The sequence below is a fragment of the Eubacterium segne genome (assembly GCF_014287775.1).
Classification (GTDB): domain Bacteria; phylum Bacillota; class Clostridia; order Lachnospirales; family Lachnospiraceae; genus Eubacterium_G; species Eubacterium_G segne.
Map to the genome: position 1 here is coordinate 1 of NZ_JACOOZ010000005.1, position 115343 is coordinate 115343.

Consider the following 115343-nt stretch of genomic DNA (forward strand, 5'->3'; position numbering starts at 1 on the left):
TAACGATAACACCATCTACGTCTGCTTCTTCATATAGTAATAAATTGCCTAAGATAACATGGAATGTTACTGAAAAGAATCTTTTGTCAATTCAGGTAAAGGTTAATAATGGAAACTATACGGCATTAGCAGGTACAAATACTGGCAATGCCACAATTAGTGATTTAGAATCAGAAAAGATTAATACAATATCTGTAAGAGCGATAGACAGAGCAGGCAATATAAGTGCAGAAAAGAAGTTTACATATTATTATGACAGAACAAAACCTGTAATAAATAATTTCAAAATTTCACCTGATACATCCGAAGAAATCCACAGTGACAATGAGGAACCGAAAATCACATTTGATGTCAGCGAAAACACTCTTAAAAATGTGAAAATTACAATAAAAAATGATGAAGGAGAGCAGAAGACAGTATACGACGGAAGTAGTGCAAAGGGGACTGTAACTGTTAATAAAGGTGTATTAAATAGTGGATTAAATGCAATATTTTTGTCAGCCACGGATAAGGCAGAAAATTATGCAACAATAAATGCAATATATTACTATTTGGATACGGATATTCCTAAAACAGGAACAATTACCGTAACACCTAAAACAAGCATGTTTAGTTATAGAAATGTGCTTCCTGTTATACATTGGGAAAGGTTTGAAGATGACTGCTTAAAAGAAGTGCAGGTAAGAATTAATGATGGAGAATATAGGACGCTTGGTATTTGGAGTGAAGGAGAGGCACAGTTAGAAGCATCTGATTTCACAGAAAAAGGTACTTATGAGTTACAGGTAAGAGCAATTGATAGGGCGGGGCATGTATCAGAGGAGATTTCAAAGACGTATTATTATAAAGATACTGTGTCAGAGGTAGATAAATATAAGCCGATTAATGTATCAGCAAAAGAAAAAATCGGTGGTAATACGATAATCAGATTTGACAATGAGTCAGGAGAATATCCTGAGGACATTGCATTTGAAATATATAGGGGAACAACACCATTGTTCGTACCGGATAGTACCGCATTGGTGAAATCAGGGGTATCCCATAAGGGAACCGTAGTATCCGGCGAAAAAGGGGTTACATATTATTATAAAGTAAGGGCAGTGACCGTGGATGGTGAAAAGAAGTACAGTGATTTCTCAGATGAGATATCATCAACAACACTGACAAATAATGAGATAAGCAACAGATGCGGTATCAAAGGTATATATGAATATGAAGGATTCTCTACACCGAATGGAAATGGAAGTATAGAACTATCCAGAGGAAATTTGGTATATGAGCAGAGCGATATAATGCTTCCAGCACCACAGCTTCCGATAGAAATCAGCAGAACGTACAATTCAGGTTCACTAGAAGTGACGGATTTTGGAAGGGGATGGAGTTGTATTTATGATGCATGCATTAGCGAGGTGTCAGATAAAATGTATTACAGAAGTGGTACTGGTGCAGTATACGAATTTACAGATGATAATAATGACGGAGAATATGAGTGTGAAGATAATTCGGAGTTGAAAATCATTAAAAAGAAAGAAACAGCTGAAAGGATTATTAAGGGAGAAGCGGAAGAAAACAAAAAGGAAGAAACATTGGTTTTTGATAGTAGCTATGTACTGACAAATAAGGAAAATGATAAGTATTATTTTGACGAATACGGTTCTTTGGTTTTAATTGAGGAAGAAAACGGAACATTTTTATATATGGAACGTGCAGGCAACGACGGACAGATTCAGGCAGTGGTTACAAGCAGTAACAGTAGGGCAGAATTTTCTTATGGGGAAAAGGATTCAGATGGAAAGAGATATATTAATAGAATTTCCATCAGTGACGGAAGTTATTATGAATATATTTATGAAAATGGTATTATGACAAAAGCTATTCATGTAGGAAACAAAGGAGGCAAGATAGAGTATAAATACGGATATGACGGCAATGGAAGGCTTAATACCATAACTGATGCTATGAGAAATGAGTATCATATGGATTACAGCGAAAGCAAGGCTGTAAAAGTAACTTATCCAGATAATGAATATATTTCATTACATATCACAGATGATAACACGACTGTAAGCAAATATACCGCAGATGGCAATAAACTGTATGATGAAAGTTATGCATTTGATGTCCATGGAAAGAAGATTAAATATGTTGATGCTATAGGAAATGAGAGCAAATATGATTACAGGGGAGAATTGTTGAAAACTACGAAAAATGTGATCTCTTATTATAAAATAATTGATGGAATTGTAACGCCAGTGTCAGTGATAACGTCAGATGTTACAGAGTATGATGATAATGGAAATGTCACAATGCAGACGGATGGTGAAGGAAATATAACAAGGTATAGGTACGAGAATGATAGGGAGAATCTGCAGAAATTGCCTACGGAGATAAAAGTAGAGAGTTCAGATGGAAAAGAAATATCAAAGAAAGCATACGTGTATGATGTTAAAGGAAATATAGTAAAGGTCGTTGATTATACGACGAATACAGTATGTACATATAAGTATGATGAGTATGGAAATATTACGGAAAGTCAGGAAGTGCTGGTTGAAAAAGTGAACATTAATGGCATTTCTTTGGATGTTGCACAGGATAGTGGTGAACTGGAAAATAGTATGTTAGTAGCATCAAGAACAGAAACATATGATGAGGATGGAAATGAGCTGACAGAGGTATCATTAACAGATACAGAGTACGAAAGTATAAAAACTGACTACAATGACCTGGGAAGTGAGGATGGTTCTATTGATGAAAAAGAAATAAGTTTGGAATATATACATGATGAGTTTAGAAGGACAATAAAGACAATTGAGACATCAGGTAATAAAAGAAAAACAACAGAAAGTGTCTTTGATAAGAACGGAAAGATAAAGTCATCAAAAGACGAAGTTGGAAGGGTAACAACGTATGAATATGATGGAATGGGAAGAGTCGTTAAAACTACACTTACAGTTGGGGAGGAGTTTAAAACTACAAAAATAGAATACTCTTACGAGGATGTGATAATTCATAGTGGTGGAGAAAGTCAGACTGTGAAAAATGCTAGAGTAAGTACCGTTAGAAACACAAGTGGAGAAGTTATAGGAAAGACATATACGAATAATATAGGTCAGACAGTAAGAGAATTAAGTGGTGGAGTATATGTTGATTATACATATGATAAGCAGGGACAGGTGTTTACAACATATACAGGTGGAAGCAGTGAAGATTCTATTCAAAATATTACAGAGTGCAAGTTGTCGGTTAGCGTATATGATGAAAAGGGAAATCTTACGGATACTATAATAAATCCGGAATATGTTGATGGATATTATAGGGTTGGAGAAGATTCAATTGTGACTTCAAATGTATATAATAGTATGGGAATGCTTGTAAAGGCAGTAAATGCAAAAGGATATGCCACGACTTATGATTATGATGAACAGGGAAGACTGATTAAAGTGGATTTAAATAATGAATCTTTTAACGTATATGAATATGATGATGAAAATGTCAATGATGATGGAGAATTAAAATCTGTTTCAACGATTACAACAGATGCTCTTGGAAGAAAGTCCAGAGTAGAGACAAATGGCGAAGGAAAGACGTTGTCAATAACAGATGAAAGCAATAACGGAAATATGGTTACATCATATGAATACGACACAGGTGGTAACATATCGAAAGTAAAATATACGGATGGAGGATACAAAAAGTATACATATGATGAGTATGATATTCTTCAAACGAGTGTATCATATAATAATAAAAATCAAGCTGTTAGAAGTACATTATATATGTATGACGAGGAAGATAGGCTGATATGCAGGAAGGACAGTAGGATAATTGAAAGCGTGGAGACACCTTACAGATACACCTGCTATACATATGATCAATTCGGGAGAATGGCAGGAATATCGGAAATCAATTCTAAAAATGAGCCTTCACAGGAAGAGAAAGAAAAGTATATGACAAAATATACTTACAATGTTGATGATTATGTGACAAAAATAGAGTATCCGGATAATTCATCAGATGAATTAAAGGGAATAACATTTAAATATAATAAAGATAAGTGGATAACGGAGATAGATGGTATTTTAAAAGATAATACATCTGTAGTGATAAGAGCATATGAATATTACAATGACGGAAAGACAAAGAACATAAAAGATTTTTATGGTTTCTTAGAAGGAAGGGCTGGTTACATAAAAAGAGATTATATATATGATGCATACGACAGGGTTTTGTCTATGAAATACTATAATAGTTCAAACATTGATAGAATTTTGGAACAATATGAGTACACATATGACAAGAACTCGAATATTATAAGTAGTCATAAAAAAATGATGTATGATGAAAACAAGAAAGATGAAACAAAATCATATGAATATGATAGTATGGATCGTTTGGTAAAAACAAAAACCAAGAATAATCTTACATATGAAGAAAAGATTTTTTTATATGAATATGATAGTGTGGGAAACAGGATAAAGAAGACTGAAAAAGAGTCAAATATTGTAACTGTGGTAGCCGATACATCAAAAAATGTATCAGGCACAGATATAGAACAAGTGGCAACTGTACAGGAAAAGATTATTTCTACCGTATATATTTATAATGATTTAGACCAGATGATAAAATCAGTAGAAACAACTGATGGAAAGTCCTATACTACATTTTATGAGTATGATCAGAATGGAAATAGGATAAAGATAACAGATGAAATAAATAATACCATAACAGAAAATGTTTACAATGTGGAAGGTCAACTCACAGCCGTAGCCATAACTAAAGAAGAAAAGACTGTAACCATACAGGAGAATGAGTATAATGGTGATGGACAGAGAATATCAAAGAATGTAAACGGAATCAAGACCTGTTATTTCTATGAGGGAAATGTACTTTTATATACAACGGACGGAGAAGGAAACAAGACCAGCCAGAATATCATAGGACCAGAAGGAAATACCATTGCAAGTGTAAGGTATGATGATGGGCAAAAAGTGTATTTTTATTCCAAAGATATACAGGGAAGTACATCCGTAATCACAGATGATGAGGGGATATATGTAACATCCTATGAGTACAGTGATTTCGGTGAAACTGAAAAACAGGGAAATGCGTACTTTTATAATGAGATATGTTATACTGGTTGTGTATATGATGGAGAAACGGGACTATATTATCTAAATGCAAGGTACTATAATCCGGATGATGGTGTTTTTCTAAGTCAGGATACATACAGGGGAGAAGATACAGAGTCTGCAACATGGAATCTGTATGGATATTGTGCAGAAAATCCGATAAAGTATGCAGATCCAAGTGGACATGGAAGGGTAATCGTATCAGGAGGCGTTTATTCAAAAAAAAAGAAGGATGATAATAAATACTATTATGAATTCATTGAACCGGCATTGAAAGAAATATATGAACATCAAAGTCAAAAAATTAACTGGTATGTAGCAGATAATGGATGGACTAAAGGGGATAAGAATGAAATAAGAAGAGTGGCTAAAAAGTCAGGCAATATGGTTGATTTAAAAGTGAGATTCTTTAAATCAAAATCGGAATTAATTCTGCGTCTGAATCAAAAAACATATGAGAAACAAAAGATAACAAATTTTACAGTGTATTCGCATGGATTTGTGGGATATCTGGATTTCGGGTACAATGGTAAAAATGGTAATGATGTTAGGTTTAAGCTATATCGTTCTGACATAGGATACATAAAAAAACAATCTTTTTCAAAGCCTGTGTCAACTTTTTATTCTTGTCAAACAGCAGCAACGGATGAAAATGGTAAGAGTTTTGCAAAACAGTGGCAGAAGCGAATCGGAGGTATTACAAATGCATATGCATGTAAAACTGATTATAGTAATATTAATCATAAATACAATCTACGTATTACAAATTTTATTTATTATGCGTTTGGGAGACACTCAAAAGCATCGATTACACCATCATTAAATTATCCAACGGGAACTTTACCGGTTTCATACGGAAAGTAGTAAAAATAGGAGAAAAATAGAAAATGAACGTACAAATACTTAATGAATTATATTTTGAAACCGAATATATAAAATTACTTCATATAGTCCTTATGATTATGGGATGTATTTTGCTGCTATTATCAATATTTACAAAGTGCAAAGTGATTATATCCAATTGCATTTCAGCTTACTATGGAGCTTGGGCAGGAAGTATGTTGGGATATTTTATGGGAAAATCTTTAACAGGAATGAAAATAGGTGGCGTGATAGGAATTATAATTGTGTTGCTTATAAATAATATTCTTGGAAGAAAGCATATACTGGTTGTGGCGTATATGTTTTATATGCAGTGTGCATATATGTGTACATATATGATATTGTATCTTTTTAGAATTGATTATTATGTAGATATGCTTATGGGAAGAGATATACTCCTTTATGAAGAAAATCATTATTCAGCAATGAATATGTCTCTTATTATTTCATGTGTTTTTGCAGTGATAATGACAGTAAGAATGGAGAGAACACAGAGAGATAGAAATATTATTCATATGTATTATATTTTCGTTAGTGCGGTAATGGCTTTGTGCGGATTATTATCGGGTCCAGATTGGGTATATGGTTACATTGGTTCGTGGCAGGATTTCTTTTTGCCACTGTTGGGTGTGGAATATGGCATAGAAGTATTTACTATTGGCCTACTTCTTCTGGTTTTATTGGGCGTCGGATGTGGGTTACATACATGGATAGAGAATAAACGGAATGATATATAAAAGAAAGGTGCTCTGATTACTCTAAAGCTATGTTGGGGAGAACAACGTGAGTGGAAACGGTGAGGAGGCCAACAAAAAACTCCCATGTTTTGTGTTGCAATAATAATAGCAGTTGTACTAGCTGTTATTATCGCAAAAAAAGTCAAAAAAACAGGTGTACTGCAATTTATGATTATTTTATTTGGAGTACATTTAATTATAGGTGCATTTTTTGGTACTTCATATGTAGTTCATCCAGATCCGGAGGTTAATCATTGGATAACCGTGTATTTATCTATATTGAGTTTGGAGTACGACAAGGAAACAAGGATATTATTTTTTATTATAATAGTTACGACATTAATTATTTATGTTGTGGGGATGTTGAGAAAAAAGTATCGGGAATGGAAAAGTAAATCAAAGTAAATTAAATACATTTGGCATATATTTTTTTCTGTGCAAAACGACAAAAAAACGTTTCATAAAATTGTTTAAAACTATTCTGTATTGTCGAAATCGACAAAAATTGAATAAAATGCACAAAAATACTTTACAAAATCAAAAAAATATAGTAAATTATAACTACAAACAAGAAAACTAAATACAGAAAATCTTCTAAAAATATTGTCATATAAATTTAGAGAGTGCTTCGTAGAAGTTAAAGGTTGTATCGGAAACAGCTGATAACAAAAGGTAAGATGCTACGGATGGGAAGCCTGGAACATTAAAATAAATATTTTAAAGAAGGCATATAAGTAATTAGGATGTAGGAAGGTCTTACGGATAAAGAATACGAAGAAGTGAATAGAATGATAGTAGAAGTGGGAGAATGACAAGGAAGTCATTTGAAGAGAAACGGATTTATCCCCAGTTTGGAGGGAGAGGTAGTTTATTAAGTAGTTTTATTTGATAATATTTTAGAGGAAAAGGTATTTGAATCGGGGCATCCGGTACATTAACGAGTGTAATGTATCGGGTGTCCTTTTTTGTGCTTAATACATATTAACTTGCACAGGTGACTATGTGTTTTATTTATAGGCATGTATTTAAGAAAAAAGCTTAACCAATGGAATATATATATGATTAAATTTTCAACCGGTGCACACTTCGACAGACTTTTAAAAAACATATGGGTATAATTAACTTAAAAGGGGACAAAGATGACACAAACTATATACTTAGATGTTTATTTTGGATTTAATTTCCTAATGGATTTCTTAGTTTTGCTTATATTAGGAATAATAATTAAAACAAAGAAACATATTGCAAGAACCGTTATTTCTGCCATAATCGGAGGAATATATGCAACAATTGTATTAATGTTAAAGTTGGAAGGGGGGATAACATACTTTTTAACATATATGATTATGGCAGAAGTTCTTATTGTAATTGCATTTGGTGGGGACAATTTAAAGGCTAATTTAAGAAATATTGCAATTTTATATTCCATAACATTTCTACTTAACGGACTTCTTAACCTTCTGTATTTTAATTTGGAAAATAAAAATATAGTGCAGGGAGCTCAAAATACATATTATGGAAAAACAAATATTTTTATTATATTGCTTGTGGGAATAATGGTATGCGTTATTGTGAAGTATGGAAGGAAAAAAATTTTGAACTATATAAAAAGAGTAGGGAATATTTATACGGCTTACCTGTTTATTAATGACACTAAAATCTCGGCGATAGCATTGCGGGACACGGGAAACAGCCTTATAGAACCTGTCACAAAAAAGCCGGTATCAATTATTGAGGAGGATAAACTAGCAGAAGCCGATATGGAGAATATGAAATATATTTTTGTACCCTATAATACTGTTGGAAAATCCCACGGACTGATGAAAGCTTTTGTGGTAGATAAACTTGTAGTCAATGACATTACCACGGAAAAGGCAATAATAGGAATATATAAAGGAAAATTAAGCCAAAATAATAAGTATGAAATGATTTTGAACCCGGATATATTAAATAAATAAGGAGAATACAATGCTTTTAGAAACAATAAAAACCTTTGTAAATATTAATAAACTGCCATTTTTTAGTGGAATAATAATAAAAAAAGAGGGGAATTTGCATTACATAGGAGGGAATGAAGTGCTGCCACCGCCTCTTAGTGCCAAAGAGGAATATCAGTGTATAAAAAGCTTAATTGAAGAGGAAAACATGGAGGCACGTTCTAAGCTTATTGAACATAATTTGCGGTTAGTTGTATATATTGCAAAGAAATTTGATAATACAGGTGTGGGAGTGGAGGATTTAATATCCATAGGAACCATCGGACTGATAAAGGGAATTAACACCTTTAATCCAACTAAGAACATAAAGCTGGCTACATATGCGTCAAGATGTATTGAAAATGAAATATTAATGTATTTAAGAAAAAACAATAAAACTAAGCTGGAGGTTTCTATAGATGAACCGCTAAATGTGGATTGGGACGGAAATGAATTATTACTTTCCGATATACTAGGAACCGATGAAGATGTTATTTCAAGAGGAATTGAAAATGAGGTGGAGAAAAGGCTTTTATATAAGGCTATAGAAAAACTAAATACCAGAGAGAAGGTAATTGTGGAAATGCGTTACGGATTAAACAACGTTGATGGGGAGGAAATGACGCAAAAGGAGGTGGCAGACAGCCTTGGAATATCCCAGTCATATATTTCAAGATTAGAAAAGAAAATAATTAAAAGGTTAAAAAGGGAAATAGTAAAATTTGAATAAATATAATAATTAAGAATAGGGAGCCATAAATTGGGCAAATTATATCTATGAAAGATATTTTGCAGGGGGATTTTTATGGCTCTTTTTAAAGTTGAAATATGTGGTGTAAACACATCTAAGTTGCCGCTTTTAAGTGAAAAAAGAAAAAAAGAACTGTTTCAGGAAATAAAAAAAGGCAACATGGAGGCAAGGGAAGAATTTATTCAGGGAAATCTGCGACTGGTACTTAGTATTTTGCAGCGATTTTCCAACAGCAGTGAAAATGTGGACGATTTGTTCCAAATCGGATGTATCGGACTGATTAAGGCTGTGGATAATTTTGACGATACCTTAAATGTTAAATTTTCCACATATGCAGTGCCAATGATTTCAGGGGAGCTTAAAAGATTTTTAAGGGATAATGCATCCATAAGGGTAAGCCGTTCCATAAAGGACATTGCTTATAAGGCAATATATTGCAAGGAAAGCATAATAAAGGAAACTAATACTGAGCCTACCATTGAGGAAATTGCAAAGCACATTGGAGCAACACCGGAGGAAATTTTGTATGCCCTTGATGCCATTCAAAGTCCTGTTTCTTTGTACGACCCGGTTTATGACCAGGGGGGAGACACCCTTTATGTAATGGATCAGATTAGTGACAAAAAGAATAAAGAAGAAAAATGGGTGGAAAACATTGTACTAAATGAGGCTTTAAACGGTTTGTCAGACAGGGAGAGAAAAATAATAGATATGCGTTTTTTTAACGGAAAAACTCAGATGGAAATTGCAGATGAAATCGGCATTTCCCAGGCACAGGTAAGCAGATTGGAAAAAAACGCATTAAAAAGTATGAAAAATTACATGAAATAAGAGAATGTCCCGCTACAAATTGATAGACAAAACAGGGATACTGCATAAGATAATAAAAAAGGCTTTAAATGAGAATAGAGGATTTAAAAAGGAAAGAGGTTATAAACTGTTGCAATTGCAAAATATTAGGATGTGCAGATGATATAGCATTTGATATTTGCACAGGATGTATTGAGGCAATTATTGTGCCGGGACCAAGTAAATGGTGTGGATTAGTATGTAGTGATTACGAGTATGTAATCCCTTTTAAGTGTATTACCCAGGTGGGACCTGATATTATATTGGTAAAGGTAGATGAGGCGGAGGTTAAACATAAAATAAAGATGTTTTAGAGGTAATAAATACTCATAATCAGTGAAAAGCCTGGATTCTAAACCCTTGACCTTACAGGGAATATTATCTATAATTATGTGGTAAAAAAGAACCGGAGGAACAACTATGAAGTGTCCATATTGTGGAGAAGAAAATACAAAGGTTATTGATTCAAGACCGGCAGAAGAGAATAATGCCATTAGAAGAAGACGTCAGTGTGAAGTATGTAAGAAGAGATTTACCACGTACGAAAAGGTAGAATCCATTCCACTTATTGTTATAAAAAAAGATAATATACGTGAACCCTATGACAGAAGCAAAATTGAGGCAGGAATTTTAAGGTCATGCCATAAAAGACCGGTTTCCTATGAACAGATTGTTTCAGCAGTGGAAGATGTTGAAAATGCCGTATTTAACATGGAACAGAAGGAAGTTTCCAGTGCGGTTATCGGAGAACTGGTAATGGACAGATTAAAGAAATTAGACCAGGTGGCATATGTGCGTTTTGCATCGGTATATCGTGAATTTAAGGATGTAAACACATTTATGGAGGAACTGGCAAAATTACTTAAATAATTAAGTTTTAACATTTTAACCCTAAGGAGATTTAAATGCTAAATAAATTATACCCGGATACATACCTTGATTCCGTTGATGACATTGATTTTGAAATGTACTACAAAAAAGGTATTCGTGGAATAGTATCGGACATAGACAATACACTGGTGCCTCACGGAGCACCGGCAGATGAACATATAATTAAGGTTTTTGAAAAAATACATGGAATGGGAATAGATACATGTCTTATTTCAAATAATAAGAAACTAAGAGTTGAACCTTTTGCAAAGGCAGTTAATTCAAAATTCATATATGATGCTCATAAGCCTTCAAGGGAAAGCTATAAAAAGGCAATGGAGCTTATGAATACTGATAAAGAATCCACATTGTTTATTGGCGACCAGATTTTTACGGATATCTGGGGGGCAAACAGAACAGGTATAGAAACTGTAATGTTAAAGCAAATTGACAAAAAAGAGGAAATACAGATTATTTTAAAAAGAATACCGGAAAAATTAATTCTCTGGTTATGGAAAAGAAAAGTGCGTAAGTAATGAACCTACGCACTTTTTTTGTAGCAAAAGCCCGGCAAGCAATATCGTGCTCGCACGAAATATTATTTGCCGGGCGTAAGAACATCGAAAAGCTATGCTTTGAGATGTCCGCTAGCTAAAATCGGGTAGGAGTCAGCCTACTCGATGTTATGAAAAATATTTCTTTTTAATCTCTTCCACAGGCATATCTTTTCCCGTAAATAACTTAAAAGCTTCAGCTCCCTGATATAACAGCATATATATGCCGTTAAAGGTAGGACATCCATGTTCTTTGGCAATTTTTAAAAGCTTAGTTTCCATTGGATTATATATTACATCTGAAACAATAAGGTTTTCATTAAAAATTGAAAAATCCTTCACTATACAATTATCAGTATTTGGTGCCATGCCAACAGATGTGGCATTGGTTAAAATCTTACTGTTTGAGATAGCTTCGTTTAATATATCGTCATTGCCTAACTCAATAAGCTTTGCATCACAATCTGTGTTGGAATTAACCATATCAACCATTTTTTCTGCTTTTTCCCAGAACCTGTCCTTAATACTGAAAAGGTTGATTTTTTTAACACCATCTAATGCTGCCTGAACAAAGATGGAAGATGCTGCACCACCGGCACCAAGAAGAGTCATGGTTTCGCCCTTAATATCAAAACCTGCATCCTTTACTGACTGCATGTAACCTATGCCGTCAGTGTTATGACCTATGTATCTGCCATTTTCATTTACAACGGTGTTTACGGCACCAATCATTTTAGCAGCAGGAGATAAATCATCTAATAACTCACAGATTGCGGTTTTGTCAGGCATTGTACAGTTAAAGCCTGCGACATTTAATTTTTTTAATCCTTCAAAAGCTGTTTTTAAGTTATCTTCCTTAACATCAAAACAAAGATATACATAGTCAAGTCTTAAAAGTCTGAATGCTTCGTTATGCATTAAAGGGGATTTGCTATGTGCCACGGGACTTCCCAAAAGTCCGGTGAGTCTTGTATGTCCTGTAATTTCATTGATACATCCCATATGAAAATTCCACCTTTCAAATAAAATCCTTATTAAGTATAAAGTGTCAGGGAAAAAATGTAAACCTTTGCATTGACTAAATTTAAAGGCTAAACTATACTCTATTTATTGTCAACGTGGAGGTTACAAATGAAGGAAAAGAATTTCGGGAAAATAACTTTGTCAAATAATCAGGCAAGAGTTTGTGTTCCGGTTATGGGAAAAACTACGGAAGAAGTATTACAGCAGTTAAAAAGTGTCGTAGAAATGGAACCGGATATAATAGAGTGGCGGGGAGATTTTTTTGAAACCGATAACAATGAAGGATACCTGAATGTCCTAAAACAAATGAAAGACGTTAATGAAAATATTCCTGTTATATTTACAATAAGAACAGATTCAGAAGGTGGAAATAAAAAGATAGGTTGGAATGAATATTGTGATTTGTGCTTATTTATTGCAGAAAAAGGCAAAGAATTTAATGTAGAATTTGTGGACGTGGAAGTATTTAAGGATGATAAGGCTAATGAATTGATTAATAGCCTTCATGAAAAGGGAATGAATGTTATAGGTTCTAATCATCATTTTGACAAAACTCCGGACAAGGAAGAAATGGTGAAAATATTAAGCACCATAGAAAAATCAGGGGCAGATGTTTGTAAATTAGCAGTTATGCCAAGGGATAAAAAAGACGTCGAAGTGTTAATTGAAGCATCAAAGGAGACAGATGAAAAAATAAAGGCACCAATTATTACAATGTCTATGGGTGAATTAGGAGCCGTAACAAGGGTTATACCTAAAATCACAAAAACTTCAGTTACCTTTGCAGCAGGAGTAAGTGCTTCAGCACCGGGACAGCCTGGTATTAAGGTTGTGAGAAAGCTCTTACAGGAAAACAAACATTGCCCTTTGCAGGGAAACATAGCCATAATAGGATTTATGGGAACAGGAAAGACCACGGTTTCTTCTGCATTATCAAAAATAACGGGACTTAAGGAAATTGACGTGGATGCGTATATAGTAGAAAAGGCAAAAATGTCCATAAGTGAAATTTTTGAAAAATACGGTGAGGAATATTTCAGAAACTTAGAAACAGAAAGCCTTAGGGAAATTGCAAATAACAAAAATCAGATAATTTCCTGTGGCGGCGGTGCCGTGTTAAAAGATGAAAATGTGGACATACTAAAAAACAGCGGAACTATTGTACTTCTTACAGCTACACCGGAAACAATATTTGACAGGGTAAAGGATCATACCCACAGACCGATACTTAACAATGACATGAGTCTTAGCCATGTAAAAAGTCTTATGGAGAAGAGAGAACCAAGGTATCAGTCAGTAGCGGATATAAAGGTTAATGTGGATAGTAACGACAGAATTTTAACCTGCTACGACATGCTTTGTAAGCTGGAAGAAAAAGGTTGAAATATATTAGGATATATCATATAATAGGAATAACGTGAGCAATCACAGACGAACTTTTAGGAGGAAATATTATGGTAACAGCAGGCGATTTCAAGAACGGTATTACAATTGAATACGATGGAAAGATTTGTCAGATTATCGAATTTCAGCATGTAAAACCGGGAAAAGGCGCAGCGTTCGTTAGAACAAAGTTAAAAGATATTAAGAGTGGCGGTGTTGTAGAAACAACATTCAGACCAACTGAAAAATTTGAAAATGCTCATATCGACAGAAAGGATATGCAGTACTTATACAATGATGGTGATTTATATTACTTCATGGATGGAGAAACATATGACCAGATTGCCATCGGTTCAGAAAAAGTTGGAGATTCTTTGAAATTTGTAAAGGAAAATGAAACAGTAAAGATTTGTTCATGCAAAGGCGATGTATTTGCCATCGAACCACCTATTACAGTTGAATTACAGATTACAGAGACAGAACCTGGCTTCAAGGGAAATACAGCTACTAATGCTACAAAGCCGGCAGTAGTTGAAACAGGAGCTACAGTATATGTTCCTTTATTTGTTGAACAGGGCGAAACAATTGTTATTGATACACGAACAGGTGAATACTCAAAGAGAGTATAAAAAGATACCTTAAATAAAAAAACGAGACCAATGAGTGCTTGCATTCATGGTCTCGTTTTTTTATAATGACTTTAGATAATTTTTTGAAGGAGGACACGAAAGTGAAAAGAATTATTAGTATTTTATTAACGATGGCAATGATGGTGTCGTTAATATCTGTCAGTTCAACTAATTTGACAAAGGCAGATGAAAAAAGTGATTGGCAGAAGAATGCCATAACAGCTCCGGTACAGGGAAAACTTGTGGGAGCAGGTTACATTGATATAAAATTCGATGGAACATTAGAAAATGCGTCAGGTTATCAGGTTTATTTTGATGGGAAAAATGAATGTGATTTAGTTGACGGAACTAAGGCTGTGATGACATTTGATGCCAAAGGGCTTTCTAAGGAAGCAAAGTGTGAAGTATACACTACACAGGTATCTGCCCATACGGCATATGTTGTAGCTACAATGGACGATGGAACAGAGGTTAAAAGTGATGAAGTAACTTTTTACGTTTCCAAAAAAGGTGTTGCCCTTGGTGCTGATATGAGTTCAACAGTTAAATTAAGTGATATGAACTGCGCATGGTATTATAACTGGGCACCAACACAGTTTAATTCCGTAGTTGATAATTTTAGCGAAATTCCTGTTGCACCTATGATATGGGGTAAGGATGTAATGGAGCATATTCCTGACATTACATCAAAGGATAAATATATACTTGGATTTAATGAGCCGGATCATCCTGAACAGTCTAATCTTACGGTGGATGAAGCTGTAGAACTGTGGAAAGACATTACAGCTACAGGTCGTAGAACGGTAGCTCCGGCTGTAGCATCAAGTACAGAGTGGTTAGATGCATTTGTTAAAAAGGTAGATGAGGACGAGAATTTAAGATGCGATGCAATACCTATGCATTTTTACACAGCCTTTCCTGAAAAAGGACAGGCTCAGGTATTACTTAACAAAATTGATGAATTGTATAAAAGATATAACAGGCCAATCTGGCTGACTGAGGTTTCAGTATGGGGACAGCATCCGGTACTTACTAACAATAGTTATCAGAATCCAACGGCAAGAAAAAATGTGGAGAATTTCATGAAGGAAATTGTGGAAGGATTAGAAGAACGTCCATATGTTGAACGTTATTCATGGTTCCCTTATAATATTAACAGTGCCAATGAAATAGACGGAGCAGCATACAGTGGAGCTTCAGCATTATTTGATTATGAAACAGGTGCAATTACCCAGTTAGGAGAGTTGTACGCAAGTTTGGGAAATCCTGAGGGCTATCAGTTATCAGTTATAACTAATAAGTATGTGGAAAAAGAGGAAACTACTACGCAGGAACCTACTACAAAGAAAAATGTAACAACACAGCCTGCTACGACGTCAGCGCCGAAAAAAAAGGCAAAACCTGCAAAGGTTTCAGTAAAAAAAGCAACTAACGTTAAGAAACTTTCTGTAAAGTTAATATGGAAAAGTGCTAAGAATGCAAAGAAATATCAGGTACAGTATTCTTTAGATAAGAAGTTTAGAACAGCAAAGAAGTATAAGACTAAGACAGTTACAACTAAAAAAGTTACTTATACAGTGAAGAAACTTACTAAAAAGAAAAAATATTACTTCAGAATAAGAGGAGTTAACGGAAAAACATACGGAAGTTGGTCTAAGGCTAAGAAAGTAAGTATAAAAAAATAAAAAAGACTATTTACGGAGGCTGAATTTTGAACATAGTAATATTAGATGCAGAAACATTATCTTTAAATAATGATATAGATTTTTCAGCATTTGATCAATATGGAAATGTTAAAATATATGGAAGCACAGGGGAAAATCAGATAGTTGAACGGATAAGTGAGGCAGATGTTGTATTATGTAATAAGACACCATTATTTGAAAAGACGCTGTGTAAAGCAACTAAACTTAAGTATATTGGGTTATTTGCAACGGGATATAATAACGTGGATTTAGAGTACACCCGTAAAAAGGGAATAACGGTATGTAACGCAGGAAGCTATTCCACAGAGGCGGTGGCACAACATGTTTTTGCATTTATTCTTCATTTTTACAACAAGATTTCAAGGTATAATTATTTTGTACAAGAAGGCGGATGGATAAAAACCGACAAATTTTCCCCGTTTATGGAAATGAAGGAATTAAGTGGAAAAACTATAGGCATAATAGGATATGGCTCTATTGGAAAGAAGGTGGCTCAAATTGCAAATGCCTTTGGCATGAATGTGCTTGCCTACAGTCGAAGTGCACTAAAAAATGAGGGCACAATACTAAAAAATGAGTCATTTGCAGAATATGCACAGGTTGATACAATTCTTAAGAAGTCAGACATTGTTACAATGCACTGCCCATTAAACAGGGATTCGGAAAAAATGTGCAACAAAGAATTCTTTTGTAAAATGAAGCGTGATAGTTTGTTCATTAACACATCCCGTGGAGGTGTGGTGGATGAGGATGATTTAGTCTATGCCCTTAACCATGATGTTATATGTGGAGCGGCATTAGATGTGGTATCAAAAGAACCGATGGCGCCTAATTGTCAGTTACTTAATGCCAAAAACATTATAATCACTCCTCATGCTGCATGGGCTCCGTTGGAGACAAGAACGCGACTTATTAAAATCGTTTCAGAAAATTTGCAAAAATGGCTTGCAGGAACCCCTATAAATGTTATAGAATAAAACAAAAGGGGCGTCGGTTAGAACACAAAATCTAATACGTTTTGATATGGGAGAGCGGATATTTCCCAAATTGTATTAAAATTTTATATCTTAAAGGAGGAACAATCATGAAAAGATTGGCAAAGAAATTTGCAGCATCAGTTCTTGCACTTACACTTGTAATTGCTATGGGAACTACATGTTTTGCAGCAACTTGGGGCAGCTACTTTGTTGCTACAGAAGGATGGTACGAAGGAGCAGAAGGAAAGTTAACATCAAACAAGGCATCAGGCTTTACAGCAGCTATTGATTCTGTAGGCTGGATGGGTGTTTGGGGAGCTCAGGTTTACATTGATGGAGCTAAAAGCGGAAATGCTAAAAACATTAATGTAAAGAAGGGACAGACATACACACTTTCATTTACAATTAAGGCAACAAATATCACAAAGTTTGCATATGTTAAGGTTGCTACAGGTGATACATTAGCATACTCAACATGGGTAAAGATTCCAGCTAACAAGACAGTTAAGGTAAACAAGACATTTAAGGCAAAAGCTAATGCAAACTCAGTTTATTTTGGACTTGGTGGAGATATCGGTGACAGAGAAGGTGTATCAGAAGACGGAGATGCCACTACAAGATATCAGGTATTTAGAAAACAGTTTAAGCAGGAACCAGCAGACGGACTTGCAGTTGATGCTAATGGAGATTACTCATCATCAACGTTAATTACTGTATCTAAGTTTACATTAGTTCAGCAGCCAAAGATTAAGTCAGTTAAGTCAACAAAGAAGGGCAAAGTTACCGTTAAGTTTGCAAAGGCTGCAGGAGCTTCAAAATACAAAGTGAAAGTTGGAAGAAAGGTAACTACAACTAAAAAAACAACAGTTACAGTTAAAGCTAAGGCTGGAAAGAAAGTAAGTGTACAGGTAGCAGCAGTTGCAAAATCATCAGGTGTTGCAGGTGCATATAGTGCAAAGAAAACAGTTAAGGTTAAAAAATAATATAATACTGTTTACAGTATATGAAAAGGATCGTTGCATGACGGTCCTTTTTACGTTATAATACCAAAAAATTAGGCATTTGATATAAAGACTATTATAAGTCGGAAGAAGTCGAACGATTTTTTACATTTTTAGGAAAAAATAGTGTATAATAATATTGATAAAAAAATAATACACCAAAGTGTGGTAAGGGGGAAATACAATGATTGACAAAGTTATTGAGAACAACAGAGTGAGTATTATAGGAGAAATCGTATCAGAATTCAGATTTAGCCATGAAGTTTTTGGAGAGGGATTTTACATAGTTGATGTGTCTGTAGACCGACTAAGTGATTTAACAGATGTAATTCCGTTAATGGTATCTGAGAGACTGGTAGATATTAACGAAGACTACCAGGGCAGACTGGTAGAGGTTTCAGGTCAGTTTAGATCCTATAACAGGCACGAGGGGACAAAGAACAAGCTGGTTCTTTCCATATTCGTAAGAGAATGGGAAGAGGTAGAAGAGAATCTTGAGTCAGGAAAAACTAATCAAATCTTTTTGGATGGATATATCTGTAAGGCACCAATTTACAGAAAAACGCCATTAGGAAGGGAAATTGCTGATTTGCTTATTGCTGTAAATCGCCCATATGGAAAGTCAGATTATATACCTTGTATTGCATGGGGGAGAAATGCGAGATATGCATCTAACTTTGAAGTGGGAGGACATATTCAAATCTGGGGAAGAGTTCAGAGCAGGGAATATGTAAAGAAGATTAGTGAGGAAGAGACTGAAAAGCATGTAGCCTATGAAGTTTCGGTAAGTAAGTTAGAATATATTGATGATTAAAAATATACTGTTGTGTTTAGTTCCGGTAAGGAGCAATCCACAACAGTATATTTTTTTGAATTAAAAGAAAAAAATCTGACGGTTAAAATATAAGATATTCAGGAAAAGATGTAAAAATGATTTTATGTATATAAGGTATGAAAAACTGAATTGTGATAATTATACCAATATATGGTAGTGGTTATAAATAAAATATGTGAAAAAAATCACATTTGAAATGGATAAAAGTATTTTTATTTGTGAAAAGTGCGTAATTGAAACATTTTTATATTGATTATCTTTATAAAAAATGTTACAATACAGGTAACTGAAAATTAGGCGTTTTCAAAAAAGGAGAAATATTTAAAGGAGGAAATGAAAATGAGAAATATTTTCAAGAAAGCGTTAGCAGGAACAATGTCAGTTGCATTGGTTGCATCTTTATTTGTAGGAGCTGATGTTAATAAGACAACAGTAAAGGCAGAGGATGGACAGTTATCATCATGGCAGGTATATCAGTCAGGAACTGCACCACATGCTTGGGGTGATTATGAGGAGTCAGCATATAATTCAATTACTTTTACTGATTCAGCTAATACAACAGTTACAAATTTCAATTCAGCAACAACAAATGCCAATGGTGAAGTTGTTGGAGGAATAACTGATTCAGGCGTGGTTGCAAATGGTTTTGCAGCTAATATCAAGAGCAATGGTTGGCAGGCAGACTATGGTAATGGTTTAAACAATCCATGGTCACTTAGAATGACAATGGATAATATCAAACTTACAGAGGGTCATATTTATAATATTTCATTTAAGGCAAAAGCTACATCAACTAAGTATTTTAACCTTGCATTTAATACAGGTTCAGGTGACTATATGTTTGGTGAAACAGAAGCAGAACTTGGAACTGATGAAAAGACATTTACATACACCGAATTTAAGAGCCAGGCAACAACATCTTTACAGATGGTTATTTCATTAGGAGCTTTCCCGGTTGTAAATGAAAATGTAAAGGCTAAAGAAGCAAACTGGACAGGTACAGTTACATTCTCAGATATCACTTTTGAAGATTTAGGTGTTGATCCGGATTATGAAAAGGCACCGGAAATTCCAACAGAAAAACCTACAGTTAAGCCAACTGAGAAACCTACAGTTAAGCCAACTGAGAAACCAACAGTAAAACCTACAGTTAAGCCAACAACAAAGCCTACTGTAAAAACACTTGCAAAGGTTAAAGGTCTTAAGGCTGTAAACAAGAAAAAAGGAACTGTTAAGCTTTCATGGAAGAAGGTTTCAAAGGCTAAGAAGTACCAGATTAAGGTTGGAAGCAAGACATATAGCGCAAAGAAGAATACATTAACAGTTAAGAAACTTAAAAAGGGTAAGAAATACACATTTAAGGTTCGTGCAATTGCAAGTGGATACAAATCAAGTGCATGGGTTAAAAAGTCAATTAAAATTAAAAAATAGTTTTTGACAGCATACTATATAAATGTTACCCAATGCTTATGCATTGGGTAACTGTTTAATAACAGGTAATTTATCAATTTGTTCAGGAGGACAAGAAGTGAGAAAAGGATTTTTAAAGAAAGTATCATCAGTTGCTTTAGCTCTTACTATGGTAGTTGGTTCAATTAATATTGTTCCAGCTGCATCACATGCCAGCAATGGAGCTAATGTTGCTTCAAATATTACATGGAACTATTTTTCAATAATTCCTGCGGATGGAAAAGAATCAAGCTTAGATAAGCTTCATAATGGACATGTAGATGGAGAAGATGGTAAGAAGGTTAAGTATTGTTGGTATCATGCATTGACACATATTAGAACTGAGGATTATCCTAATGGTCAGGTTCCTTTAGGAGATTTTGCAACACAGGGATGGGTTGCACCGGGAGCAACAGCTTCTAAAGCTCAGTTTTGGGCAGCTAATACAGGATGGGACGGACAGTATAATGAACGTGACGGCTCATTAGTAGGTGATAATCCGTACGGACTTAGATTTTATACATCAAATATTCCTGTAGAAAAAGGTCGTACATATACTGTATCTTTCAAATATAGAAGTACACTTAAAGGTAAGAAAACTATATATGAAAAAGATGAATACGGTGATTACAAATACGATGAAAACGGTGAAAGAATTCCGGTATTAGATGAAAATAATGATCCGATACAGGAAGATAATTACATTAAGCACATAGGTTTTAATGTTATTAATCCTGCCAATAATAACGGCTTAGATTTAACTTCATATTCAGGATGTACATCAGGTGGAAGTATTGAAGCAGATAGCAGTGTTGAAGGCGAAAAGACTGTAAAGGTAACAGTAAAGGTTCCAAAGACATATGCAGGAAACGCAATATGTGTTCAGTTTACAGCCGGTTCATATATTACAACATATCCTGATGAAACAGCAATGAAGGGTAGCCTTTTTGTTGATGATTTCAAAGTTACAGCAGGTAACCAGTATACAGTTAAGTACATATGTGGAAATCAGTCATATACAGAGCATGTTAATGCTGGAGAAAAGGCATCAGGACATCAGTTCGCTGTAAAGGGAAAGACATTCTCTGCATACAAAGTAGGTTCATCAAAATACAATCTTTCTACACCTGTAAAGGGCAACTTAAATATTACATGTGTTTACACAGCTACAAAGAAGCCGGGTAAGGCAAAAGTAACATTTAAGGCTGCAAAGAAGAGTGCTAAATTAAGATTTAAGAAGCTTTCTAATGCAAAGGGATACGAAATTAAGTATGCTAATAACAGCAAAATGAAAAAGGCTAAAACAAAGACAACAACAAAATCAAGTATAGCGATTAAGAAGTTAAAATCAGGAAAGAAGACATATTTCCGGGTTAGAGCATACAATTTAGATTCAGCAGGAAAGAAAGTATACAGCAAAAAAGTTGTAAAGAAATCTATTGTTATTAAATAATTAGATTTTAAATATTTGAAAGGGTGGAAGGGTTATATATTTAAATAACTTTTTCTGCCCTTTTATTTATAGGCATTTGTTAGGGTTTATGATGAAAATGCTAGGAGGTTTTCATAATTTATATGGAGAAAATAAAAAAAATATTGGCTATGGTTTTATCCGTTGCATTATTATTTTCAGGAATGATATTTGACAATACTGTAACTAAGGCAGACGAGACAAATACCTGGTCAGGTGAAGCAATAATAAGCCCGGAACAAAATAAGTTAATTGGTGCGGGATATATTGATATTAAATGGAATAATACATTGGAAAATGTAAAGCAGTATAAGGTCTATATTGACGGAACATTAAAAAAGACAATGTCACCATCAGGGGACATTATGAAATTTGAATTTTATACTACCAATGTGAAGGGATATACAGAACAAATTGTTGCAGAATTAAAGGATAACACTGTTGTAAAATCAGATGTAAGAAATTTTTATGTAACAAAAAAAGGAATATGTGTCAACCGAAGAGATATGGGTGCAGCAGTTGATCCGGCATCAATGAATATCGGATGGTATTATGACTGGGACTACAAATCATTAAAAGACTGGAATTATAAAAATAAAAAATTTTATGATTTAGAGTTTGTTCCTATGATTTGGGGAGACGATTCAGTAGATATTTCTAAAAGATGTGAGTATGCCAACAGAAAAGGTTACAAATATATGTTGTCATATAATGAGCCGGATTTAAAAGGGGAATCAAATAAGCAGCCTGATACAATGAGATACAGATGGAATGAAATGATTGACAGCAAAGGAAGTCTCAGATTAGGTTCTCCTGCAACAGAAACATTTCAGATTAATTCTGACAAGTGGTGGACACCATTTTGGAATGGCTTAAATCAAACGCAGAAAAATAATATGACATTTATTGCAGTACATGCATATCAGCATTATTATGACAATGCTGACACGGCATTAGAGTATCTTCATACAATAGATGAAATATATGCAAAATACAAAAAGCCTATTTGGATTACTGAGTTCGCAGTAGCGGATTCAGGAAATGTATTTAATCCTAAAAACGCCAAGCATAATGCACAGGTTCAGGAATTTATGAAAATTGTTCTTAAGGGATTAAATGAAAGAAGCTATGTTGAAAGATATTCATGGTTCGATTTTAATCCGGAAGATTCAAAAACAGGTGCTTCAGGTATTTATTATTATGATACGGGAAAGCTTACAACCTTAGGACAGATATATGCAAATATTGGAAATCCGGCAGGATATAATGCTAAAAAGTATAATGTATTATATACAACTTCAAAGAATACATCCATGGCTTCCTGCGTTGCGGCAGTGCCTACTACAGTTTATAGTGTGACAGCTAAAAAGAAGGCCTTTAGCTATAGCATAAAATCTGTAAAAAGAGCCGCAGGATATCAGGTTCAGTATTCATTAAACAAGAAGTTTAGCACAAAGAAAAAATACAAAACAAAAACAAAGAATATTTCAGCAACAAGTGCTACAGTTAAAAACGGCACAATTAAAAAGCTAACAAAGAAGAAAACGTATTATGTAAGAGTGAGAGCTTATAAAGTAATTAATGGAAAGAAATACTATTGTAAGTGGAGCAAAACAAATAAAGTAAAAATAAAAAAATAGAACCATATTAAGGGGTGGTAATGCCGCCCCTTAATTAATATCATAAGATTGGATTTAGAGTATTATGTTAAAAAGCAGAAAGAAAGTAATTATGGGGATTTTATTATTAGGACTAATAATAGTATCTCTTGTGGCAGGTTTTAAAATAAATGACAAGAATCGAATACAAAAAATTAATGCAAATAAAAGCAGCTGGAAGGAAAATGCCATAACCTTTCCTGAGGCAGGAACACTGCAACCGGCAGGATATATTACAATAAATTGGAACAGTGCTGAAAAAATAGGTAAGGTTAAAAAGTATGTAATTTATGCAGATGATAAAAAAATAGCAGAAACTAACGGAAAAACCACTACCTATGAGTATTACACCACAGAGGTTAAGTTACATAAGATATACATAGAGGCACAAATAGAAAAAGGCTCGAAAATTTATTCTGATGTTATTCCTTTTTACGTGAATAAAAAGGGATTGTGCATGAATAAGGATATGGCAAGAAATGTTGATGCCGGTAACTGGGGAGTTTCATGGTATTATAACTGGAGCATAACCAAACATAATTTCACCAGTTTTAGAGATTTACAGTTTGTGCCAATGATGTGGACAACAGCACCTACAGATAAGCAGGAAATATCGGTATTGCCTAAGCTGGGATATAAGTATGTGCTGGCATTTAATGAGCCGGATTTGGAGGAACAGTCCAATATATCAGTAGAAGATGCAGTAGAGGGAATGAAGGCATTTATGAATCAGGATATTTATGTAGGTTCTCCTGCCACGGCATTATGTCCTCCATGGTCAGATGACTGGTTTGTGCCATTTATGAAACAAATGAAAAAAGAAAAAATGGATGTTGATTTTATACCTATTCATCATTATTGGAACTGGTGGAATGAAGAGGGGGTACAGGCATTTTTAGATTTAGTTGACAAAACATGGGAGATGTATCACAAGCCAATTTGGATAACGGAATTTGCCATAAGTGGTGTTCCTTACAGAACAAAGCAAATGAGACAATCAGTTATTGATTATATGAAGGGTGTTATTCCTGAATTAGATAAAAGAGATTATGTGGAGAGGTATTCATGGTTCTCTTTTAATCCTACAGATTACAGAAACGGAGGTTCCGCATTACTTGATATAACTACAGGTGAAATTACGGATTTAGGAAAACTATATCAGAGCCTTGGAATGCCTGAAGGATATGAAAATAGTAGTAAAGTTAAAAAAGAAAAAAATACACAAAAAGATATAGTAAAATAATGACATAATTAACTAAAAAAACATATAATAAATAAAAGTATTTTAGTTGACACTATTTAATGTCAGTGTTATTATAAACATAGTTGAACGATAGTAGAGGTTGCGCTAATTATTAGTAGGTTATATGATGTCCCGGAGGCAGATGACTATAGCAGAAAGGATGCGGCGCCGAAGGAGATGGTTTCCGGAGATTGTTTCCTGGGTATGTGGTTAACAGCCATATGACTGTCATACATATTTTATGTATGGGGAGCTACTTATAAGTTTTATATCAGAATTCTTATAAGGAGCTTATTTTAAGCTCCTTTTACTATGGTTTACAAGTACATATAAAATATAGGAGGAATAGAAAATGTCTATTTTTACAGGTGCCGGTGTAGCCATTATTACACCTTTTAATGAAGATGGTTCAGTTAATTATGAAGAGTTTGGGAGAATTATTGATGACCAGATAAGTGGTGGTTCAGATGCCATTATTGTATGTGGTACAACAGGTGAGTCATCAACAATGGATCACGATGAGCATATTGAAGTAATTAAGTATTGTGTAGAAAAGGTAGCAGGAAGAGTTCCTGTTATTGCAGGCTCAGGTTCAAATTGTACACGTGAAGCCATAAATATTTCGAAGAGAGCTGAGGAGGTTGGAGCTAACGGACTTCTTTGTGTTACACCATATTACAATAAGTGTACCCAGGAAGGTCTTTACCAGTATTATAAAGCTATTTCAGATGCAGTTAATATTCCGATTATTATGTATAACATACCGGGAAGAACAGGCACAACTATCCAGCCTGAAACAGCAGTAAGAATTGCAAAAGAAGTTAAAAATGTAGTAGCTATTAAGGAAGCATCAGGAAATATTTCAGCTGTTGCTAAATTAGCAGCTTTAGCAGACGGATGTATTGATATATATTCAGGAAATGATGACCAGGTACTTCCTATATTATCATTAGGAGGAAAAGGTGTTATTTCAGTGTGGTCACATGTTGCTCCAAAGAAGGTTCATGATATGGTATACGCATATTTAAACGGAGATACAGCTACAGCTACAAAGCTTCAGTTAGAGGCTATAGATGTGATTGGAGCATTATTTTGCGAAGTAAATCCTATACCTGTTAAGGCAGCTATGAATATGTTAGGTTATAAGGCAGGTCCCGTAAGAGCGCCTCTTACTGAATTATCAGATGCTCATAAGGAATTACTTGAAAAGGCATTAAAGGATTACGGAGTCCTCTAAAGAGCATTTTACATTTAGAAGAAAAATCTAAACACGGAGGTTAAAGATGGTTAATGTTATAATGCACGGATGTAATGGCAAAATGGGAAGAGTCATTACCAATCTTGTGTCACAGGACAATGATATAGAAATTGTAGCCGGTGTAGATGCTTATACAGGTATAGATAATGAATATCCGGTATTTACTTCAATAAAGGAGTGTACCGTAAAGGCAGATGTAATAATTGATTTTGCTGTCACATCGGCGATTGACAATTTATTAGATTATTCTGTCAGCACTAAAACACCTGTGGTTATATGTACAACAGGACTGTCTGCAGAGCAGCTTGAAAAAGTGAACGAGGCCAGCAAAAAGGTGGCAGTTCTCCGTTCAGCTAATATGTCATTAGGTATTAATACACTTATGAAACTTTTAAAAACTGCTACGGAAGTTTTAGCTAACAGAGGTTTTGATATTGAAATTGTGGAAAAACATCACAATCAGAAGGTTGATGCTCCTAGTGGAACAGCGTTAGCCCTGGCAGATTGTATGAATCAGGTTTTAGATAATCAGTACGATTACACCTATGACAGAAGCACTGTACGCCAGAAGAGAGCTAAAAACGAAATTGGAATTTCAGCAGTTCGTGGTGGCACAATTGTAGGTGAACATGAAGTTATCTTTGCAGGAATAGATGAAGTTATTGAAATTAAGCATACAGCATATTCAAAGGCAATTTTTGCTAAGGGAGCCATTGATGCAGCTAAGTTCTTAAAAGGAAAAGAAGCCGGATTATATAATATGGCAGATGTAATAGACTAATTTATTGAATTTTTAAATAGACTGTTGTTTTTTTGATTAAAATCAATAAAACACAGTCTATTTTTTGTATAAAAATTAAAAAAGTGAAAACAATATTGTTATCGGGTGGAAACAAAGAGAAAAATTTGAGAAAACCGATAAGATATGGAAAATCATTTGGAGGATTTATAGTATGAAAACATTTAAAATTTACTTATTAGCCATGACATTGTTAGTGTCTGCATTATGTTTTGCAGCATGTGGCAACACAAACAATGATGAAAATGCCACAACAACAGAGAATGTTACAACAGAAAACGGTGCAAATTCAGGTATTATTAACGATACCACAAATAATGGAAATGCAGATAATAACGGAACAAAAAATGACGGTGTGGTAGATGATATTGGAAATGATATTAAAGACGGCGTAGATGATGTTATTGATGATATGGATGGAAATAATAATAAAAATAACAGCAACAATAACAACAATACAACTAAGAAAAATACTACAACACAGAATAACACTACAACTAAAAAATAAGGGTATCAATTATTAAAAATAAGCATAATCTATTATGATAAATAGTTTTGTAATGGTTTAATATGGCTTATAAAATAATATTAGACCCGGGGCACGGTGGTTCTGACCCGGGTGCAAACTTTAATGGAAGACAGGAAAAGGATGATGCATTGGCACTTGCCATGGCAGTAGGAAAACTTTTAACTAATGCAGGCTTTGATGTGGAATATACCAGAACTGCTGATGTATATAATACTCCTTTTGAAAAGGCAATGATTGCCAACAATGCAGGCGGAGATTTGTTTGTATCTTTCCACAGAAATTCCTCAGCTGTACCTAATACTTACACAGGAGTACAGACTTTGGTGTATAACAGGGAAGGTTTAAAGGAAAAATTAGCGGAAAACATTAACAAAAATCTTACGGCAATCGGTTTTGAAGATAAGGGAATTGTGGAAAGACCAAATCTTGTGGTTTTAAAGCGTACAAAAATGCCGGCAGTTTTAATTGAGGCAGGATTTATTAATTCAGATAAAGATAATGAATTATTTGATAATAATTTTAATGAAATTGCTCAGGGTATTGCAGATGCCATAATTGATACATTAGATGATAGTGGAATTTCTGCCACGGATGCCCAGGTTTATACTATTCAGGTAGGAGCATTTAGGAACGGACAGTTAGCCAATAATATGGCAGCCCAGCTTAAAGCCATGCAGTTTCCGGCTATGGTGGTCTTCGAAGACGGATTATACAAAGTCCGGGTAGGAGAATTTAAAAGCCTTGATAATGCTGTAGAAATGGAACAAAGGCTTAGGGCAATGGGCTATAATACATTTATAAGAAGCTGATTTTATGAAAAAGTTTCAGGTGACAAAAACAGGATTAAGGTTCATTAATCTGTTGCCTGAAACTTTTATTTGTATTTATTAACGTATAATGATAAAATTGTCCTATTAATTAAGGAGGAAAAAAATGAATAACGGATATGTAAAGGTCGCAGCTGCAACACCTAAAATTGTTATAGGTGACTGTGGTCACAATAAATTAGAAATAGCAAAAATGACAGAAGAAGCATATAAAAACGGAGCACAGCTTATAGTTTTTCCGGAACTATGCATTACAGGATACACTGCATCGGATTTGTTCTGGCAAAAAAATATGTTAGATTTGGCATTTGAAAAAATAAATGAGTTAGCAAAAGATACGAAAGATATGGAAATTGTTTCAGTAGTTGGGGCACCAATAAGACATAAAAATAAACTGTATAATTGCGGAGTAGTAATATATGCAGGAGAAATTAAAGGAATAGTGCCAAAATCATTTATTCCAAGTTACTCAGAATTTTATGAGGGACGACATTTTACATCAGGAGAGGGAATTAAAAAAGGTGAAACAAGGGGAGAAATCCCATTTGGAACAAATTTGATTTTTGATTGTGGCAATATAGAGAATTTCACCTTTGCCATTGAAATATGTGAAGATTTGTGGGTACCAAATCCACCAAGTACAAACCATGCTTTAGCAGGAGCTAATGTTATATTAAACCTTTCTGCCAGTGATGAAATTACCGGAAAGGCTGATTATAGAAGAAAGTTAGTGGAAATGCAGTCGGCAAAAAACATTTGTGCATATATTTATTCAGATGCAGGAGATGGTGAATCATCTACCGATTTAGTATTTGCAGGGCATAACATCATAGCGGAAAACGGAACCATGGTAGCCCAGTCAAAGCGTTTTGAAAGCAGTAATATAACCTATGGAGATATAGATTTAGATAAGATTGCCACAGAAAGACAAAGAATGACAACATTCTATGTAAACCCGGATAATGAGGATTATATGAATGTATCTGTTAAACTTAAAAATAAAGAAGTGAAAGTTGACAGATATATTGACAAGGCACCTTTTGTACCGTCAGATACAAATAAGAGAAATGCAAGATGCGAGGAAATATTGGAAATTCAGACCTGGGGACTTAGAAGACGTCTTGAACATACAGGATGCTCAAATGCAGTAATAGGAATTTCAGGTGGTCTTGATTCCACATTGGCACTTCTTGTTACAGTAAAGGCTTTTGATGCATTGGGACTTGACAGAAAAGGAATACATGCAGTGACAATGCCGGGCTTTGGAACCACAGACAGAACATACTTAAATGCGGTGGAGCTAATTAAGAAATTAGGATGTGACTTTAAGGAAATTAACATATCAGAAGCAGTTACATTGCATCTTGCCCAAATAGAACATAATATTGAAAATCACGATGTTACTTATGAAAATGCCCAGGCAAGACAAAGAACGTATCTTTTGATGGATTTGGCAAACAAATACAATGGAATGGTAATTGGAACAGGAGATATGTCGGAGCTGGCATTAGGATGGGCAACTTATAATGGAGATCATATGTCCATGTATGGGGTAAATGCAGGAGTTCCAAAAACTCTTGTAAGGCATTTAGTTAAATATTATGCAGATGTAAATGAAGGAAAAATCAGCAACATTTTGTATGATATTTTAGATACACCGGTGAGCCCTGAACTTTTACCACCAAAGGACGGAGTGATAGCCCAGAAAACAGAAGAGCTTGTAGGTCCTTATGAGCTTCATGATTTCTTCCTTTACTATATGTTAAGATTTGGATATACTCCGAAAAAAATACAGTTTCTTGCAGAACTTGCCTTTGATGGGGAATATGATACAGAGACTATAAAAAAATGGCTTAAGACCTTTTACAGGAGATTTTTCTCACAGCAGTTTAAGAGAAGCTGTCTGCCGGATGGACCAAAGGTAGGTACAGTTGCCGTATCACCTAGGGGAGATTTAAGAATGCCTAGTGATGCCAGTGTTAAAGAATGGCTGGATGAAATTAAATAAAAAAGCAAAGGTAAAAAGACGGGAGTTCCCGTCTTTTTATACTTAAGGCTATTGTTATTTTTTACCTTTGTTAATAGTGTCTACAATGGCGTTGTATAGTAAAGAATATGTATATTGGCTTTCTTCCGAAAACTTAATATTGTCTACTGACTGGGTATCCACAATTTGCTTTGAAATATCTTCAAAAGCTGGTTCTACTAAAGGATACATAGTCGTTATCGCATCGCTTATGTTGTCCACCGTAATAGAATTAATGTGATTGCTATCAAGAGTGACAGTTACCTCCATTGGATTTCCGTTCAGTGTGACACAGGAGGTATATACTCCGGCCTCATATTGCCCTGAGGAACTTTTTTCCTTTTTTTCATCACTGTTTCTATTACAAAACATAAAAATTAATGAAATCACAAGAACAATACCAAGGAGTACAAATACTACGGTGTATATAAGCTCCTTTAAATGAAATACCATGAATTTTGGACTTTTTCCCATACTGACTCCTCACTTTAAATTTGATTATATTCTAATTTATTAATGTCAGGGGCAAAGTATGACAAAAGTATGTGTTGAAATTGACACATCCTATATACTATACTTAAATATAGATTTTGAAACACATCAGGTGTTTCAAAATCGTAGTTGACCAGCCCCGAAGGGGCGTGATTTGCGAAGCAAATTTTTGAAACGGTAATCCTATACCGTTTCAAAAGTCATAGAAAGAAACACATCAGGTGTTTCAAAAGTTATAAGTTATAGATTTTGAAATGATATTGGGGAGGAAAATATGTCATTACAGTTTATTATAGGAAGGGCAGGCTCAGGAAAGTCTACTTTGTTATATAAGAATTTAATAGATACATCCATGAATAATCCGGATAAAAATATCCTTGCAGTGGTTCCGGAGCAATTTTCCATGGAAACCCAAAAGCAGATACTTACAATGATTAACGAGGAATATGGACTAGGAGGTAGTTTTAACATAGAAGTTACCAGTCTTAACCGTCTGGCATATTTAATATTTGAAGAGCAGGGTATAATTAATTACAAGGTAATGGATGATTTGGGGAAATCCCTTGTTATAAGAAAAGTGCTGGAACAGTGTAAAAAGGAGCTTATTATATACAAAAATAAAACAGCAATGCCGGGATTTGTGGAAAAGGTAAAGTCGGTTTTGTCAGAGCTTAAGCAATATTACATATCAGATACAGATATGGATAATATGCTTGATTTGTGTGGAAGAAGACCGGCTCTTTATCATAAGCTAAAGGATATTTTAGTGATTAGAAAAGCCTTTGATGAGTACATACAGGATAAAATGATAACAACAGAGGATGTGCTGGAGATATTTTGCAAATATGTGGGACAATCTGAAATTATAAAAAATACCTATTTTTATTTTGACAGTTTTACAGGATTTACGCCAATTCAGTATAAAGTATTGGAATTGTTAATGAAGTATTCAAAAGGCGTTATGGTAAGTATTACTTTGCCTGAAAATGAGAAAGATTTTACCACATTTAATAAATATGAGTTGTTTTCCTTAAGCAAGGAAACCATAGCAAAACTTAAAACTTTAGCTAAAAGAAATAATGTAAACATAAATGAAACATTAATTGCCGGAGAAGGTAAGGTTCCTTATAGAATAAAAAATAATAAAGCATTATGCCATATTGAAGAAAACATTTTCAGAAATAAGAAATTGGAAAAAACTGAAAATTATAATGATGCCATTGAAATCTACTCCCTGCCAAATCCCCGCAGTGAAGTAGCTTTTGTGGTGGCAAAAATTTCAGATTTAATTGTAAATAAAAACTACAGATACAACGATATTGCCATAATTACCGGAGATATGGCAAACTACTATATTTATTTAGAAGAAGAACTGAAAAAATATGATATTCCGGCGTTTATTGACCACAAAAGAGATATTTCATCTAATCCTTTTGTGGACGGGATTATAGCAGTGCTTGACGTAATAGCAATGGACTTTTCTTATGATGCTGTTATGAGAATGTTAAGACTTAATTTGCTGGAAATAAACAGAAATGACATTGATGTTTTTGAAAATTATATTAGAAGATTTGGTCGTCGCGGTTTTAAAAGTTATTCTGCTAAATGGGAAAAATGTTATAAGGGATTTGAAGAGAGACTTGTTACGGTTAATAATGTAAGGGAGAAAATATATAATGATATTTTAGCTTTAAGAACCACTCTTAAGGACAAAAAAGCTACAATAAAAGATTTCACCTTAGCACTTTATAATTTTATTCTTTCCACTAACATGGAAAAAAGAATAAATGATTACGTAGATATGTTTGAAAAAGATAATAAACCTGAACTATCAAAAGAATATCAGCAGATATATGGGGTTATTATTTTAATGCTTGAAAGAATTGTTAATTTAATGGGGGAAGAAACAGTTTCTCCAAAGGAATATGTGGAAATATTAAAGGCGGGATTTTTAGAGGCTAAAGTAGGAATAATACCTCCCGGATTAGATACCCTTATGGTGGGAGATATTGAAAGAACAAGACTTAAGGATACAAAGAAGATTATTTTCTTTTTAGGAGTTAATGACGGAATTATTCCTAAAATGGCAACCAATGGTGGAATAATTACAGATTCAGACAGGGATTTCCTTAAAGCAGATGAAAAGGAAGGCTTTGTTTTAGCCCCTACAGCCAGAGAAAATATATTTAAGCAGAAGGTTTATTTATATTCACTTTTAGCAAAGCCTACGGAAAAAGTCATTCTTACCCTTAGTAAGACTGACAATGCAGGAAAGACTCTTAGAAAATCATATTTAATAAGCGATTTGCAAAAAATGTTTTCAGACTTAAAAATTAAGGATGAAGAAAAATATGCAAATAGTCTTGAAGAAATAACAACTAAAAGAGAGGCATTAGATTATATTGCAGCCAATGCAGGAGAATACAAATCAGGAAAGGAAGACAGGCTTTTTGAAGTTCTTTGTTCCGTATTATCTGATGATGCAGATGCTAAGAAGTGTCTTAAATTAATTAAAAAAGGAACATTTTATAAGGGAAGACAGCCTTATCTCAGCAGGGAAAATGCCAGAAAGCTATACGAAGATAAGGAAAACATAGGTATAACCAGATTAGAAAAATATGCAGCCTGCGCCTATTCCCAGTTTTTAAGAAATGGTCTTAAGTTAGGAGAAAGAAGAGAATATGAGATAGCTGCTTATGACATTGGAAATTTATATCATGAGGTAATAAATAAGTTTTTTGTTAATGTGCAAAAAGAAGGATTGCATTGGGAAAATTTAGAAAAGGAAACCTATAATGCCATCCTTAATAATTGCGTTGTGGATACAATGGAAAATTATGAAAATGACGCATTAGACAGTTCTGCACGTAACATTTTTATTAAAAATCAGGTTAGGGAAACAGCAGAAAAAACAATTGATGTGTTGATTAGACATATTGATTCCGGAGATTTTGTGCCGTCAGAATATGAGCTTAGAATCACTCATGGAAGAATTGACAGGGTAGATACCTATGAAAAAAATAATGAAATTTTTGTAAAGGTTATAGATTATAAATCAGGAACAACGGAATTTAATGTTACAGATACCTTTTTTGGAATGCAGATGCAGCTTATGGTTTATTTAAAGGATGCCATGGAATTTGAAAAAAAGAAAAATCCCGATAAAACTGTCCTTCCGGGAGCAGGACTTTATTTCCATATTCAAAATCCATATATTGACCGCCCGGATATAAGAAAAGTAAGGGAAGAATACAGAAAAAAAGGCACAAAGGAAACAGTATCTGATGAAGAATTAATGGAAGAAAAAGTTCAGGATGAGCAGTATAAATGCTATAGAATGAGTGGACTTGTAAATTCTGATTTTAATGTAATAGAAGCAATTGATAAGGAATTGTCACAGGCAACAGGTAATTCTAAAATAATTAAAGTAGGAACCACAAAAACAGGATTAAGCAGCAGAAGTACAGTGATTGAAAGCAATAATTATATGAAATTCATAAATCATGTTTATGATATGGCTGAAAATATGCGAAAGGATATTATTGATGGCAATATTCAGATTAATCCTACGGAAAACGCCTGCACTTACTGTCCATATGGTGGCGTGTGCGGTTTTGACCTAAAGGTTGGAGACAGATACAGACAATTAGAAAAATTAGACTTAAAACAGGTTATTAGCCGTCTAAACACTGAGGAAAATAAAGGAGAGTAAATATGAAGTGGACAGATAAACAGTTAGATGTAATTAATACAAGAAACAGAAATATTTTAGTATCAGCAGCAGCAGGCTCCGGAAAAACCGCAGTTTTAGTTGAGAGAATTATTAATATGATTACTGATGAAGAAAGTGATGTAAACATCGACGAGCTTCTTGTGGTTACTTTTACCAGGGCGGCGGCTTCTGAAATGAAGGAACGTGTAAGGGCTGCCCTTGAAGAAGCGATAGAAAAAAATCCTGACAATGAAAATATTATTAAACAGCTTTCACTTATTCATAATGCGGATATATCTACCATAGACAGTTTTTGTGCAAAGATTGTAAGGGAAAACTTTGACAAAATAGATTTAGATCCTAATTTCAGAATTGCCGATGAAACTGAAATAAAAATGATTAAGGCGGATGTTATAGGAGAAATGCTTGAAGACTATTATTTAGAGGCAGATGAAAAGTTTATGAGTCTGGCAAAACAGTATTCGGCAGGAAGGCTTAAAGATAATATTGAAGAATTAATTGAACAGTTATACAAAAATGCCTGCGGTCACAGTGACCCGGAAAAATGGGTAAAAAACAGCGGAAATATATATAATATTAAAACTTTAGAAGAATTTGAAAATTCAGAGCTTTTAGGAGAAATAGTTAATTTTGCCAAATTAGAGTTAGATGGCATTTTAGAAGATTTAAATACGGCACTTAAAATTTCCATGGAAACAGACGGACCGGGATGCGTGGATGGATTGACCCAGCTTATGGAAAGCATTTCTGAAATACAAAAGCAGAATAATTACAATAAAATGCGTCTGGCGTTTAGAGGTGTTAAAAGTGTCACCTTAAGAGGTGCAAAGGGATGTGATGAGGCAAAGAAAAAGCAGGTTCAGGATATAAAGAAAAAGGCCATGGACAGGCTTGGTAAATTAGAATCGGAATTGTTTGAACATACTGTTGAAGAAATGGCAGCTGATATTATAAAAAGTCATGACAGTGTCTCTATGATAATTAAATTAACCCTTGATTTTATGAAACGTTTTGCAGATAAAAAAGGGGAAAAGGGAATAATGGACTTTAATGACCAGGCGCATTTTGCTTTAAAGATATTACTTTCTGAAGATGAAAAGGGAAATGTATATCCTACAGATGTGGCAAGACAAATGGCAGAAAATTACAAGGAAATTATGATTGATGAATATCAGGACAGCAATTACGTTCAGGAGGATATTTTAAACAGCGTTTCAAAAGGTCAGGGAGTAAATAATATTTTCATGGTTGGTGACGTAAAACAAAGTATTTACAGATTCAGACAGGCGGAACCGGGACTTTTTTTGCATAAGTATGACACATATTCTCAGGATTTAACTAAAGACTGCTGTAAAATAATTTTAGATAAAAACTTCCGAAGCAGAAGGGAAGTTATAAACAGTGTTAATTATATATTTAATTATATTATGACGGAAAAAGTAGGAGGGATAAATTACAAAAACGGAAACGGACTTACATGTGGTGCAAAATACGATGACTCCATTAATAAGCAGGATAATTCTACTGAAATTTTTATGGTAGAAGGAGAGGGAAGGGAAGATGAAGCAGATTTTGTGGCAAAAAAAATACTCGAAATAACAGACCCGGAAAATGGTCTTAAAATAACAGAAGAGGGGCAAAATAAAAGAAGGGTAAAATATAGCGATATTACCATACTTTTAAGAAGTCTTAAGGGGGTAAGCGATATTTACCTTCAGGCATTAGAGGATAATGGAATACCGGCAGTGGCAGATTCTAAAACAGGATATTACCGGACTATAGAGGTTAGGACAGTAGTTAGTGCATTGTCAGTTATTGACAATCCATATCAGGATATTCCTTTAGCAACAATTTTAATAAGTCCCATGTTTTCATTTACGGAAAATGAGCTGGCAGTAATTAAGGCTGAAAACATCTGTGAATATCTGTATGACAACCTTTTACTGTATAAGGAAACGGGTTCTGATGCAGAAATTAAAGTAAAGGTTAAGGGGTTTTTGGATTTCCTTGATGATTACAGAAAACGTAGTGTATATATAAAAGTGTATGAGCTTATAGAACAGCTGGTAAATGAAACAGGCTATGATTATTATATTTCATCCATGCCGGGAGGAAAAAGAAGGCATCTAAATATTGAGGCTTTAAAAGAAAAAGCCGTGGCATATGAAAATATTAGTTACAAAGGTGTATTTAATTTTATCAGATATATAGAAAAATTACAGTATTTAGACAGCGACGACGGTGAGGCAGGAATTAGTCAGGAAAATGATAATACGGTAAAAATAATGTCCATACATAAAAGTAAGGGACTTCAATTTCCGGTGGTGTTTTTGTGTGACACCAACGGTGGCGGCAGAAATGACACAGACAAAATCGTGGTAGATGACAATGGAAATATTGGCGTTGACATGATAGATGAAAATTTGAAAGTAAAGTCACCAACTATTGTAAAAAGACTTATAAGGAGAAAGAACAAACAGGAGGATATGGCGGAGAGGCTTAGAATCCTTTATGTTGCCCTTACAAGAGCAAAGGAAAAGCTGATTATTACCGGTGTCACAAAGAAACTTACAAAGACTATTTCTGATTTAAAGGAAAGTATGTATAACGTAAAGGATGAAATGTCATACTCAAACATTGTTAATGCACCAAATATGTTTACGTGGATTGGTAAAACCGTGGCTAAAAACAAGGCTTTTGACACCATAGCGGAAAGAGAGTTTAATGGAACAAAGGCCAGGGATGAAATGTATAATGCAGAGGCAGACATTGTAATAAATACGGTGGAAGCGGAAGATATGTTATATCAGGAAGGAAAGGCTCTTATTAAGGATGAAATTGACAGCAAAAAGTTTGATAGGATTTTTAATCTAAAAGCTGATAATGGAGATGATGTTAAGAAAAAATTTGACTTTACATACCAATATTTAGATGATGTTACTTTACATTCAAAGGCAAGTGTAACGGAAATAAAGAAGCAAAGTATGGCTTATGTAGAGGAAATTGATGGAAATCAGGAGTTTCATAAGGAAACTGAAGTGCCGGAAATAATACCGGATTTTGCCAGAGAAGATATATCGGGCAATGAAACATTATACGGTGCAGAACGGGGAACCGCATATCACAGGGTATTTGAACTTCTTGATTTTGACATGGAGGAATATACCATAGATACCGTTAAGGAAATGATAGAATCCTTTGTGGATAAAGGGCTTATGACTAAAGAACAGGCAGGGTGTATTTACTATAAAGATATAATTTCATTTACAAAAACTGATTTGTTTAATAGAATGAAAAAGGCATATAAGAAAGGTAAGCTTTACAGGGAGCGGAAGTTTCTGTTAGGAGTTAAGGCTAATGAAATAAATGGCAGGTCAAATTCAGATGAAACAATGATAATTCAGGGTATAATTGATGTATGCTTTGAAGAAGATGGTGAGTTTGTTATTGCTGATTACAAAACAGATAAGGTTAAAACCATGGAGGAACTTGATAAACGTTATCATGTGCAGTTAGAATGTTATAAGCTTGCCATAGAGAGAATTTCTCAAATAAATGTTAAGGAAATGATAATTTATTCTGTGACATTAGGTAAGGAAGCAGAGATTAAAAAAGAAGATAAAGGAGAATGACAATGATTTTTCCAGAGTTTATAAAACCGGGAGATACTATAGGTGTTACAGCTACTTCCGGAGGAATAATTAATGAGTTAAAACAAAAAAGAGTTGCAAATGCAACAGAACAATTAAAAAGTAAAGGATACAATGTTAAATTAACAGATAATGTATATAAGTCAGATAGCAGAGGTTGCAGCTCTACGGGAATGGAAAGGGGAAAACAGTTTAATGAATTAGTGTCAGATAAAAATGTTAGAGCTGTTTTTTCCGCAGCTGGTGGAGATTATCTTATGGAAATGCTTGATTATGTGGATTTTGAGCAGTTTAAGAATAATCCAAAGTGGTTTCAGGGATTTTCAGATAATACGGGACTGGTATATCCCATTGTAACAACCTGTGATGTGGCAGCAGTGTATGGATGCCATATAGGCGATTTCGGAATGAATCCGTGGCAAAAGCCGGTGGAGAATGCTTTGGGAGTATTAGAAGGAAAAGTTAAGGTTCAAAAATCTTTTGACTATTACGAATCCCAACGCCATGAATATGTTACAGGTTATGAGGGATATTATAATGATGAAAAAGTAAGCTGGGTAAACGGCCGTGGCGAGGAAAAAATAGAAATATCAGGGCGGCTTTTAGGAGGGTGCCTTGATGTTATAGCTTTCCTTATTGGTACTAAATATGACGGAACACAACAATTTGTGGAAAAATATAAAAAAGATGGTATAATATGGGCGTTGGAAAGCTTTAATATGGAGGATGTTGTTTTAGTAACCCATTTGTGGCAGATGAAGGAAAGAGGTTATTTTAAACATGCAAAGGGCTTTGTTTTTGGAAGACCTTTAATGTATAATTCGTGGATTGAACAGCCATATAAGGAAGCTATAATGTCCATACTTGGAGATTTAGATGTGCCGGTTATTTTTGATGCAGATATTGGTCATAAGGGACCACAGTTTTCAATAATAGAAGGTGCGTTGGCAAAAGTAAGTAGTACAGGCGGAAAAGGAGTTTTACAATATGCTTGAACTTAGAGATATTAAATTTAGTGTTAAAGAAGATGATGGAAAACAAAAAGATATAATTAATGGGATCAGCCTTAAAATTGATGAAAGTAAGTTTGTTGCCATAACAGGTCCTAACGGAAGTGGTAAATCCACACTGGCTAAGCTTATTGTAGGAATAATTAAGCCTACATCAGGTAAAATCATATACAATGGAACGGATATAACAGATATGTCCATTTCAGACAGGGCAAAATTAGGAATAAGCTTTGCTTTTCAGCAGCCTGTAAGATTTAAGGGAATAAAGGTAATTGACCTTCTTAGAATGGCTTCAGGAAAGCAGTTGTCCATAAGCGAAGCCTGTGAGTATCTGTCAGAGGTAGGTCTTTGTGCAAGGGATTATATAAACAGAGAGGTAGATGCAAGTCTTTCCGGTGGTGAATTAAAAAGAATAGAAATTGCCACAATTATTGCAAGAGGAACGGAATTATCTGTTTTTGATGAGCCGGAGGCAGGAATTGACTTATGGAGCTTTAACAGCCTTATTAAAGTATTTGAAAAGATGCAGCATAAGAACACTAACTCTATTCTTATAATATCCCATCAGGAGAGAATATTAGATATTGCAGATGAAATAATTCTTCTAGTGGATGGAAAGATAAGGGCACATGGAGATAAAGAGGAAATCATGCCTCTTGTTTTAGGAAATAATAACAATGTCTGTGAAAAATTACAGGCGTAAGGAGTGGTAATATGGATAAGATACAGATGGAATTATTTGAGCAGCTGACGGGACTTCATGAAATACCACAGGGTGCTTATAATATAAGGGCAAACAGCAAAAAGGACAGTAGAAATACTACTGAAAACATAAATATAGTAACTAAGGAAGACAAGGATGGCATAGATATATATGTGAAGCCGGGAACCAAAAATGAAAGTGTTCATATTCCTGTAGTTATCAGCAAAACCGGTTTAGAGGAATGCGTATATAACGATTTCCACATAGGTGAAGGTGCCGATGTTCTTATTGTGGCAGGATGTGGAATTCACAACAGTGGGGATAAACTGTCTAAGCATGATGGCATTCATACATTTTACATTGGGAAAAATGCCAGGGTAAAATATGTGGAAAAGCATTATGGTAAGGGAGACGGAAACGGCGAAAACGTAATGAATCCTACAACTATAGTTAATATAGAAGAAGGTGGATTTATGGAAATGGAAACGGTGCAGATAAAAGGCATTGATTCAACAGAAAGGGTAACATCGGCAAAACTTGACAAAGATGCAAAAATAGTAATTACCGAGCGTATTATGACCCACGGAAAACAGCATGCAACAACCCGTTTTAATGTGGACATGAATGGAGACGGCTCCAGTGCAAACGTTATTTCCCGTTCAGTGGCAAGAGACGATTCAAGACAGACATTTTTCTCGGTAATTAACGGAAATGCCAAGTGCAATGGACATTCAGAGTGCGACGCCATTATTATGGACAATGCAAAAATAAGTGCTATTCCGGAAATTACTGCAAATGATTTAGAGGCTTCCCTTATTCACGAGGCAGCAATAGGAAAAATTGCCGGAGAGCAGTTAATTAAGCTTCAGACATTAGGTCTTACTGAACAGGAAGCGGAAGAACAGATTGTTAATGGATTTTTAAGATAAAGGATAATTCATGGAAAATATAAGAAAAATTGCCGTTTTAACCAGCGGTGGAGATGCCCCGGGAATGAATTCAGCCATTCGTGCGGTAGTTTTTAGTGCCTGTAATTTAGGCATTGAAGTAGTTGGTATACTTCGTGGTTACGACGGATTAATAGATTTTGAAACTGCTCCTCTTAGTATGGATGATGTAAGAAACATAAACAACAGAGGAGGCACTATACTTTTTACCAGTAGAAGTGACAGATTTTTAAAAAAGGAATATAGAGAAAAGGCGGCGTTAAATCTAAGGGAAAACGGCATTGATACATTAGTGGCAATTGGAGGCGACGGTACTCTTCGTGGTGCAATTGATTTTAAGGAAGAAGGTATAAATGTTATATGTATTCCGGGAACAATTGACAGAGACATGGGGTGCAGTGAGTATACCTTAGGATTTGATACTGCCGTAAATACTGCCACAGAGGCAATTGACAAAATCAGAGATTCTTCAATATCTCACGGACGATGTAGTGTTGTGGAGGTTATGGGAAGAAAAAAAGGATATATTGCATTGTGGTCAGGGATGGCGGCATCAGCAGATGCCATATTGTTACCGGAAAAATGGCAGGGAGATTTTGACAGTGTTACTGATGCCATAAAGAAGCATCATACTGACGGACGGGACTGTTATTTAGTTGTAGTTGCGGAAGGCGTAACAGATGCAGAAGAATTGGCAAAGCTTATTCAGGAGAAAACCGGCATAGAATCAAGGGTGTCTGTTTTAGGATATATTCAAAGAGGTGGACAGCCATCGGCAAAGGACAGAATGTATGGTTCACTTATGGGAGCTTACGCTGTTGAGATTTTAAAAGAAAGCAGAAAAAACCGTGTAGTAGCTATTAAAAATGATTTGCTGGTAGATTATGATTTAGAAGAAGCATTGTCACTGAAAAATAACAGTTTAGATTCTTTCCAGTATCAGTTAAGTTTGAGATTATCAGAATAGTAAAATATTATATTAGAGAAGAAGGCAGAGAAATGAATAGAAGTAAATCAGAAACGACCCGTAGTATAGACATAGTAAATGGTGGTTTATGGAAAAATATTTTGATGTTTGCCATTCCACTGGCTGTAAGTAGTGTTTTGCAGCAGTTATTTAATTCTGTGGATGTGGCAGTAGTGGGAAAATTTGCCACCAGTCAGGACCAGGCAGCAGTAGGATGTACAGGTGCCCTTATTAATCTAATGATTAATTTGTTTGTAGGTATTTCAGTAGGAGCAAATGTTGTCATTTCCAATTATTTAGGCAGTAAAAAGGATGATAAAGTTAAAAGTGCCGTACATACATCAATTGTTATAGCTTTGGTAAGTGGCATTTTTTTACTTGTGATAGGAATTATTGTGGCACGACCGGTTCTTGTTTTAATGGACACTCCCGCAGACACTTTGAATCTGGCAGTAGATTACATGAAAATATACTTTCTTGGTATGCCTTTTATTATGCTATATAATTTTGGCGCAGCTATATTAAGAAGTATCGGAGATACAAAACGCCCCCTGTATTGCCTTACAGTGGCAGGTGTTTTAAATGCAGCCCTTAATCTTTTTCTTGTTATTGTTTTTCATCTTGGAGTAACAGGTGTTGCAATTGCAACAGTTATTTCTAATATTGTAAGTTCATTAATGATTACATATATACTTATTCATGAAAATGAACCTGTTAAACTTTCTGTTAAGAAATTAGGCATTTCAAAGCAGGATTTAAGTAAAATATTAAAAATAGGTGTGCCGGCAGGAATACAGGGAATGGTATTTTCTTTTGCCAATGTATTTATTCAGGCGGCTCTTAACGGATTTGGTTCTGATGTGGTGGCAGGTTCTGCGGTGGCACTTAATTATGAATTTATTATATATTTTATAGTTAGTGCTTTCAGTCAGACAGCGGTAACCTTTGTTAGCACTAACTTTGGTGCAGGAAATTATGACAGAGTTAAAAAAGTATTCCGTATATGTATGATATACAGCGTAGTGATTTCACAGGCTTTGGGAATAATTGTGGCATTAAACGGTTTCTTTTTTGCTTCAATATTCACTTCAAAAGCGGCAGTGGCAGGCTATGCAGTAACAAGAATGAGATTGCTACTGTTCTTTTATCTTTTAGTAAGCTCCTATGAAATAGGTGGTGCAGCCCTTAGAGGAATGGGACACTCCATGACACCGGCAGCCCTTACGGTATTTGGAACCTGTGTATTGAGATTAGTATGGATATACACTGTTTTTGTAAAATATCATTCATATGATGTTTTGCTTATTGTATATCCTGTTTCATGGATTATAACGGGAGTTGCGGTATTAGCGGCATACGTTTATGTAAGTAAAAAGGAATGTAAAATATGATATATAAATTAGAGGATACAAAAACTGTAAACTATCTGTTTGAAAAATGGGATGAAGGAGTAATATGGGGATGCCTTGAAAAAGTTATGGGAGATATATATGTGGATAATTTAAATAATCCTACGTCTGCCATGGCTATTTTAGGGGATTTCTGCTATTTTGCAGGAAAATTAAATGAAGAATTAGTAATGTTTAAACCGGATAAATTTAAAAATTCCATTATTATGGTGCCGGAAGATACAGAATGGGGCACCTTAATTGAAAAGTGCTTTGGAAACAAGGCAGAAAAAACAACCAGATATGCAATGAAAAAGGAAAAAGGTGTTTTTAATGTAGAGCATTTAAAAAGCATTGCAGAAGGTTTATCAAAGGAATATGAAATAAAAACAATTGATGAAAAACTATACAATGCCTGTTTTAAGGAGCAGTGGAGCAGGGACTTTGTAGCACAATATGATACATATGAAATGTACAGTGAAAAGGGAATGGGTGTTGCAATATTAAAGGATGGAGAATTAATTTCCGCTGCATCCTCTTATTCCAGATTTAAGGATGGAATTGAAGTGGAAATTGCTACAAGAAAAGATTACAGACACAAAGGTCTTGCAAGCATATGTGGTGCTAAATTAATTCTTGAATGTATCAAAAAAGGATGGTATCCAAGCTGGGACGCAAGAATAATGTGGTCAGTAAAAATGGCAGAAAAATTAGGATATCATTTTTCCCATGAATATGTGGCATATAATGTTAATTATAATGATTAGTTTAAAAATAAGGCACAAATTTTTTACAATTATTTCAATCGCACACTATTGACAGTATGCGATTAAAGTGTTAGTATATTCACTACTTCGGAGGATATTATGAATAAGATAACAGATAAGAGGAAAGATTGCTTTTATATGATAAAGCAGTTGCATGATAACATTGAAAAAAACGCCAATAATTTATTAAAAAAATATGATTTAACAATGATGCAGCTTGGAGCATTAATGAGGTTAAATAAAGATGGAGGGGGAGAATGCACCCTGAAAGAATTTGAAAAATTATTGCATTTGGCACAATCTACCACAGCAGGTATTGTAAAGAGATTGGAACAGAAAAAATTTGTTGAGTGTTTTGGTGATTCCCTTGATAAGAGAATAAAAAAGGTTCGTATTACCGCAGAAGGAATAAAGCTTTGCAGTATTGCAGCCGTAGATATGGAACATGCAGCTAAAAAATATACAAAAGGCATTTCAAAGGAGGAGCTTAATACATTTGTAAATGTAATAATAAAGCTGTGTGAAAACGCAGATAGTTAATAGTATGTAGAGGAGACTAATAGATGTTTAAACTTTTTAAGAATTTAGAGAAAAAAGACAGATGTTTTATTTTAATGGCTTTAGTTTTCATTGTAGCCCAGGTATGGCTTGATTTGAAACTTCCGGATTACATGTCTGAAATTACAGTGTTAGTTGAAACCCCTGACAGCAGTATGCAGGACATTTTAATTGCAGGAGGGAAAATGCTTGCGTGTGCTTTTGGAAGTTTGGTTTCAGGTATTTCAGTGGCAGTATTAGCGGCTAAGTCAGGTATTGATTTTGCTGCAACCATCAGAGAAAAGTTGTTTCATAAGGTACAGGATTTCTCCATGGAGGAAATTGGAAAGTTTTCCACAGCCAGCCTTATAACAAGAACTACTAACGATGTATCACAAATTCAGATTTTAATTGTAATGGGACTTCAGGCAATTGCCAAGGCACCTATTATGGCTGTATGGGCAATACTTAAAATTTATAATAAAAGCTGGCAGTGGACGGCATCTACAGGAGTTGCACTGGTAATTTTATTATTAATTGTTATTACATGTATTGTTCTTGCATCTCCGAAATTTAAAAAGATGCAGGTATTAACTGATAACTTAAACAGGGTTACAAGGGAAAATCTTACAGGATTAAATGTAATAAGAGCATATAATGCAGAAGAGTATCAGGAAGAAAAGTTTGAAAAGGCTAACAATGAACTTACATCTGCTAATATGTTTGCAAACAGAACCATGGCATTTCTTATGCCGGGAATACAGGGGGTAATGAATGGTCTTACCCTTGCAATATATTGGATAGGGGCAATATTAATTAATAATGCGGCAATGAATAAGAAACTTACATTATTTTCAGATATGGTTGTATTTTCTTCCTATGCAATGCAGGTTATTATGGCGTTTATCATGCTGGTTATGATTTTTATGATTTGGCCTAGGGCATCAGTAGCTGCAAATCGTATCACAGAAGTTTTAGATACTGATATAACCATAAAAGACGGTAGCTTAGATGGAGATACTAAGGAAAAAGGCACTGTTGAGTTTAAAAATGTATCTTTTGCATATCCTGATGCTGCGGCAAATGTTGTGGAAAATATCAGTTTTAAGGCAAATAAAGGTGAAACAATAGCTTTTATTGGAGCTACAGGATGTGGAAAAAGTACGGTAATTAATCTTATTCCAAGGTTTTATGATGTAACAGACGGAGAAGTGTTAGTTGACGGAATAAACGTTAAAGATTACAAACAAAATGAACTTAGAAATAAAATAGGATATGTTTCCCAAAAGGCAATTTTATTTTCCGGGGACGTAGAATCAAATGTTGCATATGGTGATAATGGGAAGAAAGATGCTACGCCTGATGAGGTAAAGGAAGCCGTAAAAATTGCATGCGCAGATGATTTTGTGGAAAATCTCAAGGATAAATACCATGGTTATGTGGCACAGGGAGGAGATAATTTCTCAGGTGGACAAAAACAGCGTTTATCAATAGCAAGAGCTATAGCAAAGAAGGCAGAAATACTTATTTTTGATGACTCATTTTCAGCTCTTGATTATAAAACTGACAGAAAGCTGCGTACGGCTTTGAAAAAACAGTGTAGCGACACTACGAAAATAATTGTAGCCCAGAGAATAGGAACCATAAGGGATGCAGATTTAATTATTGTGTTAGATGGCGGAAAAATCGCAGGAAAAGGAACTCATAGTGAGTTAATGGAATCCTGTGAGGAATACAGACAAATCGCATACTCTCAGTTATCAAAGGAGGAATTGGCGTAATGGAAGGTAGAACAACAAATAGAAGAGGAATGAGACATCCGGGAATGCCTGTAGCAATGTCAAAGGAAAAGGTAACGAAAGGCACATGGAGCAAGCTCCTTAAATACTGTAAGAATTATTGGGCGTTTATTATAATTGCAATAATATGTGCCTGTGGAGGAACGGTTTTAACATTGATTGGCCCTGATAAGATATCGGAAATTACAGATACCATTACAAAAGGTATAATGCCTAATGCCAAAATGGATATGGATAAAATTAAGTCAACAGCAATGATTTTGGCTGTTTTATATGGTGTTGGTGCCATTCTTTCAGCAACTCAGGGATTTATAATGTCAACAGTTACACAGTGTGTGTCAAGAAAACTTAGAAATGACATTTCAGTAAAAATTAATAAGCTTCCCATGAATTACTATCATCATAATTCCACTGGAGATGTGTTATCCCGTGTTACGAATGATGTAGATATGATTGCTACATCTCTTAACATGAGTATCGGAACAATGGTTTCTGCTGTTACATTGTTTGCAGGTTCTCTTATAATGATGATAAAAACAGATGTTGTAATGACCATTGCCGGAGTTCTTTCAACATTATTAGGCCTTGTCCTTATGATGGTTATTATGAAACATTCCCAGAAATATTTTACAAAGCAGCAGATGAATCTTGGAGCAATAAATGGTCATATAGAAGAAATATATTCAGGTCATACAGTGGTAAAAGCCTATAATGGAGAAGATAAGGCAAATAAGCAGTTTGATGAATTAAATGAAGCTTTAAGAAACAGTGGCTTTAAGGCACAGGCAATGTCAGGACTTATGATGCCTTTAATGACTTTTATTGGTAATTTCGGTTATGTTACAGTTTGCGTGGTAGGAGCTGCCCTTGCCATGAATGGAAATATTTCTTTTGGTGTTATTGTTTCGTTTATGATGTATATAAGATATTTTACCCAGCCATTGTCACAGTTAGCCCAGGCATTTCAGCAGTTGCAGTCGGCAGGTGCCGCATCATCCCGTGTTTTTGAGTTTTTAGGTGAAGAGGAAATGCAGGATGAAAGTAATAAGAAGGCAATAATTACCAATACCAAAGGTGATGTGGAGTTTTCTCATGTACGATTTGGGTATGAGCCTGACAAAATAATAATAAATGATTTTTCGGCTAAGGCGAAGGCAGGTCAGAAAATAGCCATAGTAGGGCCTACAGGTGCAGGAAAAACTACACTGGTTAATTTGTTAATGCGTTTTTATGAAATAAACAGTGGTGAAATAAAAATCGACGGAGTATCCACAGCAGATATTAAAAGAGAGGATGTTCACTCAAAATTCTGTATGGTATTACAGGATACATGGTTGTTTGAAGGAAGTATCAGGGAAAACCTGATTTATTGTTCAGAAAATAAATCAGAGAAAAAAATGAGGGAAGCATGTAAGGCAGTTGGTCTTGACCACTTTATAAGAACACTTCAAAATGGATATGATACTATTTTAAATGATCAGATTAACCTGTCTCAGGGACAGAAACAGCAACTTACAATAGCCAGGGCAATGATAGCTGATAAACCTATTTTGATTTTAGATGAGGCTACAAGTTCTATTGATACAAGAACTGAGCAGAAAATCCAGAAAGCCATGGATGAACTTATGAAGAACAGAACATCCTTTGTAATTGCCCACAGATTGTCTACAATAAAAAATGCGGATTTAATTCTCGTATTAAAGGATGGAGATATTATTGAAAGTGGAAATCATCAGGAGCTTATGAGCAAAAACGGATTTTATGCAGATTTGTATAACAGTCAGTTTGAACAGGCATGTTAATGTATTATTTTATTAGAAGAGGGAAATATGGGGGAAAAATCAGATAATTCGCTTAGTTTGGCGTTGGAAATCCCACAGGAGGAATTAATGAAATCTCAGGGATTAATGACAGGTTTTGATTCAGAAGAGGATGTATGGGAACTTATTGTAAGGTATACAGGAAATTTAGATAAAGTAAGGGAAATAAACGGCGTAGATGTTAGAGAGCTTTCTAACGGCTATGCCGTTTTAAATGTAAAAAAGGAATTGATAGATGAAGTGGCTAATGTGGAGGAGATTACCTACATTGAGAAGCCTACAGCACTTATATTTTCACTGCTTAGGGGAAAACAGGCATCCTGTATAAATGAGGTACAGCAGACCTTTGCAAATAATGAAAACAATGGTCTTTTTGGAGAAGGAGTGATAGTGGGAATAGCTGACAGTGGCATTGATTTTACCCATGAGGCTTTTAGAAATCAGGATGGAACCACAAGAATACTTAATTTGTGGGACCAGACAAATGACAGAGTTTATAATGCAGAAGAAATTAACGAGGCTTTAAAATCAGAAAATCCATATGAATCGGTAAATTCCGTGGATTATTCAGGACACGGAACCCATGTGGCAGGAATTGCAGCAGGCAATTTTGCTGAAAATAAAAATGATAATCTGGGAATCGCAACAAAAAGCAGTCTTGTAATTGTAAAGATGGCTTTAGCAGGGGAGAGGTCGTTTCCAAGAACAACTCAGTTAATGGAGGCCGTTGATTATATGATAAAGGTGGCGGAAAGCTATAAAATGCCTTTGGCGATGAACTTAAGCTTTGGCAATAGCTATGGTTCTCATGATGGCACATCTCTTCTTTCTACTTATTTGGATTCCATGGCTGACGGTAGAAGGGTATCCATATGCGTGGGGGCGGGAAATGAGGGAGACAGTGCCGGTCATGCAGGAGGATATGTATTTGAGCCTACAGATGTGGAAGTTCAGGTATCACGTTTTCAAAAGGCATTTAGTATTCAGTTATGGAAAGACTTTTCAGATGAATTTAGGGTACAGATAATTGCACCTTCAGGCTTTATTATAGATGTGACTGAAATTTATAACAGGGCACATAAATATGAGACAGATGAGACAAATGTTTATGTGTTTTATGGGACTCCTAAGCCTTATACCCAGTATCAGGAAATATATTTTGAACTTATACCGGTTTCAAATTATGTGAAATCAGGAATATGGACCATAAGACTTACACCTGAAAATATAGTTACGGGACGATATGATATGTGGCTTCCGGAAGGAGGAATTATAAACGAAAATACCTCATTTTTAAGACCTGACCCTGATATAACACTTACGGTTCCTTCCACGTCTTCAAAGGTAATAAGTGTTGGAGCATATAATTCATCTAATGATGTAATGGCATCCTTTTCAGGACGGGGATTTACCAGAGAAACAAATCAGGTAAAACCGGATATTGTGGCACCGGGAGTGAATATAAGTTCGGCATCAAATACGGGGGGAGTATCCGTAAGAACCGGAACATCCATGGCAACCCCTTTTGTGTGTGGCAGTGCGGCCTTAATGATGGAATGGGGGATAGTTCGGGGAAATGATCCTTTTCTGTACGGGCAGAAATTGAAAAGTTATCTTATAAAGGGAAGCAGAAAACTTCCGGGATTTACAAGGTGGCCTAACGAACAGGCAGGGTGGGGAGCTTTGTGTGTTTCAGAGAGTATACCTAAATAATATACTTTAAATATTTTCACTATTGACGATTAAATATAGACGCAATAAAATTTACAACGGTGTGGGCGATTAACTATTCAGTAGAACATAAAAATACCATATTGGATACTGTCTGTTGAATGGCAATATGTGTTACAAAGAAGGAAAGAAACATGAAATGGAAACACATTTTAGCAATCGGACTGTCGGCAGCAATGGTTATGTGTACAGTATTAAAAGAGGGAACAATCGTATATGCAAATACTGAAATGGACGCAATAAGCCATGGTGGGAAAACTTTTGAAGCAGCTGGTATTCAGGTAGAAGATGGAGAAAATCCCGAAGGTGCTTTTAGCGATTGTACATCTTTGAAGAAATTTGATTTTTCAGATGTAAGTCGTATTGAAAAATAAGCATTTTATAATTGTAGCAGCCTTGAAAACCTTAAAATACCGGACACGGCAAATACCATTCCAGAGGGAGCATTTGCAGATCGCTCTAATCTTAAAACTATTATTTTACCTAAGTCTGTCAGCAGTTTCGCAAAGAATTTTATCATAGATTTTAGTCCGGTAAAAAGGAACAGCAGTAATTACTGTGAAGTCAGGAAGAAAAACTATAAAGTGCAAAATTACAGTAAAATAAATTAATTTTTAAAATATGCGGTTTAAAGACATTTGTGTGGCGGACAGCCGCATATTTTTTACGTATTTCAAGTGCAAAATACAGTATATTGGTAACATTGACATTAAATAATCAGGTTATATAATAATTTAGAACATACAAAATAATCATATATAGGAGAAAAGATGAAATATATACGACAACTTTTAATTATACTTGGAATATCCTTTGCAGGAGAAGTCTTAAAATATATACTTCCCCTTCCGATTCCTGCGGGAATATATGGTATGGCAATATTATTTATTGGATTAATGACAGGATTAATTAAATTAGAAGCAGTTAGGGAAACGGGAAAATTCCTTATTGAGATTATGCCGTTAATGTTCATTCCGGCAGGAGTGGGATTAATGAATAGCTGGGGAAAGCTTGCATCGGTGCTTGTCCCTGTATGTATAATCACGGCTGTTACCATTATAACGGTAATGGTTGCCACAGGCAGAATGTCCCAGTGGATTATAAGAAAAAGCAGAAATAAGGAGACAGATAGGGATGAATGATTTTTTTAGAGAGTCAATGTTTGCCGGCGTAACTTTAAGTTTGGTGGCATATTTAATAGGAACATTGTTAAAAAAGAAGTTTAAATTGGGAATTTTTAATCCCCTATTAATTTCAATTGTGGTATCAATAGTGGTTCTGGTTGTAGGAAAAGTTGATTATTACACTTACAATGAGGGGGCAAAATACTTAAGCTGGCTACTGACTCCGGCAACAGTGTGTCTTGCAATACCTCTTTATGAGCAGTGGGGATTACTCCTTAAAAATTTTAAGGCGGTTATGTTAGGACTTGTGGCAGGTACAATAACAAGTCTTACAACAGTTCTGGCATTAGCCTTGATTTGTGGTTTGTCTCATGAAGAATATGTAACTTTACTTCCAAAATCCATAACAACAGCCATAGGAATGGGTGTATCGGAGGAGTTGGGAGGATATGTAACCATAACTGTAGCTGTAATAATTATTACCGGTGTATTGGGAAATATTTTTGGAGAATTAATTTGCAAAATATTTAAAATTGATGAACCGATTTCTAGGGGACTGGCTTTTGGTGCCTCATCCCATGCAATAGGAACTGCGAAAGCCTTGGAAATAGGTGAGGTTGAAGGGGCAATGAGCAGTCTTGCCATAGCGGTATCAGGAATACTTACGGTAGCACTGTCATCATTATATGCAAATTTTATGTAATAGAAGATTAATTATAAAATTAGGAGAATGAGGATATATGATAATAACAATAGCAAGAGAATGTGGATGTAATGGAGATGATATTGGAAGATTTTTAGCTGAAAAATACAATATTCCCTGTTACACCAAAAAAGAACTGGAAAAAATTGCAAAGAAAGAACATATTTACGAAAAATATCCTTTTTTCTTTAATGAAGTATCCCTTGAATTAATGATGGATACTGTAGCAGATGAAATGAAACAGCACTTAAGAAACACGCCGAAAGAGGCTCTTGGGAAAACTGTCAAAAATGGTGATTTTGTTATCATTGGAAGGGCATCAAATTATGCTTTTAGGGACAGGGACGATGTTGTAAGAATATTTTTATGTGGTGAAAAAAAACAGCGCATTAGAAATATTGCAATAAAACATAATGTGTCTGAAAGAAAGGCAGGAATAATAGTTGATGAGACAGATAACAGAAGAAGGAGTTATCACAAATATTATACAGGAGAAGAGTGGGGGTATGCAGGTAATTATGATATGTGCCTGAATGCAATAAAACTGGAAAAAACAGGAATAGGCGAAATGATTGATGAATATTTAAAGTTAAAGAATGTATAATAATGTAGGATTTCTAAAAAATAAATAATCATGTTGCATATTATTTTAATAAAGTATATAATTATATTTAACAAAATAATATGACAAATTAATATTGACAAGGATAGGATAATGTACTATCATAATAACGAACAACAGTTCGATTAAAATAAGCGAGGATTAATATGAATAAAGAAGATAAGTTAAAGGCATTAGATGCAGCTATATCACAGATTGAGAAGCAGCATGGTAAGGGTGCCATTATGAAATTAGGTGATTCAGGTAATAAGATGAATGTTGAATCACTTCCTACAGGTTCATTAAGTTTGGATTTAGCTTTAGGTATAGGAGGAATTCCAAGGGGCAGAATTATTGAGATATATGGTCCGGAGTCCAGTGGTAAGACTACGGTTGCGCTACATATGATTGCTGAAACACAGAAGAGAGGTGGAGTGGCAGGCTTTATTGATGCGGAACATGCACTTGACCCGGTATATGCCAAGGCTATAGGTGTGGATATTGATAATTTATATATTTCTCAGCCGGATTATGGCGAGCAGGCATTAGAGATTACAGAGACTATGGTTAGATCCGGAGCTGTAGATATTATTATAGTGGACTCAGTTGCTGCTCTTGTACCTAAGGCTGAGATAGATGGAGATATGGGGGATTCTCATATGGGACAGCAGGCAAGACTTATGTCACAGGCACTTAGAAAGCTTACGGGAATAGTTAATAAAACAGGATGTTCAGTTGTGTTTATTAACCAGTTAAGAGAAAAAATCGGTGTTATGTTTGGAAATCCGGAAACAACAACCGGTGGACGTGCGTTGAAGTTCTATGCATCAGTCAGACTTGATGTTAGAAGAGTGGAGACACTTAAGGCAGGTGGTGAAATGGTAGGTAACCGTGCAAGAGTTAAAGTGGTTAAGAATAAGGTTGCACCACCATTTAAGGAAGCAGAATTTGACATTATGTTTGGAAAGGGAATATCAAGAGAAGGTGATATTCTTGATTTGGCAGCTAACTGTGGAGTTGTAATAAAGAGCGGATCATGGTATGCATATAATTCTGAAAAGATTGGTCAGGGAAGAGAGAATGCAAAAAAATACCTTCTTGAAAATCCGACCATTATGGAAGAAATAGAGACAAAAGTACGTGATTTTTATGCATTAGACGGCAGTGAGGAAAAAGATGCCGATAATAATACTGAAACGGAGTAATATTGCAACAACATGTATACTGTAGTAAAAACTATACCGAAGGGTAGTCGGATTCAAATTACATTGGATAATGGCATCTCCTTTATTCTATATAAAGGGGAGGTCAGAAGATACAAAATCAGTGAGAATGCCACCATAGATGAAAAGTCATATAATGAGATTTGGGAGATATTATATAAGAGGGCCAGAGAAAGGGCACTTTATATATTAGATGACGGGTATAAGACTAAAAAGCAGATATATGATAAGTTAAAATCCGGCAATTATCCTGAGGATATTATTCAATCGGTCATTTCATATCTTTTAGAATATAATCTGATAGATGACTTAAGATATGCCGGTCTCTATATTGAATATAAGTCCGAATCTAAAAGTAAAAGACAGATAGTTCAGGATCTTATGACTAAAGGCATAAAAAAGGATGTTATTGATAAGGCCTTTGAAGAAAGCGATTATACAGACGAACATTCTCTTAATAAAATATTGGAAAAAAGAATTAAGAGGTATAATCTTGAAGAACCAAAAGAATTACAGAAGTTATATCGTTATCTTGTAGGAAAAGGATATAATTATAATGATGTAAAATCGGCTGTGAGACAATATTCTCATGATACGGATATGTCATTATAGGAGGAAATGTGCTATCAGCCAAACTGTCTGGTAGCACATTTTTGTTACATTTTTGTCACATAACCGGTGAGATTGCTTGACATAACTTGGTTAATAAAGTAAAATGGATATGTTGTGATGTACAATGAAAACTAAATAAGGAGGTGCTCCTGTGAGTGATACTACTTGGACACTCTTATGCGTTGGAATTGCAGTTGTAGTTGCTTTGATTTCAGCTTTTGTGGCAGTTACAATCAGAAAAAGTACTGTTGAAAAGAAGATAGGCTCAGCAGAGGATAAGGCTCGTGAAATTATTGATGAAGCCATTAAGACAGCTGAAGCTAAGAAAAAAGAGGCACTTTTGGAAGCTAAAGAGGAAAATCTTAGAACCAAAAATGAACTTGACAAAGAAATCAAAGAACGAAGAGCAGAAGTTCAACGTTATGAGAAACGAGTTCTTAACAAGGAAGAGTCTGTTGAAAAGAAGTCAGATGCACTTGAGAAGAAAGAAAATAGTCTTAAAGCTCATGAAGAAGAGTTAAAAGAGACTAAAGCTAAAGTAGATAAGTTAAACGAACAGCGCGTACAGGAACTTGAAAGAATCTCTGGATTAACCTCCGAACAGGCAAAAGAATATTTATTAAAAACTGTTGAAGAAGAAATTAAAATTGAAACTGCAAAATTAGTTAAGGAATTAGAAGCACAGGCAAAAGAAGATGCTGATAAGAAAGCTAGAGAGCTTGTTGTAAATGCTATTCAGAAATGTGCTACAGATCATGTTTCTGAGACTACGATTTCTGTAGTTTCACTTCCTAATGATGAAATGAAAGGTAGAATAATTGGTAGAGAGGGACGTAATATTAGAACTCTTGAATCACTTACAGGTGTTGATCTTATTATTGATGACACACCGGAAGCAGTTGTTTTATCAGGATTTGATCCTATTAGGAGAGAGGTGGCAAGAATCGCCTTAGAGAAGCTTGTTGTAGATGGTAGAATCCAGCCTACGCGAATCGAGGAAATGGTTAATAAGGCTAAGAAAGAAGTTGAAACCATGATTCGTGAAGAAGGAGAGGCAGCTACACTTGAAGTGGGAGTACATGGTATACATCCGGAATTGGTTAAACTTTTAGGAAAGATGAAGTTTAGAACCAGTTATGGTCAGAATGCACTGAAGCATTCTATTGAAGTGGCACATTTATCAGGCTTACTTGCAGCTGAATTGGGCTTAGATGTAAGAGTAGCCAAGAGAGCGGGTCTGCTTCATGATATAGGTAAGGCAGTTGACCATGAAATGGAAGGAACACATATACAGTTAGGTGTTGATTTATGTAGAAAATACAAGGAATCGGCGGTTATCATTAATGCTGTGGAAGCACATCACGGTGATGTTGAACCGGAAACACTTATAGCTTGTATCGTTCAGGCGGCAGATGCTATTTCTGCAGCAAGACCGGGTGCAAGACGTGAGACACTTGAGACATACACAAACAGATTAAAACAGTTAGAAGATATTACAAACTCATACGAAGGAGTTGAAAAATCTTTTGCCATTCAGGCAGGTAGAGAGGTTCGAGTTATGGTTATCCCTGAAAAGGTTTCAGATGCTGATATGGTTATTATGGCTAGAAATATTTCAAAGCAGATTGAAAGTGAATTAGAATATCCTGGTCAGATTAAGGTAAATATTGTAAGGGAATCAAGAGCCATTGATTACGCAAAATAAATAATCTACATTAAGCCATCATATTAAATTATGGTGGCTTATTTTTTTTACCCATAAACAGGAAAAAATGATATACTTAATTAGATATAAATTTATTAGAAAAATATTGTGAGGTGTATTATGGCAGTTTTAGGATTTATCGGAATGGGAAATATGGGAAGTGCAATGCTTTCCGGAGCAAAGGAGACTTTCGGAAAGGAAAATATTATATTCCATAGAAATTCCAGAGAAAAAATGGTTGAGTTTTCAAAAAAAGAAGAGGTTGACTATTGTGAAAGCAACAATGAGGTAGTTAAGAAAGCAAAATATATTATTTTGGCAGTAAAACCACAAATGTTTGAAAAGGTTGCAAAGGAAATTGCACAGGACATAACAAAGGAGAATGTTTTAATTTCTCTTGCACCGGGAATTACAATTAGTCAGATGGCGGATATGTTTAAAACTAATAGAATTGTAAGGTCAATGCCTAACACCCCGGCTATGGTGGGAGAAGGAATGACTGGAGTATGCTACAATAAGGAAATCTTTTCAGGAGACGAAATAGATAATATTACAAAAATTTTTAAATCTATTGGAAAAATGAAAGTAGTTGAAGAAAAGTTAATTAATAGTGTAGTGTGTGCCAGTGGAAGCTCTCCGGCATATGTATTTATGTTTATGGAAGCTCTTGCTGATAGTGCTGTTAAATGTGGACTTCCAAGAAAGGATGCTTATGAATTTGTAGCACAGACAGTGTTAGGCTCAGCTAAGCTTATGTTAGAAACCGGAAAACATCCGGGAGAATTAAAGGATATGGTATGCTCACCAGCAGGAACTACAATTGCAGGTGTTGAAGAATTGGAAAAAAACGGATTTAGAAAAGCAATTTTTGCAGCTACAGATGCATGCTTTGATAAATGTGTAAATATAAAATAATGTAAGTGTCAAAAGTGAATTTGGGGGTTAAATGATGTAATCGAATCGCTTTATTGCTATGCAAATTTCTACAATACATCATAAGTAAAAAATACGGAATGGAGGATTTTATGAAGGAGTTTAAGCGTATTAATCGTCAGATTGTATATAAAGGAGCAATTCTTGATTTTTGTAAAGATGATATAATAACACCTAAGGGGCATCATGTGAAGTGGGATTTTTTACAACATAAGGGTGCAGCGGCAGTTATTCCGGTTTTAGATGATGGACGAATTATTATGGTAAGACAGTGGAGAAATGCCATAGACAGATTTGCTCTGGAAATTCCGGCCGGAGGAAGAGATGGAGAAAACGAGCCTACTAATATGTGTGCAGCAAGAGAATTAGAAGAAGAAACGGGATACAAATCTTCTCGTGTTGAGTTTTTACAGACATTAGTTCCGGCTATTGCTTATTCAGGAGAAAAAATAGACGTATATGTTGCCTTTGATTTGGAAAAATCTCATCAGAAGTTTGATGAAGATGAAGATATTTCCTTAGAAATTCACACAATAGATGAATTAATGGAGAAAATAATAGCTAACGAAATTAATGATGCTAAAACAGTGTCCTCTCTTTTGACATATTATTGTAAGTATGTAAAAGGGGACTGTGAAAAGTAATTTTTCATATTTAGATTCATATATTAACATATGAGAATGCAAAATATATTGCTTTTCATACCATAAATGGCAAAGGAATAATGTATGAATTATAAATTAGCGGAAAAAAACTACAAAATCTATGCCTTTATATTGGGAATTATAACAGGAACTCTTGTGTATAATTTTCTAGGCATAGATTTTTCTTTTAATAATGTTGAAAACATAAAATTTAACAATCTGTTTGATGGTATAATTTATGTTCTCTTAGGAGATGTGAAGTTTTTGCTGGGAATATTTATTTTATCTTTTTTCAGAATAAAAGATAAAATTGTTCCGTTTTTTGTTTTTTACTTTGCATTTGTGTTGGCAGGAATAATTACTGTATCTGTAAGCTCACACACTTTATTGCTTGTGGGGGCAGGCATAGATACTATGGCTAAAATCATAGGAACGGTATATATGTGTGACGGCAACAGGAAAAATGTAGGAAGGGGAATAAGTTTTTTGATTTTTATTATTTCATCTTTGTTACAAAATTTTTTCATATTCTAAAATTAATTTCTAAAGGAAATTTACTAGATATTGTGTCGGAATTTATGTTTGTCAGTATATGTGGTATCGTTTTTATGTAACCTAAATTTTGTTCAAAAAATTGTGAAAAATTGTATTTGATTTTATTGAAAAAGCCTTATATAATAAGATTTGACACTCTTAATATAGAGTATAGCGAGGAAAAAATGCAAAGATTAATTGAAGAATTCATTTTAAAATTACATAGTGAAAAGAATACTTCAAGCAACACAGAAGTCTCATATAAAAGAGACTTAACGAAACTTTTTATATATCTTAATAATAGTTATAGTACGGATAATATTTCAGATATTACAAAAGAGGAATTAGAAGGATACATTTCATCATTAGAGACTATTGGAAGAGCACCTACTACAATATCAAGAAATATTGCGTCGATGAAAGCATTTTTTGGATATTTGTATCAGGAGGGATATATTACAGACAATCCTGCTTCTGACATGAAATCTCCTAAGATAGAAAAAAAAGCACCGGAGATTTTGTCTATAAATGAAATTGATGATCTTTTAAAGCAACCTTCGAGAAACACGCCAAAAGAACTTAGAGATAAATCTATGTTAGAGCTTTTGTATGCAACGGGAATGCGTGTTTCAGAACTTATTACACTGAAGGTAAATGATGTTAATATTAATTATGAATTTGTAGTATGTCATGACAGAAAAAGAGACCGTCAGATACCTTTTGGAACAGAGGCAAAGAACGCACTTGTTGCGTATCTGAAAGATGGAAGGGAAAGTTTGCTTGGAGAAAATAAGGATAGTGATGTTTTATATCCTAATTGTTCAGGCAGGGAAATGAGCAGACAGGGATTTTGGAAACTGATAAAGGCTTATGGGAAGAAAGCCGGAATTAAGTCAGATATAACACCCCATACACTTCGCCATTCATTTGCAACACATTTGGTTGAAAACGGGGCAGACTTAAAGGCTGTACAACAAATGCTTGGACATTCTGATATATCTACTACTCAGATGTATATGACACCTGCAAGCCGTAGAGTAAGAGAAGTATATGAAAAGGCACATCCGAAAGCATAAATAATAAGGTGATATATTGAGAGGTATTGTCATTAGATGATGCCTCTTTTTGTGTGTAAAAAACTCCGGTCATATTCACATAAGTGAAAATTCCGGAGTTTAAGTTTTATGCTTCTTCAGCAATAATGTATAACAATTTTTCTGTATCTTCCCAGCCAAGGCATGGATCAGTTATTGACTTTCCGTAGCAGTGTTCATCAATTTTCTGATTTCCACCAACAATATAGCTTTCAATCATAAGACCTTTGACAAAATGTTTTAAATCTTCTGAATGTTTACGGTTATGCATTATTTCCTTTGCAATACGAATCTGTTCCATATACTGCTTGTTTGAATTTGAATGATTACAATCAATAACAACAGCAGGATTTTCAAATCCTTTTTTCATATACATTGAATAAAGATTTACCATATCCTCATAATGGTAATTTGGTATACACTGACCATATTGATTTACGGCACCTCTTAATATGGCGTGGGCTAAATCATTACCTTCAGTCTGAACTTCCCAACCTCTGTAAAGGAAAGAATGAGAAGACTGGGCTGCCTCAATAGAGTTAAGCATAATGGATAAATCTCCGCTGGTAGGATTTTTCATTCCTACAGGAATATCTAAACCGCTGGCTGTAAGACGGTGCTGCTGGTTTTCAACAGAACGGGCACCTACTGCAACATATGAAAGGCAATCTGAAAAGTATCTTGCATTTTCAGGATAAAGCATTTCATCTGCAATTGGGAACTTAGTATCCTCCATGATTTTCAAGAACATTTGTCTTATTGTAATAAGCCCCTGCAATAAATCAGGTTTCTTTTCAGGATCAGGCTGATGTAACATACCTTTATAACCTTTTCCTGTTGTTCTAGGTTTGTTAGTGTAAACTCTTGGAATAATAAAAAGTTTATCTTTAACTTTTTCCTGAACTTTTGCAAGTCTTCCTATATAATCTTCAACAGCTTCCTGATTGTCAGCTGAACAAGGACCTATAATTACGGCAAATTTATCACTTTCACCTGTAAATATCTTTCTAATTTCTTCGTCATTGATTTTTTTCTGATTTGCAACTGCCTCTGGAACAGGATAACTTGTCTTGATTTCCAAAGGAGTTGGTAGCTTTCTAAAAAATGTACTACCCATAACGTCCTCCTTTAATGTATAATTATAAAATGTTAGCCGGAGAAAGAAAGATAAGTATTCTAAATCCTACTAACCACGTATGATAGTATAACATAAGTTTACAATAATTCAACAGTTTAAAGTACGAAAATAAAAGAAAAAGCAGTTATTTGGTATAAAAATTCAAAAGTTCATAGAAAATTCAAATATTATGGGTATTCTATTTACTAAGACATTATGGATAAAAGAGTTGTTAAGTAAGGAGCAAAAATATGGATAAACAGTTTCATTTACAAATATCAAAGGGAGATATTGGGAAATATGTGATTTTACCGGGAGATCCGGGAAGATGTGAAAAAATTGCCGGATATTTTGATGAACCAAGGCTTATTGCACAAAATAGAGAATTTACAACATATACAGGATATATATCAGGAGAAAAAGTTTCAGTTACCTCTACAGGAATAGGAGGACCGTCAGCAGCTATTGCCATGGAGGAATTAGTAGCCTGTGGCGCTGATACTTTTATAAGAATAGGAACTTGTGGAGGTATTAATTTAAAAGTTTTAGCAGGGGACTGTGTTATAGCAACAGGAGCGGTGCGACACGAAGGCACCAGCAGGGAATATGCACCAATTGAATACCCTGCAGTTTCTGACTTTGATGTTACGGAAGCATTAGTTTATGCTTGCAAAAAAAATAATTTGCGTTATCATTGTGGAGTGGTGCAGTGCAAAGACTCATTTTACGGTCAGCATAATCCTGACAGAATGCCTGTATCATATGAACTTCTTAATAAATGGGAAGCATGGAAGAGATTAGGAGTTCTTGCCAGTGAAATGGAATCGGCAGCATTGTTTACGGTAGCAGCAAGTCTGGGGGTGAAATGTGGTTCGGTATTTCATGTTATCTGGAATCAGGAGCGTAAATTAAAAGGATTTAGTGAGGAGGACTGTTACGATACCGATAATGCCATAAAGGTATCCGTAGAGGCTATCAGACATATGATAGCCGGAAAATAACAGCTTTAGGAGGCACTTTTTAATGAAAGAGAAAGTAAAAAAATATATAGGAATAGCTAAGGAAAAATACCATTCAGCCAGGGCATTTTTCAGCAAAACATATAATAAGCACATAATATACATGTATGTGGTAACGGCATTACTTATTAATCTGGTTATTGAAATGTTAGCCAGAAAGTCATTTTTAAAGGGCATATATTTCCTTATAGGAAATCCGTATGTATTTATCTGTAGTGCAATGATAATATTAATGACCCTTTCATTTACCTTTCTTATGAAAAGAAGGTTTTTTGGAATGACATTGATTTCTGTTATTTGGTTGATTCTGGGAGTGGCCAATGGTGTGTTGCTTTCTAACAGGGTAACACCTTTTACGGCAGTGGATTTGATGCTTATTGATAGTGCTTTAGGGGTTATAAATAAGTATTTTTCAACATTTCAGATTGTTTTGGTTGTTATTGCACTTATTTTGGCAATAGTAGGACTGGTCGTTATGTTCTTTAAGGCACCAAAAGTCAATCACAAGATTAAATATGCAAGAAATATTATTGGAATTGCTGTTATTTGGGCGATAGGTCTGGGAACAATTAATTTGGGAGTGGCATCAGAACTTCTTTCCATGAAATTTGGAGAACTTAGAGTGTCGTATTATGATTACGGATTTGTTTATTGTTTTTCAAATAGTCTTATAAATACAGGAATTGACAAGCCTAATTCATATTCAGGTGAAACTATTGAAAAAATAGTGAAGGATGATGACGATAAAACAACCCTTAAGAAGGCTAAGAAGAAACCAAATATTATTTTCTTGCAGTTAGAGTCATTTTTTGATATGAACAATCTTAAAAATGTTAAATTATCAAAAAATCCTGTTCCGTATTTTGAAAAGTTAATGAAAAATTATCCAAGTGGATACTTAAATGTGCCTATAGTTGGTGCTGGAACGGTAAATACGGAATTTGAGGTTATGACAGGAATTAATTTAGATTTCTTTGGTCCGGGAGAATATCCTTTTAAAACTAAATTAGTAGATACTACCAGTGAAAGCATATGCTACAACTTAAAGGAGTATGGCTACAGCTGTCATGCCATTCATAATAACACTGCAACCTTTTATGGAAGAAATGTGGTATTTTCTAATTTAGGATATGATACATTCCAATCTATTGAAAATATGTATATAGATGATTTTACACCTATGGGATGGGCAAAGGATTATTTCCTTACGGATTATATTATGCAGGCATTAAAATCTACTAAAAAGCAGGACTTCATTTATACTATTTCAGTACAGGGACATGGAAGTTATCCTACAAGTGGTGATTATGACTATCCTATTAAAGTTTCAGGTGTAGACGATGAAGACGTTACAAACCAGTATCAGTATTATGCATGGCAGACTAATGAAATGGATAAGTTTTTAAGAAAACTTACAAAAGCCCTTAAAAACTTTGGTGAGGATACCATTCTTGTAATGTATGGTGATCATCTGCCAAGCTTTGGTATATCAGGAGAGGATTTGGTAAACGGTGATGTATACCAGACTCAGTATGCTATCTGGTCTAATTTTAAGACTAATTATACTAACGAGGATATAGAAGCGTATCAGTTGGAGTCCAAAATACTTGGTGGCTTAAATATGAACTCCGGAAAGATTAATAATTACACACAGTTACACAAAAATGATGACGATGAAACCTATCAGGAAGGCCTTAAGAATTTATCTTACGATTTGCTTTATGGAGACAATTATGCGGCAAACGGAGAAAACCCATATAAGCCAACAGATTTGAAATTCGGACTTCATGATGTAAAGGTAAGCTCCGTTACCCCTATTGGGGATGATGTAGGTACGGTGTATATATACGGAAATTATTTTACAAGCTACAGTAAGGTATATATAAATGACGAAAAGCAAAAAACGGTATATATAGATCCTAATACATTGATGATTGTTTATCCGGACTTAAAAGATGGCGACAGCTTCTCGGTATATCAGCAAAATTCTGATGAGCATGTGCTGTCAAAAACAGAGCCTTTTGTATATAATCAGGAGGAAATGCAACCGTCAAGCACTAAGGCACAAACAACAAAGGATAAGTCGAAAAAAACAAAATCTAAATCTTCAAAGAAAAAGAAGAAAGAAAAATAGCATAAAATTTTTAAACTCCATTACAATGTATAAAGGTGTAATGGAGTTTTTTTATGGAAAAAATCATGTTTTATGAAAAATGGTGCAACAGGTTGTTTAAAAGAGTGCTGGTTGCTATGATTTCACTAAGTATTTTGATAACGTCCACATTTACAATACAAGGTGATGAAAAAGCAGAGATGAAATGTAAATCCTATGTACTTATGGAGGCGTCCTCAAAAACAGTAATTAAAGCAGAAAATGAAAATGAAAAATTAAGTCCTGCTAGTATAACTAAAATAATGACTTTAATACTAATTTTTGATGCAATACATAGTGGTAAAATAAAGTTAGAGGATATGGTTACTACCAGTGCCCATGCCAAAAGTATGGGAGGTTCCCAGGTGTTTTTGGAAGAAGGAGAGCAACAAAATGTAGAAACTCTTATAAAGTGCATTATAATTGCATCGGGAAATGATGCATCTGTAGCCATGGCTGAGCATATTTCAGGTTCAGAAGAAGAATTTGTAAAGGAAATGAATAAAAGGGCAAAGAACCTTGGAATGAAACATACACATTTTGAAGATTGCTGTGGGCTGACTGATTCGGATAATCATTATACATCAGCAATGGATGTGGCAATTATGTCAAGAGAATTAATAGTGAAGTATCCGGAGATTTTTAAATATTCTACCATATGGATGGAAAGTTTTACCCACAAAACCAATAAAGGGGAAAGTGAATTTATGCTTACTAACACAAATAAGTTACTTAAAAACAATCGGTATGTAAAAGGGCTTAAAACAGGAAGCACGTCAAAAGCAAAATACTGTGTTTCCACTGTGGCAGAAAAGGATGGTGTGGAATTGATTGCAGTGGTTATGGCGGCTCCGGATTATAAGGCAAGATTTGTCCAGTCCAACAGCCTTATAAATTACGGTTTTTCAAATTGTAAGGTGTATAAGGATAATAAGAAATATCAGAACAAGGTAAATATATGTGGTGGGGAAAAGGACAAAGTAAAAGTGCAAAATGATACATTTTCATATGTTGATACTAAAGGTGGAAAAATTGATGGTATAGAATCTAAAGTGGCTTTAAAAGACAACATAAATGCACCGGTAAGGAAGGGAGATATAGTAGGAAAAATTGAATACATAATGGATAAAAAGAAAATCGGAGAAGTTAAAATTATGGCAGAGGAAACGGTGGATAAAGCAGATTATGGTTTCACATTTCTAAAATTAGTAAAATATATGTTCCAGATAACCTGATAAATTTAGGTGCTTAAAATTATATTGTATTGAAAAAAAGAAATTTTTTATGTACAATTAAAGTTCGAGAAAAAATGGAGAGAAATTAAAATGATTGAACTGGAAGTTAAACTGGATGCATTTGAAGGACCTCTTGATTTACTGCTGCATCTTATTGAAAAAAACAAAGTAGATATTTATGACATACCTATTGTGGAAATTACGGAACAGTATCTTGATTGCGTAAGTAAAATGCCGAAAGATGATTTGGATTTGGCAAGTGAATTTTTGGTAATGGCAGCTACCCTGATAGATATAAAAAGCAGAATGCTTCTACCAAAAGAAGTGGACGAAAACGGTGAAGAAATTGACCCTAGGGCAGAACTGGTGGAGAAACTTATTGAATATAAGATGTACAAATATGCTGCAGGGGAATTAAGAGATATGCAGGTTTACGCTGGAAAATCATTATATAAAGAGCCTACAGTTCCTGAGGAGGTTAAAAAATATGAGCCTCCGGTGGATTTGGATAAATTGCTATCAGATGTGGATTTGTCAAAGTTAAATGATATTTTTCAAATGGTGCTTAAAAGACAAATGGATAAAATTGATCCTGTAAGAAGTAAATTTGGAAAAATTGAAATGGAGGAAGTAAGCCTTCCTGACAAAATGGATTTTGTTACTGATGCACTAAAGAAAAGAAAAAGATGTAGTTTTAAGCAGCTTTTAGAACAGCAAAGTTCAAAAATGGAAGTTATTGTTTCATTTCTGGCGGTGTTGGAATTAATTAAAATTGGAAAAATTGAAGTTCATCAGGAAAAAACTTTTGATGATATATACATAGATTCAATAGAGTAAAGAGGTTAAAATGGAAAGAAATTACAAAGCAGAAATAGAGGCTATTTTATTTACCATGGGGGAATCAGTTGATATTAATAAAATTGCAAATGCATTAGAAATCAAACCTTCAGAAGTAAAAAAAATAGTAAAAGAAATGCAAAAAAAAATGGACACTCCTGAAAGAGGGGTGAAAATCATAGAACTTGACGGGGCATACCAGATGTGTACTAAACCGGAAATGTACGAAGCGCTTATTAAGGTGGCAAAGCAGCCTAAAAGACAGGTTTTAACGGATGTTTTAATGGAAACCTTATCTATTATTGCTTACAAACAGCCTATAACAAAGTCTGAAATTGAAAGAATAAGAGGAGTAAAATCAGATTTCGCAGTTAATAAGTTAGTGGAGTATATGCTGGTGGAAGAGGTAGGGAGAATGGACACACCGGGACGTCCTCTTTTATTTGGAACTACTGAGGAATTTTTAAGAAGATTTGGTGTGGAATCAGCAGACAGCCTCCCTGTAGTAAGTCAGGATATGATAGATGAGTTTAAACATGAGGCAGAGGAAGAGGTAACCCTTAAATCCAATGATTAACACATATTTTTATACAAGGGGATAAAAGTTACTTAAAATGCATATATTATACGGATGCATGTTTAAAGTGATAATAATGAATAAAAGATTAAAATGTTGTTTTATAATTTTAGTTTTGGTACTTAATATGGTGTTTTCTAAACAGGGATTTGGAGAGGAAACAAAGGAACTTAAGGAAAGCGAATTATCTGCAAAGTCAGCGGTACTTATTGACGGAAAAACAGGCAGAGTGCTTTTTGGAAAGAATTATAATAATAAAATGGCAATGGCAAGTACAACGAAAATAATGACATGTATAGTTGCCCTTGAAAATGCATCTCCTGATGAGGTGGTGGAAATAAGTAAAAGGGCAGCTTCTATGCCTAAAGTTCATATGAATGCCATAAAAGGGGAAAAATATAAAATAGGAGATTTGCTTTATGCCATGATGCTAGAGTCTTATAATGATGTGGCAGTGGCTGTGGCAGAAGGGGTAGCAGGAAGTGTGGAAGAATTTGCAAAACTTATGAACAAAAAAGCAGGAGAAATTGGTGCAGTCAACACCAATTTTGTTACTCCTAACGGACTTGATGCTAAGGGGCATTTTTCTACAGCATATGATATGGCTTTAATTGGAGCTTATGCCATAAAAAATCAGCAGTTTTTAAAAATTACAAATACAAAATCCTATTCCTTTTATGATTGCAGCAATAAGAGACATATTGTTGTTAATAACAAAGATGCATTTCTTAATATGAGCAGTGATGCCATTGGAATAAAGACAGGATTTACAGGTGATGCAGGATATTGTTTTGTAGGTGCCGTAAAAAGCAACAACAGAGTGTATGTTTCCTGTGTTCTTGCCAGCGGATGGCCTCCTAACAAAACATATAAGTGGAGAGATACTACTAAATTAATGGATTATGGAAAAAATAACTTTGATACCAAAAAAATTTTGAAAAACAGAATATCTTTCCCCGTAAATATTGAAAATGGAACAAAAAAACAAATTATAGCTGTTGCCATTGGTCCCTACAAAGCATTGGTATCTAAGAATGATACAGTGGAAGCAAAAACGGAGTTTAACTATGAATTACCTATAAAATCAGGAGAAAAAATAGGGGAAGTAAAACTGTATATAAATAATCAATGTGTGAAAAAATGTAAAATAGAGGCTGTGGATAGTGTTGAAAAATATGATTTTAAATATTGCTTTAAAAAGACTTTAGATTATTTCATATTTCAATAATTACTTTATTTATAAAGCTAACTGTGGTATATTTAAACCGAATTTGCTTGTGCATACTAATATGTGTGCATAATGTAAAAAGTTAAAAAGACAGATTATGAAATTTAAAGGAGTCTTGTTTATATGGAATTTGTGAAAATGGAAGGTTGTGGAAACGATTACGTTTATGTTAATGGTTTCAATACAAAAATAGATAATCCTAACGAGTTGTCGAAAATTGTAAGCGACAGACATTTTGGAATCGGTTCAGACGGACTTATAGTTATAAATCCTTCAGAAGTGGCAGATTTTAAAATGAGTATGTACAATGCAGACGGCTCTGAAGGGAAAATGTGTGGAAACGGAATCAGATGCGTTGCTAAATATGTTTATGATTATAAAATGATTGATAAAGAAGTTATAACCGTGGAAACCTTAGCAGGAATTAAGACACTTAAATTAAATGTGGAAAATGGTAAGGTTAAAACAGTACGGGTTAATATGGGAAGTCCTATTATAAATGCAAAGGATGTACCGGTTATATCTGACAAAGAGAAGGTAATTAATGAACCGGTTGTTATTGATGGTAAGGAATATGGCATCACCTGTGTTTCCATGGGAAATCCTCATGCCATTACATTTGTTGATGATACAGATAGTCTGAAAATCGAAAAAATTGGGCCGGGATTTGAAAAAAATGAAATTTTTCCTGACAGAGTCAATACGGAATTTATTCAGATAATTGACAGAAAAACAATTAAAATGAGAGTCTGGGAGCGTGGCTCAGGAGAAACCTTAGCCTGCGGAACCGGTGCCTGTGCCAGTGTTGTTGCCTGTGTATTAAATAATCTTACAGACAATAAGGTTACTGTGAAGCTATTAGGCGGAGATTTGGAAATAAAATATGATACAGATGAAAATACAGTTTATATGACGGGACCTGCAAGGATTGCATTTACCGGAAATATTGATATTTAATGAGGAAATAATATGTTATTAAAAGATTTATTGGAAAAAATTGAATATACCATAGTAAAAGGCACGGATGAAGTGACAATAAATCATCTTGTAAATGATTCAAGAAAGGTTTCAGGGGATGATGTATTTGTGTGTATTAAGGGTGCCGGATTTGACGGACATGAATTTATAGAAGATGTGGCACAAAAAGGTGCTGTTGCAGTTGTGGTAATGGAAGATGTAAATGTAGATGCGAACATTACAGTTATAAAGGTTGAAGATACCAGATATGCATTAGCCTGTATGTCGGCGGCGTATTTTGGACATCCGGCAGAAAAACTCATTACCATTGGTATAACGGGAACTAAAGGAAAAACAACAACTACATATATGGTACGTCAGGTTTTAGAAAGCGTTGGAATAAAAACAGGACTTATAGGAACAATTGAAACTATTGTAGGAGATGAAATAACTCCTGCTAAAAATACCACACCGGAGTCTTTTGTGGTTCAGGAGACCTTTGCCAAAATGGTTAAAGCAGGCTGCAAATGTGTGGTAATGGAGGTTTCGTCCCAGGGACTTATGCTTCACAGAGTATCAGGATTTACATTTGACTATGGTATATTTACCAATATTGAGCCTGACCATATTGGCCCTAATGAACACAAGGACTTTGACGATTATCTTCATTGCAAAAGTATGTTGCTAAAGCAGTGCCGTCAGGGAATTGTGAATATGGATGCAGATTATATAGACAGGGTTTTAGAGGGACACACATGTGAATTGGAAACCTTTGGTGTAAAGGGCGATTATGATTTTAAGGCATCAGACATTAAGTTATTTACAAAGCCGGGGAGCCTGTGTGTTTCATATGATTTATCAGGAAAAATGAATTTCCCTGTGGAAATTGATATTCCGGGGAATTTTAGTGTATATAATTCATTATGTGCCATAGCAATATGCAGTCATTTTACAAATGATGTTGAAAAGATAAGAGAAGCCCTTAAAAATGTAAGGGTGAAAGGAAGAGTTGAAATTATTCCTGTATCAAAGAGATTTACTCTTATGATAGATTATGCCCATAATGCTATGAGCTTAGAAAGTCTTCTTAAAAGCCTTAAGGAATATAACCCTAAGCGCTTAGTTACAGTGTTTGGATGTGGTGGAAACAGGGCGAGAGGCAGAAGATTTGAAATGGGTGAGGTTTCATCAAAACTATCTGATTTTACCATTGTAACATCAGATAATCCAAGATTTGAGGAACCTATGGATATTATTAATGATATTTTAGTTGGGGTGCATAAGGCAGATGGGGAATATGTAACAATTCCTGACAGAAAAGATGCCATACGTTACGCCATTTTAAATGCAAAGGATGGAGATGTTATAGTTTTAGCAGGAAAGGGACATGAAGATTATCAGGAAATAAAGGGAGTTAAGCACCCTATGGATGAACGTGTTCTTATAAGTGAAGTTATAAAGGAAGATGAAGTAAAGGCAGTTTTATAAGGCGAAACTAATGAAAGAGAGATATAAAGTATGTGTGGAATATGTGGAATAATTGGAGAATTAGATAACAGCAGAAAAGTTTTAAAAAACATGATGGACAAAATTGCCCACAGAGGTCCCGATGATGAAGGAATGTATGTGGACAAGCATGCGGCAATCGGTCACAGAAGACTTAGTATTATTGATTTAAGTCATGGTGCACAGCCTATGTACAATGAAACCGGTGATATAGCAATTGTTTTTAATGGAGAAATATATAACCACTTAGAGATAAGAAAAGAACTTATTAAAAAAGGACATCAGTTTTCAAATGATTCAGATACAGAATGTCTTATTCACGGATATGAAGAATATGGAACAGATTTGTTGCATAAGCTAAGAGGAATGTTTGCTTTTGTCATTTGGGACAGCAGAACTAATACTATGTTTGGTGCAAGGGATCATTTTGGAATTAAGCCTTTTTATTATGCAAACATTAACAAAAATCTCGTTTTCTCTTCAGAAATCAAGGCAATATTAGAATATCCGGGATTTGAGAGAAAGGTAAATGAGGAAGCTTTAGAGCAGTATTTAAGCTTTCAGTATTCCGTACTTCCTGAAACATTCTTTAAGGGAGTGTATAAATTGCCGGCAGGACATTATATGATTTATAAAGACGGAAAAATGGAAATTGAACGTTATTTTGACCCTATGATGGAACCAAAGGCTGATGGTGATTTAGAAGAAACCGTTTCTGAAATCGAAAAAGTCGTTCATAATACAGTTGATGCCCATATGATAGCAGACGTTGAGGTTGGTTCTCTGTTATCAAGTGGAGTTGACTCAAGTTATGTTGTATCGGAATTTCCGGGAGAAAAAACCTTTACGGTGGGATTTTTGGATAAACAAAGCAAGTATAATGAAATAAGATATGCAGAAGGTCTTGTAAAAGAATTGGGCAAGAAAAATTACAGCAAAAATATAGACAGTGACGAATATTTTGACTCAATCCCTACAGTAATGTATTATATGGATGAACCTTTAGCAGATCCATCCTGTATTGCCCTTTATTTTGTTGACCAGCTTGCTGCTGAACAGATAAAAGTTGTTTTGTCAGGAGAAGGGGCAGACGAGTTCTTTGGTGGCTATAATATTTATCATGAACCGTTGTCATTAAAGGGGTATCAGAAAATACCAAGATGCATAAGAAAAGGTCTTGCAAAGGTTGCCTCGGCAATGCCTGATGTTAAGGGACGTGATTTTATTATAAGAGGTAGTAAAACTGTTGAGGAGAGGTTTATTGGAAATGCCAATATGTTTTCTGTAAAAGACAGGGAAAAACTCCTTAAAAATGCACCTACTCATGTTTCACCACAGGAAATCGTGGCACCAACATACAAGAAAGTAAGTCACTTAAATGACATTGCCAAGATGCAGTATATTGATACTAATTTCTGGCTTCAGGGTGATATTTTGCTTAAGGCAGATAAAATGAGCATGGCTCACTGCCTTGAATCAAGAGTACCGTTTTTAGACGTGGAAGTATTTAAATATGCAAAAACTCTTCCTATAGATTTCAGATGTAATAACGAAGCTACAAAGCGAGCTTTCAGAATTGCAGCAAAAAGACATATTCCGGAGGCAACAGCTAACAAGAAAAAGTTAGGCTTCCCGGTACCTATCAGAGTTTGGCTTAAAGAAGATAAATACTATAACAAGGTAATGGAAACATTAACCGGTGATGCGGCAAAACAGTTCTTTAATACAGATATTCTTGTTAAACTGATGGAAGACCATAGGGCAGGAAAAGCTGATAACAGCCGAAGAATATGGACGGTTTATGTATTCCTTGTATGGTACAATGTTTACTTTGAGGATAAAACCTTTGAACCGATTAACAGCGAATGGATTAAAAACAGAATTAAGACAGCATAAAAAAATTAAGTTTTTTGCCCTTTTTTATTAAAAAAATAACTTGCTATTTGACAGGAAAAGGTTTAATCTATATAAGGCAAAAAATTTGGTTGTTATATACCGGCAAACTACAGAGTTTGTGTAAATATTTTGCTCACACATATATTGATGCAGTGGCGTGGATATATGTGTGGGCAAAATATATGTTAAAACATAAAATATTTCTTTGCCGTTTGTTATCCGGGTAAGATATATACTGGATAAAAAAGATTAAAATTTTATTGGAGGACTGATTATGAGTACAGCAGCTAAAGTTATAGCAAGAGAGAGGATAGAAACTCTTCTTGATGATAACAGTTTTGTTGAAATCGGCGGATTGGTTAAAGCAAGAAGCACAGATTTTAACATCAAGGCAAAAGATACTCCATCAGACGGTGTTATTACCGGATATGGTGTTATCAATGGAAAGTTAGTGTATGTTTACAGCCAGGATTCATCAGTACTTGGTGGTTCAGTTGGAGAAATGCACGCTAAGAAAATTTCTAACCTCTACGATATGGCTATGAAGATGGGAGCACCTGTTATTGGCCTTATTGACAGTACAGGTCTTAGACTTCAGGAGTCAGTAGACGGACTTAATGCATTTGGACAGATTTATATGAAACAGTCACTTGCATCAGGGGTTATTCCACAGATTTCAGTAATATTTGGAAATTGTGGTGGAGGATTAAGTGTTATTGCAGGACTTTCTGATTTTACATTTATGGAGAAGGATAATGCACATTTATTTGTGAATTCTCCGGATGCAATTGAAGGAAACAGAAAAGAAGTGTGTGACAGTTCATCAGCTAAGTTCCAGAGTGAGACAGCAGGAAATGTTGATTTCGTTGGAACACAGCAGGAAATCATGGAGGGATTAAGAGACCTTATATCAGTCATTCCTTCAAATAATGAGGATGAAGCATTTGATTTAGAATGTGATGATGATTTAAACAGAGCAGCAGAAGGAATTGAAAACTGCGGTGAGGACACATTACAGGCACTGACAAGCATTTCAGATGAGGGATATGTTCTTGAAGTTAAGAAAGATTATGCTCCTGAAATGGTTACAGCTTTTATTAAGTTAAATGGAGCTACAGTAGGTGCAGTAGCTAACAGAACTAAATCATATGATGAAGATATGAATGTTACAGCAGAATATGAAGCAAAGCTTACAGCTAACGGCTGTGAAAAAGCTGCAGATTTTGTTGAATTTTGTGATGCTTTTGAAATTCCTATACTTACATTAACTAATGTTAATGGATTCAAGGCGACAAAATGCCAGGAAAAGAAGGGTGCAAAAGCTACATCAAAGCTTATATATGCTTTTGCTAACGCAACAGTTCCTAAGGTAAATCTTATTGTGGAAGATGCAATAGGAAGTGCATATATTGCAATGAACAGCAAGGCAACAGGTGCAGACGTTGTTTACGCATGGCCAACAGCCAAGGTTGGAATGATGGATGCTGCAAGTGCTGTTAAGATTATGTATGCTGATGAAATTGAAAGCGGTGATGCAACAGAAGTTATCGCTGAAAAGACAGCAGAGTACCAGAATCTTCAGGGCAGTGTAATGTCAGCAGCTGCAAGAGGATATGTTGATAGTATTGTTGAACCTGTTGATACAAGAAAGTACATAATAGGTGCATTTGAAATGTTATATACAAAATTTGAAGACAGACCTGGTAAAAAGCACGGAACAGTTTAATAGGAGGACAATATGAATATTAAAAGAAAGTTACGTTTAATATTTTCACTGGTTTCTCTTATAATTTGTTTTGGTTTAAGCAGTGTTATGGTTATGGCAGATGATGTGATTAATCTTGATGAGACTGCTACACAGGAGGAGACAACGTTATCTGCTGAGGATATGAAAACATATGCAGACGGCAAGATAACCATGGCTCAGGCAAAAGCGTTAGTTGAACAGTATGCCAATGCCATATCTCAGTATTCAAATTGCAGTGATGATGAATTAGAATATCTTGGTGGATATTTTAGTTATCAGACAGACGCATTTGAGAACTTTGCCAAAACTGTTGGCGATGAGAAATGCGGTGAATATAAGTCTTATGACAAAATTGAAGTTGAAGAAACAGAAGACGGAAAAGTAGATGTAAGCGCTATGCTTCATTTTGAAAAAAGAGATTTAAAGATGATTATGCATGTATCATTATTTGACAATCTCGGATGTGTGCCTACATCCATAGAGTTTAATCTTCCTGACGAAGGAAACAACACTTTGTTAGGTAAGCTTCAAACAGCAGGTGGTAACACATTACTCGGAATGGGCGTTGTATTCCTTGTATTAATTTTTATAAGCTTTATTATTTCCTGCTTTGGATTCATTCCAAAAATTGTTGATTCCTTTGGAAAGAAAAATAAAGCTTCAGAAGAAGCAGCCACACCGTCTGAAAGTACGGTAAGTACTACAGAAGAGACAACGGATGATTCAGAGCTTATAGCTGTTATTGCTGCTGCAATAGCCGCAAGCGAACATACATCTACAGACAGTTTTGTTGTAAGATCAATAAGAAGACGTTAATTACTATCTATATTTAGGAGGATACAAAATGAAAAGTTATACAATTACAGTTAATGGAAATGTATATGATGTAACTGTTGAAGAAACAGGAAGTACAGCAAGTGCACCGGTAAGACCTGCAAAGAAGGCAGCAGCACCTGCTAAGCCGGCAGCACCTGTAGCTACCGGAAAAGAAGGAAGTGTTAAGGTTACAGCACCTATGCCTGGAAAAGTTTTATCAATCAGTGCAAATCCTGGTCAGGCAGTTAAGAAAGGTGAAACAATATTAGTATTTGAAGCAATGAAGATGGAAAATTCTGTTGTTGCTCCGGAAGATGGAACAGTTGCAAGCATTTCTGTTAGCGTTGGAGACAGCTTTGAAGCAGGTGCAGTTATTGCAACATTAAACTAGTTAATATTAAAAAACTGGAGGTAACAAATGAACATCTTTGATACATTGGGAAATCTGGTAGGACAATCAGCGTTTTTTAGCCTTAGCGGTGGAAACTATATTATGATTGCCGTAGCCTGTATTTTCCTATACTTAGCAATTAAAAAAGGATATGAACCATTATTACTGGTTCCTATTGCCTTTGGTATGCTCTTAGTAAATATGTATCCGGACATTATGAAAGCACCTGCTGACGGTGAAGCAGGAGGATTGTTATATTACTTCTACATATTAGACGAATATAGTATTCTTCCTTCACTTATTTTCATGGGTGTAGGTGCCATGACGGACTTCGGACCGCTTATTGCAAATCCAAAGAGTTTCCTTCTTGGAGCTGCAGCACAGTTCGGTATATATGGGGCATATTTCCTTGCAATTTTCATGGGATTTGGTGGAAAGGCAGCTGCAGCCATCTCTATTATCGGTGGAGCAGACGGACCTACATCTATTTTCCTTGCAGGAAAGCTTGGACAGACTGATTTGTTAGGACCTATCGCAGTAGCAGCATATTCGTATATGTCATTGGTTCCTATTATTCAGCCACCAATTATGAAATTATTAACAACTAAGAAGGAACGTGAAATTAAGATGGAACAGCTTAGACATGTTTCACAGTTAGAGAAAATTTTATTCCCTATAGTTGTTACTATCGTTGTTGTTATGATTTTACCTACAACAGCTCCATTAGTTGGTATGCTTATGTTAGGTAACTTATTTAGGGAATCCGGAGTTGTTAAACAGTTACAGGAAACAGCAAGTAACGCACTTATGTACATTGTAGTTATCTTACTTGGAACAAGTGTTGGTGCTACAACAAGTGCTGAAGCATTCCTTAATGTTGACACAATTAAAATCGTAATTTTAGGTTTGGTAGCCTTTGCAGTAGGTACGGCAGCCGGAGTTTTGTTTGGTAAACTTATGTGTGTTGTAACACATGGAAAAGTTAATCCACTTATTGGTTCTGCAGGTGTATCAGCCGTGCCAATGGCAGCAAGAGTATCACAGAAGGTTGGATCTGAAGCTGATCCTACAAACTTCCTTTTGATGCATGCAATGGGACCTAACGTAGCCGGAGTTATTGGTACTGCAGTCGCTGCAGGAACATTTATGGCTATATTCGGAATTTAAATGGAGGAAATAAAAATGGCAGATAAGAAACCGGTAAAGATTACCGAAACTATATTAAGAGACGCACATCAGTCACTTATTGCCACAAGAATGCCTACTGAGGAAATGCTTCCTATTATCGACACAATGGATAAAGTAGGTTATCATGCAGTTGAGTGTTGGGGTGGTGCAACTTTTGATGCATCCCTTAGATTTTTAAAAGAAGATCCATGGGAGAGACTTAGAAAGTTAAGAGACGGATTTAAAAATACAAAATTACAGATGCTTTTCAGAGGACAGAATATTTTAGGCTATAGTCATTATTCAGATGATGTTGTTGAATATTTTGTTCAGAAATCAATAGCTAATGGTATTGATATTATTAGAATCTTTGACTGCTTAAATGACCTTAGAAATTTAGAAACAGCTGTAAAGGCAGCAAACAAGGAAAAAGGTCATGCACAGATTGCTCTTTCATATACATTAGGAGATGCATATACTCTTGATTATTGGAAAGAAACAGCAAAGAGAATTGAAGATATGGGTGCTAACTCACTTTGTATCAAGGATATGGCTGGACTTCTTACACCATACAAGGCAACTGAATTAGTTCAGGCATTAAGAGAAGGAACAGACATTCCAATAGATCTTCATACACATTACACATCAGGTGTAGCAGCTATGACATATATGAAAGCTGTTGAAGCAGGATGTGATATTATTGATACAGCTATTTCACCGTTCTCTATGGGAACATCACAGCCGGCAACAGAAGTTATGGTTGAGACATTTAAGGGAACACCTTATGATACAGGTCTTGATCAGAAGCTGTTAAAGCAGGTTGCAGATTACTTCAGACCATACAGAGAAGAGTGCCTTAAGAATGGATTATTAAATCCAAAGGTTATGGGTGTTAATATTAATACACTTCTTTACCAGGTACCTGGTGGAATGTTATCAAACCTTGTTTCACAGTTAGATGAAATGGGTGCATCAGACAAGTTTGAACAGGTTCTTGAAGAAGTTCCAAGAGTTCGTAAGGACTTTGGTGAACCACCTCTTGTTACACCATCAAGCCAGATTGTTGGTACTCAGGCAGTTTTAAATGTTGTTATGGGTGAAAGATACAAGATGATTAATCAGCAGGCAAAGGATTTGTTAGCAGGAAAATATGGTCAGACAGTTAAGCCTTTCAATGAAGAAGTTCAGAAGAAGGCAATTGGTGATGAAAAGCCTATTACCTGCAGACCGGCAGATTTGTTAGAGCCATCTCTTGATAAGTTTGAAAAAGAATGTGCACAGTGGAAACAGCAGGATGAGGATGTTCTTACATACGCATTATTCCCACAGGTTGCAAAGGAATTTTTCGAATACAGGGAAGCACAGCAGACAAAGGTTGATCCGGCTGTAGCTGATAAGGAAAACGGAGCATATCCGGTATAATATTTATATTATGAAAGATTTTAAACACCTGCTTATTAAAAGCAGGTGTTATCTTTTAATAAGGGTAAATTTCCCGGAAAAAAAGGATTTAGAAATGAGTAAGGTATTGATTATTGGAGGCGGCGCGGCAGGAATGATGGCTGCCATAGCTGCTGCATATAATGGAAATGAAGTTCATATTTTTGAAAAAAACGAAAAAAACGGAAAGAAACTTTTTATAACAGGCAAAGGAAGATGTAATATTACAAATGCATCGGATATAGAAAATCATTTTGCCAATATAATGAGAAATTCAAAGTTTTTGTACAGTGCATATCATTGTTTAGACAGCTACGGAGTATGTACAATGATAGAAAGTGCAGGAGTAGAAACAAAAATTGAAAGGGGAAACAGAGTTTTTCCTTTAAGTGATAAGTCCTCAGATGTAATTTATGCATTAAACAAAATGATGAGGGATATTGGAGTTAATATTCACTTGAAATCAGAGATTGTATCTGTTAGTAAAGAAAATGAAAATATAATATTAAAAGAAAAAAATGGAAAAAAACATATTGGTGATGCCTGTATAATAGCAACGGGAGGCATTTCGTACCCTGTTACAGGTTCTACAGGAGACGGATATAAATTCGCAGAAAAAATAGGACATACTATAACAGAGAGATATCCATCTTTGGTGCCATTTAATATTAAAGAGGAATTTTGTAAGGAACTTCAGGGACTATCCCTTAAAAACGTGGAGCTTAAAATTCAGGATGAAACAGGAAAACAATATTATAGTGAAATGGGAGAAATGCTTTTTACTCACTTTGGAATAAGCGGGCCTCTTGTTTTGTCGGCAAGTGGTCATATAAGTGACAAGTTAAAGGAACATCAATTTATTGCAAAAATAGACTTGAAACCGGCTCTTTCTAATGAGGCATTAGACAAAAGAATATTGAAAGATTTTGAAGAAAACATAAACAGAAATTTCAATAATTCATTAGATAAATTATTGCCTAAAAATCTTATTCCGGTTATTGTTGAATTATCCGGTATTAATCAATATAAAAAAGTACATGAAATAACAAAAGAAGAAAGAGAAAATCTGGTTAAATTAATAAAAGAATTGAAAATGAGTATTTCAGGTGCAAGAGGCTTTAATGAGGCAATTATTACAAAAGGCGGAGTGTCAGTAAAGGACATTAACCCAAAAAACATGGAGTCAAAAATTGTGCCGGGTATATATTTCGCAGGGGAAGTTCTTGACATAGATGCACTGACAGGAGGGTATAACCTTCAGGTGGCGTGGAGCACAGGATATTTAGCAGGAAGCAGTATTTATTAAAATGGAGGAATTTATGTATAATATAGCAATAGACGGACCGGCAGGGGCCGGAAAAAGTACAATAGCCAAAATAGTAGCAAAGGAACTGGGATTTATTTATGTGGACACAGGTTCTATGTACAGAACAATGGCACTTTCATGCTATAGGGCAGGAATAAAAGCTGATGAAGAAGAAAAAGTTGTGGCAAAATGCAGGGAAGCGGAAATATCCATTAGGTATGAAAATGGTGTTCAGAAAATGAAGCTAAACAATGAAGATGTAAGCGGTGAAATAAGGCAGGAGGTTATTGGAAACATGACCAGTGCCATTGCAGTGTATGGTCCGGTAAGAGAAAGATTAGTGGAAATGCAGCGTGACATAGCAAGTAAAAATAATGTCGTTATGGATGGAAGAGATATTGCTACTGCCGTGCTTCCAAATGCAGACCTTAAAATATATTTAACGGCAAGTTCTAAAACAAGAGCTGAGCGAAGATATAATGAACTTCTGGAAAAAGGTGTGGACTGTAACATAGAAGATATTGAAAAGGATATTAAAGACAGGGATTACAGGGATATGAACAGGGAAATTTCACCTTTAAAGAAAGCTGATGACGCGGTTTTAATTGATTCATCCAACATGAATATTGAAGAAGTTGTAAATAAAATTAAAGAGCTTGCAAAGGAAGGTAAATAGTATATGGATATTGTGCTGGCAAAAAGCGCAGGCTTTTGTTTTGGTGTTAAAAGAGCCGTAAACAGTGTTTATGATGAAATAGAAAATCATAATACAGGAATATATACCTATGGTCCCATTATCCACAATGAGCAGGTTGTACAGGATATGGAATCAAAGGGTGTAAAGGTTATAGATGATTTAGAAGGACTAAAGATAATTACAGAAGGAACAGTAATTATCCGCTCCCATGGAGTAGAAAAAAGTATTTATGATTTATTGGAAAATAAAAAAATACGAATAGTCGATGCAACATGTCCTTTTGTTAAAAAAATTCATAAAATTGTATTTGAGGAAAGTGCTAATGGCAGAGAAGTAATTATAATCGGAAATGATAAACATCCTGAGGTAGAAGGTATAAAAGGCTGGGTAAATGGCAAAGCATGGGTTGTAAACAACAGTGAAGATGTTGAAAAAATTACAATTAAATCGGATTCAAAGGTATGTATTGTATCACAAACGACATTTAACCACAATAAATTTAAATATTTAGTTGAAATTATAGAAAAAAAAGGTTATGATATTAATGTTGTAAATACGATATGTAATGCGACACACGAAAGACAAGCTGAAGCGAAAGAAATTTCGTCAAAAGTTGAGGCTATGATTGTCATTGGCGGCAGACATAGTTCGAATACACAAAAGCTATACGATATATGTAAGGAAGAATGCAAAAATACATTTTTTATTCAGACAACTGATGATTTAAAGGAAGGGTCTGAGTTTTACAGTTATATGAAGTCGTGTGAAGGTAATTCATTAAAGTCTATAGGTATTACAGCAGGGGCATCTACCCCAAAGAATATTATTGAGGAGGTCGTTCTTAATGTCAGAGATGAGTTTTGAACAAATGTTGGATGAATCATTCAAGACTATTCACAATGGAGAAGTTCTTGAAGGAAAGGTAATCAGTGTAAGAGAAGACTACGCAGTTCTTAATATAGGTTATAAGGCTGATGGTATTCTTACAAGAGATGAATACTCTAACACACCTGTAGATCTGACAACTGTAATTTCAGTAGGCGATGAACTGACAGTCAAAGTTCTTAAAGTTAATGATGGTGAAGGACAGGTTGCTTTATCATATAAGAGACTTGCTGCAGAGAAGGCAAATAAGAGACTTGAAGAAGCTTTTGAAAATAAAGAAGTTCTCAAAGCACCAGTTGTACAGATTTTGAAAGGTGGTTTGAGTGTTGATGTTGAAGGCGGAAGAGTATTTATACCTGCAAGCCTTGTGTCAGACAATTTTGAAAGAGATTTAAACAAATATCTCAATCAGGAAATTGAATTTGTTATTACAGAGTTTGTATTAAGTCCAAAGAAGAGGATAATAGGTGACAGAAAGCAGTTAATAGTTGCACAGAAGGAAGCCGCTAAGAAAGCTTTATTTGAAAGAATTAAAGTAGGTGATGTTGTTGAAGGTGTTGTAAAGAGTGTTGTAGATTTCGGTGCTTTTGTTGACATCGGAGGAGCTGATGGTCTTCTTCATATTTCTGAAATGTCATGGGGCAGAGTAGGAAACCCAAGAAAACTTTTCAAACCTGGTGATAAGGTTACTACATTTATTAAAGAAATTAACGGAGATAAGATTGCTTTAAGTCTTAAGTTTGAAGACACAAATCCATGGGCTAATGCAAGTGAAAAGTTTGCTGTTGGTGCTATTGTTACAGGAAAAGTTGCAAGAATGACAGATTTCGGTGCATTTGTTGAAATTGAGCCTGGTGTTGATGCATTATTACATGTATCACAGATTGCAAAGCATCATGTAGATAAGCCTGCTGATGAATTATCAATTGGTCAGGAAATCGAAGCAAAGATTGTTGATTTCAATGAAGAAGAAAAGAAAATCAGCTTAAGCATGAAGGAACTCCTTCCTGATGAAGAAGTTGAAGATACAGTTGAAGAGCCTGTAGAGGAAGCAACTGAGGACACAGAGGAATAAGATGAAGTAATTCATTTATTGACAACGTAAAAGCAGGCATATTAGTGCTTGCTTTTATGTTTTGTTATGGAAACAACAGGAGCAGATGAAAGCATCTGCCTGATATAAAAGAGATTTTCTTAAAATATAAGGAGCAAGGCGCTTTATGAGAGTTATTGCGGGAAAGGCACGCAGATTACAGCTTAAAACCGTTAAAGGAATGGATACCCGTCCTACCACAGACAGAATTAAAGAAACATTATTTAACATCATTAATGATTTAATGTACGATGCAGTATTTCTTGATTTGTTTAGTGGAAGTGGAGCTATTGCCATAGAAGCTTTAAGCCGTGGAGCTAAAAAAGCATATCTTGTGGAGAATAATAGAGAAGCCTGCAACTGCATAAAAGAAAATCTGAAATTTACACATCTTGAAGATGGAGCACAGTTAATGCAGATGTCATGCAACGAAGCCCTTGCCAGACTAAATGGCAGTGAAATATTTGACGTAGTATTTATGGATCCACCTTATAACAAAGAATACGAGAAGGATGTGTTGATTTTTCTGGGAAAATCTGATTTAATAAATAAAAATTCTTTAATCATTGTGGAGGCTTCTCTAGATACAGATATGTCTTACGCAGAAGAATTAGGATTTGAGATTACGAAAGAAAAGAAGTATAAGACAAACAAGCATGTTTTTTTTAAGATTATGGAGTGAAAGGATGACTAGAGCGATATATCCGGGAAGTTTTGACCCCGTAACTATGGGTCACTTAGATATAATTAAGAGAGCTTCAAAAGTTGTGGACGAATTAATCGTCAGTGTTTTAAATAATAATTCTAAATCTCCGTTGTTTTCAGTAGAAAATCGTGTTAAAATGCTAGAGGAAGTTGTTAAGGATTTACCAAACGTTAAAGTGATGTCTTTTGAGGGTCTTTTGGTGGATTTCGCAAAGGAAGTGAATGCCAAGGTTATAGTAAGAGGTCTTAGGGCTGTTACTGATTTTGAATATGAACTTCAGATGGCACAGACAAACACAGTATTAAACAATGAGATTGATACAATCTTTTTTACAACTAGTTTAGAGTATGCTTATTTAAGCTCAAGTACAGTGAAGGAAGCGGCATATTATGGCGCTGACATCAGCAAACTTGTTCCTGAAACAGTTGTAAATAAAGTTTATGATAAGATTAAGAGATAAAGGAGAAGCGATATGAGTAAGATTGAGCAGATTATTACAGAGATAGAAGAATATATTGATAATTGTAAATTTCAGCCATTATCAACATCAAAAATTATTGTCAACAAAGACGATATTGATGAATTGTTAGCGGAATTAAGATTAAGAACACCTGATGAAATTAAGAAATATCAGAAGATTATTGCTAACAAGGATGCTATTTTAAATGATGCTAAAGAAAGATCAGAGGCTATGATTGCTGAAGCAACAGCACATATTAATCAGTTGGTAAGTGAACATGAAATTATGCAGAAGGCATACAACGAAGCTAATCAGATTATTGAACAGGCACAAACTGAAGCTCAGGGAATCTTAGATTCAGCTACAAATGAAGCAAACGATTTAAGAACAAGAGCAATGCAGTATACAGATGATATTTTATCAAATGTTCAGAGCATTCTTACAACTGGTATGAATAGTTTTGAAAGTGCACAAAGCACTATGATGACTTCACTTAACAGCTCACTTAATGTTGTTGTTGAAAGCAGAAAAGAATTAAGTGGTCAGGAAGATGAAGATACTGCAAGTGATGATTCAGATGATGATTTAACTGTAGATTTATTATAATTTTCATAACACTAAATTGTACTGAATGGTGGAAAGATCTTAGTTTATCTAAGGTCTTTCTTTTTACGTATAGATTTTAAAAACTATGTAGATATTATTGAACAGATTGGCTTAGATAAGCTTATATACAGTAGAGATGATTCATAAAATTATGATATTGGAAATTTGATAAGTTTAATGAGATGAAAAATTAATTTAAAAAACTTCACTTGCGCAAAAAACGGATACGTTTACGCATAACCTATTGCAACATTAAAATCCCAACAATAAAATGTAGATAAATAAAGGCTATAAACGGAATACTTAAAAATGGGAGAATGAAAAGAAAAAACAGTAACGTTAATGTAATTTCAATTATAGGGAGAAATTGAAGTAGTAAACAAAAGTGGAGGATAAGTTATGAGGTAAAGGTCGTAAAGGAACTAAAAGACGAAAGAACCAAAAACTCAAACACATATCTTATGAGCAATGGAAGCAAAAAACTGGAATGGTATGGAGACGATATACGTTATAAGGAAAATGGTAAGTGGAAGGACTATGACAGCTCTTTAAAAGAAATAGAAAATAAAGATCTTAAGGAACTTGAAAAGACTGATGTTGTGGAAAGCAATAAAGCCATTGCCCAATATAAAATGGTGAATACTGAGGGAAACTCAAAACAGTATTTTCCGGAAGAACTCGGCAAAGATACCCCAATTATTATGAAAAAAGATAAATATGAAATTGCATTTTCGCAGAAAACGGAAAAAGGTGAAATGCCAAAGAAAAGTGATGGAGACTACGAAGTTATATATACCGGAGAGGATAGCAAAACACAGTACATATCACTAAATAATGGTGTTAAGGAAAATGTCATTTTTAACAGTAGACCTGCAGAAAATACGATTACTTATGAATATGTGCTTAATGGTATGTACATGGAACTGGATGAGAAAACCAATGTCATCGGAATATATGATGAAAAGGGTAAAAAGAAGGCATATATTTCATCACCATACCTGTGTGACAGTACCGGAATTAATTACAGCTTTAACATAAAATATGATATAAAAAATAACGGTGATACATGGACAGTTACCGAAGCATTGGATGAGAAATTTTTGAATTCAAAAGATACAAAATATCCGGTAACTCTTGACCCTACAATGTACTGGACGAGTAAGGATACCGTTGATGCAAGTAATCCAACCAGTGGTTATCCGGCGAATTATGTTATAGATGGCGGTAATGAAATGCTGGTTGGAAAAATATCAGAAGGATTTTATGGTCAGGCAATTATGAAATGGAGGGGACTTGAAGAAAGGCTGAAGAACAAGTTTATAAGTCTGGCTGTTTTGAACGTTGATATAAAGGAAGTGGTTGGAAATCCGGTAATAAATATATATCCGGTTGAAGAAAACTGGGATATTTCTCAGGTAACATGGAACACAAAACCGTCCAATTCTGATGAACTTATATCAAGTCAGACAGGATTTGAGCAGGGGAAAAATACAATCTGGACGTAAAGAAATGGGTGGAAAAGATAGCGTTTGGTGAGATTCCCGAAACATATGGAATTGCACTATGTACCGGGACGGAAGAGAACATGTCATATATGAGGATATGTGGAACAGCTACGAATAAAGCACCTATGTTTGTAGTGGATTACTTTGACCCTATAGATATGAATGGAAAGTATTATGGGGATTTTAATATTACGGGAGAATATCAGGAAGATACAGGAAAAATAGATCTGAACTGGGAAGATTACGGTGATGGCTCAGGTAAAGAAGTAGAGGAATACATGATTGCGACCAGAAAAAATGATGGGGATTTTAAAATGGTTGCAAGAACCAGTGATTTGGAGTATTCTTTAGACATAGACAGTGATACCACGGATATGGATGTAAGATTAGTTGCAATAAGAAAAGACGGAAAATATTTAAGTAACATACTTTCTTATAGTATTAACAGTGAAACAGGTGAAGAAAATCAGGATGAGGCAGGGACATATAGTGCCGTGACAAGAGATACTGATGGGGACGGTCTGGAAGACGGATACGAAATATGGGATTTTAAGACAAAATGGAATACTGAGACAGAGGATAGTACGGAAACGGAACCAAAGTACGTTCAGGATAGTGACGGAGATGGATTGCCTGACGGATATGAGGTTTTTACTCTTGGAACGGACCCGGCAGTAAAGAATGAAGATGGAAAAGACAGTGATGGAGATGGTTGGTCAGATGTAAGAGAGTACAGGGAAGGAACGGATCCATGGCTTGTTGATTCAGATTTTGATGAAGTGTATGATCCTGATGATTTTGGTACAGTTAATCCTAGGAAAACTGACAATCCACAGAATAAGGGAACAGATAGGCTTGGTGCATATTCGGCTCAGGTACATAAGGGATTATACGATTATGAGTATTCCGAAATGGAAGACGGTGTTAAAGTAACATATATAGTAAATATTTATCGTGGAGATACAAAGAAAATAACAACAGATTATGGAGATGTTACATTAAATAAAGTTATAAAATATTTCTATGATGAGAATGGAAACAACACTGCAATTGTAGAGGAAAATCAGAATGATATCAATCATACCATATGCATAACATACACATATGACAGTGATGGCAATGTGACCTATATATGTGATCAGAAGACAGAATATACAATGTCATACAAAAATGGTGATATGAAAACCTTGAAAGTTGGAGACGTTGAATTAGTCAATTATGAAAGTAACATAACAGAAAATAGTAATATTTTAGAACAAATTACTTCATATGGAAATGGTCAGAAAATAAGAACGGTGACTACAAAATCTATTGATGAAAATGGAAATTCATATACAAAAAAATCTGAAATATATTATTGTGATGATACACAATGTTCATATGTTACAGAATATGACAATGAAGGGAGAATACTTAAATTTATAGATTGTACGCGTAAAGAGAAAATAAGTTATGATTATGTATATTCAGACGACAACATCACCGTAGCAAGGAATGATGGATTTATGAAGGAAGTAAAAAATAGTCAAAATGTAGATGGAAACATAACAGATAAAAATATATCTTATACATTTGAAAAGAATCAGGGAAGCAAGGTGACATATCAAGAATCTCAGAAAACAGATATGTCGGACGAAGATAAAACCGTAACAACAGACACCTTGTATAATGGTGATAATATTGTGGTAACGTCTTCTGACGAGAATAAAAAGATAAGTTATGAGATATATTCGCAATTGTGCAAAAAGTATCTATTGAATAGTTATCAGGACGAAATGTCTGATACAAAGATATCATATAATATAAATGCATATGGTGAAAACAAAAAATATGAATATATTTATGATTTGTCGGGAAATATAACGGAAATTAAACTTGATGGAAACAGAATTTACGAATATGCTTATGATGTACATGGGCGATTAGTAAAGGAGTTGGATTATGTTAATAGCACGGGATGTGTTTACGGATATACAAGTACTGGAAATGTTGTGGCAAAGCATCTAAAAAAAATAAATTCGGATGGGAGTCTTACAAATATACAGGACATAAAATATAGTTATGAAAATGGTGATTGGGCTGATCAGTTGACGAAATATGGAAATCAGAAGATAACATATGATAGTGTTGGAAATCCTGTTAAATACCATGACGGGAAGAAATTTGAATGGATAAGAGGCAGAGAACTTTCAAAAATAATATTGAGTGATGATTCGGACGTAACTTATGAATACAATCAAAATGGACTTAGAACTCATAAAGAAACAAATATAACATCTACTGATTATGAATGGGATGAAAAAAAACTCATAAGAGAAACTGTTACATACAAGTTATCGGGAAGAAAATATGATATTTGGTATTATTATGATGGTAATGGAGACATCGCAGGTTTTGAGTATAATGAAATAAGTGAGATGAATCAGGAACTTAACAGGAAAAGCATTTATTATGAAAAAAATATGCAAGGGGATGTCATAGGACTGATTGATTCAACAGGTGCAAAGATTGCAAGCTATGCGTATGATGCATGGGGAAATGTGGTAGATACAGTTTGTTATGAGAAAAATGAGATACCATATGCATTGAATCATATTACATACAGAGGATATTATTTTGATAACGAGAGTGGATTTTATTACCTTCAAAGTAGGTACTATGATGCTGAAGTGGGAAGATTTATTAATGCTGATGATGTAAAATATATTGGCGCAAATGAAAATAGATGGAGTTATAATTTATATATGTATTGTGAAGGTAATCCAATTATAGGGAATGATGAAACTGGTAATTTAATTACTTATCCGATAAAAGTCACAAAGACGTTTAAGAGACATGTGTGGCAAGCTGCAAACGTTTTTCTCACCGCAAAGGGATATCTTGTTGCAAAGATGATGTTTCATCACGCTTTATATGGTGGGGGTAAAAAAATGCCTAGTAACAAATTACAAAAGCTTACAAATAAAATTAAAAGTGATATTCAGTTAAGTAGGGCGGTAAAAAAAGAACTTGATAAGTGCAAAAAAAGAATAGATGGACAGAAAGTATTTAATTTTGCATTTGAGTTTACAGAAAATAGAGATTTATATTATTCTGTTCAACATATTAGAGTGTTTGTTAATGCAAGAATGTATGACGGGCATAAATGGAATTTGGTCATATCTATAGGTGATATATATGATTTTACGGAGACGAGATCATGGTTTAGTTTTGCGGGATTAGCAAATAATATAGGTAAATATATGCAAGATTCAGGACAGTTGAAACCATTTCGTTGGGGATTGAATTATAAAACTACATTTTAGATTCTAAGAGAGGCGGTGTAAATATGATGAAAGCAAATGGAATTATAATAATTGGAATTAGTGTGGCTATGGTAATAACAGGATGTGGAAATAATACAAAAGAGTTTATTTTAGATGGATATAAGTCTTGCGATGAGTATTTTGATGATGGTTTTAAGAAATACACAGATTATTGTAAATACTATTATGATAAATCTTTTGATGTAACTTTTTCAGAAAATTCATATTATACAGTAGTGTCTAAAGATTACGTTAAGGTTATTAAGCAATATTTTAATAATTTTCAATCGGAATTTATGAGTGAACCAGATAAATATGATTTTGATAGTTCATGTATAACTGAGGGGGATTATTACTATAGGAAAGAGGAAGGAGGTGGCTATGACGTCGGTTTGTATGATTTAGAGAGTCATACATTATATTATATACATGATAATTAGAGAAGTAATGTAGATATTAGAAGATGAGGAAATAGAAGGACACGTAATATGGGCACTAAGTAACTATAGGAAAAGTGAAGTGTATGAAATAATGCAAAAATATACAGATCATCCCAGAAAATGGATTAGGGACATAGCTATAAAATATGTGGTTAAATATGAAAAAACAATTCGGTTATAAAATAACAGCTTAATTGAAACAGGAATGTTTTTCACGGAAAAATCCAACAGGAAACTACATATAGCAGTGCAGCACCTTATTAAAGGAGAAATTTTATATGAGAAAAAAGGAATTGGATGGTGTTATATATGAATTAGAGGACATTAGAAAAAAATATGAAGATAAGTACGAAGAGTTAATTAATGAAACTGACATGAAGTGTAAGAGAAAAGAATACTGGAAAGGGGGAAACATGCTTCATACGGGAGCGTATTGTCCAAGTAAAACCGTTGATATGATATGTGGAAATGTAAGTAGGGGAAAACGTGTTAGAAAAGAAGCAAAAGTTGGATACACGAACTTTTTTGATGATAATGACTTACTGATAAGAGCTGATAGTAAAGATGAAAGCTATGAAAGTATAAAAAAAATGGTGGAAGAAAGGGGTGAAGAAATCTTTCCCTGCAGGGAGTTTATTTTTTACACAAGTAATGAAATGCATACGGTAAAATTTGGTTATGGGGGAGGGGAAAACGAAGTAGAAGATGTCTCTAAGTGTATTTATAAAGACGGATATCTACAGGAGTATATTTTATACATAAACATATTGGACGAAAACAAAGGGACAATTGAAGGGGAGCGATATATATTCAGGTAATAGAATAAGTGCAGTTGTAATGTATACATATTTTGGAGATACGGGGCAGTACTTTGAAGAAAAACATGAGATAAATAATTAAAATTCATACTGTTTAATAAAAAACAGGACTACCGGTATTATGTACTGATTAGTCCTGTTTTTTTAAATGAAATGTTTTTATTAGTTTTTTACAAGATATAAAATAAAAAATAATAATGTAAAAACAACAGATGATTCTAATTTGCCCACTAAATAATATACCTTTAATTTTGAATGACAAATCTGACTTAAAGATTGCATTGTAATGGAAATGCCACCAAAAACAGTAAACAAAAGTATAAGGTATGTACAAAGAACAGTGTTTCCACTTATGTTTTCAAATATAATAGCAGTTCCTGACGTTATTTCACTTACGCCGCAAAGAATTGATTTAAACGTGGCATTTATGGGAAGAGTCAAAAGCAACCGGGACATAATATTGAAACAAATAACATAAACCGACAGGGTTGTTAAGGATTTAACAGATAAAAGTATTGGGTTGCCGGTAAAGGGCATAGCTTTTGAATTATTAACTGTAATGTCAGGTTTTAATAAAAAACGGTTGGCTGTTCCTACAATAAAGGCAGGGCAATATACAAGAATGACACATAACAATGCTGGATTAATAAATGCAGTATTTTTTATAAAAGAATTTTGCAGATAATTTAGAAATATATAATTAAGCAAAAAAGACAAACTACAATTGTTACAAAAAGTTACTAAATATGCAGCTTCGGAAAAAGATATTTTTTTATGAATATATAAATCTGATATGGTTTTAGCTCCCATGGGATATCCGCAAATAAAGCCGATAATTACGGCAAAACACCCGTTATCAGATATTTTAAAGAAAATCTTTAATATTGGCTTTAAAATATAACTTATCTGGGAACACAAATCATGTTTTTGCATTATATTTACTATTAGCATAAAAGGAAGCAGTGCAGGAACAAGAGTGTATAGACACAAGGCAATGCCATCCTTTACACTTTTTGATATTAAAGCAGGAAATGTAACAGTTAATACTATGGCAAAAACACATAGGATGGTTTTAATAATTTTTTTCATAAATGCCTTTTTTATTTATAATATTTTGGCAAATTTATATTATTACAACAATATAGGTTGAAATTAATTGAAAAATACAATAAAATGTACAAGGAAGTTTAGAGGTGTACATATGAAAATATCGTCTATTTCAAGTGGAAGTAAAGGCAATTGTATTGTTGTTGATAATGAAAATACAACATTAATGGTTGACGTGGGAATTAGCAGAAAAAAAACAGAAGAAGGTCTGGAGTTTTTTGATAAGACGGCAGATGATGTGGATGGAATACTTATAACCCATGAACATAGCGACCACATAAAGGGGTTGGGAGTGTTCCTTAGAAAGTACCAAAAGCCTGTATATGCCACAGAGAAGACTATTGATTATATATTGAATGAATCATCCATAGGGCAGGTAGATACAGATTTATTTAATGTTATATCTCCTATGAAGGATTTGGTTATAGGGGATATGCAGATTATGCCAATGAAAATCAGTCATGATGCAGCGGATCCTGTTTGCTACAAATTTATGAGCAATACATCAGGGGACAACAAAGTTTGTGCCGTTGTTACTGACTTAGGGGAAAGTAGCGAGCCTTTAATAAATAATTTACAGGATTTAGATGCTATTTTGCTGGAAGCAAATCATGATATTAATATGTTACAGACAGGGCCTTATCCATATTATTTAAAGCAGCGTATATGGGGAAATAAGGGACATTTGTCTAACGAGGCATGCGGAAATCTTATTAATAATATAATAAGTGACAGGTTACAGCATATTATGTTGGGACATTTAAGTCAGGAAAATAATTATCCGGCTTTGGCATTTGAGGCAGTGAGAAATGAAATAAATTTTGGAAATAATAAGTTTTGTGCAGATGATATAGACCTGAAAGTTGCCAGTGGCACAAGGCCTTCATCCCAGATTATTATATAAATATATTTTACTTATGTAGGAGGATTTTATGAAGAAGACAATTATAACAGTTGTTGGAAAAGACACAGTAGGAATTATTGCAGGAGTTTGTTCATATCTTGCAGAAAACAATGTAAATATTCTTGACATTTCACAGACTATCGTGCAGGAGTATTTTAACATGATGATGATTGTTGATTGTAATAATGCATCAAAGCCGGTACATGAAATGGCAGATGATTTGGATAAAATCGGAGAAGAAATCGGAGTTGCAATAAAGATGCAGCACGAAGATATTTTTAACAGCATGCATAGAATTTAAAAAACGGAGGCTTTAGATGATAAACAGATTTGAAGTAATAGAAACAAACAAGATGATAGACAACTATAATCTTGATGTTAGAACAATTACATTGGGAATTAGTCTGATGGACTGTATAAGCAGTGATTTAGACATACTTAACAATAATATTTATAATAAAATAAAGAGACTGGCAAAAGACCTTGTTCAGACAGGGGAGGATATTTCAAAGGAATATGGTATTCCTATTGTAAATAAGAGAATTTCCGTTACACCTATAGGTATTGTGGGAGCTAGTGCCTGCAAGACACCGGAGGATTTTGTAACTATTGCCAAAACCTTAGATAAGGTAGCAAAAGAGGTTGGAGTTAATTTCTTAGGAGGCTATTCAGCTTTAGTAAGTAAGGGAATGACTACGGCAGAAGAAAATCTTATAAAGTCAATTCCTCAGGCTTTAGCATGTACTGAAAGAGTCTGCAGTTCAGTAAATGTAGGCTCTACTAAGACCGGTATTAATATGGATGCAGTACGTCTTATGGGAGAAATAGTGTTAGAAACAGCTCAGGCAACTAAAGAACAGGACTCTTTAGGATGTGCCAAGTTAGTTGTATTTTGCAATGCACCTGATGATAATCCTTTTATGGCAGGAGCATTCCACGGTGTTACGGAAGCCGACGCAATTATCAATGTTGGTGTATCCGGTCCCGGCGTTGTAAGACACGCATTAAAGAAAGTTCGTGGAGAGAACTTTGAAGTTCTTTGTGACACAATAAAGAAAACAGCATTTAAAATAACAAGAGTAGGTCAGTTAGTAGCTAAGGAAGCATCTGAGAGACTTAATGTTCCTTTCGGAATAATCGATTTGTCTTTAGCACCTACACCTGCCATTGGAGACAGTGTTGCAGATATTTTAGAGGAAATAGGCTTAGAAAGAGCCGGTGCTCCGGGAACTACAGCTGCCCTTGCCATGCTTAATGACCAGGTTAAAAAAGGTGGTGTAATGGCTTCGTCATATGTAGGTGGATTAAGTGGTGCGTTTATTCCTGTAAGTGAAGATCAGGGAATGATAGATGCAGTAAAAGAAGGAGCTCTTACAATAGAGAAGCTTGAAGCGATGACTTGTGTATGCTCAGTTGGTCTTGACATGATTGCAATACCGGGAGATACAAAGGCTACAACTATTGCCGGAATAATTGCTGACGAATCAGCTATTGGCATGGTTAATCAGAAGACTACAGCTGTTAGAATTATCCCTGTTGTTGGAAAACAGGTGGGAGATGAGGTTGAATTTGGTGGACTTTTAGGTTATGCACCGATAATGCCTGTAAACAACTTTGCCTGTGACAATTTTGTAAACAGAACAGGAAGAATTCCTGCACCTATACATAGTTTTAAGAACTAATAACAAAAAAGACTACTTACCACAATTACCATATGTGTGGCAGGTAGTCTTTTTAGATTGTTATCTATAAGGGTCATTGAATAATTATTTTACGGTTAAATTCCGTAGACAGTTCCTTTTTGTATTTATTTGCATAAACCATTCTATATATAGAATCTGCCTTGATATTTATATCCAGGATTTTTCTGTCAAAATCATCACATACGCTGTAATAATCGGAAAATTTACTTATTAAATTTATGTTACTGTTGTTTTTTATTGCAGATAAAACCCCGGAATCTTTTCTAAAGGCAAGGAGCCTTCCAAACTTAAGGTAATCATTATCTTTAAAATAATCCATATCAGCTTTGGTAATACCTAAAAGTATGTGACAAAGACATCTGGAAATGCCGGCATAGGTATAGTTTTTGGACTGAAGCATAGATATAAAGTCCTCATAGCCGGTATAATTTCCTTTTAAATTATTAATTCTGTTACTTAAAAAATCTGAAACATCACTATATTTTGTAAAATCACTTTCCTGTAAAAGAATATATCCTAAAATTTCTGAAAAATGTTTAAGAAAAATAGGTTCAGCCTTTGAATAAAGGGAAAGGGAGTTTGCCGGTATCACAGAACTTAGGTCAGGAGTATGGTTGTCTGACAAGGCATTTCTTATTCCTGAAGCAGAAGCAAATTCCATGTTTATGTTAGTGTCATTGTAACCGGCTCCCTGTCTTTTAATGAAAAAAGCCTTAATTTTTGATGATGTTTTATATAATGCTTTTAAGTATTCAATTGCTAAAATATTATTAGAAGATGAAATGATATTATCAAAATCCTCCTGAATAATGGCGGGATTTTTTGAAAGCATATATTTTTTTAATGAAATCCCACGGGCTTTTGGGAAGGTCATTCCTGATTTGAGATTTTCTAACAATGAATCTCTGTATTCTGTTGGTTCATCTGCTAATACATGGGCAATTTCTTCTAAAAGCTTTGTATTTTCCGTTTCACATCCAAAGCATAAGTAATCTATGGAGTTGAGTTTGTTAAAGAAACTTACTGATGATGTGGCAAAAGTTTCAGCAGAGGCTGTAGAATAACATACCGGAAGCTCAAAAACCACGTCGGCACCGTTTTCTATTGCAGTTTTACTGCGAAGAGATTTGTCAAAAATAGCAGGAAGTCCCCTTTGAACAAAATTTCCGCTACATAAAATTACAATATTCTCAGCTCCTGTTTTTTGACGCACCGTGTCAATTAAATATTTATGACCGTTGTGAAAAGGGTTAAATTCTGCGATTATACCTGCTGTTTTCATTGAAATCTCCTAAAATATCCTTCTAAATATAGTATACCGGATTATTGTATCATTATTGCACTATTCTATCAATTAATTAAGGCACAAATTGTTATATGTATTGTAAAATAAATAGTTGTTGTTTCTTCAAAAAAGGTATATTATAATTATTTGTGTGATTGAAGAATATATGAGAAACAAGGAGAAGATGAATATGGGTTTTATTGAGCAGTTAAAGGAAAAAGCCAGACATGACAGAAAGACAATTGTTTTGCCGGAAGGAATGGACAGACGTACATATGAAGCTGCAGAACAGATTGTTAAGGAGGATTTTGCAGATATTATTCTGTTAGCCTCAGAGGAAGAGGTGGCAAAGTATGGAAAAGATTATGACACTGAAGGCGTTACAATAATTAACCCGAGAAAATACGAAAAGATACAGGATTATGCTGAACAGTTCTACCAGCTAAGAAAGGCTAAGGGGATGACTAAAGAACAGGCATATGCCATTTTAGTCAGTGACTATATGTATTTTGCATGTATGATGTTAAAGGCTGGAGATGCAGACGGAGTTGTATCAGGAGCATGCCATTCATCAGCTAATACCCTTAGACCGTCTTTACAGATTATAAAGACAAAGCCAGGTAGTAAATTGGTTTCAGCATTTTTTGTAATATGTGTGCCTAATAAGGATATGGGAGCTAATGGTGTATTCGTAATGGGAGACTGTGGACTGAATCAGAATCCTAATCCGGAACAGTTAGCAGATATAGCTGCAAGTAGTGCAGAGTCTTTTGAGTACTTAGTTGGGGAGAAGGCAAGAGTTGCCATGTTATCCCATTCTACCCACGGCAGTGCAGCTCATCCTGATGTGGATAAAGTAGTTGAGGCTACTAAAATAGCCAACAAGGAATATCCACAGTATCTTATTGACGGAGAATTGCAGACAGATGCTGCTTTAGTTCCTGAAATAGCAGAATTTAAGGCACCGGGAAGCCCGGTAGCGGGAAGAGCCAATGTTCTTATATTCCCTGATTTAGATGCAGGAAATATTGGATATAAGCTTTTGCAGAGACTTGGACAGGCTGAGGCATATGGTCCTCTTTGTCAGGGAATTGCAAGACCGATTAACGATTTGTCAAGAGGATGTAGTGCTAAGGATATAGTTGGTGTTGTGGCAATTACAGCAGTACAGGCACAAATAGATTAAATGAGAAAAACTCATTTATAAATAGGTTCCCAATGAAATGCCACCAACGGAAAGTAGGGGCAATAAGATGTGATTAGAAGAAAACAGGAGTTTGAAATGGAAGTTTTAGTTATTAATTGTGGAAGTTCATCACTTAAGTTTCAGTTAATTAATTCAGATAATGAAAAGGTATTGGCAAAGGGACTTTGTGAAAGAATAGGAATTAGCGGCAGTGCTATTACATATGAAAGTGTTAATTGTGAAAAAAACACAAAAGAAATAGATATGCCAACTCATAATGAGGCCATAACAGCTGTTATTTCTGCCCTTACGGCAGAAAACACAGGAGTTATAAAGGATATGAGTGAAGTTGGAGCAGTAGGACACAGAGTGGTACACGGTGGAGAGTATTTTTCAAAGTCAGCTTTAGTTACTGAAGATGTACTTGAAAAAATTGAAAAGTGTAATAATTTAGCACCTCTTCATAACCCGGCAAATATTATTGGAATAAAGGCATGTATGAAAATAATGAAGGATACACCAAATGTGGTTGTGTTTGATACAGCTTTTCATCAGACAATGCCCGAGGAAGCGTATTTATATGCTCTTCCTAGAGAATACTATGATGACTATAAAATAAGAAGATATGGATTCCATGGAACTTCCCATAGCTTTGTGTCAAAGAGAGCAGCTGCTATTTGCGGCAAGCCTTATAATGAATTAAAAACAATTGTTTGTCATTTAGGAAACGGTGCCAGCATATGCGCAGTTGACGGTGGAAAATCAGTGGACACAAGTATGGGGCTTACACCTTTAGCAGGAGTTATAATGGGAACCCGTTCAGGAGATATTGACCCGGGAATTTTAGAAGTTATTGCAAATCATACAGGAAAGAATATTTCAGAAATAACTGAAATATTAAATAAAAAGTCCGGAGTTGCAGGACTTTCAGGAGTGTCTAGCGACTTTAGAGATATAGAAAAGGCAATAAGTGAAGGAAATGAAAATGCAAAATCAGCATTTGATGCTTACGTACATACTGTTGTAAAATTTATCGGTGCCTATGTTGCAGTAATGAATGGTGTAGATGTAATTGCTTTTACAGCCGGCGTTGGAGAAAACAATGGTCATGTAAGAAAAGATGTGTGCAGTCATTTAAAATATCTTGGAATTGAAATAGATGATGAGGCAAACTCAAAACGTGGAGAGGAAGTAATGATTTCCACTAAAGAGTCAAAGGTTAAGGTTTATGTTATACCAACCAATGAGGAACTTGCAATTGCAAGGGAGACGGTAGAAGTTTTAGCTTAAGCAGCAAATTGAAAAAATAAAAAAAGTATTTGACAAACCTATGGCTGATATGTATAATTTATAAGGTGCTTTGAAGAAGGAATATTATGTTAATTGATTTATACGATTTACTACAGGAAGAAGACGGGGTAAGAAATTACCCGGTAGAGCTTGAAGCGAAGGAATTTAAAACTAAAAAGAGCCGTTATCCTATTTCTGACAGTGATATTAAGTTGTCTTTTAGAAATAAGGGTAAGAAGCATATTGATTTTAAATGCGTTGGGAAGGTTACATTGATTATTCCGTGTGACAAGTGTTTAGAGCCTGTACCGTATGAGATTAATATTGATTATTTCAAAGATTTAGATATGAATAAATCTTCAGAAGAAAAGATTGCTGAGTTAGATGAAGAAGTTTATCTTGAAGGTACAAAATTTGATTCTGATGTATTTGTTTATAACGAGATTCTGGTTAGTTTACCTATGAAAGTCCTATGCAAAGAAGACTGCAAAGGAATTTGCAATAGATGCGGCGCTAATCTCAATATGGGATCCTGTAAGTGCGATAACGCAGAACCAGGTACGGGAATGTCGAAAATTTTAGATGTTTTTAATCAGTTTAAGGAGGTGTAAACCATGTCTATCTGTCCAAAGAACAAATCTTCTAAAGGAAGAAGAGATAAGAGAAGAGCTAACTGGAAGATGTCAGCTCCAAACCTTGTAAAGTGCAGTAAATGTGGAGCATTAATGATGCCACACAGAGTATGCAAGGCTTGTGGAAGCTATAACAAAAAAGAAATTGTTTCAGTTGACTAATTATAAAAAAGTGGCTGTTGCTTTAATCATTGAAATGATTGCTAAAGCGACAGCCACTTTTTCTTGATTTTATAACGTATTTTTAGTATATTATCCTTATGCAGAAAAGGAGGATTTGGAATGTCGAAAGCTATTGTAGCCTTAGATTGTATGGGTGGAGACAATGCTCCGGGAGAGATTGTTAAAGGTGCTGTTTTAGCAGCTAATGAAAATAAAAACATTAATATAAAACTTGTAGGCAGAAAAGAAGATATTGAAAAAGAACTTACAAAGTACGATTACGACAGTAATCTTTTGGAAATTATAAATGCAACTGAAGTTATTGAAACAGGGGAACCACCTGTTGCTGCTATTAGAAGCAAGAAGGATTCATCCCTTGTAAAATGTATGTACATGGTTAAAAACGGTGAAGCAGATGCCATGGTATCTGCCGGAAGTACAGGAGCTAACCTTGTAGGCGGACATGTTATTATTGGAAGATTAAAAGGGGTAGAAAGACCACCTCTTGCACCACTTATTCCTACAAAGAAGGGTGTTTCACTTCTTATAGATTGTGGGGCGAATGTTGATGCGAGACCATCTCATTTAGTTCAGTTTGCCAAGATGGGTTCCGTGTACATGGAAAATATTGTAGGTATTAAGAATCCTAAAGTTGCCATTGTTAATATTGGTGCTGAAGAGGAAAAGGGGAATGCCTTAGTTAAGGAAACATACCCTCTTTTAAAGGAAATTAAGGATATTAATTTTGTGGGAAATATTGAAGCCAGGGATATTCCTGAAGGAAAAGCAGATGTAATTGTCTGCGATGCTTTTGTGGGAAACTGTATTTTGAAATTGTATGAAGGCGTGGCATCGGTACTTTTAAGCAAGATTAAAGGAACCTTAATGGCAAGTCTTAAAACAAAAATAGGAGCTCTTCTTATTAAGAAAGATTTGAAGAAGACACTTAAATCATTTTCCATTGAGGAATACGGCGGAGCACCTCTTTTAGGTCTTAAAGGACTCTTAGTAAAAACTCATGGAAGTTCAAAAGCAATAGAAATCAAAAATTCAATTCTGCAATGTGGAACATTTAAAGAAATGGATTTAAATAATAAATTTAAAGAGAAATTAAATTTAGAAAATAAATAGATTGAAAAGGAGAGTATAATGGAATTAGAAAGATTAATAAAGGCAGTGGCTGATGTTTTAGATTTAGACCCTGCAACAATAACAGCTGACAGTAAATTTGTTGATGATTTAGGAGCAGATTCATTAGATGTGCTGGAAATAGTAATGGGAATTGAAGAAGAATTCGGTATTCAGGTTCCTACAGATGAAGCACAGTCAATAGTTACAGTTGGTGATGCTTACGAAAAAATTAAGAAAGAACTTGAAAAATAAGCCCTAGAAATAGGGCTTAAAAAACGCAATAATTTAAGAGGATATATATGAATAGTGATTACGCCTTATTAGAAACAAAAATAGAATATGTTTTTAAGGATAAAGACCTGCTGCTTAACGCATTAACCCATACATCTTTTGCTAACGAACATAGAAGTAAGGGAATAAAGGACAACGAGAGGCTTGAGTTTTTAGGTGATGCCGTTTTAGAATTGGTGTCTAGTGAGTTTTTATTTAAAACCATGCCGGATATGCCGGAAGGGAATATGACGAAGCTAAGAGCAAGCCTTGTGTGTGAACCTACTTTGGCAAATGATGCGAGGGAAATTGGTCTTGAGGAATTTATTTATTTGGGAAAAGGTGAGGAAGAAACAGGTGGAAGAAAGAGAAATTCCATTGTTTCAGATGCCTTTGAAGCCCTTATAGGAAGCATATTTTTAGATGGTGGAATAGATAATGCTAGAGATTTTATAATTAAATTTGCTTTAAATGATATTGAAAATAAAAGATTATTTTATGACAGTAAAACAATTTTGCAGGAAAGAATTAATATTGCAAAGGTTGGTAAGCTTTCATATGAAATAACAGGTGAAACTGGGCCTGATCATAATAAAACCTATGAGGTGGCTGCGATGCTTGATGACAAAGTAATTGGCAGTGGCATGGGTCATACCAAAAAGGCGGCTGAACAGCAGGCGGCGTACAGTGCCTTGAAAAAATTTAGATAAGAGGGAACAACATGTATTTAAAAAGCATTGAAATACACGGATTTAAGTCTTTTGCAAATAAAATAAATTTTGAATTTCACAATGGGATTACAGGAATTGTAGGGCCAAACGGTTCAGGAAAAAGTAATGTTGCAGATGCCGTAAGATGGGTATTAGGGGAGCAGAAAACAAAACAGCTTAGAAGCTCGAAAATGGAAGATGTTATATTTGCAGGAACAGAAAACCGTAAACCTATGGGATATGCATATGTTGCCATAACATTTGATAACTCAGATCATAAATTAAATATAGATTACGACGAAGTTACAGTTTCAAGAAGATTATTCCGCTCCGGTGAAAGCGAATATATGATAAACGGAACTCAGGTGAGATTAAAAGACATCAATGAGTTGTTTTATGACACAGGTATTGGAAAAGAAGGTTATTCCATTATAGGTCAGGGACAGATTGACAAAATATTAAGTGGTAAGCCGGAGGAAAGAAGAGAACTTTTCGACGAAGCTGCAGGAATTGTTAAGTTTAAAAGAAGAAAAAATGAAGCTTTAAGAAAACTTGACGACCAGAACCAGAATCTTGTAAGAGTTTCAGATATTTTAGGGGAACTGGAAAGACAGGTGGTTCCTTTAGAAAAGCAATGTGAAAAGGCTAAAAGATATCTTTTATTGAAAGATGATTTAAAAGTAAACGATGTAAACATGTTTTTAATTGAATACAATGAGATTAAAAACAGATTAACACAGCTTGATGAAAAAATTAAAATCGCATCAGGCGACATGCAGGTGGCATCTGATGAGTTTGAAAAAATCAAGGCGGATTACACTAAACTTGAGAAAATTATTGAAGAAATTGACAATACAATTGAAACCAAAAAGGCTTCATTTAATGAAACTATATTGAATATTGAAAAGTTCGAGGGACAGATTAATGTTATCAGGGAGCAGATTAATTCAGCAAAAAATAACGAATCCTACATTAATCAGAGAATAGATTCCGTTAATGAGGAAATTAAACAGCAGGGAATTGAATTAGAAAATGCACAAAGGGAAAAGACGGAAAATGAGGGTAAGTTAAAGGAAGTCATTGCTTCCCAAACTGAAATAAATGAACAGATTGAGGAAAAAGGTCAGGGAATAAAGGAATTAGAGGAAAAAATTGAGAAGGACAAAGGAGAAATAATTGAACTTCTTAACGCCAAGGCTTTAATTAAAACAAAAATACAAAGATGTGATACCTTGTTAGAGCAGATTAACATAAGAAAATCACAACTTAACCAGAAACTTATTGAATTTAAAAGTCAGAGAGATGGTCAGGACAACGTTATTAAGGAGTTAGAACAGCAGCTTGAAAACGTTAAAAGTGACATAAAGAAAATAAATGATACTTTAAATAAATATAACAATGATTTGGCAGATTTGAGAGTGGAAAACAGCAGACTTTCAAAGGAATTGTCGGAAAACAATGAGAAGTATCATAAATTAAAATCAAATCTTGAAACTTTAAAGAACATTACCGAACGTTATGAGGGATATGGAAGCAGCATAAAGAAGGTAATGGAATTAAAGGAAGGCCGTAAAGGGATTATTGGTGTTGTAGCAGACATTATTAAGGTTGACAAAAAGTATGAAGTGGCTATAGAAACAGCATTAGGTGGAAATATTCAAAATATTGTCACTGATACGGAAACCACGGCTAAGGACACCATTGAGTATCTTAAAAAGAACAAATATGGACGTGCCACTTTCCTGCCTCTTAGCAGTATGAGCAACAAAACTAATTTCAATGCTCCTGATGCATTAGAGGAAAAGGGAGTGTTGGGGCTTGCCAGTGACTTAGTGGATATTAAGAAAGAATACGAAGGGGTAGCTAAATACCTTCTTGGAAGAGTTATGGTGGTGGACACCATTGACCATGCCATTTCCATTGAGAGAAAATACCGTTACACTGTTAGAATTGTTACCCTTGAAGGTGAATACCTAAATGTAGGTGGTTCGATTTCCGGTGGTGCCTTTAAAAACAACAGTAATCTTCTGGGACGAAGACGTGAAATAGACGAAATTCAAAAGAAGCTTGTTATATTAAAAGAAGAAAAAACAGGTCTGGATAAGGCTTTAACAGATAACAGAGGTGAAATAAGTGTTGTTTCAGAGGAAGTAAATAAAATTACATCAGGTTTACAGGAACAGCTTATTATTAAAAATACCATTGAGATTAATTTAAAGCAGGCAAAAGATAAGAAGGACAGCATAGCAAGGGAATATAAGGATTATACCAGTGAAAGCGATGATATTGCTGTTCAGATAAGCGACATCAATAAAAACAGTGTATCTCTTAATGATGAACTGACGGGAACAGAGGACAGAAGTAACCTGTTAGAAAAGGAAGTTGTAGAGAATACAAAGAAACTTAATTCTCTAAAAGAAGAATTGGCTCAGCAAAATGGTCTTTTAGAAGAAATAAATATTGAAATTGCAAACTATAAGCAAAAGCACGAATTTATTGTTGAGAAAATCAGTAATGCAGGTAAGGTTATTGAAGGCTTTAAGCAGGAAATAGAAGATATTAAAAATAATTCTAAGGAAAACAACAATGAAATAAGTGCCAGAACAGAAGCTATTGATAATCTTACTAAAGAAACTGAGAAGAGCCGTAAGCAGGTTGAACTCTTAAAGGAAGAAATTCAAAAGGCTAAAGATGAAAAGGATAAGCAAAGCCGTGAACACAAGGAATTTTTTGAAAAACGTGAACAACTTTCAGAGAGAATTTCAGCTTTAGATAAAGAAGTTTACAGACTAAGCAGCCAGAAAGAGGCATTAGAGGAAAAATCTGAAAACAAAGAGGCTTATATGTGGAATGAATATGAAATCACATACAGAAAAGCCTGTGAAATGAAGAATCCTGATTACAGTGATAAATCAGAGATAAGAGATAATATAGCCAACATAAGAAAAGAAATGAAATCATTAGGTGATGTAAACATTAATGCCATTGAAGAGTTTAAGGAAGTAAATGAGCGTTATCAGTTTATGAAAACCCAGCATGACGACCTTATGGAAGCTAAGGAAAATCTTCTTAAAATAATTGATGAACTTGAAGTGGGAATGAGAAAGCAGTTCAAGGAGAAATTTGAGGAGATTAAGATTGAATTTGATAAAGTATTTAAGGAGTTGTTCGGTGGTGGAAAAGGCACAATTGAGCTGACGGAAGCAGAGGATATTTTAGAGGCAGGAATTAATATTATTTCCCAGCCACCTGGAAAGAAACTCCAGAATATGATGCAGTTATCAGGTGGAGAAAAGGCACTTACAGCCATAAGTCTGTTGTTTGCCATCCAGAACCTGAAGCCTTCACCGTTTTGTCTTTTAGATGAAATAGAAGCAGCTCTTGATGGCTCTAATGTTGTAAGGTTTGCAGAGTATTTACATAAACTTACAAAAAATACTCAGTTTATTGTTATAACTCACAGACGTGGAACTATGAATTCAGCCGACAGATTATATGGTATAACAATGCAGGAAAAGGGTATTTCTGCATTAGTATCTGTAGATTTGTTAGAGAAGGATTTAACAAAATAACAGAAAGGAGACGCAAAAAGCGTATTAAATATGGCAGGAAAGTTTTTTGAAAAATTAGTTTCAGGACTTACAAAAACCAGAAACAATATTGTGTCAGGATTAAATTCCATTTTTACGGGATTTTCCAATATAGATGATGACTTTTATGAAGAGTTAGAGGAAACTCTTATTATGAGTGATATTGGAGTGAATACTACAGAAGAAATTCTTGATACATTAAAGGAACAGGTAAAAGAATTAAAAATTAAGGAGCCTATGGAATGTAAGGATTTGCTTATAAAAAACATAGAAGAGCAAATGGATATAGGGGAAAATGCATACGATTTTGAAAATCAGCGTTCCGTAATTTTAATGATTGGTGTAAACGGGGTGGGAAAAACCACTTCCATTGGAAAACTGGCAAGTCAGTTTAAGAAAAATAACAAAAAGGTAGTTTTGGCTGCCGCTGATACGTTTAGGGCGGCTGCTGCAGAACAGTTAAAAGAATGGGCTGACAGGGCAGGAGTTGACATTGTTTCAGGAAAGGAAGGCTCGGATCCGGGTTCTGTCTTGTTTGATGCCATATCATCAGCTAAAAATAAAGGTGCAGATATTCTTTTGTGCGATACAGCAGGAAGACTTCATAATAAGAAAAATCTTATGGAAGAATTAAAGAAGTTAGACAGAATCATTGAAAAAGAATATGGTGGATGCCATAGGGAAAACTTCATAGTTCTTGATGCCACAACAGGACAAAATGCCTTAGTACAGGCTAAGCAGTTTAAGGAATGTGCTGACATTACCGGTGTTATTCTTACAAAAATGGATGGAACTGCTAAGGGTGGAATAGCCATTGCCATTCAGGCGGAACTTGGCATACCTGTAAAATATATAGGTGTGGGAGAACAGATTGATGATTTACAGAAATTTGATGCACACGATTTTGTGGAAGCATTATTTAACGTACAGGAGTAATTTAGTCAGATAGAGGTATTGTTATGGAGAAAAAATTAACTTTAAGAAAATTTGAGGAAGCTAGTGAAATAGTAAAAAAAGTAACTATTAATACAAACTTAATTTACAGTGATTATTTCAGTGAACAGACAGGTAACCATGTGTATATTAAACCTGAAAACATGCAGTTTACAGGGGCTTACAAGGTAAGAGGTGCGTATTATAAAATCAGCACTCTTTCTGAAGAAGAAAGAGAGAGGGGTCTTATTACTGCATCAGCAGGAAATCATGCCCAGGGTGTAGCTTACGCAGCAAAAATATATGGAGCTAAGGCTACCATTGTAATGCCTACGGTAACTCCACTTATGAAAGTGAACAGAACCAAAAACTATGGTGCAGACGTGGTTTTATATGGTGATGTATACGATGATGCCTGCAAATATGCTTTAAATCTTGCATCAAAGCAAGGATATACATTTATTCCACCATTTGACGATTTGGATGTGGCAACAGGTCAGGGAACAATTGCCATGGAAATATTTAAAGAACTTCCAACAGTTGACTGTATTTTGGTTCCAATAGGAGGAGGCGGATTAGCAACAGGTGTAAGCACATTGGCTAAAATGCTTAATCCGAGAATTAAGGTTATTGGTGTGGAACCTGAACATGCAGCCTGTATGAAGGCAAGTCTTGAAGCAGGACATGTTGTTACATTAGATAGTGCCAATACCATTGCTGACGGTACTGCGGTAAAAACACCGGGAGAGATTATCTTTCCTTATATCCAGAAAAATATTGATGAAATTATTACAATTAAGGATGAAGAATTAATAGATGCATTTTTAGATATGGTTGAAAATCATAAGTTAGTTGCTGAAAATTCGGGACTTCTTACGGTAGCAGCTCTTAAACATCTGAAATTTAAGGACAAAAAGGTTGTTTCAATCATAAGTGGTGGTAACATGGACATAATCACAATGTCATCTACCCTTCAGCATGGATTAATCCAGCGTGGAAGAGTATTTAGTGTTTCCGTATTGCTTCCTGACAAGCCGGGCGAATTGGTTAAGGTGGCAAATGAAATTGCAAAGCAGCAAGGTAATGTAATTAAGTTAGAGCATAATCAGTTTGTTTCAGTAAACAGAAATGCAGCTGTTGAATTAAAGGTTACATTGGAATGCTTTGGACATGACCATAAGGAACAGATTCTTGAAGCCTTGAAAAAAACAGGTTATAATCCAAAGGAAGAAGCTCCAAATTTATAAAATAAAACAAAAACAAAGGTGTCAAGAAAAAATACTTGACACCTTTTGCTTTTTACTGTATTATACTCTAGGTGGTAAAATCAAATCATATAGAAAGGTATGTTTACGATGAAAGATGTATATAAAAGTTCTATGTTATATGATTTTTATGGCGAACTTCTTACGGAACATCAAAAGGAAATATATGAGGATTTTATATTAAATGACTATAGTCTTGGAGAGATTGCCCAGGAAAGGGGAATTTCAAGGCAGGGAGTTCACGACATGGTGAAACGCTGTGACAGGATATTAAACGGTTACGAGGAAAAGCTACACCTTGTAGAGAGATTTTCCAAGACTAAGGAAGATGTGAGAAGAATCTGTCAGTTAGCAGACAGTGATATAAATCAGAAAAATATTTCTGAAATAAAAATGATAGCTCAGGAAATATTAGATAATTATTAGGAGGTATGGCTTTGGCATTTGAAAGCTTATCCGATAAGTTACAGAATATATTTAAAAATTTAAGAAGTAAAGGCCGTCTCACGGAAGATGATGTAAAGGCTGCCTTAAAAGAAGTAAAAATTGCTTTATTAGAAGCAGATGTAAGCTTTAAGGTAGTAAAGGACTTTATTAAAAAGGTTCAGGAGAGAGCTGTAGGACAGGATGTTATGAGTTCTCTTACACCGGGACAGATGGTTATTAAGATTGTTAACGAAGAGCTGACAGCACTTATGGGTTCTGAAACTACGGAGCTTAAGCTTCTTCCTGATAACCAGATAACGGTTATTATGATGATGGGTCTTCAGGGTGCGGGTAAAACTACAACCACTGCCAAGATAGCCGGCAAGTTAAAGGCTAAAGGTAAAAGACCGCTGTTAGTTGCCTGTGATGTTTACCGTCCTGCAGCTATTGACCAGTTAAAAATTAACGGTGAGAAACAGCAGGTTCCTGTATTTGCCATGGGAGACAAACAAAAGCCTCTTAATATTGCAAAGGCAAGTATTGAACATGCCAAAAAGAATGGCAATAATGTAGTTATTTTAGATACGGCAGGACGTTTACATGTTGATGAGGACATGATGAATGAACTTGTGGAAATAAGAGACAATATTGATATTACACAGACTGTATTGGTTGTAGATGCCATGACAGGACAGGATGCTGTAAATGTAGCTAAGGAATTTAATGAAAAAATCGGTATTGACGGTATTATCGTTACTAAGTTAGACGGTGATACAAGAGGTGGTGCGGCATTATCAATTAAGGCAGTTACCGGAAAGCCGATTCTTTATATAGGTATGGGAGAGAAACTTTCAGATTTAGAACAGTTTCATCCCGACAGAATGGCTTCAAGAATCCTTGGTATGGGTGATGTGTTATCACTTATTGAAAAGGCTGAACAGGCTATAGATCAGGATAAGGCAAAAGAAATGGAACAAAGGCTTAGAAAGGCACAGTTTACATTTGATGATTATCTTGAATATATGGGACAGATTAAGAACATGGGTGGTTTGTCATCACTTATTAATATGATTCCCGGGGTAGGCGGTCAGATTAAGGACGACATGCTTCCTGATGAGAAACAGTTGGGAAAAATAGAAGCTATTATTTTTTCAATGACTAAAGAAGAAAGAGGAAATCCTGACCTGATTAATCCGTCAAGAAAAAGACGTATTGCCAATGGAGCAGGTGTAGACATTAGTGAAGTAAACAAACTGGTTAAGCAGTTTGAACAGGCAAGAAAAATGATGAAGAATATGCCTGGAATGATGGGGGGCAGGAAAAAACGAGGTGGATTTAAAATGCCTTTTGGCTTTTAGATATAATTGACTAATTATCAGATAAAATTTATGGAGGTAAAAAAATGGCAGTAAAAATTAGATTAAAGAGAATGGGAAAGAAGAGAAATCCTGTTTACAGAATAGTTGTTGCTGATTCAAGATCACCTAGAGATGGAAGATTCGTTGAAGAAATCGGAACATATGATCCAAATCAGGAACCAAGCTTAGTTACTGTAAATGAAGAAGCTGCAAAGAAATGGTTAGCTAACGGAGCACAGCCAACAGAAACAGTTGGAAAGCTTTTAAAGCAGGCCGGAATTGAAAAATAATTAATCGGAGGGCAGATTCATGAAAGAATTGGTAGAAACAATTGCAAAAGCACTTGTTGACTCTCCTGATGAAGTTGTAGTAACCCAGACAGAAAATGAAAGGGAAATTGTTATACAGTTACATGTTGCTTCAGATGATATGGGCAAGGTAATTGGAAAGCAGGGAAGAATTGCAAAGGCTATTCGTTCAGTAGTAAAGGCTGCATCTTCTAAATATGACAAGAAAGTTAAAGTAGAAATAGCAGAATAAAGTATTACTTTAATGCAAGTGCAACAAGGCTGGAGATTATTTCCAGCCTTGTTATTTCTATAGGTGATTTAAAAAAATACATGCATTATATCAAGGCGAGGAAAAGATGGAAAAATATTTAAGAGTTGGAGTTATAACATCTACCCATGGTGTTCATGGTGAAGTAAAAGTTTATCCTACAACAGATGACGTAAGAAGATTTGACTACTTAAAGGATGTAGTTTTAGATACAAAAAAAGGATATATGGAATTACAGGTTACAGGGGTAAAATATTTTAAAAACATGGTTATTTTGCGCTTTAAACAATTTGACAACGTAGACCAGGTTATTCCCTATAAAGGAATGGACTTACTTGTAACAAGGGAAAATGCAGTACCTCTTGAAGAAGGGGAATATTTTATAGTAGATATGGTAGGATGTAAAATCATTACTGATGAAGGGGAAGATTTCGGAGAGTTAGTGGATGTAATGCAAACAGGGGCAAACGACGTATATGTTGTCAAAACCCATGAAGGAAAAGAAGTGTTGCTTCCGGCCATAGATGAGTGTGTGTTGGAAAAAAATATTGAAAACAAGGTTATAAAAGTTCATATAATGAAAGGATTATTAGATTAATGAATTTTCACGTTTTGACATTGTTTCCTGAAATGATTGAACAGGGGGTAAATACAAGTATTACCGGAAGGGCAATTCAGAATAATCTTATTAGCGTAAATGCAATTAACATAAGAGATTTTGCAGGAAATAAATATGGTCAGGTAGACGATTATCCATATGGTGGCGGTGCCGGAATGGTTATGCAGCCGGGGCCTGTATATAGAAGCTACGAGTCTGTGGTGGAAAAAATTGGCTACGCTCCAAGAGTTCTTTACATGACACCTCAGGGAAAGGTTTTTAACCAGGGTATGGCTGAAGAATTCGCAAAGGAAAAGGATATTGTTTTTCTATGCGGTCATTATGAAGGAATTGATGAGCGGGTGCTGGAAATGATAGTTACAGATAACGTGTCCATTGGAGATTATGTACTTACGGGAGGGGAGCTTCCGTCTATGGTTATGATTGATGCCATATCAAGATTAGTTCCCGGAGTGCTTAACAATGAAGTTTCAGCGGAATTTGAATCTTTTAATGATAATCTGCTGGAGTATCCTCAGTATACAAGGCCGGCAAAGTTTATGGAAAAGGATGTTCCGCCTATTCTTTTGTCAGGAGACCATGGAAAGGTTGACAGGTGGAGAAGAAATCAATCCATTCTAAGAACAATGGAAAGAAGGCCGGACTTAATGGAAAAGGCTAAACTGGATAAGGAAGACCTCAAATTCATAAGAACCATGGAAAAATAATACTTGCAAAAAAAGACAAGTTATGTTAAGATAACAAATGCTGTATAAAAGTAATAAAAGATGGTCCTCTGTTACCGGTCTGGTATTAAGAACATCGGAATAAATGAGGAGGATATTATGCAGGAATTAATCAAAGAAATTGAAGCAGCTCAGATTAAGGAAGTTACAGATTTTAACGTAGGTGATACTATTAAGGTTCACGCTAAGATCGTGGAAGGAAACCGTGAAAGAATTCAGGTTTTTGAAGGTCTTGTTATTAAGAAACAGGGTGGAAGCAACAGAGCAACATTTACTGTAAGAAAGAACTCAAATGGTATCGGTGTTGAAAGAACATGGCCACTTTACTCACCATCAATCGCTAACATCGAAGTTGTTAGAAGAGGTAAAGTTAGAAGAGCTAAACTTAACTACATCAGAAGCAGAGTTGGTAAAGCTGCTAAGGTTAAAGAATTAGTTAAATAATAATGACTACTTTCAAAAGGAGCGGGTTTTACTCGTTCCTTTTTTCGTCATTTAAAACAGGGAGATTGTAATGGATTATCAGTGGTATCCGGGGCATATGACTAAGGCTATGCGCCAGATGAAAGAAGATATAAAACTTATAGATTTAGTTATAGGATTATTAGATGCAAGAATTCCCATTAGCAGTAGAAATCCTGACATAGATAATTTGGGAAAAAATAAGGCAAGACTTGTTTTGCTTAACAAATCAGATTTAGCTGATGAAGCACAGAACAATAAATGGATACAGTATTTCAAGGATAAGGGAATTATTGCCTTAAAAATTAATTCAAAAAATAAACAGGGAATTAAAGATATAAACAATGCGGTTTTAACTGTATGTAAAGAAAAAATAGAACGGGATAAAAGAAAAGGTATAAAAAACAGACCTGTAAGGGCTATGGTAGTTGGAATACCTAATGTGGGAAAATCTACATTTATTAATGCATATGCAGGTAAAAATTGTGCCAAAACAGGAAACAAGCCGGGAGTAACCAAGGGAAAGCAGTGGATTAGGCTTGGTAAGAACTTAGAACTGTTAGACACACCGGGAGTGTTGTGGCCTAAGTTTGATGACCAGAAAATTGGATTGCACCTTGCTTTTATCGGTTCAATGAATGATAATAATCTTGATATGGCAGAACTGGCTTATCAGCTTATCAAGGAAGTCTCAAAAACATATCCGGAGGCATTTCTTAACAGATATGGTATAGTGGGAGATGAAGACCCTTTACAGGTAATGTATCAGGTAGCGGAAGTCAGAGGATGCAAGTTAAAGGGTAACAAACCTGATCTTGATAAAACATCATCTATGATTATGGATGATTTTAGAAGTGGAAAGTTAGGCAGAATAACTATTGACTGCTTGAATTAGAGGAATAAAATGCAAAGTATTAACGAGATAAAAGAGATACTTAAAAACACAGATGTAACAGCCCTAAGTGAATTTATAAAGCATTATAATACTGATGAAAGAAGCGGTGTTAAAAAGCTGGTACTTAAGGCAGAAAAAGAAATAGAGGCTTATAATAAGGAAGTTGCCAGAACCGAAAATCTGAAATTTTTTGAAAATAAGTATAGTGATTATAATTATATTTGTGGAATTGATGAGGTGGGAAGAGGTCCTCTTGCGGGTCCGGTAGTTGCCGGAGCGGTTATATTGCCAAAGGATTGTGATATTTTGTATATTAATGATTCCAAAAAGCTTACGGCATCCAAAAGAGAGGAATTATTTCAGATAATAATGGAAAAGGCAGTAAGTGCCAAAACGGCTTTGGTAAGCCCTCAGTATATAGATAAAGTAAACATTTTGCAGGCAACATATGAGGCTATGAGAAAAGCCATTGCAACTTTAAATGTGCAGCCTGATATTTTGTTAAATGATGCAGTAAATATCCCTTTGGTTAATATTAAACAGGTTCCTATTATAAAAGGAGATGCCAAAAGCATTTCCATAGGGGCTGCAAGTATTATTGCAAAGGTTACAAGGGATGCAATGATGGTGGAATATGACAAAATATATCCGGAATATGATTTCGCATCTAATAAGGGATATGGCTCTGCAAAGCATATAGAAGCCCTGAAGAAATATGGTCCATGTCCAATTCACAGAAGGTCATTTATACATAATTTTATATAACATAAAGGGGATACATGAACAAACGTAATATTGGCAGTCTGTATGAGGAAAAGGCAGTAGAATATCTTAAAAATAATGGCTTTACGGTTATTGTTAAAAATTTCAGATGCCCTAAGGGTGAGATTGATATTATAGCCATAAAAGAAGATATATTGCGGTTTATTGAGGTAAAATACAGAAAAAATACTGAATACGGATATGCAAAAGAGGCAGTAAATAAGACAAAAATGAATAAAATATATAATTCGGCAATGTGGTTTATTACCTGTAATCCGGTATATTCAGACACCCAGTGCAGTTTTGATGTAATAAGTATTCAGGGTGATAATATTGAGTATATTTTTAACAGTTTTAATTCATTTTAATAGATGAGGTATAAATGAAAAATATAGTTATTTTAAATAAAGAAAACAGAAATAGTACAAGGATTAACTTTAAAGATAATGTTCCTTATATATCTTACAGGGCTCTTGCTGATATTAAGTGGCTTAAAAACGGATTTTCAACCAGACTTGGAGGGGTAAGCGAGGGAGTTCTTTCTACCATGAATTTAGGCTTTGGAAGAAATGATTTGCCGGAAAATGTTGTAAAGAACCATGAAATTATTGCAAATGCCATTGGATTTAATCCTGAAAATATCGTGGCAAGTAAGCAGACTCACACAACAAATGTAAAAATAGTGTCAAAAAAAGATTGTGGCAAAGGTATTTACAGGGAACGGGATTATGATGATGTAGATGGAATGATAACCAATGAAAAGGGAATTGTATTGGCAACATATTTTGCAGACTGTGTTCCTTTGTATATGGTAGATACTAAAAATAAAGCCATAGGGCTTAGTCATTCAGGATGGAGAGGAACTGTAGGAAAAATAGGAAAGGTTACTTTGGATTTAATGAAAGAAACTTACGGAACCAATCCTAAGGATGTAATAGCCTGCATCGGACCTTCAATATGCAGAGACTGCTACGAAGTAAGTGAAGATGTGGCAACTGAATTTGAAGCCGCTTTTAAGGGTAGGGAAAAAGATATTTTAATTAATAAAGGTAATGGTAAATATCAGTTGGATTTGTGGGAATGTAATTATATAATATTTAAGGAATGTGGTGTATACGAAGAAAACATACATATGCCGGATATTTGTACATGTCACAACATGGAAATGATGTTTTCCCACAGGGCAACACAAGGCAGAAGAGGAAATCTTGCTGCATTTTTAAGTATAGATAAATGATAAACAGAGAGGTGTATATATGAATAAACCTATAGTAGCTATAGTTGGAAGACCAAATGTAGGAAAATCTACATTATTTAATGCATTAGCAGGTCAGATGATTTCAATAGTAAAAGATACTCCGGGGGTAACAAGAGATAGAATATATGCAGATATCGACTGGCTTAACCACCAGTTTACATTAATTGATACAGGAGGAATTGAGCCGGACAGCAGTGATATTATATTGTCACAAATGAGAGAACAGGCGCAGATTGCCATAGATACTGCAGATGTTATAATTTTTATGACAGATGTAAAACAGGGACTTATTGATGCTGATGCAAAAGTGGCAGATATGCTTAGAAGAAGCAGAAAACCGGTTATTCTTGTAGTAAATAAAGTGGATAATTACAATAAAATGATGGCCGATGTTTTTGAGTTTTATAACTTGGGAATCGGGGAGCCTATAGCAATTTCAGCAGCCCAGAGAAGCGGACTTGGTGATATGTTAGATAAGGTTACTGAGCATTTTGCATCTCTTAAGCTAGAGGCAGAGGATGATGACAGACCTCGAATTGCCATAGTGGGAAAACCAAATGTAGGAAAGTCCTCTATTATCAACAAACTTACAGGAGAAAGCAGGGTAATTGTTTCTAATATTGCAGGAACTACAAGAGATGCCATTGATACAGACGTTAAATGGAACGGAAGGGAATATGTATTTATAGATACGGCAGGACTTAGAAGAAAATCAAAGGTAAAGGAAGAAATTGAAAAATACAGTATTATAAGAACCGTTACTGCAGTGGAACGTGCCGATGTGGTGGTTATTGTAATTGATGCCATTGAAGGAGTAACGGAGCAGGATGCTAAAATAGCAGGTATTGCCCATGAAAACGGTAAAGGTGTCATTATTGCAGTAAATAAATGGGATGCCATAGAAAAGAATGACAAAACGGTTTATGAATATAGTAATAAAGTAAGACAAATTTTATCTTTTATGCCATATGCGGAAATTATGTTTATTTCAGCTTTAACAGGACAGAGATTATACAAGCTTTTTGACATGATTGATTTTGTAATTGAAAATCATTCAATGAGAGTTGAAACAGGAATACTTAATGAAATTATGGCAGAGGCAGTTGCTATGCAGCAACCACCATCAGATAAGGGTAAGAGATTAAAACTGTTTTATATTACTCAGGTTGCGGTAAAACCACCTACATTTGTTATTTTTGTAAATGACAAAGAATTAATGCACTTTTCTTACACAAGATATATTGAAAATAAGATTCGTGAAGCATTTGGATTTAAGGGAACTCCTCTTAGATTTATTATCAGGGAAAGGAAGGAGAAGTAATGGTTTTACAAAAGGCACTTTGTATTATAATAGGATATGTTTTCGGTTTGTTTCAGACGGGATTTATCATTGGGAAAATGCATAATATAGATATAAGGGATTATGGCAGTGGTAATTCAGGAACTACCAATACCATGAGAACTTTAGGTAAAAAATATGGATTTATAACATATTTTGGGGATGCCCTAAAGGCTGTTTTTGCCATTATCCTTACATCATTTATGTTTGGAAAGGTATGTAGTGACAGCATGATGGTTATTGCTTTATATACGGGACTTGGAGTAGTTCTGGGACACAATTTTCCTTTTTATATGAATTTTAAAGGGGGAAAGGGAATAGCGGCATCATCAGGAGTGATTTTTGCAATATCATTTTTTGACTGGAAGTTTGTTATAATGGGCTTTTTGACATTCTTTATAGCCCTTTATCTCACAAAATATGTATCATTTAGTTCTCTTTGCATGATGACGGGATTTTTTATTGAAATGATTGTATGGGGACAGTTGGGAATGGTACATAACCTCCATAGCAATGATAAAATAGAAGCTTATATTTTAGTTTTCATTATGACTGCTCTTTCTTTTATAAGACATAAAGAAAATATTAAGCGTCTTTTAAATGGAACTGAGAGAAAAATCGGTCATAAAAAGGAGGAAAGCAATGGCTAAAGTTGCAGTACTTGGCGGTGGCGGATGGGCTATCGCTTTAGCAAAGGTTTTATATGAAAATGGAAATGATGTTACTTTGTGGTCATTTCTTCAAAAAGAAGTAGACGAGCTTACAAATGACAGGGAAAATAAAATATGCCTTCCGGGAATTAAGATTCCCGAAGCAATTCATATTACAAACAGTATGGAAGAGGCTGCAAAGGACAAGGAAATGATTGTTATGGCGGTGGCATCCTCCTATGTAAGAAGCACTTCAAAACTGTTAAAACCATATGTAGATGAAGGTCAGATAGTTGTTGATGTGGCAAAGGGTATAGAAAATGAAACCTTTGACACAATGACGGAAATTATTGAACAGGAAATTCCGGGAGTAGAGGCTGTGGTTTTATCAGGGCCAAGTCACGCAGAGGAAGTGGCAAGAAACATACCTACAGTAGTGGTTGTTGGGGCTAAAAAATTCAAGGTTGCCTTGAAAGTTCAGAATCTGTTTGCCAATAAGGTTTTTAGAACCTATATAAGCCCTGACAGAAAAAGCATAGAATTAGGCGGTTCCCTTAAAAACGTTATAGCTTTAGCTGCGGGAATTATTGATGGATTGGGTTTTGGAGATAATACGGAAGCTGCCCTTATTACCCGTGGAATAAAGGAAATCACACAATTAGGCGTTGAAATGGGGGGCAATGCCAAGACTTTTTACGGACTTTCAGGAATCGGGGATTTAATTGTTACATGTAACAGTAAACATTCAAGAAACAGAAGAGCCGGTGTGCTTATTGGTAAAGGCTATACCCTTGATGAGGCTGTAAAAGAAGTAAAAATGGTAGTAGAGGGTGCTGTATCAGCTAAGGCGGCATTAGAGCTTGCAAGAAAATATAATGTCAGCGTTCCTATTATTGAGGCGGTTAATCAGGTTTTGTTTGAGGGAAAAACTGCTATTG

104 protein-coding genes, 1 pseudogene and 1 riboswitch (1 of these 106 running past the window's edge) are annotated in these 115343 nt (G+C 34.8%); of the genes and pseudogenes, 100 read left to right on the forward strand and 5 right to left on the reverse strand.

Annotation, left to right across the window (positions count from 1 at the left end; translation table 11 throughout):
• Positions 1 to 44: 44 nt before the first annotated feature.
• The 9 genes from H8S00_RS07845 (at position 45) to H8S00_RS07885 (ending at position 11730) form a co-directional block, all read left to right on the forward strand.
• Entirely contained in the window at positions 45 to 5993 is a 5949-nt protein-coding gene (locus tag H8S00_RS07845; RefSeq protein ID WP_207721413.1) for an RHS repeat-associated core domain-containing protein, read from the forward strand.
• A gap of 23 nt (positions 5994 to 6016) precedes the next feature.
• Positions 6017 to 6748, forward strand: coding sequence for a hypothetical protein (locus H8S00_RS07850; RefSeq protein WP_118588697.1), 732 nt, complete (start codon positions 6017 to 6019; stop codon positions 6746 to 6748).
• A gap of 254 nt (positions 6749 to 7002) precedes the next feature.
• Complete coding sequence (locus H8S00_RS07855; protein ID WP_186840369.1) at positions 7003 to 7143, forward strand: hypothetical protein; 141 nt, start codon at positions 7003 to 7005, stop codon at positions 7141 to 7143.
• Between the two features lie 744 nt (positions 7144 to 7887).
• A complete protein-coding gene (locus H8S00_RS07860; protein WP_118588695.1) occupies positions 7888 to 8706 on the forward strand; it encodes a sigma-E processing peptidase SpoIIGA in 819 nt (272 codons plus the stop codon).
• Positions 8707 to 8716: 10 nt separating this feature from the next.
• A complete protein-coding gene (sigE, locus tag H8S00_RS07865) occupies positions 8717 to 9454 on the forward strand; it encodes an RNA polymerase sporulation sigma factor SigE (RefSeq protein WP_118588694.1) in 738 nt (245 codons plus the stop codon).
• Between the two features lie 75 nt (positions 9455 to 9529).
• The gene (sigG, locus tag H8S00_RS07870) at positions 9530 to 10306 is read left to right on the forward strand and encodes an RNA polymerase sporulation sigma factor SigG (RefSeq protein ID WP_118588693.1); all 777 of its coding nucleotides are present in this window, start codon (positions 9530 to 9532) and stop codon (positions 10304 to 10306) included.
• A gap of 68 nt (positions 10307 to 10374) precedes the next feature.
• Positions 10375 to 10638 carry a PRC-barrel domain-containing protein gene (locus tag H8S00_RS07875; protein ID WP_021953193.1) on the forward strand — a complete coding sequence of 88 codons (264 nt, stop codon included), beginning with the start codon at positions 10375 to 10377 and terminating at the stop codon, positions 10636 to 10638.
• A 106-nt stretch (positions 10639 to 10744) separates the two neighbouring features.
• Positions 10745 to 11194 carry a transcriptional regulator NrdR gene (gene nrdR / locus H8S00_RS07880; protein ID WP_021953192.1) on the forward strand — a complete coding sequence of 150 codons (450 nt, stop codon included), beginning with the start codon at positions 10745 to 10747 and terminating at the stop codon, positions 11192 to 11194.
• Between the two features lie 35 nt (positions 11195 to 11229).
• Positions 11230 to 11730, forward strand: a complete 501-nt coding sequence (locus H8S00_RS07885; protein ID WP_118588692.1) for a YqeG family HAD IIIA-type phosphatase — start codon at positions 11230 to 11232, stop codon at positions 11728 to 11730.
• Between the two features lie 147 nt (positions 11731 to 11877).
• Here the strand turns inward: H8S00_RS07885 and H8S00_RS07890 are convergent, their stop codons facing one another.
• Positions 11878 to 12750 carry a shikimate dehydrogenase gene (locus H8S00_RS07890; protein WP_186840370.1) on the reverse strand — a complete coding sequence of 291 codons (873 nt, stop codon included), beginning with the start codon at positions 12748 to 12750 and terminating at the stop codon, positions 11878 to 11880.
• Positions 12751 to 12879: 129 nt separating this feature from the next.
• Here H8S00_RS07890 and aroD point away from each other — a divergent pair, with 129 nt between their 5' ends.
• The 15 genes from aroD (at position 12880) to H8S00_RS07965 (ending at position 30544) form a co-directional block, all read left to right on the forward strand.
• On the forward strand, positions 12880 to 14154 hold the full coding sequence (gene aroD / locus H8S00_RS07895; RefSeq protein ID WP_118588691.1) for a type I 3-dehydroquinate dehydratase: 1275 nt from the start codon (positions 12880 to 12882) through the stop codon (positions 14152 to 14154).
• Between the two features lie 71 nt (positions 14155 to 14225).
• Positions 14226 to 14783 (forward strand): elongation factor P, encoded by a 558-nt coding sequence (gene efp, locus H8S00_RS07900; RefSeq protein ID WP_021953188.1) that lies wholly within the window; start codon positions 14226 to 14228, stop codon positions 14781 to 14783.
• A 101-nt stretch (positions 14784 to 14884) separates the two neighbouring features.
• Complete coding sequence (locus H8S00_RS07905) at positions 14885 to 16468, forward strand: glycosyl hydrolase (protein ID WP_158576785.1); 1584 nt, start codon at positions 14885 to 14887, stop codon at positions 16466 to 16468.
• Positions 16469 to 16494: 26 nt separating this feature from the next.
• Positions 16495 to 17466, forward strand: coding sequence for an NAD(P)-dependent oxidoreductase (locus tag H8S00_RS07910; protein ID WP_021953186.1), 972 nt, complete (start codon positions 16495 to 16497; stop codon positions 17464 to 17466).
• A gap of 107 nt (positions 17467 to 17573) precedes the next feature.
• Entirely contained in the window at positions 17574 to 18449 is an 876-nt protein-coding gene (locus tag H8S00_RS07915; RefSeq protein WP_118588689.1) for a carbohydrate binding domain-containing protein, read from the forward strand.
• A gap of 202 nt (positions 18450 to 18651) precedes the next feature.
• The gene (locus H8S00_RS07920) at positions 18652 to 19281 is read left to right on the forward strand and encodes a single-stranded DNA-binding protein (RefSeq protein WP_021953184.1); all 630 of its coding nucleotides are present in this window, start codon (positions 18652 to 18654) and stop codon (positions 19279 to 19281) included.
• 360 nt (positions 19282 to 19641) lie between these two features.
• Positions 19642 to 20733, forward strand: coding sequence for a PT domain-containing protein (locus tag H8S00_RS07925; RefSeq protein WP_186840371.1), 1092 nt, complete (start codon positions 19642 to 19644; stop codon positions 20731 to 20733).
• Between the two features lie 97 nt (positions 20734 to 20830).
• A complete protein-coding gene (locus H8S00_RS07930; protein WP_021953182.1) occupies positions 20831 to 22204 on the forward strand; it encodes a hypothetical protein in 1374 nt (457 codons plus the stop codon).
• Positions 22205 to 22326: 122 nt separating this feature from the next.
• Positions 22327 to 23862, forward strand: coding sequence for a glycosyl hydrolase (locus tag H8S00_RS07935; RefSeq protein WP_118588688.1), 1536 nt, complete (start codon positions 22327 to 22329; stop codon positions 23860 to 23862).
• A 64-nt stretch (positions 23863 to 23926) separates the two neighbouring features.
• Complete coding sequence (locus H8S00_RS07940; protein ID WP_021953180.1) at positions 23927 to 25123, forward strand: glycosyl hydrolase; 1197 nt, start codon at positions 23927 to 23929, stop codon at positions 25121 to 25123.
• Between the two features lie 86 nt (positions 25124 to 25209).
• Positions 25210 to 25387: riboswitch (Lysine riboswitch) on the forward strand.
• Between the two features lie 88 nt (positions 25388 to 25475).
• Complete coding sequence (gene dapA / locus H8S00_RS07945; protein WP_021953179.1) at positions 25476 to 26360, forward strand: 4-hydroxy-tetrahydrodipicolinate synthase; 885 nt, start codon at positions 25476 to 25478, stop codon at positions 26358 to 26360.
• Between the two features lie 46 nt (positions 26361 to 26406).
• Positions 26407 to 27162 (forward strand): 4-hydroxy-tetrahydrodipicolinate reductase, encoded by a 756-nt coding sequence (gene dapB / locus H8S00_RS07950; protein WP_021953178.1) that lies wholly within the window; start codon positions 26407 to 26409, stop codon positions 27160 to 27162.
• Between the two features lie 172 nt (positions 27163 to 27334).
• Positions 27335 to 27688 (forward strand): hypothetical protein, encoded by a 354-nt coding sequence (locus H8S00_RS07955; protein WP_021953177.1) that lies wholly within the window; start codon positions 27335 to 27337, stop codon positions 27686 to 27688.
• A 62-nt stretch (positions 27689 to 27750) separates the two neighbouring features.
• Positions 27751 to 28518, forward strand: coding sequence for an N-acetylmuramoyl-L-alanine amidase (locus H8S00_RS07960; RefSeq protein WP_118588687.1), 768 nt, complete (start codon positions 27751 to 27753; stop codon positions 28516 to 28518).
• Between the two features lie 124 nt (positions 28519 to 28642).
• Positions 28643 to 30544, forward strand: a complete 1902-nt coding sequence (locus H8S00_RS07965) for an NAD(+) synthase (protein WP_118588686.1) — start codon at positions 28643 to 28645, stop codon at positions 30542 to 30544.
• Between the two features lie 54 nt (positions 30545 to 30598).
• On the opposite strand, the gene H8S00_RS07970 is transcribed toward H8S00_RS07965, so the two are convergent.
• Entirely contained in the window at positions 30599 to 31036 is a 438-nt protein-coding gene (locus tag H8S00_RS07970; protein ID WP_021953174.1) for a hypothetical protein, read from the reverse strand.
• Positions 31037 to 31328: 292 nt separating this feature from the next.
• Between H8S00_RS07970 and H8S00_RS07975 the strand changes: the two genes are divergently transcribed.
• From H8S00_RS07975 to xerD, 24 genes and pseudogenes are all read left to right on the forward strand, one after another.
• Positions 31329 to 34766, forward strand: coding sequence for a PD-(D/E)XK nuclease family protein (locus H8S00_RS07975; protein ID WP_186840372.1), 3438 nt, complete (start codon positions 31329 to 31331; stop codon positions 34764 to 34766).
• Positions 34767 to 34768: 2 nt separating this feature from the next.
• A complete protein-coding gene (gene addA / locus H8S00_RS07980) occupies positions 34769 to 38419 on the forward strand; it encodes a helicase-exonuclease AddAB subunit AddA (RefSeq protein WP_186840373.1) in 3651 nt (1216 codons plus the stop codon).
• A gap of 2 nt (positions 38420 to 38421) precedes the next feature.
• Positions 38422 to 39432 carry a S66 family peptidase gene (locus H8S00_RS07985; RefSeq protein ID WP_186840374.1) on the forward strand — a complete coding sequence of 337 codons (1011 nt, stop codon included), beginning with the start codon at positions 38422 to 38424 and terminating at the stop codon, positions 39430 to 39432.
• Positions 39425 to 40150, forward strand: a complete 726-nt coding sequence (locus tag H8S00_RS07990; protein ID WP_021953170.1) for an ABC transporter ATP-binding protein — start codon at positions 39425 to 39427, stop codon at positions 40148 to 40150. Before H8S00_RS07985 ends, H8S00_RS07990 begins: the two co-directional genes overlap by 8 nt.
• 11 nt (positions 40151 to 40161) lie before the next feature.
• Positions 40162 to 41079 (forward strand): SufB/SufD family protein, encoded by a 918-nt coding sequence (locus H8S00_RS07995; RefSeq protein ID WP_118588681.1) that lies wholly within the window; start codon positions 40162 to 40164, stop codon positions 41077 to 41079.
• 10 nt (positions 41080 to 41089) lie between these two features.
• Positions 41090 to 42064 carry an ATP-dependent 6-phosphofructokinase gene (locus H8S00_RS08000; RefSeq protein ID WP_118588680.1) on the forward strand — a complete coding sequence of 325 codons (975 nt, stop codon included), beginning with the start codon at positions 41090 to 41092 and terminating at the stop codon, positions 42062 to 42064.
• A gap of 32 nt (positions 42065 to 42096) precedes the next feature.
• Positions 42097 to 43455, forward strand: a complete 1359-nt coding sequence (locus H8S00_RS08005; RefSeq protein WP_186840375.1) for an MATE family efflux transporter — start codon at positions 42097 to 42099, stop codon at positions 43453 to 43455.
• On the forward strand, positions 43452 to 44219 hold the full coding sequence (locus tag H8S00_RS08010; RefSeq protein WP_186840376.1) for a GNAT family N-acetyltransferase: 768 nt from the start codon (positions 43452 to 43454) through the stop codon (positions 44217 to 44219). Before H8S00_RS08005 ends, H8S00_RS08010 begins: the two co-directional genes overlap by 4 nt.
• Positions 44220 to 44318: 99 nt before the next feature.
• Positions 44319 to 44759: a MarR family winged helix-turn-helix transcriptional regulator gene (locus tag H8S00_RS08015; protein ID WP_186840377.1), complete on the forward strand. Its 441-nt coding sequence runs from the start codon at positions 44319 to 44321 to the stop codon at positions 44757 to 44759.
• Between the two features lie 23 nt (positions 44760 to 44782).
• Positions 44783 to 46537, forward strand: coding sequence for an ABC transporter ATP-binding protein (locus tag H8S00_RS08020; RefSeq protein ID WP_186840378.1), 1755 nt, complete (start codon positions 44783 to 44785; stop codon positions 46535 to 46537).
• A complete protein-coding gene (locus tag H8S00_RS08025; protein WP_186840379.1) occupies positions 46537 to 48357 on the forward strand; it encodes an ABC transporter ATP-binding protein in 1821 nt (606 codons plus the stop codon). Before H8S00_RS08020 ends, H8S00_RS08025 begins: the two co-directional genes overlap by 1 nt.
• 27 nt (positions 48358 to 48384) lie before the next feature.
• Complete coding sequence (locus tag H8S00_RS08030) at positions 48385 to 50088, forward strand: S8 family peptidase (protein ID WP_186840380.1); 1704 nt, start codon at positions 48385 to 48387, stop codon at positions 50086 to 50088.
• A 152-nt stretch (positions 50089 to 50240) separates the two neighbouring features.
• Positions 50241 to 50480: a hypothetical protein gene (locus H8S00_RS08035; RefSeq protein ID WP_186840381.1), complete on the forward strand. Its 240-nt coding sequence runs from the start codon at positions 50241 to 50243 to the stop codon at positions 50478 to 50480.
• 12 nt (positions 50481 to 50492) lie between these two features.
• Positions 50493 to 50717 (forward strand): annotated as a pseudogene (locus H8S00_RS14095) (leucine-rich repeat protein); the annotation flags it as partial.
• A gap of 159 nt (positions 50718 to 50876) precedes the next feature.
• On the forward strand, positions 50877 to 51248 hold the full coding sequence (locus H8S00_RS08045) for a CidA/LrgA family protein (RefSeq protein WP_021953161.1): 372 nt from the start codon (positions 50877 to 50879) through the stop codon (positions 51246 to 51248).
• Positions 51241 to 51933: an LrgB family protein gene (locus tag H8S00_RS08050; RefSeq protein WP_021953160.1), complete on the forward strand. Its 693-nt coding sequence runs from the start codon at positions 51241 to 51243 to the stop codon at positions 51931 to 51933. Before H8S00_RS08045 ends, H8S00_RS08050 begins: the two co-directional genes overlap by 8 nt.
• A 37-nt stretch (positions 51934 to 51970) precedes the next feature.
• Positions 51971 to 52537 (forward strand): cytidylate kinase-like family protein, encoded by a 567-nt coding sequence (locus tag H8S00_RS08055; RefSeq protein WP_021953159.1) that lies wholly within the window; start codon positions 51971 to 51973, stop codon positions 52535 to 52537.
• A 164-nt stretch (positions 52538 to 52701) separates the two neighbouring features.
• Positions 52702 to 53739 (forward strand): recombinase RecA, encoded by a 1038-nt coding sequence (gene recA, locus H8S00_RS08060; protein ID WP_021953158.1) that lies wholly within the window; start codon positions 52702 to 52704, stop codon positions 53737 to 53739.
• Between the two features lie 12 nt (positions 53740 to 53751).
• Positions 53752 to 54369: a regulatory protein RecX gene (locus tag H8S00_RS08065; protein WP_021953157.1), complete on the forward strand. Its 618-nt coding sequence runs from the start codon at positions 53752 to 53754 to the stop codon at positions 54367 to 54369.
• Positions 54370 to 54520: 151 nt separating this feature from the next.
• Positions 54521 to 56074: a ribonuclease Y gene (gene rny / locus H8S00_RS08070; RefSeq protein ID WP_021953156.1), complete on the forward strand. Its 1554-nt coding sequence runs from the start codon at positions 54521 to 54523 to the stop codon at positions 56072 to 56074.
• A 120-nt stretch (positions 56075 to 56194) separates the two neighbouring features.
• Positions 56195 to 56989, forward strand: coding sequence for a pyrroline-5-carboxylate reductase (gene proC, locus H8S00_RS08075; RefSeq protein WP_021953155.1), 795 nt, complete (start codon positions 56195 to 56197; stop codon positions 56987 to 56989).
• A 110-nt stretch (positions 56990 to 57099) separates the two neighbouring features.
• On the forward strand, positions 57100 to 57651 hold the full coding sequence (locus H8S00_RS08080; protein WP_186840382.1) for an NUDIX domain-containing protein: 552 nt from the start codon (positions 57100 to 57102) through the stop codon (positions 57649 to 57651).
• Positions 57652 to 57735: 84 nt separating this feature from the next.
• Positions 57736 to 58185: a hypothetical protein gene (locus H8S00_RS08085; RefSeq protein ID WP_021953153.1), complete on the forward strand. Its 450-nt coding sequence runs from the start codon at positions 57736 to 57738 to the stop codon at positions 58183 to 58185.
• Positions 58186 to 58370: 185 nt separating this feature from the next.
• On the forward strand, positions 58371 to 59261 hold the full coding sequence (gene xerD, locus H8S00_RS08090; protein ID WP_021953152.1) for a site-specific tyrosine recombinase XerD: 891 nt from the start codon (positions 58371 to 58373) through the stop codon (positions 59259 to 59261).
• Positions 59262 to 59367: 106 nt separating this feature from the next.
• Here xerD and H8S00_RS08095 read toward each other — a convergent pair whose 3' ends face one another.
• Positions 59368 to 60396, reverse strand: a complete 1029-nt coding sequence (locus tag H8S00_RS08095) for a 3-deoxy-7-phosphoheptulonate synthase (protein WP_021953151.1) — start codon at positions 60394 to 60396, stop codon at positions 59368 to 59370.
• Between the two features lie 251 nt (positions 60397 to 60647).
• Between H8S00_RS08095 and udp the strand changes: the two genes are divergently transcribed.
• The 25 genes from udp (at position 60648) to H8S00_RS08220 (ending at position 89185) form a co-directional block, all read left to right on the forward strand.
• Positions 60648 to 61397, forward strand: a complete 750-nt coding sequence (udp, locus tag H8S00_RS08100; RefSeq protein WP_021953150.1) for a uridine phosphorylase — start codon at positions 60648 to 60650, stop codon at positions 61395 to 61397.
• 22 nt (positions 61398 to 61419) lie between these two features.
• On the forward strand, positions 61420 to 63549 hold the full coding sequence (locus H8S00_RS08105) for an LTA synthase family protein (protein WP_021953149.1): 2130 nt from the start codon (positions 61420 to 61422) through the stop codon (positions 63547 to 63549).
• A 53-nt stretch (positions 63550 to 63602) separates the two neighbouring features.
• Positions 63603 to 64802 carry a D-alanyl-D-alanine carboxypeptidase family protein gene (locus tag H8S00_RS08110; RefSeq protein ID WP_186840383.1) on the forward strand — a complete coding sequence of 400 codons (1200 nt, stop codon included), beginning with the start codon at positions 63603 to 63605 and terminating at the stop codon, positions 64800 to 64802.
• Positions 64803 to 64892: 90 nt separating this feature from the next.
• Complete coding sequence (locus tag H8S00_RS08115) at positions 64893 to 65639, forward strand: segregation and condensation protein A (protein WP_207721414.1); 747 nt, start codon at positions 64893 to 64895, stop codon at positions 65637 to 65639.
• Positions 65640 to 65649: 10 nt separating this feature from the next.
• A complete protein-coding gene (gene scpB / locus H8S00_RS08120; protein ID WP_186840384.1) occupies positions 65650 to 66216 on the forward strand; it encodes an SMC-Scp complex subunit ScpB in 567 nt (188 codons plus the stop codon).
• Positions 66217 to 66292: 76 nt separating this feature from the next.
• Positions 66293 to 67444 carry a D-alanyl-D-alanine carboxypeptidase family protein gene (locus H8S00_RS08125; protein ID WP_186840385.1) on the forward strand — a complete coding sequence of 384 codons (1152 nt, stop codon included), beginning with the start codon at positions 66293 to 66295 and terminating at the stop codon, positions 67442 to 67444.
• A 123-nt stretch (positions 67445 to 67567) separates the two neighbouring features.
• On the forward strand, positions 67568 to 68401 hold the full coding sequence (dapF, locus tag H8S00_RS08130; RefSeq protein ID WP_186840386.1) for a diaminopimelate epimerase: 834 nt from the start codon (positions 67568 to 67570) through the stop codon (positions 68399 to 68401).
• 12 nt (positions 68402 to 68413) lie between these two features.
• A complete protein-coding gene (locus H8S00_RS08135; protein ID WP_186840387.1) occupies positions 68414 to 69889 on the forward strand; it encodes a UDP-N-acetylmuramoyl-L-alanyl-D-glutamate--2,6-diaminopimelate ligase in 1476 nt (491 codons plus the stop codon).
• Between the two features lie 30 nt (positions 69890 to 69919).
• Positions 69920 to 71803: an asparagine synthase (glutamine-hydrolyzing) gene (gene asnB, locus H8S00_RS08140; protein ID WP_021953142.1), complete on the forward strand. Its 1884-nt coding sequence runs from the start codon at positions 69920 to 69922 to the stop codon at positions 71801 to 71803.
• 274 nt (positions 71804 to 72077) lie between these two features.
• A complete protein-coding gene (locus H8S00_RS08145) occupies positions 72078 to 73529 on the forward strand; it encodes an acyl-CoA carboxylase subunit beta (protein WP_118588660.1) in 1452 nt (483 codons plus the stop codon).
• A 12-nt stretch (positions 73530 to 73541) separates the two neighbouring features.
• Positions 73542 to 74366: an OadG family protein gene (locus tag H8S00_RS08150; RefSeq protein WP_243052982.1), complete on the forward strand. Its 825-nt coding sequence runs from the start codon at positions 73542 to 73544 to the stop codon at positions 74364 to 74366.
• A 28-nt stretch (positions 74367 to 74394) separates the two neighbouring features.
• Entirely contained in the window at positions 74395 to 74757 is a 363-nt protein-coding gene (locus tag H8S00_RS08155) for a biotin/lipoyl-containing protein (RefSeq protein WP_021953139.1), read from the forward strand.
• Between the two features lie 27 nt (positions 74758 to 74784).
• Positions 74785 to 75924 (forward strand): sodium ion-translocating decarboxylase subunit beta, encoded by a 1140-nt coding sequence (locus H8S00_RS08160; protein ID WP_021953138.1) that lies wholly within the window; start codon positions 74785 to 74787, stop codon positions 75922 to 75924.
• A gap of 15 nt (positions 75925 to 75939) precedes the next feature.
• Positions 75940 to 77346: an oxaloacetate decarboxylase subunit alpha gene (locus H8S00_RS08165; protein ID WP_021953137.1), complete on the forward strand. Its 1407-nt coding sequence runs from the start codon at positions 75940 to 75942 to the stop codon at positions 77344 to 77346.
• A 94-nt stretch (positions 77347 to 77440) separates the two neighbouring features.
• Positions 77441 to 78670: a BaiN/RdsA family NAD(P)/FAD-dependent oxidoreductase gene (locus H8S00_RS08170; protein ID WP_186840388.1), complete on the forward strand. Its 1230-nt coding sequence runs from the start codon at positions 77441 to 77443 to the stop codon at positions 78668 to 78670.
• A gap of 13 nt (positions 78671 to 78683) precedes the next feature.
• Positions 78684 to 79346 carry a (d)CMP kinase gene (gene cmk / locus H8S00_RS08175; RefSeq protein ID WP_118588657.1) on the forward strand — a complete coding sequence of 221 codons (663 nt, stop codon included), beginning with the start codon at positions 78684 to 78686 and terminating at the stop codon, positions 79344 to 79346.
• Positions 79347 to 79349: 3 nt separating this feature from the next.
• On the forward strand, positions 79350 to 80231 hold the full coding sequence (ispH, locus tag H8S00_RS08180; RefSeq protein ID WP_021953134.1) for a 4-hydroxy-3-methylbut-2-enyl diphosphate reductase: 882 nt from the start codon (positions 79350 to 79352) through the stop codon (positions 80229 to 80231).
• The gene (gene rpsA / locus H8S00_RS08185; RefSeq protein ID WP_021953133.1) at positions 80212 to 81327 is read left to right on the forward strand and encodes a 30S ribosomal protein S1; all 1116 of its coding nucleotides are present in this window, start codon (positions 80212 to 80214) and stop codon (positions 81325 to 81327) included. Before ispH ends, rpsA begins: the two co-directional genes overlap by 20 nt.
• A gap of 145 nt (positions 81328 to 81472) precedes the next feature.
• Positions 81473 to 82027 carry a 16S rRNA (guanine(966)-N(2))-methyltransferase RsmD gene (gene rsmD, locus H8S00_RS08190; RefSeq protein ID WP_021953132.1) on the forward strand — a complete coding sequence of 185 codons (555 nt, stop codon included), beginning with the start codon at positions 81473 to 81475 and terminating at the stop codon, positions 82025 to 82027.
• 4 nt (positions 82028 to 82031) lie between these two features.
• Complete coding sequence (gene coaD / locus H8S00_RS08195) at positions 82032 to 82511, forward strand: pantetheine-phosphate adenylyltransferase (RefSeq protein WP_021953131.1); 480 nt, start codon at positions 82032 to 82034, stop codon at positions 82509 to 82511.
• Between the two features lie 12 nt (positions 82512 to 82523).
• A complete protein-coding gene (locus tag H8S00_RS08200; RefSeq protein ID WP_021953130.1) occupies positions 82524 to 83117 on the forward strand; it encodes a F0F1 ATP synthase subunit B family protein in 594 nt (197 codons plus the stop codon).
• A gap of 461 nt (positions 83118 to 83578) precedes the next feature.
• On the forward strand, positions 83579 to 84622 hold the full coding sequence (locus H8S00_RS08205) for a hypothetical protein (RefSeq protein WP_118588655.1): 1044 nt from the start codon (positions 83579 to 83581) through the stop codon (positions 84620 to 84622).
• An 8-nt stretch (positions 84623 to 84630) separates the two neighbouring features.
• Positions 84631 to 87927 (forward strand): RHS repeat domain-containing protein, encoded by a 3297-nt coding sequence (locus tag H8S00_RS08210; protein ID WP_118588654.1) that lies wholly within the window; start codon positions 84631 to 84633, stop codon positions 87925 to 87927.
• A 23-nt stretch (positions 87928 to 87950) separates the two neighbouring features.
• Positions 87951 to 88367: a hypothetical protein gene (locus tag H8S00_RS08215; protein WP_021953126.1), complete on the forward strand. Its 417-nt coding sequence runs from the start codon at positions 87951 to 87953 to the stop codon at positions 88365 to 88367.
• A 278-nt stretch (positions 88368 to 88645) separates the two neighbouring features.
• On the forward strand, positions 88646 to 89185 hold the full coding sequence (locus tag H8S00_RS08220; protein ID WP_118588653.1) for a hypothetical protein: 540 nt from the start codon (positions 88646 to 88648) through the stop codon (positions 89183 to 89185).
• A gap of 162 nt (positions 89186 to 89347) precedes the next feature.
• Here the strand turns inward: H8S00_RS08220 and H8S00_RS08225 are convergent, their stop codons facing one another.
• Positions 89348 to 90274 (reverse strand): nucleoside recognition domain-containing protein, encoded by a 927-nt coding sequence (locus H8S00_RS08225; RefSeq protein ID WP_118588652.1) that lies wholly within the window; start codon positions 90272 to 90274, stop codon positions 89348 to 89350.
• A gap of 112 nt (positions 90275 to 90386) precedes the next feature.
• Here H8S00_RS08225 and H8S00_RS08230 point away from each other — a divergent pair, with 112 nt between their 5' ends.
• From H8S00_RS08230 to H8S00_RS08240, 3 genes are read left to right on the forward strand one after another with little or no spacing between them, the layout of a single operon-like run.
• The gene (locus tag H8S00_RS08230) at positions 90387 to 91196 is read left to right on the forward strand and encodes an MBL fold metallo-hydrolase (protein WP_118588651.1); all 810 of its coding nucleotides are present in this window, start codon (positions 90387 to 90389) and stop codon (positions 91194 to 91196) included.
• A 28-nt stretch (positions 91197 to 91224) separates the two neighbouring features.
• A complete protein-coding gene (locus H8S00_RS08235; RefSeq protein ID WP_021953122.1) occupies positions 91225 to 91497 on the forward strand; it encodes an ACT domain-containing protein in 273 nt (90 codons plus the stop codon).
• Positions 91498 to 91513: 16 nt separating this feature from the next.
• A complete protein-coding gene (locus H8S00_RS08240) occupies positions 91514 to 92878 on the forward strand; it encodes a PFL family protein (RefSeq protein WP_118588650.1) in 1365 nt (454 codons plus the stop codon).
• Between the two features lie 73 nt (positions 92879 to 92951).
• Here the strand turns inward: H8S00_RS08240 and H8S00_RS08245 are convergent, their stop codons facing one another.
• Positions 92952 to 94181: a tRNA(Met) cytidine acetate ligase gene (locus H8S00_RS08245; protein WP_118588649.1), complete on the reverse strand. Its 1230-nt coding sequence runs from the start codon at positions 94179 to 94181 to the stop codon at positions 92952 to 92954.
• A 193-nt stretch (positions 94182 to 94374) separates the two neighbouring features.
• Here H8S00_RS08245 and pta point away from each other — a divergent pair, with 193 nt between their 5' ends.
• The 24 genes from pta to H8S00_RS08365 all read left to right on the forward strand — a co-directional run.
• A complete protein-coding gene (gene pta / locus H8S00_RS08250) occupies positions 94375 to 95370 on the forward strand; it encodes a phosphate acetyltransferase (RefSeq protein ID WP_118588648.1) in 996 nt (331 codons plus the stop codon).
• 96 nt (positions 95371 to 95466) lie between these two features.
• The gene (locus H8S00_RS08255; RefSeq protein WP_118588647.1) at positions 95467 to 96660 is read left to right on the forward strand and encodes an acetate/propionate family kinase; all 1194 of its coding nucleotides are present in this window, start codon (positions 95467 to 95469) and stop codon (positions 96658 to 96660) included.
• Between the two features lie 86 nt (positions 96661 to 96746).
• Positions 96747 to 97271: a YceD family protein gene (locus H8S00_RS08260; protein WP_118588646.1), complete on the forward strand. Its 525-nt coding sequence runs from the start codon at positions 96747 to 96749 to the stop codon at positions 97269 to 97271.
• Positions 97272 to 97274: 3 nt separating this feature from the next.
• The gene (gene rpmF, locus H8S00_RS08265; RefSeq protein WP_021953116.1) at positions 97275 to 97454 is read left to right on the forward strand and encodes a 50S ribosomal protein L32; all 180 of its coding nucleotides are present in this window, start codon (positions 97275 to 97277) and stop codon (positions 97452 to 97454) included.
• A 120-nt stretch (positions 97455 to 97574) separates the two neighbouring features.
• Positions 97575 to 98585 (forward strand): phosphate acyltransferase PlsX, encoded by a 1011-nt coding sequence (gene plsX / locus H8S00_RS08270; RefSeq protein WP_118588645.1) that lies wholly within the window; start codon positions 97575 to 97577, stop codon positions 98583 to 98585.
• 18 nt (positions 98586 to 98603) lie between these two features.
• A complete protein-coding gene (gene acpP / locus H8S00_RS08275) occupies positions 98604 to 98837 on the forward strand; it encodes an acyl carrier protein (protein ID WP_021953114.1) in 234 nt (77 codons plus the stop codon).
• 47 nt (positions 98838 to 98884) lie between these two features.
• Positions 98885 to 99565, forward strand: coding sequence for a ribonuclease III (gene rnc, locus H8S00_RS08280; RefSeq protein ID WP_021953113.1), 681 nt, complete (start codon positions 98885 to 98887; stop codon positions 99563 to 99565).
• Between the two features lie 11 nt (positions 99566 to 99576).
• Entirely contained in the window at positions 99577 to 103137 is a 3561-nt protein-coding gene (gene smc, locus H8S00_RS08285; protein WP_118588644.1) for a chromosome segregation protein SMC, read from the forward strand.
• A 30-nt stretch (positions 103138 to 103167) separates the two neighbouring features.
• The gene (gene ftsY / locus H8S00_RS08290) at positions 103168 to 104091 is read left to right on the forward strand and encodes a signal recognition particle-docking protein FtsY (RefSeq protein WP_118588643.1); all 924 of its coding nucleotides are present in this window, start codon (positions 103168 to 103170) and stop codon (positions 104089 to 104091) included.
• A gap of 23 nt (positions 104092 to 104114) precedes the next feature.
• Positions 104115 to 105335, forward strand: coding sequence for a threonine ammonia-lyase (ilvA, locus tag H8S00_RS08295; RefSeq protein ID WP_021953110.1), 1221 nt, complete (start codon positions 104115 to 104117; stop codon positions 105333 to 105335).
• 108 nt (positions 105336 to 105443) lie between these two features.
• Entirely contained in the window at positions 105444 to 105779 is a 336-nt protein-coding gene (gene ylxM, locus H8S00_RS08300; protein WP_021953109.1) for a YlxM family DNA-binding protein, read from the forward strand.
• An 11-nt stretch (positions 105780 to 105790) separates the two neighbouring features.
• Positions 105791 to 107137 (forward strand): signal recognition particle protein, encoded by a 1347-nt coding sequence (ffh, locus tag H8S00_RS08305; protein ID WP_118588642.1) that lies wholly within the window; start codon positions 105791 to 105793, stop codon positions 107135 to 107137.
• 44 nt (positions 107138 to 107181) lie between these two features.
• A complete protein-coding gene (rpsP, locus tag H8S00_RS08310) occupies positions 107182 to 107427 on the forward strand; it encodes a 30S ribosomal protein S16 (protein ID WP_021953107.1) in 246 nt (81 codons plus the stop codon).
• A gap of 19 nt (positions 107428 to 107446) precedes the next feature.
• Positions 107447 to 107677: a KH domain-containing protein gene (locus tag H8S00_RS08315; protein ID WP_021953106.1), complete on the forward strand. Its 231-nt coding sequence runs from the start codon at positions 107447 to 107449 to the stop codon at positions 107675 to 107677.
• Positions 107678 to 107783: 106 nt separating this feature from the next.
• Entirely contained in the window at positions 107784 to 108293 is a 510-nt protein-coding gene (gene rimM, locus H8S00_RS08320; RefSeq protein ID WP_118588641.1) for a ribosome maturation factor RimM, read from the forward strand.
• Positions 108293 to 109021, forward strand: a complete 729-nt coding sequence (trmD, locus tag H8S00_RS08325) for a tRNA (guanosine(37)-N1)-methyltransferase TrmD (RefSeq protein WP_118588640.1) — start codon at positions 108293 to 108295, stop codon at positions 109019 to 109021. Before rimM ends, trmD begins: the two co-directional genes overlap by 1 nt.
• 117 nt (positions 109022 to 109138) lie before the next feature.
• The gene (gene rplS, locus H8S00_RS08330; RefSeq protein ID WP_021953103.1) at positions 109139 to 109483 is read left to right on the forward strand and encodes a 50S ribosomal protein L19; all 345 of its coding nucleotides are present in this window, start codon (positions 109139 to 109141) and stop codon (positions 109481 to 109483) included.
• 70 nt (positions 109484 to 109553) lie between these two features.
• Positions 109554 to 110396 (forward strand): ribosome biogenesis GTPase YlqF, encoded by an 843-nt coding sequence (gene ylqF / locus H8S00_RS08335; protein ID WP_186840389.1) that lies wholly within the window; start codon positions 109554 to 109556, stop codon positions 110394 to 110396.
• 9 nt (positions 110397 to 110405) lie between these two features.
• Positions 110406 to 111161, forward strand: coding sequence for a ribonuclease HII (gene rnhB, locus H8S00_RS08340; RefSeq protein ID WP_118588639.1), 756 nt, complete (start codon positions 110406 to 110408; stop codon positions 111159 to 111161).
• Between the two features lie 14 nt (positions 111162 to 111175).
• Complete coding sequence (locus H8S00_RS08345; protein WP_021953100.1) at positions 111176 to 111526, forward strand: YraN family protein; 351 nt, start codon at positions 111176 to 111178, stop codon at positions 111524 to 111526.
• Between the two features lie 14 nt (positions 111527 to 111540).
• Positions 111541 to 112395 (forward strand): peptidoglycan editing factor PgeF, encoded by an 855-nt coding sequence (pgeF, locus tag H8S00_RS08350; RefSeq protein WP_118588638.1) that lies wholly within the window; start codon positions 111541 to 111543, stop codon positions 112393 to 112395.
• A gap of 19 nt (positions 112396 to 112414) precedes the next feature.
• Positions 112415 to 113737 (forward strand): ribosome biogenesis GTPase Der, encoded by a 1323-nt coding sequence (der, locus tag H8S00_RS08355; protein WP_118588637.1) that lies wholly within the window; start codon positions 112415 to 112417, stop codon positions 113735 to 113737.
• A complete protein-coding gene (gene plsY / locus H8S00_RS08360; RefSeq protein ID WP_021953097.1) occupies positions 113737 to 114405 on the forward strand; it encodes a glycerol-3-phosphate 1-O-acyltransferase PlsY in 669 nt (222 codons plus the stop codon). The genes der and plsY overlap by 1 nt, the downstream gene beginning before the upstream one ends.
• On the forward strand, positions 114398 to 115343 hold the 5' portion of the coding sequence (locus H8S00_RS08365; protein WP_021953096.1) for an NAD(P)H-dependent glycerol-3-phosphate dehydrogenase. 68 nt of this gene lie beyond the right edge of the window; only the first 946 of its 1014 coding nucleotides appear in the window; its start codon is at positions 114398 to 114400; its stop codon lies beyond the right edge, outside the window. Before plsY ends, H8S00_RS08365 begins: the two co-directional genes overlap by 8 nt.

Excerpts from the sequence above, each read along its gene's own strand:
- rsmD (WP_021953132.1), top strand. The coding sequence starts at position 81,473 with ATGAGAGTTATTGCGGGAAAGGCACGCAGATTACAGCTTAAAACCGTT.
- H8S00_RS08085 (WP_021953153.1), top strand. The coding sequence starts at position 57,736 with ATGAATTATAAATTAGCGGAAAAAAACTACAAAATCTATGCCTTTATA.
- H8S00_RS07850 (WP_118588697.1), top strand. The coding sequence starts at position 6,017 with ATGAACGTACAAATACTTAATGAATTATATTTTGAAACCGAATATATA.
- trmD (WP_118588640.1), top strand. The coding sequence starts at position 108,293 with ATGAATTTTCACGTTTTGACATTGTTTCCTGAAATGATTGAACAGGGG.
- H8S00_RS08225 (WP_118588652.1), bottom strand. The coding sequence starts at position 90,274 with ATGAAAAAAATTATTAAAACCATCCTATGTGTTTTTGCCATAGTATTA.
- scpB (WP_186840384.1), top strand. The coding sequence starts at position 65,650 with ATGGAAAGAAATTACAAAGCAGAAATAGAGGCTATTTTATTTACCATG.
- H8S00_RS08215 (WP_021953126.1), top strand. The coding sequence starts at position 87,951 with ATGATGAAAGCAAATGGAATTATAATAATTGGAATTAGTGTGGCTATG.
- aroD (WP_118588691.1), top strand. The coding sequence starts at position 12,880 with ATGAAGGAAAAGAATTTCGGGAAAATAACTTTGTCAAATAATCAGGCA.
- H8S00_RS08345 (WP_021953100.1), top strand. The coding sequence starts at position 111,176 with ATGAACAAACGTAATATTGGCAGTCTGTATGAGGAAAAGGCAGTAGAA.
- proC (WP_021953155.1), top strand. The coding sequence starts at position 56,195 with ATGGCAGTTTTAGGATTTATCGGAATGGGAAATATGGGAAGTGCAATG.
- der (WP_118588637.1), top strand. The coding sequence starts at position 112,415 with ATGAATAAACCTATAGTAGCTATAGTTGGAAGACCAAATGTAGGAAAA.
- smc (WP_118588644.1), top strand. The coding sequence starts at position 99,577 with ATGTATTTAAAAAGCATTGAAATACACGGATTTAAGTCTTTTGCAAAT.
- H8S00_RS08155 (WP_021953139.1), top strand. The coding sequence starts at position 74,395 with ATGAAAAGTTATACAATTACAGTTAATGGAAATGTATATGATGTAACT.
- xerD (WP_021953152.1), top strand. The coding sequence starts at position 58,371 with ATGCAAAGATTAATTGAAGAATTCATTTTAAAATTACATAGTGAAAAG.
- H8S00_RS08220 (WP_118588653.1), top strand. The coding sequence starts at position 88,646 with ATGAGAAAAAAGGAATTGGATGGTGTTATATATGAATTAGAGGACATT.
- H8S00_RS08205 (WP_118588655.1), top strand. The coding sequence starts at position 83,579 with ATGAGCAATGGAAGCAAAAAACTGGAATGGTATGGAGACGATATACGT.
- H8S00_RS07985 (WP_186840374.1), top strand. The coding sequence starts at position 38,422 with ATGATTTTTCCAGAGTTTATAAAACCGGGAGATACTATAGGTGTTACA.
- plsX (WP_118588645.1), top strand. The coding sequence starts at position 97,575 with ATGTCGAAAGCTATTGTAGCCTTAGATTGTATGGGTGGAGACAATGCT.
- rplS (WP_021953103.1), top strand. The coding sequence starts at position 109,139 with ATGCAGGAATTAATCAAAGAAATTGAAGCAGCTCAGATTAAGGAAGTT.
- H8S00_RS08020 (WP_186840378.1), top strand. The coding sequence starts at position 44,783 with ATGTTTAAACTTTTTAAGAATTTAGAGAAAAAAGACAGATGTTTTATT.
- asnB (WP_021953142.1), top strand. The coding sequence starts at position 69,920 with ATGTGTGGAATATGTGGAATAATTGGAGAATTAGATAACAGCAGAAAA.
- H8S00_RS07875 (WP_021953193.1), top strand. The coding sequence starts at position 10,375 with ATGAGAATAGAGGATTTAAAAAGGAAAGAGGTTATAAACTGTTGCAAT.
- H8S00_RS08125 (WP_186840385.1), top strand. The coding sequence starts at position 66,293 with ATGAATAAAAGATTAAAATGTTGTTTTATAATTTTAGTTTTGGTACTT.
- H8S00_RS08105 (WP_021953149.1), top strand. The coding sequence starts at position 61,420 with ATGAAAGAGAAAGTAAAAAAATATATAGGAATAGCTAAGGAAAAATAC.
- rpmF (WP_021953116.1), top strand. The coding sequence starts at position 97,275 with ATGTCTATCTGTCCAAAGAACAAATCTTCTAAAGGAAGAAGAGATAAG.
- H8S00_RS07995 (WP_118588681.1), top strand. The coding sequence starts at position 40,162 with ATGGATAAGATACAGATGGAATTATTTGAGCAGCTGACGGGACTTCAT.
- ispH (WP_021953134.1), top strand. The coding sequence starts at position 79,350 with ATGGATATTGTGCTGGCAAAAAGCGCAGGCTTTTGTTTTGGTGTTAAA.
- H8S00_RS08245 (WP_118588649.1), bottom strand. The coding sequence starts at position 94,181 with ATGAAAACAGCAGGTATAATCGCAGAATTTAACCCTTTTCACAACGGT.
- H8S00_RS08165 (WP_021953137.1), top strand. The coding sequence starts at position 75,940 with ATGGCAGATAAGAAACCGGTAAAGATTACCGAAACTATATTAAGAGAC.
- rpsP (WP_021953107.1), top strand. The coding sequence starts at position 107,182 with ATGGCAGTAAAAATTAGATTAAAGAGAATGGGAAAGAAGAGAAATCCT.
- rpsA (WP_021953133.1), top strand. The coding sequence starts at position 80,212 with ATGTCAGAGATGAGTTTTGAACAAATGTTGGATGAATCATTCAAGACT.
- H8S00_RS08005 (WP_186840375.1), top strand. The coding sequence starts at position 42,097 with ATGAATAGAAGTAAATCAGAAACGACCCGTAGTATAGACATAGTAAAT.
- rnc (WP_021953113.1), top strand. The coding sequence starts at position 98,885 with ATGAATAGTGATTACGCCTTATTAGAAACAAAAATAGAATATGTTTTT.
- H8S00_RS08050 (WP_021953160.1), top strand. The coding sequence starts at position 51,241 with ATGAATGATTTTTTTAGAGAGTCAATGTTTGCCGGCGTAACTTTAAGT.
- H8S00_RS07925 (WP_186840371.1), top strand. The coding sequence starts at position 19,642 with ATGAGAAATATTTTCAAGAAAGCGTTAGCAGGAACAATGTCAGTTGCA.
- H8S00_RS07920 (WP_021953184.1), top strand. The coding sequence starts at position 18,652 with ATGATTGACAAAGTTATTGAGAACAACAGAGTGAGTATTATAGGAGAA.
- dapF (WP_186840386.1), top strand. The coding sequence starts at position 67,568 with ATGGAATTTGTGAAAATGGAAGGTTGTGGAAACGATTACGTTTATGTT.
- H8S00_RS08255 (WP_118588647.1), top strand. The coding sequence starts at position 95,467 with ATGGAAGTTTTAGTTATTAATTGTGGAAGTTCATCACTTAAGTTTCAG.
- H8S00_RS07955 (WP_021953177.1), top strand. The coding sequence starts at position 27,335 with ATGAAAACATTTAAAATTTACTTATTAGCCATGACATTGTTAGTGTCT.
- acpP (WP_021953114.1), top strand. The coding sequence starts at position 98,604 with ATGGAATTAGAAAGATTAATAAAGGCAGTGGCTGATGTTTTAGATTTA.
- H8S00_RS07940 (WP_021953180.1), top strand. The coding sequence starts at position 23,927 with ATGTTAAAAAGCAGAAAGAAAGTAATTATGGGGATTTTATTATTAGGA.
- H8S00_RS08145 (WP_118588660.1), top strand. The coding sequence starts at position 72,078 with ATGAGTACAGCAGCTAAAGTTATAGCAAGAGAGAGGATAGAAACTCTT.
- recA (WP_021953158.1), top strand. The coding sequence starts at position 52,702 with ATGAATAAAGAAGATAAGTTAAAGGCATTAGATGCAGCTATATCACAG.
- pgeF (WP_118588638.1), top strand. The coding sequence starts at position 111,541 with ATGAAAAATATAGTTATTTTAAATAAAGAAAACAGAAATAGTACAAGG.
- H8S00_RS08200 (WP_021953130.1), top strand. The coding sequence starts at position 82,524 with ATGAGTAAGATTGAGCAGATTATTACAGAGATAGAAGAATATATTGAT.
- H8S00_RS08240 (WP_118588650.1), top strand. The coding sequence starts at position 91,514 with ATGATAAACAGATTTGAAGTAATAGAAACAAACAAGATGATAGACAAC.
- H8S00_RS07970 (WP_021953174.1), bottom strand. The coding sequence starts at position 31,036 with ATGGGAAAAAGTCCAAAATTCATGGTATTTCATTTAAAGGAGCTTATA.
- H8S00_RS08030 (WP_186840380.1), top strand. The coding sequence starts at position 48,385 with ATGGGGGAAAAATCAGATAATTCGCTTAGTTTGGCGTTGGAAATCCCA.
- H8S00_RS08095 (WP_021953151.1), bottom strand. The coding sequence starts at position 60,396 with ATGGGTAGTACATTTTTTAGAAAGCTACCAACTCCTTTGGAAATCAAG.
- H8S00_RS08080 (WP_186840382.1), top strand. The coding sequence starts at position 57,100 with ATGAAGGAGTTTAAGCGTATTAATCGTCAGATTGTATATAAAGGAGCA.
- ilvA (WP_021953110.1), top strand. The coding sequence starts at position 104,115 with ATGGAGAAAAAATTAACTTTAAGAAAATTTGAGGAAGCTAGTGAAATA.
- H8S00_RS08230 (WP_118588651.1), top strand. The coding sequence starts at position 90,387 with ATGAAAATATCGTCTATTTCAAGTGGAAGTAAAGGCAATTGTATTGTT.
- H8S00_RS08115 (WP_207721414.1), top strand. The coding sequence starts at position 64,893 with ATGATTGAACTGGAAGTTAAACTGGATGCATTTGAAGGACCTCTTGAT.
- H8S00_RS08170 (WP_186840388.1), top strand. The coding sequence starts at position 77,441 with ATGAGTAAGGTATTGATTATTGGAGGCGGCGCGGCAGGAATGATGGCT.
- H8S00_RS08055 (WP_021953159.1), top strand. The coding sequence starts at position 51,971 with ATGATAATAACAATAGCAAGAGAATGTGGATGTAATGGAGATGATATT.
- dapB (WP_021953178.1), top strand. The coding sequence starts at position 26,407 with ATGGTTAATGTTATAATGCACGGATGTAATGGCAAAATGGGAAGAGTC.
- H8S00_RS07860 (WP_118588695.1), top strand. The coding sequence starts at position 7,888 with ATGACACAAACTATATACTTAGATGTTTATTTTGGATTTAATTTCCTA.
- pta (WP_118588648.1), top strand. The coding sequence starts at position 94,375 with ATGGGTTTTATTGAGCAGTTAAAGGAAAAAGCCAGACATGACAGAAAG.
- H8S00_RS08150 (WP_243052982.1), top strand. The coding sequence starts at position 73,542 with ATGAATATTAAAAGAAAGTTACGTTTAATATTTTCACTGGTTTCTCTT.
- H8S00_RS08235 (WP_021953122.1), top strand. The coding sequence starts at position 91,225 with ATGAAGAAGACAATTATAACAGTTGTTGGAAAAGACACAGTAGGAATT.
- H8S00_RS08160 (WP_021953138.1), top strand. The coding sequence starts at position 74,785 with ATGAACATCTTTGATACATTGGGAAATCTGGTAGGACAATCAGCGTTT.
- coaD (WP_021953131.1), top strand. The coding sequence starts at position 82,032 with ATGACTAGAGCGATATATCCGGGAAGTTTTGACCCCGTAACTATGGGT.
- rimM (WP_118588641.1), top strand. The coding sequence starts at position 107,784 with ATGGAAAAATATTTAAGAGTTGGAGTTATAACATCTACCCATGGTGTT.
- H8S00_RS08000 (WP_118588680.1), top strand. The coding sequence starts at position 41,090 with ATGGAAAATATAAGAAAAATTGCCGTTTTAACCAGCGGTGGAGATGCC.
- ylxM (WP_021953109.1), top strand. The coding sequence starts at position 105,444 with ATGAAAGATGTATATAAAAGTTCTATGTTATATGATTTTTATGGCGAA.
- H8S00_RS08010 (WP_186840376.1), top strand. The coding sequence starts at position 43,452 with ATGATATATAAATTAGAGGATACAAAAACTGTAAACTATCTGTTTGAA.
- plsY (WP_021953097.1), top strand. The coding sequence starts at position 113,737 with ATGGTTTTACAAAAGGCACTTTGTATTATAATAGGATATGTTTTCGGT.
- H8S00_RS07935 (WP_118588688.1), top strand. The coding sequence starts at position 22,327 with ATGGAGAAAATAAAAAAAATATTGGCTATGGTTTTATCCGTTGCATTA.
- cmk (WP_118588657.1), top strand. The coding sequence starts at position 78,684 with ATGTATAATATAGCAATAGACGGACCGGCAGGGGCCGGAAAAAGTACA.
- H8S00_RS08065 (WP_021953157.1), top strand. The coding sequence starts at position 53,752 with ATGTATACTGTAGTAAAAACTATACCGAAGGGTAGTCGGATTCAAATT.
- H8S00_RS08015 (WP_186840377.1), top strand. The coding sequence starts at position 44,319 with ATGAATAAGATAACAGATAAGAGGAAAGATTGCTTTTATATGATAAAG.
- efp (WP_021953188.1), top strand. The coding sequence starts at position 14,226 with ATGGTAACAGCAGGCGATTTCAAGAACGGTATTACAATTGAATACGAT.
- nrdR (WP_021953192.1), top strand. The coding sequence starts at position 10,745 with ATGAAGTGTCCATATTGTGGAGAAGAAAATACAAAGGTTATTGATTCA.
- H8S00_RS08260 (WP_118588646.1), top strand. The coding sequence starts at position 96,747 with ATGTTAATTGATTTATACGATTTACTACAGGAAGAAGACGGGGTAAGA.
- H8S00_RS08110 (WP_186840383.1), top strand. The coding sequence starts at position 63,603 with ATGGAAAAAATCATGTTTTATGAAAAATGGTGCAACAGGTTGTTTAAA.
- H8S00_RS08035 (WP_186840381.1), top strand. The coding sequence starts at position 50,241 with ATGAAATGGAAACACATTTTAGCAATCGGACTGTCGGCAGCAATGGTT.
- ftsY (WP_118588643.1), top strand. The coding sequence starts at position 103,168 with ATGGCAGGAAAGTTTTTTGAAAAATTAGTTTCAGGACTTACAAAAACC.
- rnhB (WP_118588639.1), top strand. The coding sequence starts at position 110,406 with ATGCAAAGTATTAACGAGATAAAAGAGATACTTAAAAACACAGATGTA.
- H8S00_RS07890 (WP_186840370.1), bottom strand. The coding sequence starts at position 12,750 with ATGGGATGTATCAATGAAATTACAGGACATACAAGACTCACCGGACTT.
- ylqF (WP_186840389.1), top strand. The coding sequence starts at position 109,554 with ATGGATTATCAGTGGTATCCGGGGCATATGACTAAGGCTATGCGCCAG.
- H8S00_RS08045 (WP_021953161.1), top strand. The coding sequence starts at position 50,877 with ATGAAATATATACGACAACTTTTAATTATACTTGGAATATCCTTTGCA.
- H8S00_RS07915 (WP_118588689.1), top strand. The coding sequence starts at position 17,574 with ATGAAAAGATTGGCAAAGAAATTTGCAGCATCAGTTCTTGCACTTACA.
- H8S00_RS08025 (WP_186840379.1), top strand. The coding sequence starts at position 46,537 with ATGGAAGGTAGAACAACAAATAGAAGAGGAATGAGACATCCGGGAATG.
- H8S00_RS07960 (WP_118588687.1), top strand. The coding sequence starts at position 27,751 with ATGGCTTATAAAATAATATTAGACCCGGGGCACGGTGGTTCTGACCCG.
- H8S00_RS08135 (WP_186840387.1), top strand. The coding sequence starts at position 68,414 with ATGTTATTAAAAGATTTATTGGAAAAAATTGAATATACCATAGTAAAA.
- H8S00_RS07990 (WP_021953170.1), top strand. The coding sequence starts at position 39,425 with ATGCTTGAACTTAGAGATATTAAATTTAGTGTTAAAGAAGATGATGGA.
- H8S00_RS07885 (WP_118588692.1), top strand. The coding sequence starts at position 11,230 with ATGCTAAATAAATTATACCCGGATACATACCTTGATTCCGTTGATGAC.
- sigG (WP_118588693.1), top strand. The coding sequence starts at position 9,530 with ATGGCTCTTTTTAAAGTTGAAATATGTGGTGTAAACACATCTAAGTTG.
- addA (WP_186840373.1), top strand. The coding sequence starts at position 34,769 with ATGAAGTGGACAGATAAACAGTTAGATGTAATTAATACAAGAAACAGA.
- udp (WP_021953150.1), top strand. The coding sequence starts at position 60,648 with ATGGATAAACAGTTTCATTTACAAATATCAAAGGGAGATATTGGGAAA.
- dapA (WP_021953179.1), top strand. The coding sequence starts at position 25,476 with ATGTCTATTTTTACAGGTGCCGGTGTAGCCATTATTACACCTTTTAAT.
- H8S00_RS07965 (WP_118588686.1), top strand. The coding sequence starts at position 28,643 with ATGAATAACGGATATGTAAAGGTCGCAGCTGCAACACCTAAAATTGTT.
- sigE (WP_118588694.1), top strand. The coding sequence starts at position 8,717 with ATGCTTTTAGAAACAATAAAAACCTTTGTAAATATTAATAAACTGCCA.
- H8S00_RS07975 (WP_186840372.1), top strand. The coding sequence starts at position 31,329 with ATGTCATTACAGTTTATTATAGGAAGGGCAGGCTCAGGAAAGTCTACT.
- H8S00_RS08315 (WP_021953106.1), top strand. The coding sequence starts at position 107,447 with ATGAAAGAATTGGTAGAAACAATTGCAAAAGCACTTGTTGACTCTCCT.